Origin of the sequence: Collinsella sp. An307, from assembly GCF_002161805.1 — a bacterium.
Taxonomy (GTDB): domain Bacteria; phylum Actinomycetota; class Coriobacteriia; order Coriobacteriales; family Coriobacteriaceae; genus Coprousia.
Map to the genome: position 1 here is coordinate 1 of NZ_NFIP01000003.1, position 114,376 is coordinate 114,376.

Here is a 114,376-nt window from a genome sequence, read left to right on the forward strand (position 1 = left end):
TCCGGTCGGAGCGGGCGTCGGCGGCGCTGGGCTGGAGGACGCCGGACGAGAACCGCAGGCTGCTCGGCTACGCGGTGTAGGATGTACAGGAAAACGTCCGCAGTCCCATTGCTTGAAATATGTTTGTGCGACCGTTGGGATGCACGCCACCAGGGGGGTGCCGTGCGCGCCTGTCGGTATGGGCGCGGCTGCCGGCATGCATGTGCAGATAGCGGCGTGCACAACCGGACGCAGAGGTTGCGAGCGCGTGTTTCGCTGCTCGATGTTAGGCTATGCGGCCATCTCTTCGACAAGGGCTAGCAGCGGGGCGGGGATTCGCGGCGGATTTTCGGCGCCGCAGCGCAAAGTAGCGACGCAGAGCGGATTATCGGTTAGGCGCAGGGTGCGAAACGTCGCTGTTGAGATGGGGTCGCGCCGGGCAAGGCGACGAATGGCATGGGCAGTTTCTGGGTCACGTGGTATGTCATAGGCGGTGAGCTTGGCCACCATGCGATTTGGGTCGTGCGCCTCGTTCGAAGAAATGCGGAGCACCGGCATGCCGAGCAAGGTGAGTTCTGCCTCACGGTGCTGTTCATCGGCGAGCGCGCGCACGGTGCTTTTGCCGTGGAGCATGTGCTCATTCACATACTTTTCGACCCCATCAACCTCAAGTACAACGCACGTTCCATCTATTCGCGTGAAGATGCCATCGACCCGATACGTCTGTGTAGGGTCTACAGGGCTGGCTAGAGTGACTTGCAGCTCGGGCAGTGCGAATCCTTGCGAGAGGATGGTGGCGCGCACAACCGATTCCGCCCAACTTTCGCTGCGGGCGTCGGCGTAACCCAAGATGCCTGCGGCACGTCGCACTCCGCGCGGGCGCAGGGGGAGCGCTTCGATACTGGTACGGAGCTCCTCAATCGAGCGTTTTGAGACGCGCAACGCAGCGTCCGCGTAGGCGAGTGCGTCGCCAAAGGGAAGCGCCTGTAAGCAGTCGCAAAGCGTCCGTGCGAGCGATGTCACGGGGATGCCGTTCACGAGGACGGGATTGTCGCACGGTAGCGCGTGGTGTGCGATAACCCCGCTTGTGCGTGGCCGGGCGTGGGGGCCGTCAGCAACGTGGATGGGTAGTGCGCGCGAGTAGGAAACGGGCATGCCGTGAATGAGCGCTGCCGTTTCGCCGCAAAAGACCCAGTGGGGTTGCGCGTCATGGATGCTACGGATGAGATGCCACGCCTGCTCTATGGGCGTTAATGCCTCCCAGTAGGTGACGCGTGCGTAGAGGGAGCGAGCTGGACGAATGACGTAGCCTGCCTTGAGGCGACGCGCTAACGCCGCCCCGAGCCGGTTGGACGACACGCGCACGAGCCGTTGACGTCGCTCGGCATCGCAGAAGAGCTGATCAATCTCATGGTTGACAGCTGTCGACACGGCTCCTCCTCGGCCTCCGATACGGATGGCGCATGCGACCGCTGGCGCCGACCGCGCGCCTACGATAGTGTTGCAGCTTGGTATGCCCGTTTTTTCGCCGTTGATGCAGGGCGACACGGTTCTCGTTTGTGCGGTGACGAGATGCGATGGGCGTCGTCTTCTTTGGCGAGTTGGTGCTACCGCAGGGGATGACAGGGTATCCGTATGATTTGGACGAGGCAGGAAATGAATCCGTACGCTCCTGACGTTCTGGATGCCTTTTTCGTCAGGGGCGTACGGATTTGGCTCTGCCAACGCTAGGAATACGCGAATTCTTCGCGCGCGGTCGAGCGAGACAGATTGTGGCAGTGGCAGGTGCTATCTAGCACTTTCGGTTATCGCGTGGCGAGTGTCTCCATTATTTCGTCGACACAGGCGAGAGCGTCGGCGATGGCGGAAACGACAAGCGATGCGCCGCTGCGCGCATCGCCCGCGACAAACAGAGGCGTCTCCGGTGTCTTCGCAATCTCCGATGCCGGCCCGGTGGGCGCACTGCTGTTGGACATGGCGCAGCGATGACTCCCCGGCGCCTCCGTAAGGGGCATCGGGCGTCCTTCTTGCGCGAGTGCGACACCAAAGGCATCGAAGATGGTGCGTTCCGGCCCCGTGAATCCGCACGCGATAAGGACCAGCTCACAGGGGATCTCTCGCTCTGTCCCGGCGATTGGTGACGGCGTTCCACCGGACCAGTCAAGGTCGACCACGCGCACCGCGCGCACTGCGCCCCGCTCGTCGTGTAGGATCTCGAGCGTGTCGGTTGCCCAGGATCTCATCTCGCCTCCCATAAGGGCGATGGCCTCCTCCTGACCATAATCGGTTTTGAGGACCTGCGGCCATTCTGGCCAGGGGTTAGTTGCCGCGCGTTTCTCGGCGGGGCGCGGCATAACCTCGATCTGGCGCACGCTGCGCGCCCCCTGCCTCACGGCGGTGGCGACGCAGTCGTTGCCGGTGTCGCCGCCGCCGATGACTACCACATTGCGATCGTTAGCGGAAAGGGAAGGGGCCACGGGCTCGGCGTCCAGTAGCGATTTGGTCGCAGCGGTGAGGTAGTCGAGTGCAAAGACGACCCCGCCTCCGTCTGTGCCGGGCGCCGAGAGACCGCGTGCGTGCCGCGCTCCTACGGCGAGGACAACGGCGTCGTTATCAGCGAGGATGTCCTGCGCAACGGCGGGGTTCGCCGCGTCGGTGCTGAGCATGAAACGGATACCCAGCTCCTCCATAAGGTTTACGCGCCGCTCAACGACGTCTTTCTCGAGCTTCATGTTGGGGATACCGTACATAAGAAGGCCGCCGGCGCGGTCCGCGCGTTCAATGACGGTGACGCGCACGCCGCGTCGCGCAAGCTCCCAAGCGCAGGCAAGTCCCGCTGGCCCCGATCCCACGACGGCGACGCGTGGGGCTCCTTCGGTGGCAGGTGCAAAGCGGCGGGGTCCGCCGTGATCCCATTCCCAGTCGGAGATAGCGCGCTCGTCGTCGTGAATCGTTGTGGGCTCGTTGTTTACGCGCCCGAGGTTGCACGCCGCCTCGCAGAGAGCGGGGCAGACGCGGCTGGTGAACTCGGGCAGGGGATTGGTGAGCGCCAGGCGCTCAGCGGCATCGTGCCAGCGTCCGCGCCAGATGAGGTCGTTCCACTCGGGAATGAGGTTGTGGAGCGGACATCCGCTCGGGCGGGCATGCCCAAAGGGCGCTCCTGTCTGGCAAAAGGCGACGCCGCACATCATGCAGCGGCTCGCCTGCTCGCGGCGCGTTTCCTCGTCGGGTTCGACATAGAGCTCGCGATAGTCACGCGTGCGCTCGGCAACCGGTCGCGCGCGGTGGGCGTGGCGGTCATGCGTAAGGAATGCTCCCGGTTTTCCCATGGCAGTGTCCTTTCTGGGGCGGTGCGGCCCGGCGGGGCCAGGCGCCTCAATCAGTCGAGGGTCTGGGCGGTCACGGTCTCAAAGGCGCGCTCGAGCGCCTCCTCGGGTGAGGCGCCGGCACGTTCGGCGGCATCGACAACGGCGCGCACGCGCTCGTACTCCACCGGTGCCACCACAACAAAGCGCGCCGACTCAGCAGCGAAGCGGTACAGCAGCTTGATGCCACGCGGGCTCGCGGTGCGCTCGACGTGCTCCTCAATGAGCGCACGAATCTCGGCGAGCTCCATTTCGGTGGGCTGGCGCAGCCGGACAAGCTCGGCGTTCACGCGCTCGGCAAGCGTCCCTCGCTCGTCGTAGACGTACGCGAAGCCTCCCGTCATGCCAGCGGCAAAGTTCGGGCCCACCTCGCCGAGCACGAGCACGCGCCCGCCGGTCATGTATTCGCAACCGTGGGCGCCCACGCCCTCTACCACAAGCGTCGCACCTGAGTTGCGCACGGCAAAGCGCTGGCCGGCGAGACCGTTCACAAATCCCTTGCCGTCTGTAGCGCCAAAGAAGGCAACGTTGCCCACGATGACGTTCTCGTCAAACTTGTACGTGGCCGCCTCGTGTGGACGCACCGTAACGATGCCGCCCGAGAGTCCCTTACCTACGTAGTCGTTTGCATCGCCAACCACATTTAAGGTGATGCCTGCGGGCAGAAACGCGCCAAAGCTCTGGCCTGCGGAGCCTGTGCTGTCCACCACAATGGAGCCATCGGGCAGGCCGTCCGGGTGCGCGCTGGTCACCGCGCTGCCGAGCATGGTGCCCACGCAGCGGTTGACGTTGTCGATATCGACTGTGAGGTGTACAGGGCGCAGGTGTGCGCGGGCATCCGCCGTCTGGGGGATGAGGAGCGTCGCGTCGAGCGTCTTCTCGAGCGCGGCATCTGCGACCATCTCGGGCAGGTAGTGCGTGGCGTCAGCGCCGGGGATGTGCGCGCCAAAGGTGCAGCGCGCGGGCGCGAGGACACAGGAGAGGTCGATGAGGTTGGCCTTGCGGTTGCCCGGCACCTCGATCTGGCGGAGGCACTCGGTGTGGCCGACCATTTCCTCTACGGTCCTAAAGCCGAGCCGCGCCATGACGCTGCGCAGCTGCTCTGCCACAAAGAGCATGAAGTTCTCCACATGCTCGGGTTTGCCGGCAAAACCTTGGCGCAGGCGGCAGTTCTGCGTGGCGATACCCGCCGGGCAGGTGTCTTGGTGGCAGTCGCGCTGCATGAGGCAACCCATGGCAATAAGCGGCATGGTGGCAAAGCCAAACTCCTCGGCGCCAAGGAGGCAGGCGACCGCGACATCGGTGCCGTCCATAAGCTTGCCGTCCGCCTCGAGCACCACGCGCGAGCGCAAACCGTTCATAACGAGGGTCTGCTGCGTCTCGGCGAGGCCGAGCTCGAGTGGGAGCCCCGCGTGCCAGATGGAGTCGCGCGGCGCCGCGCCCGATCCGCCGTTATGGCCCGAGATGAGGATTTTGTTGGCGCCGCCCTTGGCAACGCCCGTGGCGATGGTGCCCACGCCCGCCTCGGACACGAGCTTCACGCTGATGCGCGCCTTGGGGTTGGCGCACTTGAGGTCAAAGATAAGCTCGGCGAGGTCCTCGATGGAGTAGATGTCGTGGTGCGGCGGAGGCGAGATAAGGCCGATGCCCGGTGTGGAGCGGCGTACCTCGGCCACCCACGGATAGACCTTCTTGCCGGGCAGGTGGCCGCCCTCGCCGGGCTTGGCGCCCTGCGCCATCTTGATCTGGATTTCGGTCGCGGAGACGAGGTAACGGCTCGTCACGCCAAAGCGCCCCGACGCCACCTGCTTGATGGCGGAGTTTGCCGAGTCGCCGCCCGCAAGCGGGGTCTCGCGGCGCGGGTCCTCGCCGCCCTCGCCCGAGTTCGAGCGGCCGTGAAGACGATTCATGGCGATCGCCATGCACTCGTGCGCCTCGCGGCTGATGGAGCCAAACGACATGGCGCCGGTGTTGAAGCGGCGCACGATGCTGCGCGCGTCCTCAACCTCGTCCAAGGGGATGGCAGCGCGCCCGGCGGTGTCAAAGTCCAGAAGGTCGCGCAGGCGCACCGCCCGCCCTGGGCGCCGCAAAAGCTCGCTGTAGGAGAGGAAGCGCTCAAAGTCGCCCTCGCGGCAGGCGCGCTGCAGGGTGTAGATGACCTGGGGGTCGATCAAGTGATCCTCGCCGCGCACGGGGCGCCATTTGGTGAGGCCGAGGGTGGGGAGCTGATTGGGCGAGGGACTGGCGAGCAGCGCCTGCGCGGCATCGAAGCGTTCCTCGAGCTCGCGCTGCACATCGGCGACGCCAAGGCCGCCCACACGGCTCACGGTACCGGCAAAGTGGCGCGCCACCAGGTCATCCGCAAGGCCGACTGCCTCAAAGATCTGGGCGGAGTGGTAGCTTTGCGCGGTCGAGATGCCCATCTTGGACATGATTGACACCATGCCTGCGCAGGCGGCGCGGTTGTAGTTCTCGATGGCCTCCGCCGCCGTGAGCGTGTGGCCGTCCGCGGCGACGAGGTCACCCTCATCGGCGAGCTTGCGAACCTGGGCATGCGCGCGGTAGGGGAGAATACCGCTTGCGGAGTAGCCCACAAGACAGGCGAGATCGTGTGCCGAGATGGCATCGCCGCTCTCGACCACGATGTCCGCGAACGTGCGCACACCGGCGCGCATAAGGTGGTTGTGCACCGAGGCAACGGCGAGCAGCGAGGGGATGGGCACCTCGGTGGCGCCTGCCCGGTCCGAGAGAATCACGATGTTGGTTCCCGCGCGCACCGCGGCCTCGACCGCGCCGTTGAGATCATCGAGTGCCTGCTCGAGGGCGCCTGACCCCGCACTGCGTTCAAATACGGCGCGAAAACGTGTGACGCGAAAGCCCACGCGGTCGATCGAGACGATGCGGTCGAGGTCCTCTGCCGTCAGAAGCGGCCCCGGCAAGCGCACGAGCCGACACGCGGCGCGCGAATCCTCGAGCAGGTTGCCGTGGTTGCCCAGGTAGAGAACGGTCGAGGTAACAAAGCTCTCGCGCAACGCGTCGATGGGCGGGTTGGTGACCTGGGCAAAGAGCTGGTAGAAGTAGTCAAAAAACGAGCGCGTCTTGGTGGAGAGGCAGGCGAGCGGCGCATCGATGCCCATCGACGCCAGAGGTGTTTTGCCGCTTGCCGCCATGGGGCGGATGACCTCTTCGACGTCGTCAAAGTGGTAGCCGAGCTTGGCGGCAGCGACCGTGTCGGCAACATCTGCGTCCTCCTGGGGGAGCGTGGCGCCTGCCCCATCGAGGTCGGCGAGGTCGATGGTCTCCTCCGCAATCCAGTCTCGATAGGGCTTCTCTTTGGCCCAGCGACGCCTGAGCTCGTCGTTGTACACAATGCGCCCCTGCGCAAAATCGACCTCGAGCATCTCGCCGGGACCGAGGCAGCCCGAGACAAGGATGTTCTCGGGGTCCACGTCGATGGTTCCCACCTCGCTTGAGAGCAAAAAGCGGTCATCGCGCGTCATGTAGTAGCGTGCGGGGCGCAGCCCGTTGCGATCGAGCGCGGCGCCGAGTGTTTGCCCGTCGGTGAAGGCGATCGCCGCCGGTCCGTCCCAAGGTTCCATCAACATGGACTGATAGGCGTCGTAGGCGCGCCGTTCGTCGCTGAGCGCATCGTTTTTGTCCCACGGCTCGGGCAGAAGCATCGACACGGCGCGGGAGAGCGGCCGGCCGTTCATGACCAGGAACTCGAGCACGTTATCGAGGACGGCCGAATCGGATCCTTCTCGGTTAATGACGGGGAGTACCTGCTCGAGATCCTGTCCGAGTACCGGCGAGTACAGGTTTGGCTCGCGGGCACGGATCCAGTTGACGTTGCCTTTGAGCGTGTTGATCTCGCCGTTGTGGATGATAAGGCGATTGGGATGCGCGCGCTCCCAGCTGGGGGTAGTGTTGGTCGAGTAACGGGAGTGCACAAGCGCTACCGCGGTCTTGACCGCGGCATCGTTGAGGTCGCAGAAAAAGCGCCGCATCTGCGTGGCGACGAGCATGCCCTTGTAGACGATGGTTCTGCTCGACATACTGCAGATGTAGAAGATTTTGCCTGCAAGCGCGTGGGCTGCCTCACCGCGCTTCTCGATAGTGCGACGGCAAACATAGAGCTTGCGTTCAAAGGCGTCGCCGCGCTCGATACCCTCGGGGCGGCCCAAAAACGCCTGCACGATGGTAGGCATGCAGGCCCGTGTGGTCTCTCCTAGGTCGTGCGGATCCACGGGCACCTCGCGCCAAAAGAGCACGGGCACGCCCGCCTCGGCGCAGCCCGCCTCAAAGACGCTGCGTGCGTCTGCGGCGCCTCGTTCATCCTGCGGGAAGAAGACCATCGCCACACCGTAGTCGCCTTCTTCGGGCAGAAGGTGGCCGCACTTTTGCGCCTCCTTGCGGAAGAAGTGGTGCGGAACCTGAAACAGCACGCCCGCGCCGTCGCCGGTGTTCTTTTCGAGCCCCGTGCCGCCACGGTGCTCGAGGTTCACGAGGACCGAGAGCGCGTCGTCGAGGATCTGGTGGGATTTGACACCATTGATGTTGGCGAGCGCACCGATGCCGCAAGCATCGTGCTCGAATTCGGGCCGGTAGAGGCTGCGCGGCATCTGCGCCGTGCGGGCGGAATCGCTCGAGGCGAGGTAGGGCATGGCGTCCCCTCCTGTTCGCTATTGTCGGTGAATGCCGTTACGCCGCCTGCTCGGGCGGCATGAGGGCATGCGCGGCATAGTAGGAGTGAAAACGCGTGCGTGTGTTACCCGTATATTTCGAAACAGGAGGGTAACCGCGCCGTAACCCATCGCAAACGAGATGGAAACGCGCCGCCAACATAGCAGGCGTGCTCTATGATGGTTTGAAGTCGCGACGCGATAGGAGGGTGTATGCAATCGGTTTCTGCGGACATGACGGCCGAGGAGGCCCTCGCCCACCACAAGAAGACCCTGCTGGCTCTGAGGGTGCAGCACATTGCGATGGTGCTCGTTCTTGGTGCCATGGCGCTCTTCGCTGTCGAGAAGGGAGCGCCCGTACTCTATCTGTTCGGCCTTGCGGGCATCATCGCGACGTTTCTTCTCTTCTTCTATCGGCTCACGCAAGCGGTGTCGCAGTTCCAAGACATCCTTTGGCAGGACGCGGACGTAGCAAAATACCGCGCCGCCCTCGAGGCCTACTATGGGCAGACAAAGAACCGCTCCACGCGGAACACGCTCGAGCTGGAGCTCGCGTTTTGCGACTACTTCGACGGGCTCGACGATGCGGCGCTTGAGCGTCTTGCACGGTTGACGTTCAAGGGGCGTAAAAGTACCCAGCGCCTCCGCTCGCTCAACCTGCAGGTGCTTCTTTATAATGCGCAAAACGATACCGTCCGCCGCGATGAGGCGCTCGACCGTATTCGCGCCATGGCGGTGCGGTACCGCGCCGGTTCCAAGCTTGCGGCAACGGCGACCAATCTTGTACGCGATCTGGAGCTGAGGTGCAGGCCCGTTGAGCAGTGGAGCGAGGAGGATGCGCGCTATATCCGCGAGCAGATGGGTCTTGCGGACAAGAACTTGAACCGCATCGGCCTGCGTCTGCGCCTCGACGCCTATGAGCTTGCCCATGGCCGTTTGGCAGAAGTGGCGCGCGACCTAGCCGCCCTCGGCGAGGAGCCAATTGTCCCCAGGTACGAGACCATGCGCGTACAACTGCTGCATAAAGCTGAGCGACAGACGATCGACGAGTAATTCTTTTTTGGTAAGCACCGGCAGGGGCGTTGCGCGCGCCCTTTCGCAAGTTCCGCACGAGTCGAAGGCGCCCGTGGCGCCTTCGAGCGAGCCAGGACTGTCCGAAGCGAAAGGGCGCGCGCAACGCCCCTGCCCCTTCATGCGCACTGAAGAAATCTAAGTGCCGATTCATAAGATTTTTTGCTTATGAGTTGTATAAGTCTCGCAACGTGGGTACTATTCTCTGCGTACGTAAAAGCATGGATGCACGGTAACATGCCGGGGCACCAGCGAAGGAGGAATCTCACATGAGTCTCAAGCCGCTTGGAGATCGCGTTCTCGTCAAGCCCGATGCCGCTGAGCAGAAGACCGCTTCGGGTCTCTACATCGCCAGCAACGCCCAGGAGAAGCCGCAGCGCGGCACCGTCGTTGCCGTGGGCACCGGCAAGGTGAACGACAAGGGTGAGCGTATGCCCATCGACGTCAAGCCCGGCGACACCGTTATCTACGGTAAGTTTGGTGGCAACGAGGTTAAGGTCGACGGTGAGGACTATCTCCTCATGCGCGCCGACGACATTTACGCGATCGTCGAGTAAACGCCAAGTCGTTTCTCACTTAGGTATCACATCTCGGTAATGGAGGACAGATAAGATGGCTAAGAACATCACGTTTGACACCGCTGCGCGCACCAAGCTTGCGCAGGGCGTGAACAAGCTGGCCGACGCGGTCACCGTCACCATGGGCCCCAAGGGCCGCTACGTTGCGCTCCAGCGCTCCTACGGCGCCCCGACCATCACCAACGATGGCGTGTCGGTTGCCAAGGAGATCGAGCTCGAGGACAACATCGAGAACATGGGTGCCCAGCTGGTGAAGGAGGTCGCTACCAAGACCAACGACACCGTGGGTGACGGCACCACCACCGCGACGCTTCTCGCCCAGGTCATCGTCAACGACGGCCTGCGCAACGTTGCTGCCGGCGCTAACCCGCTCGCTATCCGCCGCGGTATCGACAAGGCCGTCCGCGCCGCTGTCGAGGCCATGAAGGAGCAGGCTCAGCCCGTCGAGACCAAGGAGCAGATTGCTTCTGTCGGCACCATCTCCGCTGGTGACCCCGAGGTCGGCAGCAAGATTTCCGACGCTATGGACGTTGTGGGCAAGGACGGCGTCATCACCGTCGAGGATGGTCAGACCTTTGACATCACCATCGACACCGTCGAGGGCATGCAGTTCGACAAGGGCTACGTCTCCGCGTACTTCGTGACCGACAACGATCGCATGGAGGCCGTCCTCAAGGACCCCTACATCCTCATCACCGACCAGAAGATCTCCAACGTTCAGGACATCATGCCCGTGCTCGAGGCTGTTTCGCGCGCCGGCAAGAGCCTGCTCATCATTGCTGAGGACATCGACGGCGAGGCTCTGCCCACGCTCGTTCTCAACAAGATCCGCGGCGCTCTCAACGTCTGCGCTGTGAAGGCCCCCGGCTACGGCGACCGTCGTAAGCGCATGCTCGAGGACATCGCTGCCCTCACCGGCGGCCAGGCTGCCCTCGACGAGCTCGGCATCAAGATTGCCGACATCACCGCTGATATGCTCGGTACCGCCAAGACCGTTACCGTCACCAAGGACAACACCACCATCGTTGACGGCGCTGGTTCCAAGGATGCCATCGAGGCCCGCGTGGCTCAGATTCACGCTGAGCTCGAGCACACCGACTCCGAGTTCGACCGCGAGAAGCTCCAGGAGCGTCTCGCCAAGCTCTCCGGTGGCGTTGCCGTCATCAAGGTCGGCGCTGCGACCGAGACCGAGCTCAAGGAGATCAAGCACCGCGTCGAGGACGCCCTGCAGGCGACCCGCGCTGCGGTCGAGGAGGGCATCGTCGCCGGCGGCGGCGTGGCGTTTATGGACGCTCTGCCCGCGCTCGACAAGATCGAGATCTCTGATCCCGAGGAGCAGATCGGTATCGACATCGTCAAGAAGGCGCTGACCGCTCCTGTGGCCACCATCGCTAAGAACGCTGGCTACGAGGGCGCCGTTGTGGTTGACAAGGTCGCGGGCCTGCCCGCCGGCCAGGGCCTCAACTCCGCTAACGGCGAGTGGGGCGACATGATCGAGATGGGCGTGCTCGACCCGGTCAAGGTCACCCGCACCACGCTCCAGAACGCCGCCTCCGTGGCGTCGCTCATCCTCATCACCGAGGCCACCGTCACCGACGTGCCGAAGAACACCCAGCTTGAGGATGCCATCGCTGCCGCTACCGCCAACGCGCAGCAGGGTGGTATGTACTAAGCCATAAACGGCTGAATCCTGTCGGATCCCCCGTCGGTGGTCCCACACGAACGGCCTCGGCCTTACGGCCTGCGGAATGTTCGCTTAGGGAATCACCGGCGGGGGATTCCGCGTTTTGAGCGCATAAGGGCTATGCTGCAACAAGCTGGCGGCGGTCGGCTGACAACATGAATACGTGAACGGCTCATCTCTGCAGATTGGAGATGAGCTGTTCTTCTTAACTAACTCGGAAGAAAGGGTATTTTGTAGTAGAAAATAGGAGTAGATAAGAGAAGAGAAGGTAATGGCGGTGTATAGGCTTGCAAATGGCTACGAGCTTTCCGATGAAGAAATCGAAAAGCGAGCGCGTGAATGGGAGGAAGGAACATGGCGGGGGTCCCTTGTGAATACCCGCGCCGGCAGGCCTCGCCTTTCCGAAGAGGAAAATGCAAACCTTTCTTTTAAATGCCCGATTTCTGCTGCTGCGCTCATAGCGCGTGCTGCTGAGCTATCCGGCGTGAAGAAATCCGCATTTATGCGAGAGGCTGCGGTTGAGAAGGCTCTGCGCGTTCTGGAGGCTGCTCGGTAGTCAGCGTCGTGGTCGTTGCGCGCAGGAGGGGGACGGGGCGCTCTGAGGCGGCGCGATGCGGTACGATATCGAGGTTACCGCTCATGACGCGCAGGGGAGGAACCGTTTCATGGCGCAGCAACACGACCTTTTCGATGACATCATCGATATCACTAAGGGCATCGACGTCTTGAAGGACCCGCTCGGCGGCGTGACCGATGCGCTGCTTGGCACCACAACCGCCGGTGCGCCGGTTCAGGAATGGAATCCCGCCGACTATAAGGAGCGCCCGCGTGTCAACGCGCTGCCGTGCCTTACCTGCAAGTCCGAGAAGAGCAGCTGCCGCAAGTGCGCCGAGGTCTGTTCCGTGAACGCGGTCGATATCGACGATGGCGAGGTCGAGATCACCGACGCGTGCCGCAAGTGCGGCCTTTGCGTGCCGGTGTGCCCCACCGAGGCAGTCCTCTCGCCCAAGATTCAACCTAAGAAGCTCTACGATGCGGTTGCGGCAGCCGCCACCGCACACACCACCGCGTACGTGACCTGCACGCGTGCCCTTCGCCGCGTGCCGCGCGAGAACGAGGTCGTCATCGCCTGTGTGGGCGATATCACGCCCGAGACCTGGTTTGCCATCATGAGCGACTTCCCGCAGGTGAGCGTCTATCTCCCCCTCGGCATCTGCGACAAGTGCCGCAACGCCCGCGGCGAGGAGATGCTCGGGGACGCCATCGCCACGGCCGAGGAATGGGCCGGTGCCGGCATGGGTCTTGAGGTCGAGGCCCGTGCGCTCACGTGCGAGAAGCGTCGCGAGTACGAGCGCAAGGAGTTCCTGGACAACATCATGCGCACGACCGGCCTCACGGTGTCTAAGCTAAATCCCGCCGCCGCGGCAGTCGCCACGGTGACGCAGCGCCTGAAGGAGCACAACAAGAAGCTCTCCGCTCTTGAGCGGACGCTCTCCCAGGCCACGGGTACCACGACCGAGAAGCGTCGTCGCATACTCACGCAGTCGCGGAAGCTTCTGCTCTCCACCTTGCAGTCCCATCCCGAGCTCGCCGAGAACGTGCGCGTCCAGGTGCCCGAATGCGACTTCTCAAAGTGCACCATGTGCGGCGATTGCGTGCGCGCCTGCCCGCTGCACGCCTGCGATCTGGTGGGTGCGGGCCGCTTTGCGCTGGAGGCGACTTATTGCGTGGGCTGCGGCCTGTGCGCCGAGGTCTGCCCGGAGCACGCCCTTACGCTCGTGGAGCATGACGGCTCGGACTTGGTAATTCCCGATCCCGAGGCGGAGAAGAAGGCGCTCCAGGCGGCTCAGGCCAAAAAGGATGCCGATAAGCTCAAGGCGGAGGCCAAGCAGAAGCTCAACCGCGTGCTCGACCAGATGGAGAAGCTCGACAAGTAGAGCTTCTGCCATCGGCGCCTGCGGAGCTTTCCGCGTACAATGGATGCCGTTACGATTGCCCGCCGCGTTACGACCGCGCGGTGTCGCCACACTCTGAGAGGATACGTCGTGTCACTTTCCATCGGTATCGTCGGTCTGCCCAACGTGGGCAAGTCGACGCTGTTCACCGCGCTCACCAAGAAGGGCGGTCTTGCCGCTAACTATCCCTTTGCCACCATCGACCCCAACGTCGGCATCGTAAACGTGCCGGACGACCGTTTGCAGAAGCTCGCAGACATTGTGAACCCGGGTCGTATCGTGCCAGCAACGGTCGAGTTTGTCGACATCGCCGGCCTCGTTAAGGGCGCCAACGAGGGCGAGGGCCTGGGCAACCAGTTCCTCGCAAACATCCGCGAAACCGACGCTATCTGCGAGGTCGTGCGCTACTTCAAAGATCCCAATGTCATGCGTGAGGTGGGACGCACGGGTGACTTTGTTGATCCTGCGGCCGATGCCGACACCATCATGACCGAGCTTATCTTGGCCGACCTTCAGACGCTGGAAAAGCAGCTGCCCAAGCTCGAGAAGGAGGCCAAGCGCGACCATGAGCTTATGCCCAAGCTCGAGGTTGCAAAGCGCCTGACCGCGTGGCTGAACGAGGGCAACCGCGCCGCGACGCTCGAGATGACGCCCGAGGAGCGCGCTGCTGCCAAGGGGCTCTTCCTGCTCACCATGAAGCCGATTCTGTATGTGGCAAACGTTGACGAGGACATGCTCGGCCAGGAGCTCGAGCCCATCGACGGTGTGACCCCGATTGCCATCTGCGCCAAGGTCGAGGCCGAGCTCTCTGAGCTCGACCCCGAGGAGGCGGCGGAGTATCTGGAGACCCTCGGTCTCGAGCGTCCGGGTCTTGAGGTTCTCGCTCAGGCAGCGTACAAGCTGCTCGGCCTGCAGTCGTTCTTCACCGCAGGCGAGATGGAGGTCAAGGCGTGGACCGTGCGCCAGGGCGCGACCGCGCCTCAGGCGGCGGGCGTCATCCACTCCGATTTTGAGCGTGGTTTCATCAAGGCCGAGGTTATCTCCTACGACGATTACGTTGAGCTCGGCGGCGAGGCGGGCGCCCGTGCCGCGGGCAGGCTTCGTATGGAGGGCAAGGACTACGTCATGGCCGACGGCGACGTGGTGCACTTCCGCTTCAACGTGTAAGCTCGAGCGCCGCGCTCGCAGTCGCTCGCCGAAAGGACAACGATGTTCAAATACGGAAAGACCAATGGGATTATGGCGGTGGCGCTTGCCGTGCTCGCTGTGATTCCTCTCATTGAGATTGCCATCTTCTTGCCCCAGATGTCCGATACTGTGGTGATTGGCTTCAATGCTGTTGCCGAGACGGCCCGCACGGGCAGCCGCTGGCACCTCGCGCTGCTGCCGGTCATCTGCCTGGCGCTGGGCATTGTCTCGCTTGTGAGCGCCCTCAAGCGTGCGGGAGCTACCGGAGAGCCCGATCACATTGCGGCGCTTACCTTTAAGCGCTACGTGAAAAGCGGCCTTATCGCCGCCGTCATCTTTAACGCGGCGAACCTTTACCTCATCTATATGGCGATGACGGGACAGGGTATTCCCTTCGCCGGGTAGAAACCGTCATTACTCGCGATTTTGCGCTCGAGCCCTCGGCCACAGCGGCTGGGGGCTCATTTTGTTGCCTCGCGATGCAGCGTAAAGCGGCAGGCGGTGTGCGGTTTGGGTAAAGCGAAAACTATAGGCTACCTATCACGTTAAGTGCTTCTTCACACTTTTACGCATGAAAGAGGAGGCTGTACAGAGAATCGGCGACCGCGTCCGCAGGATGCGTGAGGAGCAGGGGATCGGCAAGGGCGAGTTTGCCCTTATGGTCGGTATCAGCCGCCCCTACCTCAACCGTATCGAGAACGGCACCGCAAACGTAACGGTGAAGATGCTCGTGCGTGTGGCGGAAGGGCTTGACGTGGATGCCATCGACCTCTTGAAGTGACGTGCTCGTACCGTTTTATCGTCGAATGAACGTTACATAATCAACGGCATATCGTCGTATGGCAGCGCGCTGCGCTCAGCGCGCCGGCGTGCGGTCGTGATTGATCACGGAGTAGAACAGGCGAGATACCTCGCGCGGATCGCGCGACTGGCCGAGCGCCCACATGGTCTTGGCGACGAGCGCCTCGGTGGTCATGTCGTCGCCATGAAGGATGCCCGGGTGGTCGGCATAGGCGCGTCCCACCTCGTACACCCCCAGATCGAGTCCCTCCTCGGGGACCTGCGTGGTCATGACGACGGTGCGGCCCGAGTCGACCCAATCGAAAATCGCCTGCTTGAAGGATGGGGCGTCGGGGCCGTACTCCGGCACGCCGCCAAGGCCGAACGTCTCGAGGATGACGGCGTCATAGGCGGGCTTGAGCACCTCGAAGATGCGCGGGTCAAACCCCGGGGTGAGCTTGATGACGGCGACGCGGTCATCGAGTGCGTCAAAGGTGGTCGGCGCCGTCCTGTCGGCAGCGCGCGCCGCGCGGAAGGCGGCGATAAACGCCTGCACGCCATCGTCGGTCTCGGTGGAGGCAACCGCCGCCTCGAGCGCGCGGTCGTCGATGGTCCAGCCGGGTAGCGACGCGCCGCCGCGGACGATGCGGTCGTGGCGGATGTAGGCGAGCGGGGGGAAGTTCACGCTCGTAAAGGCGTTTGCGCTCATGGTACGCTGCTTGCGGGCGCGCGTTCCGGCGATCACAAGGCCGCCGAACACGATGGCAACGTCGCGAGCGCGGTCATCGACTGCCCACAGCAGGCTCTGGTAGAGGTTGAGCTTTGCATCGGTGAAGGGGCTCAGCATGGGGCGCTGCGAGCCGGTAAGCACGATGGGTTTGGGGCTCGCCTGGATGAGGTAGGAGAGGGCCGCTGCGGTGTAAGCCATGGTGTCGGTGCCGTGAAGAACAAGAAATCCGTCGTAGCGATCGTAGTTCTCCATTACCACGTTGCGGATGTGCAGCCAGTCGCTCGGGCGCATGTTGGTGCTGTCGATGTTCATGGGCTGGACCACGTCGAGCTCGCAGAGGCCTTCGATCTCGGGTACGCAGGCGGCAAGCTCCGACCCGGTAAGGGCGGGGGAGAGTCCGTTGCCGTCCTCGGTCGAGGCGATGGTGCCGCCGGTGGCGATAAGGAGGATCTTCTTCATGAGGCGTTGCTTTCTGCTCGAGGTGCCGGCGCGGTTGCCGGTCTTAGTATTGTAGCGGTACGCCGAGGGCTCGGGTGTGCACGCGCGGCACCCGGCAGGCGCCTCGCCGCAGTTGACGATGGCGTGCAGATGTACCGCGCTTTGCCGCGCGCCATGTCGAGCGTGTATGATAAACAGGTTACAAAGACGCAGCCGCCCGCCGGCGCCAGAGAGGAGACCCATGCCCGAGAACGCATCCGCTGCCGCAAATAAGGTGCTCGTATTCGACTTCGGCGCACAGTACGGCCAGCTCATCGCCCGCCGCGTGCGCGACTTGCATGTCTATTCCGAGATTGTGCCCTGCGACATCACCGCGGACGAGGTCCGCGCGATGGAGCCCGCGGCCCTCATTCTCTCCGGTGGCCCCGCGAGCGTCTACGCCGAGGACGCGCCGTCCATCGACCCCGGCATCTTCGACCTCGGCCTGCCGGTTTTGGGCTTTTGCTACGGCCACCAGATCATGGCCGTGACGCTCGGCGGCGAGGTCGGTCATTCCGAGGTGGGCGAGTACGGCCCAGCGACCATCGCCTGCGATAACGGCTCTGCTCTGTTTGCGGGCACCCCGCTCGAGCAGACCGTGTGGATGAGCCACCGCGACGCCGTTGTGCGCGTGCCCGAGGGCTTCCACGTGACGGCGCAGACCGGCGTCTGTCCCGTGGCCGCCATGGCGTGCCCCGAGCGCAAGCTCTACTCCACCCAGTTCCATCCCGAGGTGCGCCACACCGAGTACGGCCAGCAGATTCTCTCGAACTTCCTCTTTAACATCTGCGGTCTTGAGAAGACTTGGACCATGGACAACCTGGTCGAGCAGAAGGTCGCCGAGATTCGCGAGCAAGTGGGTGACGCCCGCGTTATCCTCGCACTTTCCGGCGGCGTTGACTCGAGCGTGGTGGCAGCACTTGGCGCCCGCGCCATCGGTCGCCAGATGACCTGCGTCTTCATCAACCACGGGCTCCTGCGCAAGGGCGAGCCCGAGCAGGTGGAGGAGGTCTTCACCAAGCAGTTCGACGTGGACTTCATTCACGTGCATGCCGAGGACCGTTATGCCGAGCTCCTTGCCGGCGTCACCGATCCGGAGGAGAAGCGCCGCATCATCGGCACGCAGTTCTGGAACGAGTTCTTCGCCGTGGCTAAGCAGCTTGAACAGGACGGTCGCCCCGTTACCTATCTCGCGCAGGGCACCATCTACCCCGACATCATCGAGTCCGGCGCGCGCAAGACCGGCGGCAAGGCCTCGACCATCAAGAGCCACCACAACCTGATTCCGTTTCCCGAGGGCGTGCATTTCGACCTTATCGAGCCGCTCGACCACTTCTTTAAGGACGAGGTGCGCGAGTTGGGCCTCGCACTCGGCCTGCCGGCGCACATTGTCTACCGCCAGCCGTTCCCGGGCCCGGGTCTTGCCATCCGCATCATCGGTGCGGTGGACCCCGAGAAGCTTCGCATCCTAAAGGATGCCGACGCAATTGTGCGCGAGGAGCTCGATGCCTACAACCAGCGCCTTTTTGAGGAGACGGGCGAGCGCAACTCCGAGCACAGCTGCTGGCAGTACTTCGCGGTCCTCCCCGACATCAAGAGCGTGGGCGTCATGGGTGACGAGCGCACCTACGCCCGCCCGGTGATTCTGCGCGCCGTCGAGTCGAGTGACGCCATGACCGCTGACTGGGCGAAGCTGCCCTATGAGGTGCTCGCCAAGATCTCCGGCCGTATCGTGGCGGAGGTTCCCGGCGTGAACCGCGTGGCCTACGACATCACCTCAAAGCCTCCCGCGACAATCGAGTGGGAGTAGCATCAATTGAAATGATAGCTAATCTACCTGCTATTATCTAGTTCAATAAGGCTAATTCAAGCCTAATTTCGCCCTCAAATCTTGTACAAATATTGTACAGTGATATTATCGCGTACAAGGTACAAGATTTGGGGGCTTTGCTATGGCTCGTGACTACTTCAAGGGAAGCAAGCTCTACTGGCGTGAGAACCGCAAGCAGTGGCAGGGGATTCTCTACTACACGGACGAGAGCGGCAAGCAGAAACAAAAGAGCAAGCTCTTTGGCTCAAAGAAGCGTTCTGCTCAACAAGCTTTCGAGGAGTGGAAGGCTGAATTGAACCGAAAAGCGCGTCTTGTTGCGCCCAAGGAACTCATAAAAGAGCCGAAGGATAAAACTGTTGGTGATAGGGTTCAAGAACATCTAGCGTATCTGGAAACTGAGGCCGCTAACGGTAATATCGAGCTGTCAACACTCGCTGCAAAACGACAGCAAACCGAGCTGTATATCCTCAAAGAACCGATAGCCCAAATCCCCTACAAGAAGCTTTCAAAAGAAGACATTCTTGATTGGGAAGAGGGGCTTAGAGCGCGGGGAATCAAGAACAATACAATCGTCAATCCGTATTCGATTATGCGGCGGATGTACAACCTCGATATGGAGCATGGAAGGATAGAAGATACGCCCTTTCGATTTCTCCATTCTCCAAAAGCGGAGAAAAGAAACGTCAATTACGCGACGGATGCGACCTTGCGTAAGCTTGTCCAGATTCTCGATAGGCAATGGAAGGAGGACAAGGGAAATCCCGATACGCTTTGCTATTATCTCGCGCTCTACACAGGCATGAGAAGCGAGGAGATATGTGGTCTCACATGGAAGGACGTTCACATCCCGCAGGGAATAATCGAGGTCACACAGGCTATTGGGCGTATCGGAAACAAGGGCTATGTGAAGCCGCCAAAGAACGAAACATCGAGAAGAAGAATCCCCATCATTCCTGAGCTTGCTGAACCTCTTAGGGTGCGAAAGAAGCGGGTTTGTTGGGAAAACGATGTGGAGGAGCCTAACCCAAACTGGTTCGTGACGGGCGATAGAGAGACGTTCAAACTACCGCAGTACGCAACGCAGAACTTCGGGCGCGTATGCCGTAGAAACAACGTGATTGGCTCAGAGGGGCGCTATCTTACCCTTCACGGTTTGCGGGACACGTTGGCAACCGTTGGCGTTCAAGAGAGGACGATAGATATCAAGTCACTCTCTGCGATTCTCGGTCACTCAAATACCGCTATGACGCTGAACACCTATGCGGGGTTCGGCGATAACGCCATGCGTGAAGCAGGTATGAGGGGTATCGGCGATGCACTGAGGCGGAAGGTTGAGAGCGATGATTAGCGAGGATAGAGATTCGTTTGACTCTTGGGTGATAGAGACCTATCGAGAGCTTCACTCAACGCTGTTTGATCAAGACAGGCGTTTCATAATGCGCTATATGCTCAGTGGCGAAATGCTGTGTTATCTCATTGTCAAACCGTGGTATGAGCGGGTGATGAATCTCGAAGACATTCGGAGCGAAGTTCCGCAAGATTGCCTTCATGACGTGCGCGACTATCTTGGCTACCGATGTATGGATAACCAAGCTGGTCTTGTGCGCTGGTTTGTGCCTAGTGAAGAGAGCTTCTTTGGTGGGGAGTATGGCGAGATGGGCGCGATAATCGTTTCCCTTTTGGTGAAGTATGGCTTCACAGAACGCATTCGGTTCCTCAAGGAAAAGAGGCCAGATTTCAACGAAGATATGTTCAAGCGAGAACTTGCGCGGCTCTTTGATAGCCCTGAGGGGCTGGAGGATTGTATCTATCACCTTATGGACTATATCGACCGACTCAATGAGAGCGGTGAGGAGATACCCGAAGAGCTTAGGGTGTTGACGAGGCACCTTGAAACGACCTACTAGATAGCGCTAGGCTGTCTCTCCGCGCTCCTCTGCCCTCAGGTAGCGATACAGCGTGCTGATTGAAATGCCGCTTTCTGCCGAAACCTGCGAGACGGAGTAATCTCCGCTCTTGTAGAGCGCAATAGCCCGTTTCACGGCGTTCTTGTCGGCGCGGGGTCTGCCGCCGCTTTCACCGCGAGCCTTTGCCGCTTCTATGCCCTCGCGTTGGCGCTCACGAATGAGAGCACGCTCCATTTCGGCCATAGCCGCAAGGACGGTGTACATAAACTTGCCCTGCGGGGTTCGTGTATCAAGCTGCTCGTGGAGGCTCACGAGGGAAACGCCCTCGGCGTTGAACCTCTCCGCAAGGTCAAGAAGCTGCTTAGTTGAGCGTGCGAGCCTGTCAAGAGACGCGATAACTACCGTGTCACCCTCTCGGAGCTTGCCAAGCATTTCGTCAAGGGCAGGGCGCGAGGCCTTGGCACCGCTCAACTTGTCAGTGAAGAGATACTTTTCCTCTACGCCCGCAGCCCTCAGAGCGTCAACCTGCCTAGCAAGTTCCTGGCCCTTGGTGCTCACGCGAGCATACCCGAAAGTTGCCATATCCCCTCGCCGCCTTTCCAATCATTATCAAAAGGTGCTAGCAATAGGTTATGACAAAGACAGAGTTCTGGCAATAGTTTTGACAAAGACGGTGAGAATGTATCCTGCGATTTATCCGACCTCTATTGGATAGTGTGGAGCTTTGCCAAAAGTGTACTTTTGAGAAGACGATTACAAAATGAAACGGAGACTCAATATGGACAATCGAGAGAGAAAAACGGACAACATCATTCTAAGAATTGAACCGTCAAGAAAGAGCGAATGGATAGCCGCCGCAAACAGTAGCGGAATGAACTTATCTCGCTATATCTCTAGTTGTGTGGACGAAAATAAACAAAAAAGTATGGGCAAATGATTGTAAATACGTGCCTCTCACTTTCATAGAGAGTAGAGGCAGAACAAGAGAAGAGAGAGAAGAGAGGAAGAGAAAGAAAGAGTTTGGTTTGGTGCCAGCCAAAACCAAACGAGATAGAGAAGAGAGAGAAGAGCAGAAGGGATAGTTCTGTCTGCTTTTCTCCAATCTCTTGTCGGCTGTTACGCCTCACGGCGTAGCAGCCGTTTTGTTATTCCAAGAGAGACAGGAGGAAGTATGTCAGCAATGACCAATGTAAGAGAGTTCATCGAGAGCCTGCCGAATGAATCACGGTTCATCGGTGAGACCGCAATCAAGGAGCTGCGCCAGAACGGCATCAGCTGGGAATGGCTTGAGACCGCGCTCAGCATCAAGAGCAAAGAGGACTGGTCGAAGTACGGTTTCGGCCTTCTGTTCACTGATACCTTCCGCGCTCAGGTTCAAAAGAAGCTCAGCAAGCAGAAGAGCCGAGAGGTCGGCTCGCTCTGGTCAGAGGACGAGCAGCCAGAGAAGACCGCCAGCAAAGTTGCTTTCAACGACGGTGGCCTCAGAGAAGTTCACCGTGGCGCTGAGACGTTTTTGATCAAATCTCGCCCCGCAACCTCAAAGCCAATAGACAAGATGACGGAGGCGGAGTTCTGGGCAATGGTTATCGAGCAGCGCCGCCAGACAGAACTATTCTGCGCCCGCTGTTGGCCTGATACCTACGGCGAAGAAGACGAATACCTCAGACAGTACGAGATAGAAGACCATGGGATGAAAGACGAGGAGATAGCCCGAAAATACCTTCAATAGCGATAGGGGGGTGGTTTCGGGATTTCTTCCGAAATCTCTTTCAAACGCGGCACGCCCCCGTCCAACACACACTCCCAAGAAGGAAAGGTGAAAGGTATGAGCTTAGTAAATGATTACTTCCTTTGGTACAAGGTATGGAACAGGCACGAGCTGCTAAAGAACGCTCAGCGGCAGATAATGATTGACGGCTACCAGCACGCCAACAGCAAGCAGATGGCCGAATACCTTCTGAACGCCTTGGATTTCGACAGCCGAATAAGCAAGAGAACAAGGCAGTTGAAGCAACAGACGGACAAGGGCGGCTATCAGGCGGACTACGTAGGGGACGCACAGATAGAGAAGGTTCACGAGATATGTAGCGAGCAGATACGTTCTGATTGGGATACGCCGCAGATAAGCCAAGAGCAGTTTGAAGAGACGTTGTTTCTGGACGCGGTACAAGAGGAACTAAAGAAGGTGCCTGAGAAAGTGGACGTAAAGTTGCGGCTTTAGGCAGAAAAGAAAGGAACTTTAGCCCGATAAAGCATTAATATTGGGCAACCTTTGAGCGGTGAGGTGCCCGCTGTTTTTCGTGGCTATATCGCTGAAAACAATCTGCTTTTCAAGCTGTTTCATGATATATCGGCACATAACAGAAACGGGCACCTACCTTAGTGGCGGGTGCCCGTTTTTTCGTTGGTTGAATACAGCAGCTAGACAGTTTCGGTTCCTTCGGTTCCAACTTCGTCAAAGGAGAACTCAACAGAGTCCGGGCTATCAACCCTCATTACAAAGCAGCCGTTGTCAGCCGAGTTGTTCATATTGAAACCGCCATAATAGGTTTCATAGATTGGTGCGGTTTCAACAACGCCAAATAGCTTTAGTTGCCAACCATCGCTCCAAGCAGAGCCGTTCATATCCACAACGTCTCCGTCGTTGACAATCTGATACTTCTCAAAGTCACCAAAAACAAGGGTTTCGGAAGTTACGTTGTTGCCGCTATCGTCGGTTTCAAGCTCTACCGTTTGAAGCGTTGGGTTCCCTTCGAAGAGGTAGTAGGGGTTGCTATAGTCGTGATATTCCGACTTGTACCTCTCATCCTCTTCGGTGAAAAGCTCGACAATCTCATCATCGGACATTTTGCTAAGCTCACCAAGTTCGGCGGTAACGTTGCTGCGGAACGTCATGATGCCGGATTCGAAGACATAGAGTTGAGCCTGTGCATCCTTAGCCACTTTATCCACGACGAAGAACAAACGCCGTCCATCGTCGTTTACGAGTGAGAGCGGAGTGATAACTTCTGAGACAGCTTGCTCGGAGGCGGGGGAGTCTGACTCTTCGGTGGAGGCATTGTTACATCCGCTCAGACTTGCCGCACCCAACATCCCAATGGAGCAAGCGAGCATGAATGTTCGTCTTGATACCGCACTATCCATCTTAGTCTCCCGTCAACCTACTCAACAATGAAAGCGTCTACGAGATGCGAGATGTTTGGGTCATCCGCATACTCAAATGTTCCGCAAACGGTAATCTCCTGCTCTTTCGTCAAGTTAGCAATCTCTTCTTCAGGCAGTTCGACAACGAGGGGGTTGTAATAAACGCCATAGCCATACTCACTGACGATAATGTAGTCCGTAGTAATCTCCTCGACGTAACCGGAGACGCGGAATACCTTGCCGTCGTATTCCTGCTTAGTCTTGGCTTCGTTCTCTTTTCGCATATCGTAGAAAGCATCTCCGTCGAAATCCTCCGCCTGCTCAAGCATTTCTTCTTGCGAAAGCTCTTGGGATTCAGATTCAGCGTTGTCACCAGTTGAGGAATTACCGCCGCAAGCCGTAAGTCCGAGAGCACCGGTTATTCCAAGAGAGCCTAAGAGAAAGTTCCTGCGGGTTAGGTTCATTGTGGCTCACCCCTTCAAAATGCTATTTCATCAACTCGTTCTTCATATCGAACTCACCTTGCGAAATTCAATCAACTTATCGAATGGTGATGGTGTAAGGATTTCCCGCAAGAGTCATATCAACCGAAAGCGAACCCTCATTCAAAGCGTTTGAGGGGACGGTTGTGTAAGCATAGATATGTGTGGGGAGATTAGCGTCTAGGTAGTTGTGATTGATGGACAGCCAAAGTTGATTGGTGATGTATTGGAGTCTCCAGCCTTGATAGGAATCTTCACCATACTTCGCTACCAAATCTGTGATGGCATAATCGTCTACTGGTAGCTGATTGGAGTTCAGGGCGGTAACGTCAAACTCAAGTATTACGAAAGCCCCTCCATCTTGCGGTTGCCAATAGGTAGAAGAAGCGTCTGATTGAAGAACGGAATCAACGCGGGCATTGGTTAGCGTGATACTGAAATCATCATTTGAGATGTTTTGCCCCACGCTGATAGGCTGAGGAGCAGGCTTCTCCGGTTCTTTTATCTCATCTTCGTCGGTGGTAGTATCCTCGGCTTTCACTTCCTCTGAACCTATTGCCGATGATTCGGTAGATGATTCGTCGCTATCGCGATTCACCGATACAGAGCAACCAGCTGCACCAAACGCCAGCATAAAGCACAAGAAGGCGGAAAAAAGTAGCCGTGGTTTCATAACTTGCTCCTTCCAAAAGCAGCCCAATAGAGACTGTGGAAGAAGCCCCGCGTGCCAAACAGTGAGGGGGAGTCTCCGCCCACAGTTGCCACACTGCCCTTGGTGTTCACGGTGTACGTGAGTCACGTCAGGGAGGGAGAAGACTCCCCCTGACTAGAGACTCACGAACTGTGTTGTGAACGCCACCCGTTAGGGCAGCAGTGTGGCACCTCTAATTTTAGCAAGACGAGCCATTATCTTCTTTCGCTATCGGTCGGTAGGTTAGGCGAACGTTGCTAAACTAAGTCCAACGGTATTCGGAGATTGGAGCAGCAATGCCAAGGGCTAAGAGTTACGTAACCCCGACCAAAGATAACCTCAAGAAGCTTGAGAATCTTGCTGAGCAGATGGAGGATTTCAAGCTCTACAAAGCGTTGTGCGGTAAAGACGTAACCGAGCGCAAGAGGTTTGAGATTCTCTGGGATACCTATAAGGGCCTTGCTGAGGGAGATAACACTAAAGTGGCTACAGATGGGCGCGCGAGCCTTTCGAGCCGCTATAACGAGAACTACAAGCGCTGGAAACAGCTTTCACAGTGGGCGGACACTGACACCGATTCAAAGTACGCCGATTTCTACGCGCAAGAGCGTCAGATGCTGGAATGGTACGTTACTGAGAGTCTTGTCGATATCTACACGGCGCTTGCTGAGTAGAGGAAAGACGTTACGAAACCTTGTACATCCACCTTGTACACTCATAACTATACCTGTATTCTTGCAGATATATTGCTATCTGAGTATATCGAGTGGGAATAGAACAGACGTTCGATAAAACAATATAGTATCAGATAGCGGGCACGGTTTCAATCGAATCCGTGCCCGCTGCTGTATGTGTGTCCTAGCACGCCCAATATGCGCCGTAAAAGCCGTCCTCTTCAACGTCAAAGTGAATGCGCTTCATTTTTGCCTCTCAAAATCTTATTTTCACGATTTGCATTTTCATCCCGTTGTCACCGACCCTTGCGAGAAACCGGAAAAAGCCGCTGACAGAAGGGTCCCTCAAATCGTTGTAACCCAGCATATAGCCGCGACTCGTGACCTGCAGACGGCTGTCCCACGTGCCGATTTCCTTGGCGGCATCCGAAACCGCAAAATATGCCCCCACATCCTTGATTTTTGCAGTCTTAAGCCATGTTTTTGCGATCATCTTTACTGCCGTCCGATTGGCAGCATCAAAGACCAGCACACCGCCGGGGAAAGCGTCCGCCATCCCCCGCACCAGTTCCCGGACCTGCCGGGTCAGAAAGTAATAGAACACCCCGGAGGCAAAGAACACCACCCCGCCGGAGGCATCGATTTTGCTAAACCATGCGGTGTCTTTCAGGTCACAGGGGATATTTTGTTCTCGATTCCCGGCGGGCATTAGCTGCTGCCGCAAGGCAATCACATCCGGGAAGTCCAGATTGTAGATCTTGCATCTACCGTTGTCGCAGGTTCTGCCGGTGTTGTCCAGCCCACAGCCCAGATTGACCACCGCTGCATTGGGGTGGCCTTTCAGGTAATCCCGCACCTCGAAAGCAAGATCACTCTGCCGCATGGCCACCTCCAGCGCACCAAAGCGCTGCATCAGGCTGCGGGAGTTTTTCTCTGCCTCTGAAAAGTCGTAGTCAATCTGGTCGAGCAGACGAACCGCTGTTTCATCCCTGTAAAGGTTCGGGTACAGCTCCGTACACAGCTTCCGGGAATACAGCGGGAGGATCAGCGTCTCTTGCACGGTGTTTTTCTCAATTTTACATTTCATAGGTTTCTTCCTCAGTGAATAAAAACTGTCATAATTGCCGCCAGCACAGCTGCTATGACCGTCATGCCTATCGCCATGTGCAGGATGGATGCAAAAAATGCCCGTGCTTGATGCCCTTACTTCCGCGCCGTGACGCAGAGCCACTTTTTCTTTTTGCGTATCTGCACCTCGTGAAAACCCGCCTGCTCCAGGCACGCCTTCAATTCAATGTCCTTGTAGATGGTCATGCCGCCGATGATCCGCGTCCACCTCTCGTCCTTGTCCGTATCGCCATTGCTCTCGTTGCAGATAAGAATTGTCCCGCCTGGCTTCAGCGTCCGCCAGACCTCACGGAAGCATCGGGGCAAATCAGGCCAGAAATAGACGGTCTCGAAGGCCGTGGCGGCATCGAAGCAGCTATCCTCAAACGCCATATCCGCCACACTGTCTTGCAGAACGGCGCAACGCCCCTCCTGAATTGCGGTTCGGTTGAGCTTCCTGGCCTTCTCCACGCTGACGGGCGAATAGTCGACGCCTTTGACGACGCCATGCGGGCATTTTTCCAGCAGCCGTTTTATGTTCGCCCCGCCGCCGCAGCCGCAATCCAGCACCTTGGCGTTTGGCGCGAGTCGTAGAAATCGAAGTCCCCACCGCGCCACAGGGTCGTGGCCCAGGTTCATCATGGCAACCATAAGTTTTCCGCCGAGGCCCACGGGCTTGCGGGTGTTTTCAAAGAACGACATCTGGCCCCTCCGATTTCGTGCATTCCGCATAGGTCAACGGGAACGAGGCCTTCAGCACCGCGCTTTTCCGCACCGCCCAGCCGTTTTGACGCAGGAAACGCAGGTATTCCTCGCTTGTCCACCTGCTGTGGAGGGGGAATCCCGCCATGCTCATGAAAAAGGCTTTTGCCTTGCCGGAAATCGAGTTTCCCGCGTGGGTGAAGGTTGGCGCGATGAGCACGCCGTCGTCCTTCAGTACCCGCCTGATTTCTTGCAGTGCCTTTTCCGGATGCGGCACTATGTGAAGCGCGTTGGACGCGATCACCACTTCGAAGGACTTCTGTGCATAGGGCAGGCGGAACATATCTTGTACGGAAAAGTGCAGCTTTGCGGATTGATTGTCCCGCCTTGCTTCAAGGATCATCTTTGCAGAAGCGTCCGTAGCCTCGATATGCGCCGCCGCATTCACGATGCTCTTTGCGATAAGCCCCGTGCCGGTGGCAACTTCCAGTACGGTTTTTGCTTTCACCACCGGCCTGATCAGATCATACATCTTCTCATACGCCGCCCGGTCCTTTCGCATGAAGCGGTCGTACCGACCGGCATTCTTGTCCCAGAAGCCCTTGCGTTCGTGCATGGCTATCGCCCCCAAATAGTTAGAGCCATCTAACTGTAACACACGAATCATGCAGTAAGATAAGGCTAACCTTATTTTCTTGGCTAAGACGCATCTCTTCGGTTTTCGCTTATAACGGCGCGAGTCAGATACTAGGCTGGAGCTGAAGAAGGAGCTTGGCGGACAGGTAGGTCGATACCGGTTCCCGGAACGGTGATCCAGCCAATTACACCAGGGCTCTAGTCATGCTTGTAAACCCAATCCATGACGGGAAATAGGTCCTTTTCTCTAGCTCGACGTCTTTCGGAGCTTGACGATTTAGACTGATGGAGGCGAGAAGTCCCCCACCGCGCCAATACCAGACGATTGCGCTATAGGCATCTCTCCGACCCTTTGAATCACCCCTTTTCACGCCACCCGCTACGAACCCCGGCGGAAATCAGGGAGTGATTAAAGGAGCGACCTGCGGTTTCGCGAATCAATTGAGTCATTCCCGAAATCGCGAATCAGCCCTTAGGCGGTACGACGCGACTCGCATCTGCAGCACCCGTACTGGATCAGTCACTGAGTGGGAATAGAACATACGTTCTGTATAACGTTATAGCACCAGGTGGCAGGCGCAGTTTCAATCGAAGCTACGCCTGCTGCTATATATACTGGTCGATGGCGGTATCAATGCCCGCGATGCTTCCGCTTGCGCTTCAGCTTTCGCTGCTCGAAGCGTGCCTCCGCCTCATCCGCGCGACGCTGGCTTCTTGCTTGAGCCGACTCCCGCTTCATCGCTTCCCGCTGTGCCGCGAGAGCCTGCTGTGCCTTGGTGCTCACTGCGGGCCGCTTAAGGGCCTTCGACGCCTCGCGGGCGCGCCGCTTGGGGTTCTTCGCGGGCTTGCTTGTTTCAGTGGCCTCGTCGCCGAAGAACGCGAGCTTCGTCCATTTGTTGACAACGAATCGCAGGATCTCCTCATCGGACGGCTCCGCGCCGAAGACGATGCGGGCGACGCCGCATCTGCCGCCCTCGACGTGCTCCGCCAGCCCGACCCAGAATTGGCCGTCGTGATATACGGTCAGGGTGGACGACACGCTGATCTGCATGGCTGGTTCCTCCTTTATGTAGATGACCATGCAGAGAAGGGACAACCAAGGAGGCAGGTTACTGATGCGGACTCCCGCACGCCCACGACTACCCGACGGGGACTGTGTTTTCATCTTTGGTGCCCGCATTGTAGCACGCGCGAATGTGCGCCGGCAGCGCTGCTGACATGGCGCGACCGGGACTCGCTTCTCGACGCATTCTTGAACATATTGCCTCCCCGGTTACGAAACTTTAAAAAAATTCGAGTTTCGACACCGAGGAGGACCGAATGATGGCTTGGGTAGACCGCAATACGTAGGAAGTTTCGCCATCGTCTATGCTGAACACGAGGTCGTCTCCCTCCAATCCGATCAGGCTGACCGAGCAATCGGCACCCGGATCGACATTCCCCTGCACATGAACCCGCTTATGCGCGCGAACGAGGGCTACAAGGGCATGACCGCGCAGGAAGCGTTTGGGGTAGCGAACGGGGCCGAGCATCGCCCTGCGCCGGCCTTGTCATCAGGTCCTCGCACTGGGCGGTAATCCGAGGAACGGGAGTAAGGATTTGCCCAGCATCGATAATGCTCAGCTACACCCTTATTCCGTCTCCCTGCTCTTGCGGTATTCCGCGAGCCTGTCGTTCAATTCGCGGGTCTCGCGGCTCAGCTTGGCGTTGAAAACAAGAGTGAGGACCGCCAGGATGGTGAGATAGACAACCGTGAAGGTAATCCACGCCCCGGGGTTGTTCACGGGAATCCAAGCAAAGATAAACGCCAATGCGCAGAGGGCTGCGTAGAGGCAAACGCCGAACAGCACCAGGCGCGTGGGATACGCCATCCGTCTGATCACCGCGGGCGTGAAGAACACGAGCTGCAGCGCGGGGGCGGCGATGCACGCGGCGAGAATCGACCAGCAATAGTAAATGCCCTGCTTGGCGGTGTCATCAGCGAAACAAGTCCCTAATGCCAAGAAGGCTATCATGGCAACAGTGAAGCCGATACAGATACTTTTCACGAGTTGTCCGAGGTTTTCCACGGGCGTCTTTTTATCGGTGTCGATAATGTTCCTGTTAATCATTTCAGTCTTCCTTCCTTCGTTTCGACTACTTCAGACCGAGCTTCGATTTGACGTCGGGCGCATACTGGCGCGAGATAACGACCTGCTCACCGTTTTCCAAGGTGGCGATGATCCTGCCGTTGACGTCGGGCTTGAGGGCGGTGATCGCGCGGAAGTTGACGATGCAACCTTTCGCGATGCGCAGGAAGTCACAGTCCGCCAGGCGCTCCTCCATCTCGTAAAGGCGCAGGCTCGTCTCGAGAACCGTGTCGGCCGTATAAATGAACGTGTGCTTGTCGACCGACTCGATGAACAGGACGTCTTCTGCGCTCAGCACGCGCGTGCAGCCGTCGGCCGTGCCCGTCACTTTTCTGTCAAGCATGCGCAGCCGAGCCGCTATATCAAGCACGCGGCGATCGGCCCTTACGCAGACGATCGTGACTTCTATATCTTGAGCTGCTTCTTGTTCTTCGATCGTGATCTTCATGCGTCTCCCTTCGGACCGCTCTCATGCTAGCTGACGAAGATAGCTGAACCTTCGGCGTTCAACCAAGCTGCGCTGTCGAGGAACCAAGATGCAGACTGGGCGAGCTGAACAGCATAAGAGACTGCAGCCGCGCATCCTCAGATCGAGCTCGAAACAGCAGTCCTTGCCGCTCATGAACACCGGCGCATGAAACGCCATGCTCAAGAGCGCTTAGCTTGAAACCCCCTCGCATGCAGCTATCGAATCTGGGATGCTGCCCGATTGGTCGTGCACGACGACGAGCGTACAATAGGTGGAAACCAACAAGAACCTGCCCTCCATGCCAACTCCGTCACCTGACGTGATGGGCGATCTGATTGCTCTTCTGGATTGCCTTGAGAAGAACGCTGACGGAATCACTGAGCAGGACTCCCAGGAGACTGCATTTCTTCATGTTGTTCCTATTGGCAAACCCCGCCCCCAGTTGGAAGCCATCTTAGGCATATCAGCCTTGGAGACGGTGTTGTGACTCATTATTAGCCAGTCTTCGCTCGACGGAATCGGAGTTTGCGTCAACGCTGAGTTCGGGAGCGCATTGAGGTCATTCGCATTTCCTCATGCATTTGAAAGTGGAACCGTTGAACTCTTGGGTGAATAAGCCGCCTGCGACGATTCTTTCGGTCATCGCTCTTGCACATCCCTTCTGGTCTGCGGGAACGTAAGACGGTACAGCCACTGGCTACGATTCACTTCGCTAAGAGGGAGGCCGAATGCGGTCTCCCTCGTTTTTCTCGTACCTTATCGTGTATGCCGTGATGTTTGATCAAATTGGATACACGCAAGCCAACGGCACTATCTATCTGCATGAACGAGACGAATATGTTGTCCTGCTCCATCGGGAGAACAATGGTGTCCTATTGATGGGGTCGAGCGCCAGGCCGACGGGGGCCTTTTGCTTCGGGAACAAAACGCGAAAAGAGTGCGCTCATAGTGGACTCATGTGGTTTCGGGTGCACTCACGTGCGGCTTCACGAGGACGTTTCGCGAGCTAGAGCTTCTGGCGATGATTGCTTTCGGATGGAGCTCTTCCCGCGGCCTGCGGGCAATATTCCTGAGCTCGCGGACCGTGGACAGGGTTGAAGGCCATCCGGCGCCGTCCTGGCTGGATCTCTCTCGGTGTCTTCGGTCTTTCGAATCTTATGGTTGGGCCGAAAGGTGGACCGTACCCCGGATCTCGGGGTACGGCGCCGTGACCAGGTCGCGTTGGCGCCTATGGCTTCCGCTCGGGACGGGCAGTCATCCGCGACCGCGCGCACTGCGCATTAGCGGGCATCCGGCCCCTTGCTATCGGGTTGATTCGATCGCGTCCCCTGGGGTGGGCGGTGTCCTCAACCGCGGCGCGTGCCCCCTCTTGGCATCCCGGCGTCTCCAGCCAGTGTTGGACTGCTGCTGTCGCCTGTGCGTTGCTTTGCGTTTCATGCATAATGCCAACCGCCCCGCAACATCACGTTCGCAGCGCGCAGGGACCGGAGAATCTTCACGAGGAGAGTTGGCGTCTAAGACCTTGTATCGTATAGTATGTATAGCACAGTATACGACGAGGGGAGGTGTACGGATGGAGGCCCAGATGAAGCGCGGCTTCCTCGAGGCCTGCGTGCTCGCGGCCGTCTCGGGCGAGGAGTCCTACGGCTACCAGATCGTGAAGGACGTGCCCGCGAGCATGGGGCTCACGGAGTCGACGCTCTACCCGCTGCTCAAGCGCCTGGAGAAAGCCGGATGCATCACGGCGCGCTCCGCCGAGCACAACGGTCGGCTGCGGCGCTACTACCGCATCACGGACGAAGGCCGCGAGCGCATCGAGGAGTTCCTGGCCGAGTGGCCGTCCGTGCAGGAGATCTACGCATACGTTGAGGAGGCGCACCATGATGCGCGATGAGTTCCTGGGCCGGCTGGGCGAGCTGCTCTCCTGCCTTCCGGCCGAGCAGGTGGAGGAGACCAAGGCTTTCTACGCGGAGGCCATCGCCGACCGCATGGAGGACGGTATGAGCGAGGAGGAGGCCGTGGCCGCCATGGGCACGCCCGGCGAGGTGGCGGAGGCCACGCTCGACGACCTGCCCGCCGTGCCGCGCGCGATCGCGAGGACGCGCCGGCGCAGCACCGCGCTGCTGTGGGTGCTGACCATCGTGGGCTCCCCGGTGTGGGTGCCTCTGCTCGCCGCCTTCGCCGCCGTGGCCGTCACGGTCTATATCTGCATCTGGGTGCTGGCGCTCTGCGTGTGGATCGTCGCGGCGGCGCTCGGGGGCGTGGGCGTAGTTGAGCTCCTGTTTGCCGTAAGCGGCGTCACCATCGGCCATTTCCCGTACGCCCTCGCCTCGGCGGGCGTGGGGCTCGGCCTCGTCGGCGCGGCGCTCTTCGTTGGTGCTGGCGCTTGGGCCGCCTCAAAACAAATTGCGCGCCTCTCGGCGCTCTGGGCGAGGAAGGTCGCCTCGCCCTTCTGGAAGGACAGGGGCGAGAAGGGCGGCGTGGCCGCGCACCTCGCGGCATAGGAAGGAGAGTGCATCATGACCAGCGCGAAGAAGATCCACCTCGCCGTGGCGGGAGGGCTCGTCGCCGCGGGCGTCGTCCTCGCGGGCACCGGCTTTATCGCCTCGGGCTTCGACCCGGCCGTCTTCACGACCCAGATAGACATGCGCGACGACACCATCGTGCTCGGCGGCGTCGAGGTGGACGACCCGACGGGCCTCCCCCTCATCGAGCAGCTCGCTGGAATCGGCGAGGTCGACACCTCCGGCATCACCGCGTCCGAGTCCCCTGCTGCCCCGGAGGCGCCCACCGCTCCCTAAGCATAGCGCGCCCGGCGCCAGCCCGGGCGGGGCGAGCGGCAGCGACGAGCGCGCCTCGCGGACCCGGTCCTCGACCTCGCGCGGCGTGGACCTCGCGAGCCTGCGCGGGCGGCTACTGCGGTCGGACATGGGCTCTCCGGACCTGCTGCGGCGCAGCCACTTGCTCGCCGTCTGGCGGTTGACGCCCATCTGACGCGCGGTCTCGGCGACGCCGAGGCCGGACTCTATGCGCGAGACGAGCGTCTCGCGTCCCCTCGGGGTGAGCCTTGCGTTAGGATGTTGCTCCATGGGAGGGCTCCTCTGCTGTTCGTCTAGACAACTCACAGCATGTGGGAGCCCTCCCTATTTGTCACTACCCGGGTGTAAACAACCTATTGGCACAGAACAGCTAGAACAACCGCCGCCCGCCTCACTGCGCCGAGAAACCCCCGGCGCCGTGAGGCGGGCGGCGGAGTGAGCCAACAGCAAAGCCACGCCGCTAGTAGTAGCCTGTCACCAGCAATCTGCAAGTCACTAGCACCCCACAGCCGTGCCGACAGCATCCCTTGGTCGCCATATCAGCCGCACGGTATAATCTATCCATCGATATATTGGTTGAACCATGGCGTCTCTGCTGTGACCATAAACCTCCGCAAGACGCTAGGACCTTGTTCTAAGGAGATCTGGTGGAGAAAGGTCAAGAGAACCCACCACAAGACCAGGCGCTTGCCCATAGAGTCAGGTGGGCTGACCTCGACAGCGTATTCGAGCACATGGGCGACAATACTAGCGTTGGAGAGGCAAGTAACGGCATCCACCTCATAAATGACCGGGAGCACGTCGCCGTGCGCCAGGACCACGAGGTTCGCATTCCCAATGAATACCTGCAGGAATCATACGTCGGACAGCGCGACAGCGACCTGAGAAAAGCAAGGGAGATGCTCCTTCAGGCCAAGCAGGAACGCCCTTCCTACAAACCTGACATCCTTTTAGGTCTTGCGACAACGTTCCTGGGCTGGTTTCTCGGGGGTTTGTCGTCATCTGTCAATCTCGCATCTTTGCCCGGTATCTTGATGCTCTGCGTAGCACCGTGTGGCGCAGTAGGACTCTTTGTCGCTTTTATCTTTATCCGAAAAGAAGAGAAGCAGGGCAAATCTGATCTGGCCGAGCGCGTCCTAGAACACCTGGCGGATCCCGATGACAAGGAGACCAAGACCGATGAACATTAATGATACGAGCACACAGCTGCTCTTTACCACGGTCCCTATCGTGGGCATTACTACCGAAGGCACGGGCGTCTCGGGTACAGGATTCTTCTTTTCCTATGACCTTGAAGACGGGCGAAACGTGCCCCTGCTCATTACCAATCACCATGTCCTCAAGGATGTGATTCAGGGTCGCTTCGTCATCAATCTGGCCGAAGGTGACGCCCCGTCACGCGAGACCATCAGCGTGAACTTCGACAAGTCATTCATCGAGGGGAAGAAGCTCGGAGAGCTCGACTTGGTTGCGATGCCGGTGGCCCCTGTTCTCAGCATGCTTGAAGAAAACGGGAAGAGGCCCTTCTACCGATCCATCGACTCTGGACTCATCCCGAAGAAGAGTGTGCTGGACAATTTGGCGGCGCTCGAGCAAATCACCTTTATCGGATACCCCAGCGGGCTCTACGACGACTACAACAAGACCCCCCTCATCAGGCAAGGCTGGACTTCCACGCCCGCTTGGAACGACTACAAGGGTAAGCGCGAGTTCCTCGTTGACGCATCTGTATTCGAGGGCTCCAGCGGCAGTCCCGCCTTCATTCTCAACCAGGGCAGCTATCCCACGACCGACGGAATTGCCATCGGCTCCAGGCTGCTGTTCATGGGCGTAATCACTCAAACGATTACGAAGGAGAAGAGTGAGCACCTCGATTTAGGTACAGTCATCAGAAGCGACGCGATGCTCGTCAAGCTCAAACCTTTCGTGGAAGGTCTGCTGTAGCTAAGAGCGCCGTCAAAAGCAGTGACGCCCCTTTGCTCCTTTCCCTAGGATGAGGTGACTGAGCTCGGTATGCTGGTTGACATCTGGCTCCCCAACGGCTCATAGTACAGACACATGGAAAGCCTTCGGGTTTTGTAAGGGCGGGACCCACTGGGCCTCGCTCTTGTTAAAGGCTTTAGCCTGTGCGCCGCGCGCAGCGCGGCGCATCAGAAACCACCCGCTATGCGGGTGGCGCCAACCGGCTTTACAAAGCCGCCCCCTCGCCGGACACTTGCGATTGTTCAGGCCGCAGGGAATCCGAGTGGGGAGGGCGGTGATGGCGTATGGCCCAGAAGGCCTACAGCCTGTCGCACGCGAAGTGGATGTGCAGGCACCACGTCGTGTTCACGCCGAAGCGTAGGCGCAAAGTCGTCTACAACCAAGTGAGGGCCGACCTTGGGGAGATCTTCAGGAAGCTCTGCCGGTACAAGGGGATGGAGATCATCGAGGGGCACCTGATGCCCGACCACGTCCATATGCTGCTGGCGATACCGCCGAAGTACAGCGTGTCCAGCGTGATGGGCTGCCTGAAGGGGAAGAGCTCGCTGATGATATTCGACAGGCACGCGAACATGAGGTACAAGTTCGGCAACAGGAAGTTCTGGGCCGAGGGCTACTACGTGTCCACCGTCGGCCTGAACGAGGCGACGATCGCGAAGTACATCCGGGAGCAGGAGAAGGCCGACATCGCGCTCGACCGGCTGAGCGTCAAGGAGTACGAGGACCCCTTCGATAGGGGGCCGAAGCGGAAATAGCGCCGGTTCGACCGGCCCGTCACGGGTCAATCTGCATGCGGCCCGAACCCCGTGAGGGCCGGCGCCTTTAGACGCGTGCCGGCAACCCAAGGGTTATACCCTAAGAGCAAACCACCCCTTTTAGGGGTGGTTTTGATTATCTGCCCCGATAAGGAGCCCCTGGCGAGAGAGCTCAGCATATTCGTGGACGAGAGCGGCGACCGAGGCGGCAAGGCGCGCTACAATATAAGGAGCTGGACGAAGACGAGAAGTCGTTCGAGAAGCTCGGCATTACATTCGAGGAGAAGGCCTTCTGCGACATCCTCGTGAAGGTGCGCAACGAGCATGGCTTTCCCTACGAGGAGGAGAAGTACCTTGTTCTCGCCAAGGCTATCAAGGAACCCGTCGACGACAAGGCTCAATACGCTGACTGGTCAACGCGTGATAACATTATAAAACCAGCTCAACATGGACCTTACCGTTCTGCTTTATAAGAACGGTTATCCGCAGGAGCGGGACGAAGAGGTATCTGAGAAGGTCCTGGAACAAACTGAAAACCTCAAGGCAGAATCGAACTGCAGCTTCGAAGCGATGAAATGGTCAAAACAGGCAACATCTGATTTGCAACGTCGAACAGCATAGCTAAGGACTATCAAATGGTTGATTTTAAAAAGATGGCAGCATCGCAGAACCCTACGCTGCGCATAAAGCCTGATGAGATTTTCGATAGGCTGCCGAAACCCCAATCCTTTGATGATTTACATAGCAGCCAGGCTGAGGTACTTGATGCATGGTTTGCTAACAGAAAAACGAAAGACACCGTTATCAAGCTTAATACGGGAGGCGGCAAAACCCTTATAGGCCTGCTGATTGCCCTCTCTAGTGCACGAGAGCTAAAACGTGGAGCATTGTACCTTGTCGACAACAAACAGCTTGTCCATCAAGTGTGCGAACAAGCAAGGACACTTGGAATACCCGCTTCCGAATATAACGGAAGGGGATCGCTTACTGCGGATTTCAGAAATGGCTCAACGATTCTCGTTGCCCATTATCAAGCCCTCTTTAACGGCAAGTCCTCCTTCGGCTTGGAAGGAGGACCCGAAGCCGAGGAAGTTTCAGTAATCATCATAGATGATGCACACTCTTCCTTTGACTCGGTTCGAAGCGCATTCACGGTGGAGATAAATGCATCGGATGCGCCTGGCTTATATCAAGAAGTTGCGACGCTCTTTCGCTCAAGCTTTGATGATATCGATAAAGTGTCAACTTTCGACGATTTCGTTTCTGGGACTCGCACAGCTGGCGAAGAGGTGCTGGAGGTCCCATTCTGGGCGTGGGAAAAGCATCGACAGAAGGTCGCCCGAAGCATTTCTGATTTCGCAGCATCAAATAAAAAAGGCACGCTTACGGCAAACTCTATAAGCTTTGGCTGGGATCTCATCAAAGACGATCTCAAGTACTGTCTTGCAACGCTGAGTCGTGACAGATTCTCAATTACTCCAATTCTTCCCCTTGTGGAGAAGTTTCCGACATTCGAAGAAGCACCTAGAAGAGTGTACATGTCTGCAACGTTTGCTGACGAAAGTGCAATCGTTAGATCGTTTGGATGCAAGAAAGATGACATCAACGTCATCTCCCCCAAAACACTTGCTGGTGTAGGGCGGAGGATGGTTCTCGAGATTGGGGCAAAAGAAGAGCTTCGAACCGCGCTCGTCGAGAAAATGATTGCCCTTGCGAAAGACAAAAAGGGCGTCGTAGTCCTCGAACCGAGCTTTGCAACTGCAGAGCAATGGGAACAATTGGGAATCCCCACTGTAAAAGGAAGCGAGGTTGTTCAGGCTGTAAACGCCCTGAAGGTAAGTAAGCTGGACACACCAATTGTATTTGCAAATCGATACAACGGTATTGACTTGCCAGGCGATGCATGCCGTATGCTTGTCGTCTCAGGCATCCCCAAGGGGATGTCCGATCACCATAAATTGATGTCGAAAATCCTAGTCCATAGCAAAGTCTATGCCCGCTCAATCGCCCAAAACATTGAGCAAGCAATGGGCAGAGGTACAAGGGGTTCGGGTGATTACTGTGTCGTTGCTTTGATTGGATTCGATCTTTGCGAGTGGGTTAATGACAACCGCCATGCTGTGTTCTTGACCCCTACAACAAGAGCCCAAATCGAATGCGGGCAAGGCATTATGAACGAAGTAAAGTCAGCAGAAGACTTCGTTGAGGTTATCGATCAGGGAGTCAATGACGACCCCGATTTTGCAGCCTATTTGTCAAGCTATGTGGCAGATAAGGTCAACGATTTTGAATTTGTTGACGACAGCATGCTCGAAGATTTTGCTCTCTGTGAAAGAAAAGCGCTAAACGAATGGCGCAAAGGCAGGAGTGGTCGAGCTGTCGAGCTCCTAAAACAATTTACGAATAGTGAAAATATAGACAATTCAGTAAAGGGACTTGTCCTCCGCCTGGCAGCTCAAATTGCCTATTCGGATGACGATGTAGAGACTTCCAAAGAGCTACAGACTCGCGCAAACGGGCTCAACCGTTCACTTGCTAAGCCCATGTTCTCTAGCTCAGGCTCTGGCGTTAGCTTGCAAGCAAGAAAGATAATTGAATTCATTTCGCACCAAACTCGAAAAAGCAGCGATGTGTCGACGAAATTCGACACAGACTTGAAATCCTTATCGGAGCAATGCGATTCAAGAGAATTCGAATCAAAACTCGAGCTGCTGGGGAAATACCTTGGTGCCAGCTCGAAACGTTACGACGATAACGGTGACGGACCCGACGTTGCCTGGGTTTTTGAAGAAGAGGATATTGCTTTTGCCTTTGAAGCAAAAAACGAAAAACTTTCGGATAATCCGCTCACGAAACAAGAGCATGGACAGCTTCAGGTCGCAAAAGAGTGGTTACGAGCTCAGTATCCAAAAATGAAATGTTTTGCAATATCTGTTCATCCAAATAATTTGGCATACAAGAATGCAAGTGCAGAATCAGCATTAGTGCTTACGCTTAATAAGCTTAACGGACTTGTAAAATCGATTGGTCAATTGATTGCGATCCTAAGTCATGGAACGCTTAATGAGAGAGGTCGATTGGCGGAATGCGAGATGCTAATCGACCAGCACAACCTTCGCCCCGACCAGATCCTTGATACCAGGGTTGAAACATTCATAGCTAAGGAACAAGGGTAGTCTCGTTGTGGATTCCTCGCCAAAACCGAGCGTATTAAAGCGCTTGAGATGTTTTTCAATCTTGGTCATTACAACGGCTGATCTTAGTTTTCAGAAGAGACAACTGCTGGATAACGGATACCCAGAAGTTTTGGCGGCATCCATCCATGCCAACATCCCCGAGTTCATGCAGGAGGGGAGGACCTTCTAGGTGAGATGGAGATCGGCTGTTGACGAGCGGCGCAATAGATGGCGGTGTCGGTTTCAGGCGGAACCGGCACCGCTTTTGTGTGAGGCTTGCTGCAAATGGCGATCAGTGCCCGCGATGCTTCTGCTTGCGCTCCGGTACCGTCAAGATCCTTGCGCACTTTCCGACAGCCTAACTGACCCGCCTTCCGGTACGGCTACTCATCCAGCAGAGTCACGTCCAGGTAGCGCCGGGAGCCCCAGGAGCTCTCCGCAACGTACTTGAGCCTCGCGGTCACGAGCATGAGGGCCGACCTGCCGTCGGGGAAGGTGCCGACCACGCGCGTGCGTCTGCGAATCTCGCGGTTGAGGCGCTCGATGGCGTTGTTGGTCCTGATCCTCCGCCAGTGCTCGCGGGGGAACCTGGCGTACGTCAGCGTCTCGGCGCAGCCGTCCCTGACGACCATGGCGGCCTCCCTGAGCTTGGACTTCTCGAGTTCGGATGCAACCTCGAGGGCCTTGGCCTCGGCGGCCTCGGGCGACTCCATCGCGTGGATCGCCTTCAGCATGGCGGCGACCCTCGGGCGCCTGGTCTTCGGCACCCTCGCCAGAACGTTTCTGTAGAAGTGGACCGTGCAGCGCTGGTAGGCGGCCTCCGGGAAGACCTCGGCGATCGACCCCACCATGCCGGCGGCCTTGTCGCCCGTGAACATGCGAACCCCGCGCAGGCCGCGCGACCTCAGCCGGGAGAGGAACTCCCGCCAGCACTCCGAGGACTCCGTGAAGCCCTCGGCCGCGCCTATGACCTCGCGGTAGCCGTCGTCGTTGACACCTATCGCCACCATCACGGCCACGTTCTCGTAGGAGCCTCCCCAGCTGCGCTTGAGGTAGATTCCGTCCACGTAGACGTAGGGGTACGCCCGCTCGAGGGGCCTGTTCCTCCACGCCTCCACGGCCTCGAACGCCCTCTCGTTGAGGTTGGAGACGGTCGCCGCGGACACCGACGACCCCCACAGGATCTCGCTCACGTCCTCAATCCTGCGCGTCGAGACGCCGGCGAGGTACATCTCTATCATGGCCTCCTCGACGCTGGTCTCCCGGCGCCGGTAACGTGAGTATTTGCCCCTTTTGATACCGTCTGATATTGCGATCTGATACCGGCGGCATCGCGAGTCGATACCGCCGGCGTCTTCGATAGGTACCGGTGAGGCGCGCCCTATTCGAAACCGGCCCCCAGCTTCCTCCTCATGTTCATCTCGCCCATGTCGCGCAGCTTCCTCTTGGTCTCCGTCGAGAGCTCCATCGCCCTACACCTCCCCGTAGAAGTCCGCGCCGCGCACGTAGCCGGCCTCGTCGTCGCCGGGGCCGCCGTCGTCGCCGGGCCGCGCCCCGGCTGCCAGGTCCTGGCCGGTCTCCAGTATCGGCTTCAGGTGCTTGTACCTGGGAGACGGCCTGCCCGAGGCCAGCGCCATCTGGCAGGCGCGCTCGAGCCTGGGCCTGGTGTAGCGGTGCTCGAGCCTGAGCGCCGCGAGGGCCGCGTTGAAGCCCTGCTCCTCGTAGTCCACTCGTTGGAAGATGCGGTCCACCACCTCCCTGCAGGACGGGCCGACGCGGTCCGCCCACCTCCTTATGCGCCCGGCGTCCCAATCGGAGTACGACCTCCCCACGGGCAGGTCGCCGGCGTGCGTCGAGTAGCGGTTCCGGGCGTAGGCCGGGAACAGCGGATGCGTGGCGCGCCGCTCGCCTCCGAGGAAGACCTCCACCGTCGAGTCCGTGACCCTCAGGTCGACCGTCCTCCCGACCGCGAGATGGCTCACGGAATAGTAGTTGCGCCTGTAGGCGACGTGGCGGTTGCGCTGGACCTTGCGACCGTAGACCCACTCGCAGACCTCGTAGGGGACGGCGGGGAGCGGGTGGAGCAGCGGCTCCTCCTGCTCCTCGAAGACCTGTCGGCGCGTTCCCTCGCGCTTGGCGAAGGGGCGCGCGTTGTGCTCCTCCAGTCGCTCCGCCACGGCCCTCTTGAGCTCGTTGAAGTCGGTGAACACGGTGTCGCGCAGGGCCGCGATGATCTCCAGTGCGGCCTGCCAGACCTCGCTTTCCGCGCTCGGCTTGTCGCGAGGGGTCGCGACGCGTGCCGGCATCACGGCCGAGCCGTAGTGGGCCGCCATCTCCCGGTACGCGCCGTTGGGCACGACCTCGCCCTCGCGGGGATGGCTCTTGACCCCGGTCTTCAGGTTGTCGGGCACGATGCAGGGCGTCGAGCCGCCGAGGTAGGCGAACGCGTGCACGTGGCAGCGGAGCCATGTATCCTGCTTCATGTCCAGCGTCGGCTCGACGTAGGACATCCGGCTGAAGGGCAGGCAGGCCACGAACAGGTAGACCTTGGAGACCTCGCCCGTCGCGGGATCGACGAGCCGCATCGTCGGCCCGGCCCAGTCGACCTCCATGATGCGCCCGGCCTTGTGCCCGACCCGGCTCACCACCTGCTTTCTCACCGTGAACTCCCGGTAGCGCTTGCAGAACCGGCCGTAGGACATGAAGGGCTCGCCCTTCGACCTCGCATCGTCGCGGTACTCCTCGTGCAGCCGCTTCAGCGTGACGCCGACCCGGGCGAGCTCGCGGTGCACGCGGTCCCAGTCGGGGTCGCGGTAGACGGGCCCCTCATGCACCCTCTCGGGGAACAGCAGCGCGTAGGCCTCCGCGTCCGACATCCCCTCGACGTCCTCCCAGGCGACGCCCCTCTCGTCGGCGGCGTGGAACGTGTCGACCACGCTCGTCTTGGAGACCGGCTGCGTCCGCGCTATCACGGTCGCCGACAGCCCCGATGCCCTGAGCCTCAGTATCTCCCTCACGGGTATCCTTCTCGCCATGCCCGATACCTCCTTGTCTCGCTGGAACACATGGCGCTGCGAGCGTAGCGCTGGCGCGATGCCGCGGCGCGGTGGCATCTGCGGCCGGTATCGAGGCGGAATATCGGTGGTATCGAAAGGGAATATCTGCGTGGGCGCGAGGCGGTATCGATTCGTGCTACACCCGGTACCGAGAAGGACGATTACTCAGTAGCGCTCGATGATCGCCGTGGTGAAGCGCATCCCCTTGAGCTTTGGCATGCGGATCGTGACCTCGCCGGACGTCGTCGTGAGCTTGCGCTCGTAATGGCCGGCGCGGTACGCCTCGCGATCAGCCGTCCGCTCGTAGCGCTCCGCGCCGACCAGGTCGTCGGCCTCCTCGTCCAGGAGGCCGTTGAGCATCTCCTCGACGGTCCTCCTGACGAGCTCGCGCAGGTCGGCCCTCAGCGACTCCTCGTTCAAAGATACAATGGAATCGGGCATGGTCTACCTCCAATATGCTTCTTGTCTAGGCAACTCGAATCATACCGGGGCGGGCCGTGCCCTCCTTTCTTACCTGGACGCTATTCCGCTGTCAAAGTGCGCAAGAAATTGTACGTTACCCTCTCCTTCATCGATGACTCGGAGCGCGCGGGCAAGGGCGTTTGTATGGTCGGCGACGGCGTCAACGACGCGCCTGCGCTCAAGCGCGCGCTTGTGGGCATCGCCATGGGAGGCGTCGGCAGCGATATCGCCGTTGACGCGGCGGACATCGCACTCGTGAACGATGACATCGCCGAGCTGCCGCACCTCCTGCGCCTCTCCCGCCGCATGATGACGACCATCAAGATCAACCTCACGTTCTCGATGACGCTCAACTTCATCGCGATCGCGCTCGCCATCTCGGGCGTCCTGAACCCTGTGGTGGGCGCCCTCGTGCACAACGCGGGCTCGGTGCTCGTTATCGTCAACTCCGCGCTTCTACTGGGATGGAAGCCGCGCGTTCGGTAAGGCTGCTAGGGGCGGTATTCGGCCTAGCGGCGAGCTTGATGATTGACGCTTACGAGGCGTCGCTGTAGAAGCATCCGTTACCACCGGGCGAGAAACGCGAGCGTCTGGGTGAAGGCGTCCTCGCGGCTTTGCCGGCATGCTTCGGGGTGGGCGCGCTCGACGCGGAAGAGCCTGAGCGAGGGTGTCTCCATGGGCACGAGGATGTGGCTCGCGTACTCGTAGGAGCGTCGCGTGATCTCGAAGGGATGGGCATGCTCGGCGAGGCGCTGCTCGACGATCCGACAGGCCTCGTCGCTCGGCCACATGGCGTCATGCGATGGGCTGGCGAGAAGGACGGGCCCGTTGATGCGCTCCACGGCAATCCAGGCATCGTCGGGCGCGCGCTCAACGATCCGCTCGTAGACGAAGCGCATGTCGAGCTGGCGCTCGGCGACGATACGGCGGATGATGCCGAGGTAGGGGAGCCTCCCGCCGCCCGGCGCGCAGGGCACGGGCTCGCCGCGCCAGGTCCAGCTCGAGCGGTCGCTCAGGCCCTTGCCGGCAATGCTTTTGTTGCCAGTGATGCCCGGCATGGCGCAGGCGAGCGGGGAGATGGCGACGACGCAGGTGATCTGAGGCATGAGCGAGGCGGCGAGAAGCGCAAGCTCGCCGCCCTTGGAGATGCCGTAGATTCCCACGCGGTCAAAGCCACGCTGGCGGAGATGGGCGACGGCACGCTCGATTGGCTCGATCGGCACCTCGATGAGCTCGTCGGGGAGTCCCGGCACGTTCCAGTAGCACAGGCCGAGCGCCGCGATGCCCTCCCGTGCGAAACGCGCACCGAGGTTGCGCGGGATGTTCTCGTTGCCCTCGCTGCCGCCGAGCACGATGAGCGCCTTGCCGGAGTACGCTTCAACGTGCCGCTCCGGCAAGTGGAGGAATCCGAAGAAGCCGTCTTGCTCGACGGTGAACCGTTCCATGTCCCACTTCCCAACGACAGGCCCCACAGCGGACCGTTTGATGCTTCCTAGAGACGTCGAGCGCTTTTTGCGGCCAGCGCGATGGTGGTGCCGTTGTGCAGGAGCGCCGAGGTCTGGGGTCGGATGATGCCGATGATTCCCGCAGCGAGAAGAGCCGAGTTGATGCCCATAACCGCGGTGAACGAGCGGTCGAGGCGCCCCATGAGGGAGCGGCTGAGCGCGTGCAGGCGCACGATGGCGTCGAGCCCGCCCGCGGCGAGCGTGACGTCGGCGACCTCCTGCGCGATGGCGGTGCCCGTGCCCATGGCGATACCCACGTCGGCGGCGGAGAGCGCCGGCGCGTCGTTAACGCCGTCGCCCACCATGACGACGCGTTGTCCGCGAGCCACGAGCGCCTCCACGTAGGCATGCTTTTCCTCAGGGAGCAGGTCAGCCCGGTACTCGGTGATGCCCGCCTCGGTGGCGATGCGTGCGGCGGTGCGCTCGTTATCGCCGGTGAGCATGATGATGTGGTCGATGCCCTGTGAGCGAAGCGCCGCAATTGCCTCGGGCACTCCTGCCTTTAAGGGATCTTCGATGCCGAGCACGCCCACCAGCTTTCCGTCTTGGGCGAGGTAGAGCGGTGAGAGGCCTTCGAGGTCGCCGTCGATGCGCGCCTCTGCCTCGGGAGCGACTTCGACGTGCTCGTCCTCCATCACGAAGTGGCGGCTTCCGATGACGATTCTCTTGCCATCGAGCGCCGATGCGATGCCGTGCGCCACGATATAGGCAACCTCGGCATGGCGCTCGCGATGCTCGAGGCCGCGCGCGGCGGCGGCCGCCACCACGGCGCGCGCCACGGGATGCGGGAAATGCTCCTCCAGGCAGGCCGAGGTGCGCAGCACCTCGTCCTCGGTCCAATCGGGCACGAGGGCGAGCACGCGCGCGACCCGGGGCGTCGCCTCGGTGAGCGTTCCCGTCTTATCGAACACGATGGTGTCGGCGGCGGCGATGGCCTCGAAATGCTTGGCACCCTTGACGGCCATGCCTTCGTGCGCGCTCTGGCTCATGGCGGCGAGCACGCTGATGGACGACGTGAGCCTGAGAGCGCAGGAGTAGTCGACCATGAGGGCGGCCGATGTCTTGGCAAGGCTTTTCGTGGTCGCCGCCACAAGCCCCGCAAGCAGGAAGTTCCACGGCACGAAGCGGTCCGCGAGGTGCTCGCGGCGCGTCTGGATCTCGCTTTTGAGCTGCTCGGAGGCTTCAACGAGATTCACGATGGAGCGGAGCTTGGTCGATGTGGGCTCGGCGCCCACGCGGATGACGATCTCGCCCTCTTCAACCGCGGTGCCGGCGAAGACGTCGTCGCCGGCCATGCGCTCGACGGCAAGCGGCTCGCCGGTGAGTGCCGCCTGGTTGACCATGGCCGCACCGCGTACCACCACGCCGTCGACACACACGGGCATGCCGGTGCGCGCCACGACGAGGTCGCCCGCGCGGAGACTCTGGGCGGGCACGGTGACCTCCTCGCCGTCCTCGAGGCGCCGGGCGTTTTGGGGAATGGCCATGAGGGAGCGAATGAGTTCGTGCTCTGAGCGTTCACGGGTGGCGTCCTCGAGGACCTCTCCCAGGTCGAGGAGGAACATGGTGCTCGCCGCGGTTTTGGGGTCGCGCTTGACAAACGACAGGCCGATGGCCGTGGCGTCGAGTACCGGCACATCGAGGCGGTGCCGCATGAGCGAGGTGAGGCCGGCGCGCAGAAAACCGAGGTAGTGAAGGCCGGCCCATACCGCCCTCAGTGCGGGTGGGAGGAGCCAGCGGCGGATGAGATGGTTGCCCACTAGGCGGATGATGCTGCGCGCGGCGGACGGGACCGCGGGTGCGAGCGCCGTGGGCGCTTGGGCGCTCGCAGCATCGAGCTGGACGCGGCTGAGCTCGTTCAGCCGATCGAGCAGGGAGGTTCTTGTAAGGGCGTCGCGGTACCAGATGGCGACCGAGCGAATGCGAGGGTAGGAGCGCACGCGCTCGACGCCTGTCCACGAAGAGAGCGAGGTCTCGAGGGCGAGGGCGTCGGACGCGTCAAGGTGATCGGCAAACGTAAGACGCAGCCGCCCCGGCACCTCGTGTTCGATGACGTATCGCACGGGCGCGCCTACGCCTTAGCGGGGACGGTCTCTGCGGCGGTATCCGACGCGCCGTCTTCTTCGTCCTCGACGCCGTAGACGCTTTCATTGAGATACGCGGCTTCGGCGACGATGTCGTCCATCTCGGCTCGCGCGCGTTCGACGGTGTCTTCACAGGCCTGCTTCGCGCGCAGCCCAGCCGCGACGGCTTCGACGTAGACGCGTTTCGCCCCGTCGCTCGTAAGCACCTTGGCGCCAACAGACCCAATCAGTACGCCCGCGCCCAAAAGTAGGCCGTGCGTCCCCTTGAGAAAGCCCAGAGCACTCATGCGAAACTCCTCTCCGCGCACAACAGTACGCCTTGGTAAACAATTACAAGTTAACTGTAGCTCACTCTGAGGAGGGGAGTGGCGTGATTTGCGAATTGGGAAGAACTTGCCGCCAAGAATTCGAAAGAATGCGACGGCTGGTCGCATCCATGGCGGAGCGCTTTCCCGGCGGGCGGCTGGCGTTCGATGTGGCGAGGGAGAACCGCCGACAAGCGATCCGCAGACGATCGTGACGGTCTGCATATAGTATAGGTCCGGTGGTGATTAGGCGAGCAGGCAGATGAGCATCGCGGTGAACATGATCGTGAACACGAGGTTGCTCCACCCGCCGAAGAGAATGCATCGCGCTGGTTGTGGCACGCGCATCTATACGAGACCTAAAAAGCTCGTCACGATGGGCGTGAAGACGACAAACCAGGCCGGGAAGACGGTCTGCCCGAGCACGATGGCGATGGCGAACAGGATGAACCCGGCGTACATGGGGGTCGTTGCCAGGCGCATGAGAAGCATGATGTTGGCGGAGACTTCCTCGTAGAGATCCTCGTGCCCCGCCTTGGCGATGATGGAGAGGTAGGCGTACTGCGCGTGGTAGGCGCCGCCGCAGATGAGCGCGAAGGCAAGGATGGCTGCCGCAAGCCAGACGAGCCAGGCGAGGTCGCCGCGCGCCATAAGGGGAAGTGCCAGAAAACCGAGCACGTAGAGGAAGGCTGCGACGGGTCCCAGCGCCCCTCCCACGCGCACGCGCGCAGCGGGAATATCGCGCATGATGTGCAGGTACGGCTTGAGCGTACCGTCCATGTCGTAGACACCGGGGGTGAAGTAGAGCAGCATGTCTCCGGCGAACATGAGCAGCGATCCGAGAAGGCCGAGGGCGATGAATGTGAGGACGAGTGGCATGGTTCTCCTATCCTACAGGTCGCGCACGGAATAGCCGGCGTCTCGGACTGCCTGTGCGCAGGCTTCGCGGTCAATGGGCGTCTTCGACAGAATGTGCGCTGTATTGCGGCCAAGATCGACGCGCGCCCAGGTGCCCTCGAGCGCGTTGAGCGCGTTCTCGACGTTGCGCGCGCACCCCTCGCAGCTCATGCCCCCAATAATGAGCTCCGCGGCATACGGATAGTGCGCCTCGTCGGTATCCGCGACTTCGACCCGCTTTGGTTTGGGTGCGCGCTCGCTGTCGCTGCAGCCGCAGGCGCAACCGCCGGAGCCAACTCGACGCACATAGCGCACGGCGATTACGGCGACCAGGACGATGGCGGCTGCGACGATGATGAAATCTGCCATGATGCGCTCCTTCCATTCGAACGAGATGGCTCGCTCTTGTATAAAATGTTAGCCTTAGTATACTCTCGGAGAGCTTGGAACCGCACGTTCGAAAGAAGTATTTCGAGCAGGAGGGTGTAGCGCGCGCAAGGTTCGGTCGGCTTCGCAAACAACGGCCGCACAGGCGAAGGCGCTGCCCGTGCGAGAGCCAGGCCGCTTTAGGCGACGTTCGCGAACGTTGCGCGGGTAAAGTGCGAGCCCGCCGGTTTTGCCGAGATTACGCGTGTGCAGCGCTTCTAGTTTGAAAACGGTATTTCAGCGGCGTCATGCCGAACTTCCGTCTGAATGCCTCGCAGAACTTGCCCACGTTCGCGTAACCCACGGCGTGCGCAATGTCAGCCACCGGCGAATCACCGTGTTTGAGCAGCTTCTCTGCCCGGCTCATGCGGACGTCCAAGAGGTAGTCCGATATGCACACCCCATGCACTCCCTTGAAATACCCTTTCAGCGTGGTTGGTCTCACGCCGAGGAGGGCCGCCACCTCGGCGATGCTCCTACGCCGGCTGATGTCATCCGTCAATAAAGCCTCCGCGCGCTTCGCGATGTCGACCTGACGCCTCGAGTAGATGGCAGACTCGCTCTCCCGGCGCGGCGCCCCAGAGCCTGCGATGCGGAGCAGAAGCAAGGGTATCGTGAGGCGGAGTCGCGCATGCTCGAAATCTCCCGCGCTTGGTATAAGCTCACGAAACAGCCGGGATTCCTCCGGCGCTGCTGCCCTCGTCCAGTTCCTTATGCGTCCAGCCCTCAGATGTGCGGCGATTTCGTTCAAGTTGACGCCGCACGCGGCGAAGAACTCGGGCGGGCGGGCAAGGCTGCTCCGATGAAGGAACAGCTCGACGCCTTCGTAGAAGGCGCAGGGGAACGAGAAGTCCCATACCGTCGTGCGCCTCCCGGTCAGGGAGATCGCCCGTCGCGAGGGGTGCTCCGAGCGCGCCGTGAAGTACAGCCTTGCGCGCGCACGGAGGCGGATGAGGGCCTTGTTGACCGACGGGGATTGAAGGTCGCTCAAGCCCGTTCGGCCCCTGCCCGAACGGGCTTGAGTATCTCGGGGTCAAAAATGATTCGGCTCGGTGACCATGCCGCCGGCAAGCCGCCGCGCGTTAGCGTTCCTAGAACTCCCCCTTGACTTCGTGAACGCCCTCCCTCTCGCCGAATCGACGCCGCCTCCACTCGCTCGGTGCGGTTCCGTATTCCCTCTTGAACGCGGAGGAGAACTTGCTCGGGTTCGCGTAGCCGACGCGCACGGCGGCTTCGGCGACGCGCATTCCCCTGGCAAGCAGGGCGGCGGCGACCTCCATGCGCCGCTTGCGGAGGTACCCCGCGACAGTGCTCCCGTATGCCCGCGAGAAGTACTGGTTGAGTGTCGCCGCGCTCACACCGAACTCCGACGCTAGCACGCGGGCGTCGTGGGCACAGTCGAGAGAGCCCTCGAGCTCGTCGTGCACGGCGGCAACGATGCGCATCTGGGTGCGTGTGAGGATGAAGCGGGGTCTGGCGCAGGAGAGGTCGCGACGTTGGAGGCCAAGCAGCAAGCCGAGAACCTCGTAGGTGGCCAGAGCCCTGTCGGGTGCTTCGACGAGGGCGGCGATGCGTCTCATATGCTCGTTGAGCTCGCCGTCGCCGCTGAGCACGGCGGCGCTGCCCGCCTGTCGCGCGATGGCCTCGACGGCATCCTCGTCATCGAGCAGCGAGAAAAGTGGCGATCGAGCGATACGCGTGTTCACGAACACCTCGACGCCCCGGTAGCGTCCCGAGGGGTACCGGAACTCGGCGGGGCGCTCCTGCGAGCAGCTGATGCACACCTCGCCGGCCGAGACCGTCGCCAGACCCCCGCTCGGGACGTCGACCTCGCAGCGGCCCTCGTGGCACAGGTTTATCGTCAGCCATTTGCCCCGCGAGAACGCGGGGAGGGGGACGGACGGGGCCTCTGGGACGTTGGGGCACCGCTCGCACGCGAAGTCGACGTTGGCGACGAACAGGTCGCGCGACAGGGGTCGGCCTCGCATGCACCCGCTCCCGACCGGGTGCGACAGCACCAGCTCGTAGACGCCGTCGGCGTCTTGGACGAGCTCGACGCCGGAGGCGACGCGCAGGCGCGTCCCCCGGTTGCTCTCCGTATCGGTGAAGGGTGCGTTCCCCATAGGCTATCTCCCGTTCGCGCAGTCCAGCCCCATTCGTCTCAAAAGTTTATTTTATCTAACTTGATGAGATTTGGAGCTGAACCTACATCGCGGAGTTGAGGGGGCATACGTTCCAGGCTTACTTTGGTGGCCGCGGGCGTCATGCCCGTTCAAGGAAAGGAGCGATTCCATGAGACTATGCGATGTGGCGACGGGGCTTTCTGCCCGTATCGCATCCGTATCCGGCGACGACCGGTTCGTCTCGCGCGTCACGGCCATCGGGCTGACGGAGGGATGCGCCGTCGAGGTCCTGCAAAACGTCAAGAACCGGCCCGTGCTTGTGCACGTGCGCGACAGCGACGTGGCGCTCGATCGCGGCGACTGCGTGCGCATCGAGGTGGAGGTGGTCGCATGAGCTGCGAGAGATGTGCGGCTTCCTGCCCCGCGGCGGGAGGCGCGAAGGCGCCCGCCGCCCGCAAGGCGGCGGGCGGCGTCACGGTCGCGCTGCTCGGCCAGCCCAACTCGGGCAAGTCGACGCTCTTCAACGGGCTCACGGGGGCGCGCCAGCACGTGGGCAACTGGCCCGGCAAGACCGTGGAGCGGAAGGAGGGGACGTTCGAGCGCGGCGGCACGGCGTTCCAGGTCGTCGACCTCCCCGGCTCGTACGGGCTCGCGGCCAACTCGCCCGAAGAGGAGGTGACGCGCGACTACCTCGCATCGGGCGCTGCCGACATCGTGCTCGTGATGGCCGACGCGTCGCAGCTCGAGCGCAGCCTCTACATGCTCGCCGACTTCGTTGCGGCGTGCCCGGAGCAGCCGTGCCTGCTCGCCCTCAACCTCATGGACGTCGCCGAGAACCAGGGCAAGCGGATCGACGCCGTCCTTATCGCGCGGCGGCTGGGCGTTCCTGTGGTGCCGCTCGTCGCCTCGCGCCCCGAGGGATACGGCGCGCTGCTTGACGCGCTTGCACGCACGGTGCGCGAGCGTTCCGTCGTGGATGGCGCGCACCTGCGCGAGGGGATCGCTGCCGCCCCCGACACGATCCAGGGCACGGCCGCAGCGAAGTTCGCCTGGATCGAGGGGCTGCTCGACGGAGCGGTGGAGGCGCCCGCGCGCCCGCACGCGCTTTCGCGCTTCGATCGCGTGGTCACGGGCTCGCGCTGGTCGAAGCCCATCACCATCGGCATGATCTTGCTCGGGTTCATCCTGGCGTTCGTGCCGGCTATTCCCATCATGATGCTCGGCGGCGCCATCTCGTCGCTCGGGCAGGTCGTGGCGGGCGCGCTCGCGCAGGCGGGCGCCCCCGATGTTCTGGGCAGCTTCCTCGCGGGCGTGGTGTTCAACAGTTTGTGCTTCGGCACCATGATGGTGGGCTACGTCTTCGGCATCAACCTCGTGTTCGGCCTCTACGAGGAGGCGGGCTACATGGCGCGCATCTCCTACGTGTTCGACCACACCATGGCGCGCTTCGGGTTGCAGGGCAAGTCGCTCATGCCCTTCCTCATGTGCCTCGGCTGCACGATGGGCGGCGTGTCGGGTTCGCGCGTCATCGACTCGTGGGGCCAGCGCATGCTCACGGTGATGATGGCCTGGGCCATCCCGTGCGGCTCGACCTGGGGCGTGGTTCCGGTGCTCGCCGTGGCGTTCTTCGGCGTGGCCGGCGCGCCGCTCGTGATCGTGGGCATCTTCGCCGTGACGATTCTCATCATGTGGCTCGTGGGCAGGGTGTTCGGGCCGCGCCTGGTGGCCAAGGGGGAGCGCGCCGGCATGGTCATGGAGCTTCCTCCGTACCATCGGCCGCATCTGGGCAACGTCGCGCGCGGCGCCCTGCTCAAGAGCCGACAGATGTTCGTGCGAGCCATCCGGGTCGTCGCCCTCTTCGCCTTCGCGATTTGGGCGCTTACCTACACCGCGACCGGCAGCGTCGAGGGGTCGGTGCTCTACGCGCTCGGTACCGCCATCGAGCCGGTCACGCGCTTCTTCGGCATGGGTTGGCAGACATTCACCGCGTGGTTGTGCGCCCTCGTGCTCAAGGAGTCCGCGCTCGGGGTGCTCTCGGGGCTCTTCACGGGTGCCGCGACGCCCAACGCCGTGCTCGTGGGCGTCATGACCGGCGCCGCCGCGGCGGCGTCGAACATCGGCGAGGTCATGGCGCAGGCCATCTCGGCTCCCGAGGCGCTCGCGTTCATCTTCGCGTTCACGTTCAACATGCCGTGCGCGGCGAGCGTGTCGGCGACCTGGGGTGAGGTGCACTCGACCAAGTGGACTGTCATCACGGCGCTCTTCTACATCTGCTGCTCTCTGCTGTTGGGGTGCGTCGTCTACCACGTGAGCGCACTGTTCTTGTAGCGGGTTGGGCCTGAGGGGAAGGGCTGGTGCGATAGGGCGAGCAAAGTGTGGCGCGCCGCGGCATCCGAGGGGTTCCGATTACCGGATGTGCCTGCGGTCGCCTGCTTGAAGAAGCTTTTGAACCTGGTAAGTCCCATGCCGGCGACCGATGCCGCCTCCTCCTGCCTCGCGCCATCGCGCCAACGTGAGTTCGCGAGCTCCATGGCGGCGAGGATCCCGACCCGCGCCCGGCGGTCCTCGGGCAGGGCCGCGACCGCGGTGCCGACGAGGGAGCCGAGCAGCATCCTCGCCGCCCCCTCGTAGACGAGCCCCGCCCCCGGGGCCGCAGGGTTCGTGCGCGCGATCTCGTTAAGCGCCCCGTCGTGGTGTTCGACGACGGCCGCGTGGCCGAGCGGGGCGCGCACGCCGCGCTCATGGCAGCGGGCGGCCTCTACGCCCGCCTCGTCCGCATCCAGGCCGAGAGCCTCGGCTGGAGCATCTCCCAGCGCGCAGCGGGTGCATAGCACACGGTCTTCGTGGGGAGGCGCGGGCCGGGGCGCACCGCCCCGGCCCACATAGCCCTTGGCCAGCGCCCCGGCTAGGGGTGGTATCGCCGACATGCTCCCGAGGCGTTTTCCACGCGTTCCGGCTCTGCCCGGTTAGGCCAATTCACTCAAAAAGCGGTGCCGGCAGGCTTCCCCTGAGCGGCCCTTTTTGTCCGTAAAGGCAAGAGGGGCCGTCTTTTTGTGTCCCGTGCCTCTCTTCAAAGAACTTGCTGGTCTCTTTTGGGCTCCCATTGCCTAACTGTTCAAGTTAGGGGGTATTTATTGAAATTATGTGCTAAATACCCTCTAACTTGGGTACGAACGAAGCAAAGCACGACGATGGAGGTGGGAAGTGGAGCTATTCAGACGTGAGAACTATCTCAGGAAGATTAGGGGCTTCTATCATGATGACGAGATCATAAAGGTCATCACCGGCGTGCGGCGCTGCGGAAAGTCCTGTCTTATGCAAACCGTTGCCCAAGAGCTCGTCGAGAGTGGCATCAGCTCGGCTTCCATCGTCTACCTCGATCTCGACAGTCGCAAGCTGCGGAAGGTCAAGACTGCCGACGAGCTCGAGGCAGCGATCGATAGTGCTTCCGCCGGCGCACCTGACGGATTGAAATACCTGTTCATTGACGAGGTTCAGAACGTGAGGGGCTACGAGGAGGTTGTGAACGCCTTTCGCACCGATGGGGGTTGGTCCATCTTCATCACCGGCTCTAACAGCTACCTGCTTTCGGGCGAGCTCATGACCAAGCTGACCGGTCGCTACATCGAGTTCGAGATGCAGACGCTCACCTTCAAGGAATACGAGGACATGAAGGTATTTCTCGGCAAGTCGGTCAACCCCAATCCCGTGGTAGAGCTCGATGCTTACATCTTGGAGGGCGGCTTTCCCAAGGCGCTCGGATACGAGGCACTCGTCGATAAGCGAGCTTACGTCAAGTCCGTTGTCGAGGAGATTCTGGAGAAGGACGTCCGTCGCAGGGTTCAAGTTCGTAACATGCCCGTGTTCGAAACGGTCAGAAAGTACATCACGAACAATTTTGGGGCAACGACAAGCCTGACTAATATCCTTGACGACCTTGCGAAGCAGGGTGTCCATATTAAGCGCGAGACGCTGGACCGCTACCTTCGGATACTCGAGGACGCCAAGATCATACGACGTTGCGAGCGCTTTGATATGAAGTCGCGCAGGTCGCTTCGAGGTGAGCAGAAGTACTATCTTGCCGACCTGAGCTTCTACTTCGCGCTCAACACGGACAACCGCATCAACTACGGGCCCGTGCTGGAGAACATCGTGTACAGCTACGCGCGGAGTTTGGGCTACGAGGTGAGCGTGGGGCGTATCGGCAAGCTCGAGTGCGACTTCGTCATGAGGTCGCCTGCGATGGAGTACGCCTACGTGCAGGTGGCGATGACCATCATGAATAGCCTCTCGACCGAGGATCGCGAGTACCGCCCGCTCGAGCAGATACGGGACAACTGGCCCAAGTTCGTCATCACGCGCAACGACCCCATCCAGCACCGCAGCGGCATCGTGCACGAGAACGTGACAGAGCTGATCGGGGAGGGACGGACGTTCGGGCTGGCGCAGCGGAACGCCTCTCCTGAGACGGACTGCTAAGAAGTTGCTCTTGCCTACTTGGACCTGTTCTTGCCCGCTCGTCCTGAAGGGCTGAGTGGGTAAAAGCTTCCGGATGTTGAAGAATGATACAGCGGCTGTGGAGGAGTATGCTGACAAATCATCATTCATGTTGAGAGGAATTGCCCCATGCGGCAAAATCGCTCAATAGGGATCACTGTGGAGCCCTTGTGTCCTGCACGGAAGCAGGGGGTTGGCCTTGCATTGTTGTTGCCGCTCGTCGTACGTGCCGGAGAGGTGTCTTTTGAGCCCTTTGTCGTGAGGTTGCCTGCGCGGTCTGTACGGTCGTTTCCGCACGCAAATCACCCTATAGCGTTTTGGACGGATGCTAAACTTATCCAATATGTTTGCCGCCAACGAACGTAGCCATCTCATAGTTGAAGGAAGTGCGTATGGACAATGATTTCTACGAACGGGCAGCGGATGCCCCGCTGCGTGCACCCGACGGCTTTTCAGAGATAGCGACGGCTGCGGGAGTTGCCGCCTCGGTTGCGGAGCGGAACGAGATGCTGGCTTACGCGCTTCGGACTTTCAGCCGGGGTCACGAGCAGCTGCTCGAGCGCATTGTCTCTGGTTATGAAAAGGCAAAGAGGCTGCAGATTCGTGGAATGGCCGCTTATGCGGCGATCGCGGTGCTGGCCCTAGTCGTTATCCTAGCGTTTCCGTTTCCCATGGACGCAAGCCTCAAGGTTACGGTATGGCTCGGATTCGCTGGGGTGTTGTTCGTCCCGTTCATCCCTCTGTGGATACTGCTTTGCAACCATGTTTTTGCTCCTGACTGGAACACCTATGCGACGTGGTATCGCTGCCGGGACCGCAAGGGACTTGGCTTTGAGGATCTCTATCGCGCTATGGATATGACGCGTCCGCAAAACCGCTGATAAGAGCCAGTTTAGATACTCGAACGAAGAGATGAACAGAAGACGGATAAGACGATGATATTGTCGCTTGCTCCTATGGAGGGGCTCACTGGCCATGTGTTTAGGCGGGTGCATGCGGAGTGTTTTGGTGCGCTCGACCGCTACTACACGCCGTTTCTTGCCCCGCCGCATGTGGGGAGCGCTTTTGGCAAGAAGGCGGCAGCCGAGATCGATCCCGAGAGCAACCGCGGCCTCAACGTGGTGCCGCAGCTGCTTACCAAGGATGCCGAAGCGTTTGTGTGGGCCGCTCAACTTCTGGCCGAGATGGGCTATCGGGAGGTTAACCTCAACCTAGGTTGCCCCTCAGGGACCGTCGTCGCTAAGGGTAAGGGCTCGGGTTTTCTCCGCAGCCTAAAGGAGCTCGATGTGTTTTTGGACAGAATTTGTGCCGAGTCGCCCCTTCCGGTCTCGGTAAAGACCCGGATTGGTGTTGCGGACGATGCGGAGTACGAGGCCATCCTCGCGATGTACCTCAAACATCCCCTCGCGGAGCTTATCGTGCATCCGCGTGTCCAAAAGGACCGCTATCAGGGGGCGCCCAGGCAGGAGGCATACGGCAAGACCTTGGCGGTGGCGCCGTTTCCCGTGGCATATAACGGGGACATCTTCGACGTTGAGGATTACGAGGCGCTTGTTGCAACCTACCCCGCCACGCGCCACGTGATGCTCGGTCGTGGCATTCTTGCCAACCCGGCGCTCGGCCGCATGATTCGCGGTGGGGCTGCTGCTACGCGCGAGGAGCTCGAACGCTTCCACAACCTGCTCTTTGAGGCCTATCGAGAAGAAATAGGCGGCAACGCGGTCTTTCGCATGAAGGAGTGGTGGTTCTACGCCAAGTGCGCCTTCACCGATCCGCTTGCGGTACACCGCGCCGTGCGGAAGGCGCGCAGAATTGACGAGTATCAAGCTGCGGTGGACCGTGTCTTTGGTACTCAAGAACTTGCGGACGTGGCACGGTTCAATTCTCAGCTCTCCTGATGAGCGGGATGCTGCCGCATGACGTTTTCTCGGTCACATTGTGTATGGTGAAACTTCCGCCGATTGTCGGCCAGGCCGGCCGTCTTCAACAAAATAGCTGGTAGAGAGGTTGACCGTTTTTCGTTCACGGCTCCCTTCACTAGTTTCACCGTACACAATGTTTGACGTACGCTAAATAATGGGTACGGATCTGTGCGAGAAGTGACGGCAGACAAGTCTTTTGAAAGGTAGCACGATGAACATCCAGATCTTCGGTACCAAGAAGAGCTTTGATACCAAGAAGGCGCAGCGCTACTTCAAGGAGCGCCGGATTCCGTTCCAGTTCATCAACCTTGCGGAGAAGCCTATGAGCAAAGGCGAGCTCGAGAGCGTGATGCGCGCGGTGGGCGGTATTGATGCGTTGGTGAACCCTAAAGCACGCGACGAAGAGGCGGCGGCGCTCGTGATGCACCTCGCGGAGGTGCAGCGTTTTGACGCCCTGCTCGAAAACCAGCAGGTGCTCCGCGAGCCCATCGTGCGTAACGGCCGCAAGGCAACCGTGGGTTACGAGCCCGATGTCTGGAAGAGCTGGGAATAGCTGCTGGGCGAACGATCCAGCGGTTACATACGCGCAAACAGCAGGGATTCGCCATCGCTCACCGCGCAGGTGAGGAACTGGTAGCCGTTGTAGAGCGTCGATGTGCGCATCGCGTTGACTTCAAAGGGCGGTTCGTCCTCTGCGTCCTCTGTGACGGGGTTGTCCTTGATGGTGTAGAGGGAGGGCTCGAGGGCGCTGGGAGTAATGCCCATCTGCGTGAGTCCGGTCTCCGGATCCGTGTTGTCATAGGCAACCTTTACCGAGAACCAGCCCTTACCCCGAATATGCTCGGGTAGCGAAGTGAAGAAGTCCGAGGATACGGCAAGCTCGTAGGTCTCAAACGCCTCGGGGTGGTACGAGCGCTGTTTCCGCTCCTCGAGGCTACCGCTTGCCTTGAGTTCATCAAAGGTGAACGGTGCCTCAACCGAGGTGAGCATGGCGTCGCCTTCACGCAGGCGCACCCCATCTTCATGAGAGGTGATGTAGACACCCTTGCCGAGGGAGATCCATTCGACAATGAGCCAGTTACCGGCGGGGCTCTCGTGGTCGTGCGGGCTCAACTCGCCGATCAGGCCGCTCTCGCCGTTTTCCTCGATGGCGCGCCCGCGCCAGCCCGATTGAAAGACCTTCACGCTCGTCTCGGGCTCTCCGTCGGTGAGCGGGAGGAGGGACCGGCAGGCCTCGTCGATGGGGTCGACCCAGCCGGGCTCTTCGGGGGCATCGGTGGGAAAGCCCTCCTCGTATGCGGCATCAACGCCTGCGACCTCAAACTCGACAACGGGGAACCCCAAGCTTACACGAGAGGCCTCTTCTTCGAAGAACCGCTCGTCACCCGTGTAGCGGGTGTAGAAGAACGACCCAGATTCCTCGCCAGCGTCTTCATTTTTGCACCAGGTTTCTGTTGAGATGCAACCGTCAAGGAAGCCCGTATCCGAAGGGGAATGGCCGTTGATAAGGACGAGGGAAACGGTATAACCGGCATCTTCGAGCCGCGCCCTCCCTAGGTCGAGGGCTTCGCGGTACTTCCACTCGTAGGCGGAGACAATCTCGTCTTGCTGATGGTTGTCGCCCACGACGCCTTCCTCAAAATCAACGAGTACCGTGGCGCCATCTGACATAGTGCAAAACGCCTGACCGTGCGAGCGGTAACCGAAGAGCTGGTAGGAGCGGTCTTCCCAAAGGTCGGTAACCGTGGCGTCTGAGTCGTACTTCTGCGCGTAATACCGCTCCGCCTGCCTGATGACGGCCCCCTTATCGAATTCGCCAAGATTGGTGCAGCCGGTGAGCGCAAGCAGCGAGGCAACGCAAAGGAATGTACCGAGGACGAGCGAGAAAAGGGGAGGCAGGGCAGCGGCGACCCGGCGTGACGTGGCGCATGCGTACGTGTGCGCGAGGGCGATGATGCGGAACATGGGCGCCTCCCTGCCGCCAGTTACCTGCCACGTATTGTCGCTAAATCTGCGGCACCGTTCAACCGGGCCAATCGCTTTTGCGCCTGAAGTCCGATGCGCAAGGGCGCTGAGTAGGTGGCCTATGCGGTGAAGCGGGCGCGCAGCTCAGCCCGCGCCTCGCCGTCCACGCCGAGCGCCTCGGTGAGATAGCCCTCGAGCGATCCGTAGGCCTCCTCGATTGCATCGAGCGCGGCGCGGAGGTAGCGCATATCGACGCCGCCAACGTCAAACGGGCTTTTGGCATCGCTTCTGGCCTCGAGCAAAGCATTGGTGGCAAGGTAGTCCCTCTCGACAAGGTGCCAGGGCACGCCGAGCGCCGCCTCCACGAGCACCGATGCCATGCCGCAGCGGTCCTTACCGGCTGAGCAGTGCCAAAGCGCCGCGCCCTCGTCGAGCGAAAGCAGTGCTTGGAAGAGCCCTCGGTATGCGGCAATACCGTCCGCGCCGAGTACGATATGCGGATAGAGGCCGAGGAAAAAGGACGAGATATCGCCCGTTCCCGCCAAGAGGTCGCGGGATAGCTCGGCGAGTTTATCGAGGGCCTCCTTATTGTGCGCGTCCGGCATCTGAAAAACAGGCAGGCGCACGAGGTTGGCATTCGGTAGCGCCTCGATGGGGTCGGGCCAGCGGTCGGCCTCTACGTCAGTGCGCAGGTCTATTACGAGTCGTACGTCATAGACCTCTCCCAGGCGGGTGAGGTCCGCATCCGTTGCGGGCGCAAGCATGCCGGAGCGCAGCAGGAGCCGAGGCAGAATATGGTGCTCGCCGGCAGGAAGACCGCCGAGGTCACGCGTGTTGCGAAGTCCTTCGAAGGCAATCGCCCCGTACGTGTCCCGGTACGGCTCGGTTGCCTCGGTGGGAGAGCTCATCATCGCCTCGGTGTTCATCGCAAGCGTTCCTTTCGCCCGTTGCGTACGCAGTGCTGCTTTCTCATATGCCCAGATGCGAGGTTGCGCATACGAATGTTGTGAGGGGTGCACTATTTGGATGAGTCTTGCTCCTGTCCGCACGGGCGGGTATTCTAGTTCGGCTTTACGAATCAAAGGCCGCGCGGCGCGCCCGCGCGGTAGCGATATGACGGGAGTCCGTCTATGGATATCATCGCCACACTTGCCGCTGAGCTTTCGCTCAAGCCCGCTGCCGTCGAGGCGGCGGTCGCCCTTATCGATGAGGGGGCGACCATCCCCTTTATCGCCCGCTACCGCAAAGAGGCCACGGGCGGCATGGACGACGTTGCGCTCCGCACGCTCGACGATCGGCTCACCTACCTTCGCAATCTTGAGCAGCGCAAAGACGATGTGATCACGCTCATCGGCGCGCAGGGCAAGCTCACGCCCGAGCTCGAGGCAGAGATTCGCGCCGCCACTCAGCTCCAGCGCGTGGAGGACCTCTACAAGCCCTTCCGCAAGAAGCGCCAGACGCGCGCGCAGAAGGCACGCGAGGCGGGGCTCGAGCCGCTTGCCAACATGATCATCATGCAGGTGAAGACCAAGGGGACGGCGCTTGACGAGGCATCGCGCTTCATGACGCTTGAAGCGGCTGAGGCCGGGTATGACACGCCCGATAAGGTGCTCGCCGGCGCCTCCGACATTGTGGCAGAGACCGTGGCGGAGGATGCCGAGAACGTTGCCGATATGCGCTCCTTTACGGAGAACACGGCGGATATCGTGTCCGTTGCGACGGATGCGGACGAGAAGACGCCCTACGAGCCCTACTACGATTACGCCGAGCCGGCGCGCAAGATTCCCAACCACCGCGTGCTTGCCATCGACCGTGGCGAGCGCGAGGAGAGGCTCCGCGTGCGGGTGCGCGTGGACGGCGAGGCCGCCGTGGCGCGTCTGGGCGCGCGTTGGCCCCGCCGCCAGGGCGTGTTCGCACCCGTGCTCGACGCCGCCATTGCCGACGGGTACAAGCGGCTTATGGCGCCCTCGCTTGAGCGCGAGCTCCGCGCACGCCTTACGGTGCGCGCTCAGATGGACGCCATCCACGTGTTCGCGAAGAACCTCGAGAGCCTACTCTCCGCCCGACCCGTGCGCGGTGCGCGCGTGATTGCGCTCGACCCCGGCTACCGTACGGGCTGCAAGGTTGCCGTGCTTGACGAGACGGGCAAGCTCCTCGACCACGGCGTGGTGTACCCCACGCCGCCGCGCCGCGACGAGGCGGGTACCAAGCGTGAACTCGCGCGCCTCACCAAGAAGTATGCGATCAACACCATCGTTATCGGTAACGGCACGGCGAGCCGCGAGACGGAGGCCGTGGTGTCGGACTTCATTGCCGGGTCTGCGCCCGAGCTCCGCTATACCATCGTCAACGAGGCTGGGGCCTCGGTCTACTCGGCAAGCGAGCTCGCGAGCGAGGAGTATCCCGAGCTTGACGTCACCACGCGCGGCGCCATGAGCCTGGGGCGTCGCCTGCAGGACCCGCTCGCGGAACTCGTGAAGATCCCGCCCCAGTCCATCGGCGTGGGGCAGTACCAGCATGACCTTGACCAGGCAGAACTCTCCCGCGCGCTCGGTAACGTGGTTGAGGACGTCGTGAATCGCGTGGGCGTGGACGTCAACACGGCGAGCGCAAGCTTGCTCGGCTACGTCTCGGGCATCACGCCGGCTGTTGCCAAAAACATCGTGGCCTACCGTGAGGAGCACGGGCGCTTCCGCAACCGCCGAGAGTTCCTCAAGGTACCCAAGCTCGGACCCAAGGCCTTTGAGAATGCGGCGGGCTTTTTGCGCATCACGGGCGGCGACAATCCGCTCGACGCCACAAGCGTCCATCCGGAGAGCTACGAGGTCGCGCGTGCTGTGCTTGAGCGTGCGGGTGTGACGGCCAATGAGCTCGCCCGCGGCGGTGTCGCCGACATCAACCAGCGTGTGGGCAGCGTCGCCTCGCTCGCTGGCGAGCTCGGCTGCGGCATCCTTACGCTCATCGACATTGTCTCCGAGCTTGAGAAGCCGGGGCGCGACCCACGCGACGACGCGCCCGAGGTGGTCTTTAGCCGCGCCGCGCTCACCATCGACGACCTCGAGGTGGGTATGGAGCTCACCGGCACGGTGCGCAATGTGGTGGACTTTGGCGCCTTTGTGGATGTGGGCGTGCACCAGGACGGACTCGTGCACATCTCCAAGCTGTCGCGCCGCTTTGTCAAGCACCCGAGCGACGTGGTCGCGGTGGGCGATACCGTCAAGGTCTGGGTCGAAAAGGTCGATCGCGACCGCGGCAAGATCTCGCTCACCATGGTGCCAGGCAAGTAGTCCGGGCGGCACCGCCCCTGCCGTCGGGCGGGGGCGGTCAGTCGTCTTCGAGCTTGTTGATACGCCGGTCAAAGGTGAGGATTCCGTTGGATTCGTCCTCTACGTCGCTCACCTGCGTGTAGACAAAACCTGCGAGGCCCCGCTCCCACAGAGCCTCTGCCTGGTCGAGCGAGCCGTGCACGGCGTCGCGCCAGGCGTCGAGCGAGGGGAAGTCGCCATAACCATAGGTTGCCGTCGAGAAACGGTGCTCGGCGATGGGCTGGGCCCAGCCGCCAAATTCGGAGAGCATAAAGGCACGGTAGCCGCGCTCGCACACATAGCCTGCCAGGCGCGCCCGGTCGCGGTCCGCCGTGAGCGGGCGGAAGTAGTTGTGATGCGAGAGGAAGTCACCGCAGCGCTGGTCGTACCAGCCGCTCACCGCGTCGATGGGGCGTGTGGGGTCGATGGTATGGACGAGCTCCGCTGCGGCGCGCGCGTCGAATTGACCGTACGCCTCGTTAAAGAGCGACCAGGCGATGATGGAGGGGTGGCCTTTGAGATGGCGGACCATATCGGCGCAGGTCGCTGTCCACTCCAGTTGGTAGCGCGTGTCGTCTGCGGCGAGCGCGACGCGGTGGTGGGGGATATCGTCGCGGTAGCGCCCCCACGTCACCTTGAAGACGGTGGGTTTGCGGCTCGTGTGCCAGAGGCTGTAGGCGCCGCCGCCCGAGACGGCATCTTGCCAGACGAGCATGCCAAGGCGGTCACAGTGGTAGTACCAGCGCGCGCTCTCGATCTTGAGGTGCTTGCGCATCATGTTGAAGCCTGCGCGCTTCATGGCAACGATATCGTTGACGAGCGCCTCGTCAGACGGGGCGGTCATGAGGCCCTCCGCCCAGTAGCCCTGGTCGAGCACACCCCTGAGCAGGATGGGCTTGCCGTTCAGGTGGACGCGGGGCACACCTGCCTCGTCGCGGGCAACCTCTACGGTGCGAAACGCGGTATAGCTGCGCACGCGGTCGGCGTCGGCGCCAGAGCCCGGTGCGGTGAGCGCGACGTCGACGCGATAGCGATACGGGTCCTCGGGCGACCATAGGTGCGGCGCGTCGAGGGCTATGGTCGCGCGCAGACGCCGCCGAGTGCCCGTAGCCTGTGTGACGGTGCCGAACCCCTCCGTCGAGGGGGCGGCCGCCAGCGCCGCGCGCCGCTCGAAGGGAAGGAGCACATGCGCGGCGAGGGCCCCGTCCTGAGCGATGACCTCGACGTCAAGGTTCAGCGCCACGTCTATAGCGAGCTCGGTGTCGGTGCGCGCCTCCGCATCGATGGTGAGGTTGCCCTGCGCATCGCCCTCGAGGGCAAGCGCGGTGAGATAGGTCTGAGGCACCACCTCGTACCAGACGCTTTGCCAGATGCCGCTCTGGGCGGTGTACCAAATGCCCCCGGGGGCGAGGCGCTGCTTGCCTCGTGGCTGCACGCCCGCGTCCGAGGGGTCGTAGACGCAGACCGTGATTGACATATGGCCCCCGGCACCCCAGGCAAGGTAGGGTGTGATGTCGATGTCGATGGGCAGGTAGCCACCGGCATGCGTGGCGGCAAGATGCCCGTTTACGTGCACCGCGCAGACCCAGTCGACCGCTTCAAAGTGGAGGATGAGCCGTTCGTGCTCGCCGAGCGCCGGCACGGGTGCGGCCACGCGGTACCAAAGGAGTTCGTCTGGCTGCAGTCGCCGCTCAACACCGGAGAGAGCCGTCTCGGGGGAGAAGGGTACCCGGATGCGTCCCTGCCAGGTGCGTGGGGGCTCGGCTGTGGCAACCACCTCGAGCGCCTCGTCGATGTCGAGGGCGCTTGTCCGCGCACGCCCGGTAGGCACGATGGCGTAGTCCCACATGCCGTTTAGCATCGTGTAGCGCTCGCGTATCATCGTCGGCCGCGGGTGCTCGGGCAGAATCTGGGCGGCGTCCCCCGCGCGCAGGATCGCATCGCCCCAAGGTGTAAAGAGAGAGCGTGTCTCGGTACGCTCGGGCACCTTGGCGCTGTCGAGCGCGCGCTTGATATCCAGCATGGAAACCGACCCCTTTTCCGCAGATAGTGCTTGTTTGGCATCCTACCCAGCACGCCCGGTGCGCTATCAGCACGCAGCTATCTTGTCGCCCGCATGCCGCGGTGTTTGCTGATTCGCAAGCCTTATGTAAGCTTCGTTTCAGTCTTCTCGCGCAAGGGACGGGTAAGAGGGGAGTATCTACTATCCAGGCGCTCGGAGGCCTTTTGGGTGCGACGGGCGAGAAAGGGGCGTGCCCTATGTGCACGGGCATCCGCTTTACCGACGCGGCGGGAAAGATGTTCTTTGGCCGCAACCTCGATTGGACCCAGGGCTATGGCGAACGCGTGGTGGTGACGCCCCACGCGGCAAAGGTCCCCGGGGCGTTCAGCCGCTCGACAGATCTCGAATGGGGCCACGCTGTCATTGGCATGGGTATTGTGGTGGACGACGTGCCGCTCTATTTTGACTGCGGCAACGACGCGGGCCTTGCCGTCGCGGGTCTCAACTTCCCGCAGAGCGCCCGCTACGCCAAAGCGCCCGTGGTGGGACGCACCAACGTGGCGGCCTACGAGTTCCCGTTCTGGATCGCCCGCAACTTTGCGACTATCGACGAGGTTCGCGACGCGCTCGCCGATGTGACCGTGGTGGCAAAGCCCGTGAACGAAGCGCTGCCGGTGGCAAAACTCCACTGGCTTATCGCCGATGCAACGGGCAGCCTTGCGGTCGAGTGCCTGGACGACGGGCTGCGCGTGTGGGAAAACGACGTTGACACGCTCACCAACGAGCCCGATTTTGGTTGGCAGCGCGAGAACCTGCGCAACTACCTCACGCTCAACGTGGACGACCCCAAGGCAGCCGCGTGGGGAGAGGCAACGCTCGCCCCCTTTGGCACGGGCGTGGGCATGCACGGGATCCCCGGTGACTACAGCGGCCCCTCGCGTTTCATCAAGGCGGCCTTTGTGAACAATCACTATCCGACCGAAACCGGCGAGGCGGCAAACGTCGTGCGCCTCTTCCGCACGCTTGGTTCGGTCGCAGTGCCCATGGGCGCCGCCCGCACTGCCCAGGGCGCATGGGAAAAGACGCTTTACACGAGCTGCTTCTCGGCAAACACCCTCACCTATTACCATGCGACGTACGAGAACCCGCGCATCGCTGCCTATCCGCTCTCTTCGTGCAACCTAAACTCCCAGGAGCTGCAGATTCTCTCTGCGGCGTAGCGCCATGCGGCCGGCGGGTGCGATGCCCGCCGGCCGACCGTTTCCCTCAACAAAAGGATCGATATGTCTTCCACTCCGGTCACGGCTGCGCCGGATTGCACTTCTGCGCGGCACAAATTCATGGTTCTGCCGGTCATTGTTCTTATCTTGGCGCAGATGGGCACCACGGGCGATAACGGAGCGTTGTCTCTCGCTACCTCGGCGCTCACGCGCGAGCTCGGCGCCACGACCTCAGACATTCAGCTCGCCAACATGATTTATCCGCTCGTGGGCGGCGCCTTTATGATCGCCGGCGGCCTTATGGGCACCATCCTCGGCTGGAAGCGGGCGTTTCGCATCGGCGCCGTGCTTTGCGCGGCGGGCGAGGTGGCGCTCGCCGTCGCGCCCAACATGTTCGTGTTCATTTGGGTTGGGCGTGTGCTCGTGGGGCTCGGTGCGAGCTTTCTCATTCCGTCGGTGCTCGGCCTCATCCCGGTCATGTACACCGGGCGCGACCGCATGGTCGCCTTTGGGTGCATCGGCGCGGCCTCGGGCCTCTCGGCGGTGCTGCCCCTCATGTTGGGCGTGGTCATGGAAGTCGCGGGCATGCACGTGACCTTCTTCACGCTTGCGGCGTACTTTGTAGCGGTGGCAGCGGCGTCGCTCGCCTTGCCGCCCATCGCCGAGGCGGACGAGAAGCTGCGCTTCGACGGCATAGGCGTCACGCTCGCCGCACTCGGCCTGTTCCTCTTCCTCATCGGTCTCTCGAGTGTGTCGAGTTGGGGTCTTGTGCGTCCGCTTGACGGGTGCCCCTTCACGCTCTTTGGCATCTCGCCGGCGCTTCCCATGGCTGCCGCCGGCATTGTGGTGCTTGCGATTCTTATTAAGGTCGAGGGGACGGTCGAGAAAAAGAACGGCATCGCGCTGCTCCCGCGGTCGTTTCTCACCACGCCGCAGGTGCTCGCGGGGCTTATCGCCAACGCCATCACCTTTTTCTTCATGGGTGCGCAGTCCATCCTGATGGCACCCTATCTCCAGCTCGTTGCCGGGTGGACGCCCGTCGACGTGGGGACCATCTCCATCGCAACCGGTGTTCCCACCTTTGCGCTCGCCCTCGGCATCCCTAAGCTCATGCCCAACGCCCACCCGCGGCGCGTCATCCAGACGGGGTATCTCGCCATGGCACTCGCCCTCGGCATCATGGCGTTGTCGGTCACCGTCGACGGGTGCAGCCGTGTGGGTGTCTACCTGGGTGCTTTTATGGCTGGCGTGGGCGCGGGCACGGTGTCGTCGCACGCGAGCAACGTGGTCGCTCTGGCGCTGCCCGAGCGCGATGCGGCGCAGTCCGGCGGTATTCAGAGCACGATGCGCAACGTGGGCCAGGCCATCGGCGTGGCACTGCTTGGCGCGGTGCTCCTCTTTGGCATCACGAGCTCGGTGCGCGTCCGCGCCGCCGCGGACCCGGCCATCTCTCCTTCTGTTGCGGAGCGTCTCTCTACCGTGAACATCAACTTGGGTAGCGACGCGGACTTTGAGCGACAGATAGTAGACATCCCCATGACCGATGCCGAGCGGAGTGATCTGGTGCGCATTCAGGCACAGGCTCGCTTCGAGTCGACGCGCATCGCCTATGCGGTCGGTGCCGCCGTGGTGCTGCTCGGTTTGGCGTCGACGCCTGCCATCAAGGTGGCCGAGAAGCAGAAGGGCTGAGGGACCCGCGCGGATTGCTCGGCATGATACGCCGCTGGCTCCCTCCCGGCACCCCTCACATCGATGCCCGTCGCAGGTGCGGCGGGCATCTTTTGCATCCATGGCTGATATACTGGACCTGTATGTAGAAACCCCCCTTGCCTAGGAGGAGCCATGGACCTCAACAAGCGTCCCGACGACATGGTCCGCATCACCACCCCCGAGCTCGCACAGGCGTTCATCGCCGAGCAGGTTGAGGCCTGCCGTGCGCAGATTGGCGACAAGAAGGTGCTGCTCGCGCTTTCGGGCGGCGTCGATTCGAGCGTCGTCGCGGCGCTTCTCATTCGCGCCGTGGGTAAGCAGCTTATCTGCGTGCACGTGAACCACGGCCTCATGCGCAAGGGCGAGTCCGAGCAGGTCATCGACGTTTTCAAGAACCAGATGGACGCCAACCTCGTCTATGTGGACGCAACCGACCGCTTCCTCAACCTGCTCGAGGGCGTGGCGGAGCCCGAGCGTAAGCGCAAGATCATCGGCGCCGAGTTCATCCGCGTGTTCGAGGAGGAGGCCCGCAAGGTCGCCGACGACGTCGCGTTCCTCGCGCAGGGCACCATCTACCCGGATATCCTCGAGTCCGATGGCGTGAAGGCCCATCACAACGTGGGCGGTCTGCCCGAGGACCTGCAGTTCGAGCTTTGCGAGCCCGTGAAGCTCCTCTTTAAGGACGAGGTGCGTGTGGTCGGCCGCGAGCTGGGGCTCCCCGAGTCCATGGTCGAGCGCCAGCCGTTCCCTGGCCCGGGCCTGGGCGTGCGCTGCCTCGGTGCCATTACGCGCGATCGCCTAACGGCGCTGCGCGAGGCCGACGCGATTCTGCGCGAGGAGTTTGCCGAGGCAGGTCTTGCCGGCAAGGTCTGGCAGTACTTTGTTGTCGTGCCCGACATGCGCGCCACGGGCGTGCGCGACGGCAAGCGCGCCTACGAGTGGCCGGCGATCATTCGCGCCGTCAACACGGTCGATGCCATGACCGTCACGGTGCCGGAGCTCGACTGGGCGCTCATGAAGCGCATTGCCGAGCGCATCCTCGCCGAGGTGCCGGGCATCTGCCGCGTGGCTATGGACCTTACGCCCAAACCCATCGGCACCATCGAGTGGGAGTAGCCTGTGTAACGCACATGGTTTTGAAAAATGCTAAAAATGTTGCGGTAAAAGCCGAATATCGCCTCCTGGCTCTTTATGGGAGCCGGGAGGCGTTTTCTGTGAGACTGAGCCGTCGCAGGTAGCATCTCAAGAAGATTCGGCCGTTCGACTGCAAACGCGACGGCTATCCGCGCTATCTCTTCACGCTCGACCCGCTCCTTTATCAGCACGAGGGCGTGAAGCGCCTCATCCTCATCGATTTCAAAGCCGAGGGGCAAAACCTGTTCGGTGATAGCGTGTAGACTACCGGGTAGTGTTCGAATCACGATGACAATCAGGGTGTGACGCTTATGGATCTTGCCGAGGTGAGTGCGCGCATGGCCGACGGGAGGCTCTATGCCTCCAATAGCCCCGAGCTATTTGCTGAGCAAGCGCGCTACCGCGACGTGCTGGACGCATATAATCGCCTGCCGTTTGGTAATGCGGACGAGCGCGAGAGACTCTTGCGCAAGCTCGTCGCCGAGGCGGGAACGGACTGCATGATCGAGCCGCTCTTTCACGCCAACTGGGGCGGCGCCAACTTGCACCTGGGGGACCGGGTGTATGCGAACATGGGGCTCACGCTCGTGGACGATGCAGACATTTTCATCGAGGATGATGTGATGATCGGCCCCAACGTCACCCTCTGTACCGGAACGCATCCGGTCGCTCCGCGCCTGCGTGCAAAGGGCGCCCAGTACAACAAACCCGTCCGCATCTGCCGCGGCGCATGGATCGGTGCTGGCAGCATCGTGCTGCCAGGCGTGACGGTGGGCGAGGGCTCGGTTGTGGGCGCCGGCAGTGTGGTCGTGCACGACATCCCTGCCGGCGTGATTGCGGTGGGCAACCCCTGCCGTGTCCTGCGCAAGATCGACGAGGCTGACGAGCGCTTCTTTGACCACGGGAAGCCGGTCGATCCGTTCTGGCTTAACGATTAGGGGAAGCAATGGGCGGATGGGAGCTGGATGCGCTTCATGCCATACAGGGGCTGCATGGTCCCGCGCCCGATGCGCTCATGGTTACGGCGTCGGCGCTCGGCTCTCATTCACTGATATGGCTCGTTGCAGCAGCGGCTCTTTTGGTGTCTCGACGGACGCGCACCGCGGGCGTGGCAATCCTTGTTGCCGTTGCTGCCGCCGAATTCGCTGTACCTGCAATCAAGGCCGTTGTTATGCGCCCGCGACCCTATATGGTTGATACCACCGTTGCGCTTATCGCGCCCGCGCCGGGTGGCTGGTCGTTTCCTTCGGGTCATACTACCTGCGCCTTTGCCTGCGCTGCTGCCATGGCGGTGTCGCTCGGGCGTGCGCGCTGGAAGCTCTGGCTACCTGTTTGGGCGCTCGCAGCAACCGTTGCCTTCTCGCGGCTCTACTTGTTCGTCCATTGGCCTAGCGATGTTGCCGCGGGCGTGGCCCTTGGCGTAGCGCTCGGCGCTGCGTCCGCCCTGTTGGTATCATCATGGGTGAAGGTGCGGCAAGGTAGAGGAGGGGAGCGCGCGTGACGGAACAGGGCCTCGTGCTGCCGGAAGGACTCGAGCTTCAACAAACGCAAGCCGGACTCACGCTCGCCGGCGATGGCATGACGCTCACGCCTGATTTTGCCGATATGCTTCCGCGTGTGCGTGCCGGGGCGCTTGCGCGCGAGCTCCTCGTGCGGGCGGCAAAGGTCAAGGCTCCCACAGGTACGGTGCCCCTTGCCGTGGATGCGACGGCAGGTCTTGGCGAGGATTCCTTCCTGTTAGCAGCCGCGGGCTTTGAGGTGCTGCTCTTTGAGCGAGATCCCGTTATCGCCGCCCTTCTTGCCGATGCGCTCGAGCGTGCCCGCCGCGCGTCCGCGACGGCGGAGATTGCCGCCCGCATGACGCTTACGGGCTCTGACAGTACAGAAGGGCTCCGCCACCTCGACCGCACCCCCGACGTGGTCTACCTCGATCCGATGTTTCCCGAGCGACGCAAGAGCGCTGCGGTAAAGAAGAAGTTCCAGCTTCTGCACCATCTCGAGCGCCCCTGCGACGACGCGGACGCGCTTATGGACGCCGCGCTCGCGGCCCATCCCAAAAAGATCGTGGTGAAGCGCCCTGTTAAGGGACCGCATCTTGCTGGGGTCAAGCCGAGCTACAGCCTTGCGGGCAAGGCCGTGCGCTACGACGTTATCGTGCCTGCGATTCCAAAGAATCGTTGATGCCGCGCCGCCCTCCTTTCCGCGGCGGAGCTACGCGGTACCATGGAACATCCTGTTGTTCTGTTGCATCCCTTTGGTGAGGAGATCTTTTGAGGGAGCCCATGCGCAAGCGTAGATTTGCCCTTGTCGTCACGCTGTTGTTGTCTGTCCTTCTGGGTGCCACCGGCTGCTCAGACACGCAGAGCAAGACCGATCAGACGGCCGCCTCCGTTCAGCAGAGCGCCGGAACCTATGCACAGCAGATTACGGTTGACGACGCCTCTTTCACCGACGAGGAGATTGCCTACGCCGAGGACAATCTGGGCTACGAGCGCTACAGCGACCTCGACGTACTCGGTCGATGCGGCGAGGCCATGGCTTGCCTCGGTCCCGAGACGCTGCCCGCCCGCGGTGAGGAGCGCGAGAGCATCAGCGAGGTTCACCCCACAGGCTGGCACTCTATCCGCTACGACTTTGTAGACGGCGGCTCGCTCTACAACCGCAGCCACCTCATCGGCTGGGCCCTCTCGGCAGAGAATGCCAACGAGCGCAACCTCGTGACGGGTACGCGCTGGATGAACGCCGACGTGATGCGCCCGTTTGAGGAGGATGTGGCAGATTACATCTACAAGACGGATAACCATGTCCTCTACCGCTCGACACCGGTGTTTGAGGGCGACGAGCTGGTATGTCGCGGTATTCGCGTAGAGGCCCTGTCGCTTGAGGATGGCGGCCGCGAGATCAACTTTGACGTGTGGTGCCCGAACCTCCAGCCCGGGGTCACCATCGATTATGCGACGGGCGATGCCTGGATCGATGAAGAGACGATCGACGATGTGGTTGAGGACGCTTCTTCGCGGGGTGACGATGCCATCGACCGTGATGCAGAGGGTACCTATATCCTCAACACGAGTTCCAAGAAGATTCACGAGCCCGATTGCGAGGGCGTGCAGGATATGTCGCCCCGCAACCGCGAGGAGTTCACCGGCTCGATTGCCGAGGCCGAGCGTCTGGGTTACAACCTCTGTCCGCAGTGCCTCGGCTAGCGGGGTCTTCCGCACCGGTGGGCGCCGCTACTCCCATGGGTGAGAGGTGAGGTGCCAGCCGCCGCAGTAGCTGCACTTGTAACAGGTAAGGCCGCGCCTGCCGTGCTCGGCGCACGCCTCTATGGCAAGGAGGGCCTCGCCCTTGGTGGCGTAGCGTTTCTTGGAAGCGCAGGCCTTCTCGTAGCGCGCCTGTTCGCGGCGCTCTGCCAGCGCGTCGTGGCGCTGTTCCTCGCGCGCAAAGATATCGTCGAAGCCGCCGAGCTCTTCGCGGAACTGCTCGATGCGCTTGGCACGCGCCGATGGTTTTCGACTCGACATGCTCCTCCGTCCCTCAGCGTCTAAAACGTACCGCCCGCCGTCCCGCAATGAAAAACGTTTCCAATGGCTGGAAAACGTTTCCGGCGAATCCGTCCGTCGGCGGCTGTTGTTCTTGGGTAGTACGATGCCAGAAGGGGCCCTCTTGCGAGGGGTGAAGAGACAAGGAGCACAACATGAGCACGTGGTTGGACGACGGCATTTTCTACGAGATCTATCCGCAGAGCTTCAACGATACCAACGATGATGGCATCGGCGATATCCCCGGCATCATCGAAAAGCTCGATTACATCAAGGAGCTCGGCGCGAACGCCCTGTGGCTGAACCCCTGCTTTGTCTCGCCCTTTGGAGACGCCGGCTACGACGTTGCCGACTACTGCCAAGTGGCGCCGCGTTACGGCACGAACGACGACCTCATCCGCCTGTTTGACGAGTGCCACGCGCGCGGCATGCACGTGCTGCTCGACCTGGTGCCCGGCCACACCTCTATTGAGCATCCGTGGTTCCGCGAATCCTGCAAGGCTGCCGAGAACGAGTACACCGGCCGTTACGTGTGGAACGATAGCGTCTGGGCACCTATGGACATCAAGGGCATCAACGGCGTGCTGCGCGGTATCTCGGAGCGCAACGGCGCCGTGGGCGTGAACTTTTTTGCCTTCCAGCCCGCGCTTAACTACGGCTTTGCCGAACGCGACCAGCCGTGGCAGAGCGCGGTCGATAGCCCCGAGGCCCTCGCCACGCGCCAGGCCATGAAGGACGTCATGGCGTTTTGGCTCGAGCGCGGCTGCGACGGCTTCCGCGTGGACATGGCGGGCTCGCTCGTCAAAAACGACCCGGGCCAGGAGGCGACCATCGCGCTTTGGCAGGATATGCGCGCCTATCTCGACGCCAACTATCCCGATGCCGTCCTCATCTCCGAGTGGGGCGAGCCGGACAAGACCATTCGCGCCGGCTTCCACATGGACTTCTTGCTGCAGTTTGGCACGTCGCACTACATGGATCTGTTCCGTCGTCCGGAGCACAGCACCATTACGCCGCATCCGTTCTTCAGCCGCGAGGGCGCCGGCGACGCAAGCGAGTTTGTGGCCACCTACAAGCGCAACCTCGACCTCACCGACGGCCGCGGCCTTATGTGCATCCCCTCGGGCAACCATGATATGGAGCGCCTGCGCCGCTACCTCGACCCCGAAGAGATGAAGATGGCCTTTGCCTTCATCCTCTCTATGCCGGGCTGCCCCTTCATCTACTATGGTGACGAAATCGGTATGCGCCACCTGGACGTCACCTCCGTCGAGGGCGGCTACATGCGTACGGGCGCCCGCTCGCCCATGCAGTGGGACGAGGGCAAGAACTTTGGGTTCTCCGGCGCCTCGGCAGAGGACCTCTATATCTCGCAGGATCCCGCGGACGACGCGCCGACGGTCGCTGCCGAGATGGCCGATGACTCATCGCTGTGGCATGAGGTGCAAAAGCTCATCGCCCTGCGCAAGGCCACGCCGGCGCTCGGTGTGAATGCTGCCATTGAGTTTGCGTACTGCGAGAAGGACGCCTATCCGCTCGTGTACCTGCGTTCCGAGCGCGCCGAGGGCGGCCAGCGCGTGCTGGTTGCGCTAAACCCTGCCGACCGTCCTGCCACCTGCCCGTGCCCCTACGAGGCAGACGAGGTTATCTACACCTTGGGCGGCACCTCGGAGCTTGCGGACGGAACGCTCGCCATGCCCGCGGCGAGCGCCACGTTCTTCACGGTCCGCTAACGCTCTCGGCAGAGGCGGGATGGCTGTCGTCTGGTAGCGCCTTCTACAGGTTGGCGCCCGACCAGTCAGTGTCCTCTACAGGAAACCGAGTTTACCAGCTGCTCAAGCTCGTTTTGCGCTGGTAAACTTGGTTTTCATGCATTAAGGGGTCACGGAAACCAAGGTTACCGTCTAAAAGGATGAAGCCTGCGCGCAAGGCGGCACGCCCCGGGGCGTACGGCCTCGGACGCAAAGGGGGAAGCGGTCCGCACCGAGAGGATGAGGCGGTCGATTGCCTCGGAGACGGGGCGGCGGAACATGCCCATGCGCGGGCTGCGGGTAAGTCGCGGGAGTACCTCGGCGCTCGCGACGGCAAGATGGCCCGACCAAGCGAGACCATCCCGGCGGCACGCCTGTGCGAGCGCGCCGAAGGCCTCATCGATGTTGCGCTGGTCTGCGCCGTCGCTTGCGGCCACGTCCGCTAGGGCGCCCACAGCATAAACGCGGGCGCCCGGCACGACCATGTGGCTTAGCTCGGGCACGTGGGGGCACTCCGCGGCGAAGCCGATGACGGCGGCATCGAAGCGGCCCGTCTCGCCAAGAGCGCCTTGAGTGCCGGTTGACATGTCTGGTAGAGAGATTCGCTGCAGTGAGGGTATAGCCGCCGCATTGCCGTGCCCTGCCGCAGAAAGACGGGCATATACGGCAAAGGCCTCGGCAAAATCATCCAGCAATAAACCAGCAGCTTGGTCGAGCTCCCGCAGAGGCTCAGGTGAGTCCGCCGGAGCCTTGGCATGCACAAGAAGGATACGTTGCGGAGCCCCCATGGCAGCCTCTACGCGTCGATGGGATGGAAGACGGGCTCCCAACCCTCAAACGTGCAGTATTCGGTGTAGCCGAGTTCGGCGAGGCGCCGCTTGACGAGGGCAAGATACGCCCCCAGATGCGCCGGCTCGTGCGAGTCGCTGCCGACGGTGATGATGCGACCGCCGAGGTCACGGTAGAGGCGAAGGATCTCGGTGCAGGGCTGGAGGTCGGGAAGGCCGTAGCGGAAGCTCGAGGTGTTGACTTCGATACCCTTGCCGTCGGCGATAGCGCGGGTGAGAATCTCGGCGATTACGTCGCGGCTGTTCTCAAAGGGATAGATGCCCGCGTCGTCGTAGCGTTTGATAAGGTCAAGATGGCCGAGCACGCTGTAGCCCGTGTAGTTCGTGACGACTTTGAGCATTTCCTCGTAGTACGCGTCGTTGTACTCCTTCTGGGTGCGGCCGCGCTGAAAATCGCCGGTCCAGAACTCGGCATCGCCTACCTGATGGATGGAGAGGATGGCAAAGTCCATCTCCCCGCCCCAGCGCGAGAGCAGCTGTTCGTAGCGGTCGATGGTGTGCATCTGCACGCCGAGCTCAAGGCCGCGCTTTACGGTGAGGTCGCGCGCATAGCGGTCGCGCACCTCGGCAAGGGTGGGGAAGTAGCGCTCGTAGTCGACGTTGAGGGCCGGCTCGCCGTCGAATACGGGGGCAAGCTCAGGGTGGTCGATGTCGGGCTTGATACCGTAGTCCACGTGATCGGTAAAGCAGATCTCGGAGAGGTTCAGCCGGATGGCGTCGCGGCAGATGTCGTCGACGGCGTAGACGGAGTCGTCGCTGAACTCGGAGTGAACGTGGTAGTCGGCGAGCATGGACCCTCCCAAAGCGGTGAACGGCACTTAGTCGAGCTTGATGTGCTCGATATCCTTGCGGCTGCTCGCGCGGTAGAGGGAGAAGCGGCGTCCAATGACCTGGACGACTTCGGCGCCGAGCGCCTGGGCGAGGTCGTCTGCCGCCTCGCGCGCGGTGAGCATGGAGCTGTCGAGGACCGAGCACTTGATGAGCTCATGTGCCTCAAGGCTGTCGCTTGCCTGCGCGATGATGCCGTCGCTGATGTCGCCTTTGCCGATCATGACAACGGGGTCGAGGTGATGCGCGAGGCTGCGCAGCTGTCTGACTTGGCGTCCGGTGAGTGCCATTAGCTTCTCTCTTTCTTCGGCGCTGGGCGCCGGTAGGGTTCAAGTTCTCCCACGATACCGCATATACCTCGCGCAAGACAACGCAAATGCCGATTGTGCAGCAGAAAGGTCAGGCAGCACACGATTTTCTCCGTATGCCGATACGTCCTCACGCGAGCGGGCCGCCTTGGATACTATGGTGTGAACAAACGACAGCCGACGGCAGAAAGTAGGCCGCTATGGATACGAACGATAAGGCAAACGAGCCGGTAAACGAGCTCGAGGTGTTTCCGGGTGCTTTCGCGACGGAGGAACCGCCTACGGCAGGCGAGCCTTCAGTCGCCCCCGAGGCGACCGAGCGCCCTGCGGAGGGCACCGAGTCCGAGTCGCCTGCGCCTGCAGCCGAGGATGCCGACCCCGCCGCGCAGGTGGCTGACTCCGCCGCGCAGGCAGCTCCCGCCACCCCAGAGGAGCCCGAGGTCAACCCCTGGAACGGTCCGGTGGATCCCGACTATGGGAAGGAACCCGAGGTCAACCCATGGAACGGACCCATGGACCCCTCATATGGGGAGGGCACTCCGGCTGCCAAGGGTCGGCGCGGTATCGGCGCGGGTGCTGTAGTGGCCATTGGGGTGATCGCCGTGGTGATTGCCGTTGCGATTGCCTTCGTAGGGCCGCACCTCTTAAAGCCGACGGAGCCTGCCCGGGAAGATGACCAGGTGTTTGAGGGGCTCGACCCGCTTGATCACGACACGTTTGACGATGGTTTTGCCGACGATATCTTTGGCGAGGATGCCGAGGACATCGAGAGCTACCTCGACGAGGGCGAGGACTTCGCCTATGGCGGGGCCGTGTCGCCCGAGGGCCTCGACGAGCAGGAGCGCGCCATCTACGACGCTGCCGACGAGCGCCTGGCGGCGCTTGCCGCGGCAGATCCAGTGGAGACCTCGCTTATCGCGGCGCTGGTGTCGGAGGGTTTTGCGGACCAGATGGAGATCTTCACCCTCTCCGACTGCGGGGTCGACGCGGAGGAGTACGCCCGTGTCATGCTCGAGGATATGAGCTACACCATCAACGACGTCTATGCGAGCTACGAGGACGATGCCGCGCTCGTGCGCACGACCGTGACCTGCCGCGACGTCTTCTCGGTTATCGACGAGTTCAACACGTTGATGGATGTCTACAAGAACTCGGAGGAGTACGCGGTCTCGAGCTACGAGGAGGACGTCGAGCGCGTGGGCATCATGTTCATGGAGGCGGCGCGCCGCGCACCCCTAAACGATGGCTATGCGATGGATCTTGTCCTGCGCAATGTCGATGGCGCGTGGAAGATCGACGAGGAAAGCTGGGAGGCCGACCTCGACTACCTCTTCGATGTCGAGTAAGCGATAGGTTGCGCTTCCTCAGGGCGGACGCGCAATACAGCGAAGTGCCGCTCCGTGCAAAGCCGGGGTCTCGTCTCGAATACTACATGTTGTAGCGCCCGCCGCGCGTACAAGCGTGACGGGCGCTGTTTTTCGGTGAGCGGCGAGCGAGATGTTGAAGAGGTCGTTGAGGCGAGGCACAGGGGCGCAGGTCGAGAAAAGATACCTAAGAGAGACTATATATAGGGCGTCCATTCGCCTAATACCCTACATCTTGTATGTATATTGGCGCTCAAGTTGATAGACTTTTGTCGGCTGGCTCTATCGTGGACGTTCAGCGCGTGTCATTTCTCTGTCCGCACGGGCCGCCATACTGTTCGCAAGCATCCGGAAGCGCGGGGCAGGGCCCCGGGCCGGTGAGAGAGCGAGGGATCATGGCTACGACCGTTGACGAGCTTATCGTGAGGCGTTTCACACAAGCGCTGGATGCGCCCGAGAACGCGGGAAAGACGGTGTACGACCTGTTCGAGTGGTCGGAGCGGTCGGTACACCTCGCCGACTACAAGACGGGCAAGACCCTCTGCGACATGGAGGGGCTCGAGTTCCCGGCAAACTACTCGCAAAACGCCGTCGACATCATCGCATCTAAGTACTTCCGCCGCGCAGGAGTGCCCGGTGGCGGCAGCGAGACCTCCATGCGCCAGGTGGCACATCGCATGGTCGATTTTTGGGTGGCGGCATTGGTGGACGAGGGCCTTGTCGACGAGGGCGACGAGGCACAGATTCTCTACGACGAGCTCGTCTATATGATCTTGGACCAGAGGTTCGCCCCCAACTCGCCGCAGTGGTTCAACACCGGCCTCAAGCGTGCGTATGGCATCGCCGGCGAGCCGCAGGGCATGTACTATGTCGAGCCCACCACCGGTGAGGTGGTCGAGGCGCTGGATCAGTACACGCGCACACAGGCGTCTGCATGCTTTATCGTGAGCGTTGAGGATAAGCTGCTCGGTGAGCACTCCATCTCCGATGAGTTTGTGACCGAGACCAAGCTCTTCAAGGGCGGCTCGGGCACGGGCTCCAACTTCAGCGCGTTGCGCGCCGAGGGAGAGCGCCTCTCGGGCGGCGGCGTGTCGAGCGGTGTCATGAGCTTCCTGCGCGGTCTCGACCGTAACGCGGACGCCATCAAGAGCGGTGGCACCACGCGCCGCGCCGCCAAGATGGTCTGCCTTGATATCGATCACCCCGATATCGAGAAGTTCATCACGTGGAAGGCCAAAGAGGAGGACAAAGCCCTCGCCCTCATGAAGATGGGCTATGACGGCGACATCAACGGCGAGGCCTACGCCACCGTGTCCGGCCAGAACTCCAACAACTCCCTGCGTATCGATAACGAATTCATGGCAAAGGTCGCTGCGCTCGACGAGGATCCGGATGCCACCTACCTGCTGCGCGGCCGCGTGGACCGCGCCCTTGACCGCGAGGTATCGGTCGCGCACATCTGGAATGAGTTCAACGAATGCGCCTGGCGCTGCGCCGACCCGGCACCGCAGTTCTCGGACACCTTTAACGAGTGGCACACCTGCCCGGGTGGCGAGGACGGTGTTGTGGGAGCGACCTATAACCGGCTGAACTCGACAAACCCGTGCGGTGAGTACGCGTTCCTCGACGACTCGAGCTGCAACCTCGCCTCCATTAACGTCTACCGCTTCTTCGACCCTGCGACGGGTGTCTTTGACGTCGAGGGTTACGAGCATGCCATTGACCTCATCCAGTTGGCGCTCGAGGCATCGATTGCGTGGGGGCAGTTCCCCACAAAGGACATCGCGCGCAAGACCTATCGGTTCCGCGCGACGGGCCTTGGCATCTCCAACCTTGCGAGTCTGCTTATGGCCAAGGGTATGCCCTACGATTCGCCCGAGGCACGTGCCCTCGCCTCCGCGCTCGTGGGGACGCTTACCGGCCGCAGCTACGCGGCGTCGGCAATCATGGCGCGCAAGGTGGGGCCGTTTGACTGCTTCGATATCAACAAGCGCCATATGATGCGCGTCATCCGCAACCACGCCCGCGTGGCGGGCGCCAGAAACGACCCGTTCGAGGAGCTCACCATCGAGCCACCCGTCGTCGACTTCGACCTGCTCGTTCAAGCGGGGGAGGGCGAGCTTGCGCAGGCGCTCATCGAGAGCTGGACGTTTGCCGAGGAGCTCGGCGAGCGCTACGGGTATCGCAACGCGCAGGTGAGCGTGCTTGCGCCCACGGGCACCATCTCGTTTGCCATGGACTGCGGCGCCACCTCCATCGAGCCGTTCTTTAGCCACATGATCTACAAGAAGCTCTCCGGCGGCGGCTTCATGACGCTCGCAAACCCCGTCATCGGCGATGCTCTGGCGCATCTCGGCTATACCGACGAGGAGGTGTCGGACATTCTCGCCTACGTTCAGGCGACCGACGACAACGGCATGATCGTCGACGGCAAGATCGAGGGCGCGCCGCATCTCAAGCCCGAGCACCTGCCCATCTTCGATACCGCAAACACCTGCGGCACCGGCGAGCGCTATATCGACCCCAGGGGCCATGTCCTTATGGTCGCCGCGCTCACGCCGCTTGTCTCGGGCGCCATTTCCAAGACGGTGAACCTGCCTCACTCTGCCACCGTCGACGACTTTAAGGACGTCATCATGCTCTCGTGGCAGACGGGGTGCAAGGGCATCACGCTGTATCGCGATGGATCCAAAAACGCCCAGCCGCTCAACAACTCGCTGGTGGATGACGAGACCGACCGCGACCTCGGCGACCTCTCCTACGCAGACCTCCTCGCCTATGCGCGCTCGGCAAAAGAGCAGATCATGCGCGATGCTCCGGCGCGTGCTGCGGAGCGTCGCCGCATCATCGGTATCCGCAACGGCCACACCCATCTGGCGCAGATCGACGGCGTCAAGATCTACACCACGGTCAACCGCAACGAGGACGGCGAGATTGCCGAGCTCTTTGTGACGACCGACCGTGAGGGCACCACCATCATGGGCCTGCTGAACTCGCTCTCCAAGACCATCTCGGTCATGCTCCAGTACGGTATTCCCGCCGAGCGCATCTCCAAGATGCTCCGCGGGCAGATGTACGAGCCCTACGGCTTTGTCCAGAGCCATCCCAACATCAAGTACGTGACGTCCATCTCAGACCTCATCTCCAAGGTGATCGATATCGAGCTTGGTGACTACTCACGCGTGCAGGTAAAGCCTGAGGGTTGGGGTCAGATCGCCGGAGCCACGCCGGCGCCGGCGACCGCGCCCGTTGCCGTGGAGCCCGCCTTTGACGAGGAGCCCGTTGCGACGGAAGAGGAGCTGAACCGCCTTACGGCCGTCAAGGAGCAGGAGCTCGAGGAGGAGACCGGTCAGGTCGATACCAAGGACTTCTTCACGGCGGCGTTTGTGAGTGAGGCGGTGCACGATACGGCGATTCACGGCGAGCGCCTCTACGACGGTAGCGTCTGCCCTAACTGCGGCAGCTCTCGCATGGTGCAGAACGGGACTTGCAAGGTTTGCATGGACTGCGGGACCACAACCGGCTGCAGCTGATTGCCCTAGGCGCCGAGTTCTAGGGTGTAGATGCGCCCGCCCTCCTCAGTGAGGCGAAGTTCGGAGCCTTGGAGCTCCATCCCGGTGACGGTGCCTTCCTCCTGCGTTGGTTCAGAGGGAAGAGAACCGTCACCGGGGATGAAGCTTTGCAGGTAGAAGCTGCCATCGAGGTTGGATACGACGTAGATAACGCCGTTATAGGTGGCCATGCCCACCGGTTCTCCGGTCACAAGGAAGACCGTCAGAGGGTCGGCGCTGGAGCCGATGTTTTGCCGGGCGAGGGCATAGTCGCCCTCGGGCGTCATCTCAAACGAGTAGGTGAAGCCTATAACGTCAAGTGTTCCCGAGGCGTCAGCGGTGGCAGATGCGGTGGCATCGGCTTGGTCTGTGGCGATGAGCTCATCTGCCACGGGCTCGTCTGCCATAAAGGCGCGCAGGACCGCGCCGCCCACAAACCAGATGAGCGCGCAGGCGAGCGCGATGCCTATGACCGCGCCTGCTATCGCGCCGGCATGACCGCTCGACGTTGAGCGCCCTAGCGTTTCGGCCCGCGCACGACCGACGCCGGCGGCAGCCTGGCGCTGGCGCGTACGCTCTCTCGTATCGACGGTGCGCGCGGCGCGATGGGCGGCATCGGCGGCATTGATGGGCGCGTGCGCGCCCCGCGGTGCCGCGGCATGGCGCGGGGCGGTCTTCTTTGCGTGCTTGGCTTCGGTCACGGTGTACTCCCAAACGGTTTCAGGCGCTTTGTCTGTCAGTCAGGTGCTCCTAAGAATCGAAACGCCCCTAAGGGTCGAAACGCTCCTAGGAATCAAAACGCTCCGCCGCCTCTTGCAGAAGCTCGATGATGGGGAGGTGCTGCGGGCAGACACCCTCGCACTGACCGCAGGCGATGCAGTCGCTCGCGCGTCCGCTCCCTGCGTCGACGATACTCTGGTAGAGGCTCTTGGGGCTGCTGTCCTTGGGGTAGCGCCGCGCGATGTTAAGGGCGCGGAACACCTCGGGGATGTTGATGTGCTGCGGGCAGCCGTCGGTGCAGTAGCGGCACGCCGTGCAGGCGACCTGGGGCATATCGAGCATCTTCTTGACGACCTCGGCAAGAACGGTTTGCTCGTCTGCGGAGAGCGCCTCGAAGTGCGAGAAGGTCTCGATGTTCTCTGCCATCTGCTGGGGCGTGGACATACCCGACAGGATGGTCATGACGTCGTCGAGCGAGCCCACGTAACGTAGCGCCCACGAGGCAGGCGACGCGCCGGGGCGCGCAGCGTCGAGCATCGAGGCAAGCTCGGGATCGATGTCGGCGAGCTTGCCACCCTTCACGGGCTCCATCACGATGATGGGAATCTGCCGCTCGCGTAGGATCTCGTACAGACGTCCCGACTGGACGAGCGGGTTCTCCCAGTCGGCGTAGTTGAGCTGAATCTGGACGAACTCCACCTCGGGGTGACGATCGAGCACCTCCTCGAGAAGCTCAGGCGTGCCGTGGAACGAGAAGCCAAAGTGACGGATGAGGCCGGCGGCCTTCTTTTCGAGCGCCCAGTCAAAGCAGCCGAAGCGCTCATAGGTGTCATAGTTCTTGCCGTTCTCCACACTATGGAGCAGGTAGAAATCGAAGTACCCGGCACCGGTGCGCTCGAGTTGTTCGTTAAAGATGCGGTCGCGATCCTCGGTGCTCTCCATCGCCCAGGCGGGGAGCTTGGTTGCAAGCATAAAGGCGTCGCGCGGGTAACGCTCCACAAGTACCTGCTTGACGGCGTTCTCGGACGTGCCGCTATGGTAGACGTAGGCGGTGTCGAAGTAGTTGAAACCCGCGACAAGGGAGGCATCGACCATCCCTTTGACAGTTTCGATGTCGATGGCGCCATCCGTCTCTGGTAGACGCATGAGCCCGAATCCCAGCTTGGGCATCTGCGCGATCTCGGTTGCGTTCATGGAGACTTCCCTCTCTTGTGCTACGTATCCGATGGTACCCCGCAAACGGCGGGAGCATCGCGTCATGACGCGGACGTGTTCCAAGCGATAAACGCCCAGCGCATGATGCGCTCATGGTCGAGCATATAGCGGCCCTGCGGTTTGCCCTTTTGGCCGGGTTTTCCCGCGTCGGGGTTCTCGACCATGTGCGCGGCGAGGTAATTCCTGAGTTCGTCGACGCGCCCCTCGTTGCCGCCTTCGAGCATGCGCGAAAAATCTTGCACACCGTCTTCAAGCGAATCGAAGGTGTCACGCCTTGGCGAGGTGATGTAGCGCACCTCGGGATAGCGGCCGAGGCCTACGAGGATGTTGAAGGCGTAGACGTAGTCGCGGCTCTCGGTCACCGAGGCGCCGATTGCGGCCATGATGGTGGTGTCGACACGTGGGCTCGCACCGGTCACGAGCGTGATGCAGCAACGGCGTCGCGCGGATCGGTCGAGCTTGGTGAGCGCATCGGCAAGATCGCGCGTGGCGATAGAGCGGCTCGCAAAGGCCACATCGACCGACTTGGGCGCAATGCCCGCCGCCTGCCAGTCCTCGTCCCAGGCGAGCAGATGCTCCTCCACAAGGTCGCCAACCCCGTAGTAGGCGCAGCCATCAGCGAGGACGTCGAGCATGGCGCGCGAGAAGTCGCAGGCAACAACGGGATGTCCCGCCTGCGCGAGCGGGATGGCGAGTGTGCCGCCGCCACACCCCATGTCGAGCACGCGCTCGCCGGGGCGAAGCGCGGCGAGGTCAAGAAAGTCTTGGGCGTAGGGGTGCGTCTCACGCGGGCGGAAGTGCTTTGCGCGCCCGTCCCACCAGCTCGGATTGTCGGGGGAGCGCCGCATCGTCTGAAGCGCCTTCCACTCCTCATTCCAGTCGGTGGTGATGAGGGTGGCTTCGGGATTAGAGGCGCCCGAGACCCCCTGTGTCCCGTTCTGCTTGTGAAGCGGCATGAAACGCACTACCTCCCTGAGGTTGCCACGGTACAATAACCCCGATTATAAATCGCGAGCGAAAGCGAGCCGCATCATGGCTATCACTCCGCAAGAGATCGCCGAGACCCGTGGCATGGTTGCCGAGCAGAACCTCGACATCCGCACCATCACTATGGGCATCTCGCTTATGGGCTGTGCCGACGAGAACCTCGAGCGCATGGCCACCAAGGTCTACGACCACGTGACGTCAACGGCCGAGCACCTGGTCGAGACGGCAGAGAACCTCCAGCACGAGTACGGTATTCCCATCGTGAACAAGCGCGTGTCGGTCACCCCCGTCGCCCAGATCGCTGCGGCGTGCAAGGACGAGGACCTGACGCCGCTCGCGCACGCTCTTGACCGCGCGGCCGAAACCCTCGGCATCGACTACCTCGGCGGCTACTCCGCGCTCGTGCACAAGGGCATCGGCGACGCCGATCGCCGCCTCATGAACTGCATCCCCGAGGCGCTGGCGGCCACGAGCCGCGTGTGCTCGAGCGTGAACGTGGCGAGCCTGCGCGCGGGCATCAACATGGACGCCGTGCTCAAGGTCGCCGAGATTGTCCGTCGCTCCGCCGAGCTCACTGCCGATGCCGATTCCGTGGGCGCTTCCAAGTTTGTGGTCTTTGCCAACATGGTGGAGGACTCGCCCTTCATGGCGGGTGCCGTGCACGGCTCCGGCGAGGCAGACGCGGTCATCAACGTGGGCGTTTCCGGCCCCGGCGTCATGGCTGCCGCGCTCGAGGAGCTTCCCGAGAGCGCGAGCATGATGGAGGTCGCCGAGAAGATCAAGCAGACCGCCTTCAAGATCACCCGCGCGGGCGAGCTCATGAGCCGCGAGGCCGCGCGCCGCCTGGGCGTGGAGAAGGGCATCGTCGACCTGTCGCTCGCGCCTACGCCTGCCATCGGCGACTCGGTTGCGCGCATCCTGGAGATCATCGGCGTCGGCACCTGCGGTGGCCCGGGCACCACGGCCGCGCTTGCCCTCTTGAACGACTGCGTCAAGAAGGGTGGCGTCATGGCAACGTCGAGCGTCGGCGGTCTTTCGGGCGCCTTCATCCCCGTGTCTGAGGATGCGGGCATGATCGCCGCCGCCGAGGCCGGCGCGCTCACGCTCGAGAAGCTCGAGGCCATGACCTGCGTCTGCTCAGTTGGTCTCGACATGATCGCCATCCCCGGCGACACGAGCGTGGAGACCATCGCCGGCATCATCGCCGACGAGATGGCCATCGGCGTTATCAACAACAAGACCACCGCGGTGCGCATCATCCCGGCCATCGGCAAGGGCGTGGGCGAGTCCGTTGAGTACGGCGGTCTTTTTGGTCGCGCACCCATCATGCCGGTCAACAGTCATGCGGGCACCGTGTTTGCCCACCGTGGCGGCCGCTTCCCGGCACCGCTGAACTCGCTTAAGAACTAGGGGGTTCCATCTTAGGACGGTGCGCTGCAAGCGCCACCGGGGCCAATCATATTCCGTATCGAACGGCCGCCTTGCCAGAGGCGGCCGTTTCCGTATACGCGTGAGGTTTTGCCCATAGCACCCGGTACGGCGCAGCTCCTCGACGTTGGAATTGGGCGATTTGACCATCTTGGCAGAAGCGAATGTGACTAGCTTGGGGTGCTCGCCGATGGGATATTATGCGTCAGTTATAATATGAAAATAAATAATGAAAAACATTAAATAGTTGCTATAATCAAATTGAACATAGGCGGAAGGAGGAGTCATGACGACGAGCAACCTATTCGGGACCATGCATGTTGAGGAAGAGGTGCGCAAGCGCGTGCTCGTGCGCATTCGCCAAGCCTCGCGCATTGCAGCCGTGATATGCGCAGCAGGGGCAGTCCTTTGTTGTATGAGAGTCCTGCTGCCGGTCGTGAAGATGACGCAGGCGCTGTTGACCTCTTCGGGTGTTTCACTCGATGAGACGGCGGACGGAAATCGTGTCATCTTTATCGCCTCTCCTGTGATTGAGATATGGGATACGAACGGGCTTCTCGTTGGGGCACTCCATATCCCCGACTCGTTGGAGGCCTTGCTCGCAACGGCTGGATTGATTGTTGCGGCGCTTCTGTTTGCCGACATTTCTCGCACCGGCAGGCCGTTTGAGAAAAAAGCAGAGCGAAGGCTGAGACTTATCGGCATCACCTGTCTTCTGGTGGCGATTGTGCCCTCTGTAGTTGGTGGATTGTATATCACGCTTAATTACGGGCAATTCGATTTGGGCCTTTTGATAGCAGAGGGCGCCATACCGCGGGCTCAGCATTTTGCCATCGGTGTATTGGGCATCTTGATCCTTACCTTTGCACCTATCATTACGTACGGACAGATTCTGCAACGGCAGGACGACACCTTACTGTAGGGGACAGCCATGATTGTTATGAGACTCGATCGCATGCTTGCAGACCGCAAAGTGTCATCTAAAGAGCTTGCGGAGCGCATTGGGATATCGCCCGTGAACATATCGCGCATCAAGACGGGAAAGATCAACGCAATCCGGTTCTCGACGCTCGAGGCAATATGCGAGGTGCTTCGCTGCCAACCGGGGGATCTGCTCGAGTTCATCCCCGACGCCGAGGTTGCCAGTGTGCTCGGTATCGCAGCGCCTCACACGGAGGCGGCGCGCGTTCAAGCAACTGGGCTTGTGGTAGAAGGACCTGAGGCGGAGGGTACCGCCACGGGCGTTGTCCACGGCGATGCGGCAGGACCTTCTGCCGACATCGGTCTTGCGGGGGCATAAGCGCGAGCGGGGCGCGCTAGTCCACGGTGATGAACTGGTCCGCGATGTCGCGGTCCGACTGCTGGTTGTAGCGAGAGCGAACCCACGTGAGGACGCCCGCCTGCGAGAGGACGCGTTCATTCTCCGGCGTGTCGGCGATGCTTGCTATCGCCTTGTCTGCAAGCGGCAGGAACTCCCAATCGACAAGGGCGACGTGGCGCTTGAGGTGCTTGTCGCGAATCGCGCTCTTTACCAGTGATTTGACAGCGCCGCCATCGTTTGCATCACCGCCTTCGCGGAGGTAGCCGCGCCACGACGCTGCAAAGTCCTGTGCCAGGTCGCCCCACGGTCGCGTAATGTAGCCCGAGGTTACCATGTATGCGTTCCAGCGGAGATGCTCGAGTTGGCCAACGAGGTCCTGCAGGGTTGCACGGTCCTCATCGGTGGGCATGTCGTGCCCGCTGCGCGCGGCAAGGGCCTGCGCCTGCTCGTTCCAGAACAGACGCTCTGCACCGATGAAGTCGGCAGTGGCGCGGCTCGATTCGCGGTCGTAGAGGGTGAGTGCGGGGTCATTCCAGGCGTTTTGCGCGCGCGAGAGATAGGGCTCGTTGGCGGCATCGTCGAACAAATCGGGCTTGGCGGAGCTGTCCGCATAGCGGAGGTTCACCATCATGGCGCGGCGGTCGATAGAGCGGTGGAGCACCAGGCTCGATTGCATGCAGTCGGCGGTACTTCCGTAGATGAGAACGCGTTTGAGGTCCTCGGCATGCGCGCGCTCGCGCCCGCCGTAGCTGTTTTCCCATACAAAGCCGGGGTGCTCCGACTCGTCAAACTGCACATATACCGGTCTTATAGCCGGGCAGCGCCGCTCGAGCGTACGATGCCAGACCTCACGCTGGGAGGGCGCGCGCCCCTCGTCTGGCTCGGTGTTGATCACCAGCGTGACGCCGCCGGCGTCAAGCGGCGTCTGTTCGATCATGTCGAGCTTGCTGGAGAAGAAGGCAAACGTGGCGGGCGGCGTGAGACGCGGCTGCTGCTCAGCGGATTCGCTCGAGATGGTGGTCGCATCAAGTCCATCGGGGAAGAGCGCGGGGTACGCGCGCCTGAGGCGGCGCTCTATGCGGCCAGCCTTGGCGCTCGCGATGGCGATATGGGGCTGCCGCGGCTGCGCGGCAAGGTCGTCGCCTACCAAAAGCGCCTGACCGTTGCGCACGAGGTAGACGATGGTGAGCACCATGCGCTCGACGTCGTTGCCCATGACCATAGCCGTGAGAGGGTGGATGCCGATGCCAATATCGGCGCCCTGCGGCGGCAGGAGCTGGCGGACGAGCTGGCGCACCCTGATTTCCTCGACGCTATAGGAATAGAGGTCAGAGGGGTTATCGATGCCGCGCGGACTGCTGGGCGCATCGCTCGCGGGCTCCGCGCCGTCAAGGGCGCGCTCCCAGTCCTCGTCGCGCCACGAGGCCGCGCGGTCGGGATGATAGAGCGCAACGGTGACGCGACCGTTGCGAAAGACGGCGATGTATATCGACCGCTCACGCCCGCGCTTTTGCGTCTTGCCAGATGCTTTGCCAAGGTGACGTGCGATGGAGGCAAGCTCCTGCAGGGCGCGCTCGCGATCAGTTGCCTCGGTATGGCCGGCGGCGGAGATGCGCCAGGTCGCATGGGAGGGGTCATCCCCGCTCAGGCGGAAGATGATGGCTGGCGGGGTGGACGTCGCGCTCTCGCTCGCGCCGGTGATGAAGCGCTCGGCGTGTACCGCCATGGGTTCGCTCGCGTGCACGATGAGGACGTCGCCAAAATGCCCCTGCGTAAGGCTTAGGTGCGTCGAGAATCCGGTGAACAGCGTGAGGGCGAATTCCGCGGTAAGGGCGAGCGACAGGAGATTGCCAAGTTCAAAGAGTGCGTGCAAGGCGAAATGCCCCGGGTTGGCGGCAATCCAGGCGAGGCCAGCGGCGTCTCCTGCTGCATCGGGGAACAGGGCAAAACCGTTGCCACCCAGAAACGCCGCCCCTGCCATGCCGAGTGAGGTGAGTGCGGCGGTCGCCGAGGTGGCAAACGAGGAGAGGAGACTGGCGCCGGCAGCATCGGTCTCAAACAGGAGCTGCTTGGCAAAGCAGATAAGGGCGACGGCGATGAAGGTGGCGACAAACACCCGCGGCCGCCTGCCGTGGTCGAGCCGGTCATGCAAGAGATACACCGCTCCGACAACGATCGCAAGCGCCACTGCCGTGCCTAATACGGTCCCGATAATCGGCAGATTGTCCACAGTAAACCCCCACCTTGAGAAATACGCTTGCATCGCACGGCGCATCGCAGCACACCGTTCCCGTCAGATAGCTCTATCTTACGCGCTTGCCTACTGTCTGTCCGCCATACGACCCATATAGCAAAACGCCCGCTCACCGAGAAGGTGGGCGGGCGCTGAACGTCGAGGGTGCCCCCAGCGGGATTCGAACCCGCGATATCCACCTTGAAAGGGTGGCGTCCTAGGCCGCTAGACGATGGGGACAGGGAATCTGAGTATACCAGAGCGCGCGAGCAGGGCAAGCGCGGCAATTGAACCTACGCGACCGTCTCACCGAGCGCGGCGGCGATGCGGGCGGCATGGCGCTCGGCGGGGGAGAGCCGCTGGCGTGCCGAGAGGATGGTGTGCGTGCGGCAGTAATCGGTGCAGAGGTCGCAGCCGGCGCAAGCGTCTGCTTCGATGGTGCAGGTAGGCGGTGTGAACGAGAGTGCCGGACATCCGGTTATCTGGTTGCAGCGCTGGCAGCCCATGCAGGCAAAGGTGTTCACCTCGGCGGGCTCAAAGGCGTCGCGCATGAGCTGGGCGCAGGGCGAGACGAAGATGAGAGCATGCACGCCGGGTGCATCGAGCGCCTCAAACACAGCGCCCGAGCTCGCGAGGGTGTCAAAGGGGTCGAGCGCGCGCACGTCGGCGCAGCCAAGTGCGCGGGCACGGTCAGCAAGGGTGGCAAGCGCGCCCTCGGCAAGCGAGGCCTTGCTCGAGGCGAGCACCACGAGCAGTACTGTCTCGCCCTCGCGCGCCAAATGATCGAGCGAGCCGGCGGCGTCGTCTGCCAAAAGGGCCCGATCGGTCACAAAGTGCGCGCAGACGCGAGCGGGCGTATCCTCGTCGCCGGTGGGAACCTGCTGGCGGTAGCGGGGAAGGAGCGCCGCCTCGCCCCCGGGGCAGGTGGTTGCAGCCGGGTGCAGAGGGCCCACGGCGGCGCATCCGGCGTCTCCGCAGAACACGCGCCCTCGCCCGCGGCCAACGGCGTCTTTCACCACCACAAAGGCCGCGCGATGGGGGCATCCTGGGCAGGCAATGCCCGTCTGGGGCTTATGCATGGGGATCGTCCTTTCCGTCAACGGGCTCGCGCGAGATGAGCTCGAGGTCAAAGGTGAGCTTGCAGCCGGCCATGGGGTGGTTGAAGTCAAATACCGTCTCGCCGTCATCCTGAACGCGCACGACGCGTGCGAGCCGCTGCTCGCCCTCGCCGTTCATAAGGTAGATGAGCTGGCCCACCACAAGGTCGTCGTAGTTGGGAATCTCGACCGTCGGCATGGTGTAGAGGAGCTCCGGGCGGCGCTCGCCGTAGGCTTCACGCGGCTCAAGCGTGACGGTCTTCTTCTCGCCGGGTATCATGCCGGCGACGGCGGCCTCAAAGCCGGGAACGACCTCGTGGGCGCCCTCGATATAGGTAAGCGGCGCGCAGCCCTCGGTGGTGTCAAAAACCCCGCCGTCCTCAAACCGCCCGGTGTAGTGGACGGTCACTTTGTTGGTAAGGGAGAAGTTCGCCATCGTGCTCCTCGGTTGCAAATCATTGCCGGTAACTTATCCACTATAGCCCAAAGCAGGGCTTCTCCGCGCGAGGACCGAAGCATCGCAACGCAGGGGGTGGGGCCGCGGCGTGCGGCGGACGAGGTTGCGCTAGAAGCCGTTGCGTGCGGCGAAGGACTCCGAGCTGTCAAAGATGCCCTCGACGCCCTCTGCCCACGCGGCAAAATCCGGCGTGTCTGCGATGATGCCGTCCGCCTCCCATACGGCTTGGTGAGTGAGGTCCCACGAGGTCGTAGGCGCGGGGCGTACGGGCAGGTACGGGCCGAGGTAGGTTGGATTGAGCAAAAAGAATGCCCCGCCGTCGCAGCGCGCGGCAAAATCGCGCAGCGCACGTTTGGCGGCGCGCTGTTTATCGAGCTTGTAGAGCAGGATTGTGCGCGCAAGGAGGTACCAGGGCGAGTCGTCCACCGCAAGGCCGTCGGTCGCCGGCCCCGCTGCCTCGAGCTCGTGCACAAAGGAGAAGAAGCCCTCTTCGTCCTCAAGACGGGCGAGGGCGAGCAGGATGGTGCCCTCGGCATGGTTGGGATAGCCTGTCGCCACGCGCACCATGCGCGCGTAGGAGAGCGCCACGCGGTAGCGCGCGCTTGCAAGGCAAAGGCTCGAGAGCGCCTCGAGCGTATGCAGCCAGCCCACAACCTCCGGCTCGCTTGCCGTGCGCTCCGCCGCACTCATGCCGAGCTCCTCGAGTGAGGCCGTCGACCAGTAGTGCGGCGCCTCGAGGTCAAAGCCCTGGACGTTGGCGGTAAGGTGCGTGCGCACCGTGCCCTCGAGCTTGAGGAGATCCGCAAGGGCGCTGTCCAGGGGCACGTCGGCGAGCATGATGGTGCAGAGCTGCGCATCGATGCACAGGCGATCGCGCTCGGCAATATGGGCAAACGCGATGCGCGACTCGCCAAAGAGCTGGGCGCGCCGGCGCTCAAACTCCTCGTCGGGCAGGTCCTCCATATCTGCCATGTGCTTGCGCATGCGCTCGTGCGTCTGCATATAGGCAAGCAGCGCTTGGGCATGGGGCTCGGTTGCGTACTTCTCGGGCCGGGCGGCGATGTCGTCGTGGACAAGCGTACGTGCCGCGGGCGTGAGGTCGGGATGTGCGACGAGATAGCGGCGCTCGAGGTAGGCGCTCAGATAGGCACGCGGGTCCATCAGTTATCACCCCCGGGGCGCCCGCGGCGCACCACCCCCGGCGTTGGCACGTCGAGTGAGGAGAGCTCCTCCTGCACGAGCGGGTGCGTGGCGACCCACGTGGCGAGCGAGGCGTTGTCGGGCGCGCCGAGCCCCTCCTGCAGAAGCGGCGTGGCCTCCGAGAGCGCCAAGATCAGCTCGTCCTCGCTGCCGGGCAGCACATGCACACGTGCAAAGACGCCCTCGGGAAACTCCGCCTGGTAGTAAAGGGGCTGAGCGCTGCGCGGATACGTTTTCATAAGCGTGCGCAACGACCTTGTTGCGCCGGCAAAGTCGAGGTCGTGGTAGGCGCAGGCGAGCTCGGCGATAATCGACCATGCATCGAGGGTGCGCTCGGGCTTTGCCTGACGGCGCCTAAACGGTATGGGCGGCAGGTAGGCGGCCGCGTGCGTGCGTCTGAATTGGGCGAGCTCCTCACGCGTCGCCTCGAGTTTGGCGAGGGCGAGCTCGGCGGTATGACGCACCTCGCCCGGATCGTCGGGAGCCGCCTTGAGGCAGTCCTCGGCGCAGGTAAGTGCGAGGCGGTATTTGCCCGCAATGAGCGCGTGGCTGGCGAGTGCCCCGAGCCAGCGCAGGTACGGGCGTTGCCCGAGGTCGAGGGCAAACTCGCGGTCGTAGGGGTCGGTCGCCTCGGCGCGCATGCGCGCAAGGTCGCGCTCCACCTCGGGGCGGTGCTCGATCAGGTAGGCGACGTACTCGTCGTTGGACGCCGCGCTAAGGGCGGCGAGCATGCGCTTTGCGTCCCAGTTGCCGGGGTCGAGCTCGCAGGCCTCTTGGAGCTGGTGCTCGGCCTGCACGGTTACGCGCTCGGCCTCCGCATCGTCGGCAATAAAGGGGGCACGGTAGTCGACGGCCTCCGTCGCCGCGGCAACCAGATGGAACGAGCGGTCGCGGTCGTGCACGATGAGCTGCGCAGGGTCGCTATGGTAGGCGTCCATGCAGCGCTGGACAACGGCCTCGTTTTCCAGCGGATAGATGTGCTCACGGCGAAGCGTCTCGAGGGTGAGGCGCAGGCAATCTTCTTGTATGGGGTCGAACGCCATGGCGCCTCCCTTCAGATTCGTTTTAGCGGGACGCGCATCAAAGTGCAGTGCGGCTTGGGTCCCGTGAATCGGATAGCGTACCACACCAGTGTACGCGCTTCATGAAGGTTCACGGGAACGGCGCTGCTACATGAGCTGGGCGGCATCCGCTTCGTCCTCTACGACCTCAACCACCATGCCGTGGGGCAGGCACACGATCTGTTCGCCGGCAGAAGCGATGGGGTCGTGCTCAACGCAGACCTGGTTGTCGCAGTCTGCTCGCACAACATCCACCTTGCCTCCCGAGATGGCTACGTCATTGGTGCCCTCAGAGGTTTCTACGGTATAGGTGACCTCAGTGTTTAAGGGGTCGGCGCGATAGAAGCCCTCGCGTGTCTGACAGACGACCATGAGTGTATCTTGCGCAGGCGCAGGTGCGAGCGTGGTTACGGCAAACCAGACGAGGGCACCCGCTGCGGCGAGCGCCGCCACGGCGATGAGCACGCGATCTCCCGGCTTGAGTTTTGCCACGGTTCCTCCCCAAAATGCCTTACCGTCATCTATTTGCTGCCATCCATAGTACCCGTATCAAACCTTAAGCTTCAAAACCGCATAGAGAAGGCGTGCCGACGGTACAATCCCTAACGAAAGCCCTGCGCAGGTGCGGGGTACGGCGACGACGGCCCTTGGGTGGCCGGCGCGCCACGAGGGATGCCACGGCTCGGCCGGGCATCGGCAAGGAGGTTCCCATGGGACGTTTTACCAACCCGCGTGACCTGTATTTTGGCGAGGGCGCTCGTCATGAGGTGAAAAACCTAAAAGGCAAGCGCGCCATGATCGTCACCGGCGGCGGCTCCATGCGCCGCGGTGGCTTTTTGCAGGACGTTGAGGCAGACCTCAAAGAGGCCGGGTTTGAGGTCGAGATTTTCGAGGGCGTTGAGTCCGACCCGTCGGTCGACACGGTGATGCGCGGTGCCAAGGCCATGGAGGCCTTCCAGCCCGATTGGATTATCGGCATCGGCGGCGGCAGCCCCATCGACGCCGCCAAGGCGATGTGGCTCTTCTACGAGTACCCGAACGAGACCTTTGAGGAGGCCATCGTCCCGTTCAGCTTCCCGGAGCTTCGCACCAAGGCCCGCTTCTGCGCCATCGCCTCCACCTCCGGCACGGCGACGGAGGTGACGGCGTTCTCCGTCATCACCGATTACGAGAAGGGCATCAAGTACCCGCTCGCCGACTTCAACATCACGCCCGATGTGGCCATCGTCGACCCCGAGCTCACCTACACCATGCCCAAGAAGCTCTGCGCGCACACCGGCATGGACGCGCTCACCCACGCTATTGAGGCCTACGTCTCCACCGCGGGCTCCATGTTCACCGACGCTAACGCGCTGCATGCTATCCGCGAGATCGTCGAGTGGCTGCCCAAGTCCTACGAGGGCGATCACGAGGCACGTCAGCACATGCACGAGGCGCAGTGCATCGCCGGCATCGCCTTTTCGAGCGGTCTTCTGGGCATCGTGCACTCCATGGCGCACAAGACCGGCGCCGCCTTTACGGGCGATCACATCATCCACGGTTGCGCCAACGCTATGTACCTCGGCAAGGTCATTCAGTTCAACGCTAAAGACGCGCGTGCCAAGAGCCGCTACGCCTACATCGCGCGCGAGGTGCTGCACCTCGCCGGCGAGACCGAGGACGAGCTCGTGGCGTCCCTTGTCCAGTGCATCCGCGACCTCAACGACAAGCTCGACATCCCGCAGGGCATCAAGAACTACGGCCCCGGCGGCGTGAAGGCAGACGAGTCGGTGATTGACTACGCCGAGTTCGAGGAGAAGCGTGCTCGCGTTGCCGTCGACGCCATCGGCGACGCCTGCACCGGCTCCAACCCGCGTCAGCCCACGCCTGAGGAGATGGAGAAGCTCCTCGAGTGCGTCTACAACGACGTGGACGTGGACTTCTAAGCGAGGTTTCGGCTCCCACCGAGAGGCCCCGGAGGGTTCCCTTCGAAACGTCCTCGCCGCTTTGCGGCTGCGGAATGTTTCTCAGGGATACCCTCCGGGGCCTCTCTGCATTTCACTAGTGCTTGAGAGCAGGGCGCAGTCGATTGCGGCTCCCATTCTTTGTCATCGGAAACCCGGAAAAGTTGCAATTTTATCCGGAACAATGGCCGGAAAAGTTGCATTTCTATCTAGAACAGCTGCCTGAAAAGTTGCAAATCTAGGTAAAATAGGGTTTGAAAAGATGCAATTCACCAGGTTGGATGGTGTTCGATGCTGAGAAGAAAAATAACCACGTTCCTTGAGCAGTGGCGCGCAAACAAGCACCAGGAATGCTTACTCATCAAAGGCGCTCGTCAGGTGGGTAAGTCATATGCGGTGGAGCGCTTTGGCGAGCGCGCGTACCAACACTTCATCAAAATTGACTTCATCCTCGAGCCGGGGCTGCGCGAAGTGTTTGAAGGCTCTATCGACGCGGATTCCATCTTCCGCCGGATATCTCTGATAAAAGAGGACGCTCGTTTCGTGCCTGGTGAGACATTGCTGTTTTTAGACGAGATTCAAGAGTGTCCCCTCGCACGAACAGCGTTGAAGTATCTCGCCTTGGATGACCGGATCGATGTCATAGCTTCGGGCTCGCTTTTGGGAATCGAGTTCAAGGAAGAGCAGACGTCGATTCCCGTGGGCTATGAGCGCCAGGTCGAGATGCATCCGCTCGATTTCGAGGAGTTTCTCTGGGCGCGTGGGTACGATGCCCAAACCCTTGATGGCCTGAGGGAATATGCCGTCGATCTTGCACAGGTGCCGAATGTAGTCCACGAGCACATGATGGGGTTGCTGCGCGAGTACCTCGCCGTCGGCGGAATGCCTGACGTCGTCCAGCAGTTCGTCGACTCGCAGAGCTTCGCCGTCGCTCACGAGGTACAGCGTGCCATCCTCGCTTCTTATGAGGACGACATAGCGCGTTATGCGACTGCGTCGGAGCGCGTGAAGGCGCGGGCATGCTATCGCTCGCTACCTCGGCAGCTCGCCAAGGAAAACACCAAATTCCAGTATTCGGTGGTTGAGAAGCGCGCCTCGGCGCGAAAGTTCGAAGGCTCCGTCGATTGGCTTGAGGGGGCGCGCATGGTGCTGCGGTGCCGGGCGCTGAGCACGGCGGCTTTCCCGCTGAAGAGCTATGAGCAGAACGATAGGTTCCGGTTGTATGCCAACGACACGGGACTGCTCATGGGTATGCATGACTTCACCATGATGGCGCCGGTGGTCAACAACACACTGAAGGGGCCTATGAAAGGCGGCCTGTACGAGAATCTCGTCGCCTGCATGTTGTCCGCCCGCGATTACCCCCTGCGCTTTTGGCGAAACGACCGTGGTGACCGTGAGATTGAGTTTCTACTCGATGGTGCGGATACGACGGTGGTACCGATAGAGGTAAAGGCTGGACGGGGGAGCACGGTCTCGCTGAACGAATTTCTGGACCGCGACGACGTACACGTGGGTTACAAGTTTCTGGACGGTAACGTGGGGCGCGTGGGCAAGAAGGTCTCGCTTCCGCTGTATCTGCTGCCATTCGTGAACCTTTGCACACTGCCGCCCGCCATGACCGCTGAGGAGCGCCGCGCGGATTAGGCGGTCCCGAGCACTCCGTCTGATGTGCGGCGCGCACCATTTGTGGTGCCTCTCCTTGTTCGTTCTCGCGCCGATGGGTATTGCTGCGGCCGGCATCGCTGCAATAGCGGCATCTCGCAAGAGGTAGCTTCGCCCACATGGTCTTTCAGGAGGGTCGGGACATCGTGCCCGGCCCTTCTTGTTTGTGCTCGCCCTGTACGGGGGCAAAGCGAAGTGCTACGATGACGCTGCTGTTTCAGGGCGGGGTGGAATTCCCCACTGGCGGTGAATCGGTCAGACGGCCGGGCGCGGCGGCGCGTGTGCGCTGTGGCGTGCGGGGCAAGATGCCTTCCGTCTGGGTGTGCGGCAAAGGTGTCACATGCAATGCCGATGAGCCCGCGAACCCGTCAGGCATTGGGTTGCCTGCGGGCCGATCCGGTGAGATCCCGGGGCCAACGGTTAGAGTCCGGATGGAAGAGGCAGGTGACTCATATGGCTGAACAGTCTTCGCACATCCATTTTGAGAATACGAATCGGTGGAGCACCAAGCAGTTGGTGACCATGGCGCTCATGTGCGCGGTGGCCGCCATCCTCATGTTCGTGCAGATACCGCTCATCCCGGCGGCGCCGTTTCTGACTTACGACCCCTCGCTCGTACCGGCGATGATCTCGGGCTTTATCTACGGTCCGGGCTCGGGCGTGGCGGTGGGTGTGGCCGCGGTTGCCATCCACGCGCTCACCACGGGCGACTGGGTCGGCGCACTCATGAACGTCGTGGCAACGATCTTCTTTGTCTTGCCAGCGGCGCTTGTGGCCGGCCGTGTCCAGTCGCTTCCCGGTCGCGTGGCGGGCCTGGTCCTCGGCGTTATCTTGGCAACAGCTGCCTCGATTGTGTCCAACCTCACTATCGGCGTGTGGTTCTGGTACGGATCGGCCGATGCTATCCTTCCGCTTATGGTTCCTGCGGTGATTCCGTTTAACCTTGCAAAGACCACGCTCAACGCGGTGCTCTCGCTTGCGGTTTTCTCCGCCGTGTCGGCAATCACGGGCGAGCGTCGCTAGCAGCTATGATTCGCTGCGAGAACATCGTCTACTCCTATGATGGGAAGACGCGGGCGCTCGACGGGGTCAATCTTACGATTGCAGATGGCGAGTTTCTTTGCGTGCTCGGCGGCAACGGCTCGGGTAAGTCCACGCTCGCAAAGCACCTGAACGCGCTTATCGTTCCCGACGAGGGGCGCGTGACCGTTGAGGGATTCGACACGGCAGACCCCGAGTACGTCTACGACATTCGCTCCCGTGTAGGACTTGTGTTCCAAAATCCCGATGACCAGCTCGTTGCCACGCTGGTCGCAGACGACGTTGCCTTCGGTCCGGAGAATCTGGGTGTAGCGCCGCAGGATATCGAGGCGGGTGTTGCCCGTGCGCTCGACGCGGTGGGCCTGGGCGGCTTCGAGCGGCGCGAGACCCATGCGCTCTCCGGCGGGCAGAAGCAGCGTGTCGCTATCGCGGGCGTCCTTGCTATGAAACCGCATGTCATCGTGCTCGATGAGGCAACCGCTATGCTCGACCCCCGTGGCCGGCGCGGCCTCATGCGCGCAGCGCGCGCCTTGCATGAGCAGGGCATGACCGTTGTCATGATTACGCACTTTATGGAAGAGGCGGCCGACGCCGATCGTGTGGTGGTCCTTGACCAGGGCAAGATCGCGCTTGAGGGAACGCCTGCCGAGGTGCTGACGCACGCAGATGAACTCTCCCGCTTGGAGCTCGATGTGCCCCCTTCTTGCGCACTCGCGGTGGCGCTTGCGCGCGGCGGGATTGCGGTCGAGCCTCGGGTTGACGAGGATGCCATGGTCGTCGAGATTGCGCGTGCCTTTACCGGTGCCGCCGCCCAAGCAGAGGCGCCCGCGCGTTCCGTTGCGGGGGATCCGGCTGGCCCTGCTGCGGCGGACTCGGCAGGTCCTGCTGCGGCGGCGTCCGCGGGCGAGGTATGCCTTGCGCTCAAGGGTGTGAGCTACAGCTACGAGACGTCCTCGCGCGAGCGCGCTCGCCGGTCGCGCCGACGCGCGAACGCGCGGCGTGCGGCGTGGGGGAGCGACCCCAATGAGGTCTGGGCCTTGCGCGATGTTGACCTCGCGGTGCACCAGGGCGAGTTCCTCGGCATCGCGGGTCACACCGGTTCGGGCAAGTCGACTCTCATCCAGCATCTGAACGGACTCATCCATCCCACGGAAGGCACGGTCGAGCTCTTTGGTGCGGACCTTGCCGGCCGCCGCGCCGCAGCCGTAGCAAAAGGGCGCGCGGGAATCGTCTTTCAGTACCCTGAGCAGCAGCTCTTTGCGCGTACGGTTTTTGAGGACGTTGCCTTTGGTCCGCGTAACCTCGGCATGTCCGAGGCTGAGGTTGCCGAGCGTGTGCGCGAGGCGCTCGATTCGGTAGGCCTTGCGTTTGACGAGGTGGCAGAAAAGAGCCCCTTCGCCCTCTCCGGCGGGCAACAGCGCCGCTGCGCGTTTGCCGGCGTCATCGCCATGCGCCCCGACGTTCTTGTGCTCGACGAGCCTGCCGCCGGACTCGATCCTGCTGCTCGGCGCGAGTTCCTCGGCCTCATCGCCCGCCTAAATGAGCAGGGCCTCACCGTGGTCATGGTCTCCCACGGCATGGACGACCTCGCTTCGCTGGCAGATCGCATCGTCGTCTTGAACGAGGGCCGGGTGGCGCTCGAGGGGGTGCCGCGCACGGTCTTTGCGCGCGCGGAGGAGCTCGAGCGCATCGGGCTCGGCCTCCCCGCCGCAGAGCGCATGGCGCGGCGTCTGCGCGAGGCGGGTGTGCCGGTAGGCGAGGACGTCTTTCTCACGGTGGACGAGCTCGCCGGCGCTCTCAGCGCCCTCAAGGGGATGAGGTCGTAATGGGTGCCTTCTCCTTTGGCAGCTACTATCCTGGCGACGGGGTGCTCTACCGGCTCGATCCTCGCGTGAAGCTGCTGGGCGGCATCGCGTTTCTCATCATTACGCTTCTGGCGCGCACCTTTGCGGCGCTCGTGCCTCCGGCGCTGTTTGTCGTGGCACTCTATCTGCTTGCCCGCGTACCCGCCGGCCGCGCCGTTCGCTCGGTGGCGCCGCTCCTCGGCATCGTTGTGGTCGTGGGCATCCTCAACCTGTTCACCGACCACAGCGGTGCCATCCTCGTCCAGCTCGGACCCCTTGCCGTCAGCGAGGGGAGCCTCTCTTCCTTTGCCTTCATCTCAGTACGCATGGTCATCATGATGTGCGCGATGAGCCTTGTGACCATGACCACGCAAACGCTCGACCTTACCCATGCGGTGGAGCGCCTGCTTGCGCCGCTTGCGCGCTTTGGCGTGCCGGCGCACGAGATTGGCATGATGCTAGGGCTAGCCCTGCGCTTCATGCCGCAGTTTGCATCGGAGTTCACGCAAACCTACCGTGCGCAGGTAAGCCGCGGTGCGCGCCTTGCGGGCGGGCCTTTGGGAGGCGTGCGCATGCTCTCCTCGGTCTCCATACCGCTGTTTGCCAGCATCTTCCGTCACGCGGAGACGCTCTCCGCTGCCATGGATGCACGCTGCTACCACGGCGAGCAGGGCCGCACGCGCATGCATCCCCTGCGTTTTGCCGCGTGTGACGCCGGCGCCGCGGCGTGTCTGGTCGCGCTTGCCGTCGCGGTGATGGCGGTGAGTGCGCTCACATCCCTGTAGGTGCGAATTTGGGCCGGTATGCTCGAAATGAAAGGAAGTTCCATGCTTGAGAACAAGTCGAACAACTCCGGTATCGACGGCGCCTGTGCGCCCGATGCCCCCTCGACCTCTCCCCAAGGGCTCGAGCTTGTGCTCACCTACCTCACCTCCATTCCGGCTTGGTACCTTGCGACGAGCGTCGACAACCAGCCTCATGTGCGCCCGTTCTCGTTCGCGGCGCTCGAGGACGGCAAGCTCTGGTTTTGCACCGCCACCACCAAAGACGTGTGGGAGGAGCTCTGCCAGAACCCGCTTCTTGAGGCGACGGCGTGGTGGCCTGGCCACGGCTGGCTTATCCTCCGCGGTCGCGCTGGCCTTGCAGGCCAGCCAAGCACGACGGTGCGCGAGGCTGGTTGGCGCCACCTTGAGGGTCTGGGCGAGCATTACGACGGTGCGGACGATCCTGTGCTCGCGTTCTTTAGTGCAGAAGAGCCCGAGGCGTGGATTTGCAACCACGACGCGTGGCAGCCGGTTGAACTGTAAGGGGCAGGAGGCACCTATGGACGAGATCGAACGCTATTTGACCTCTATTCCCGCTTGGTATCTGGCAACCATTGACGAGGCGGACCCCACGCAACCGCGCGTGCGACCGTTCTCGTTTGCCATGGTCGACGACGGGAAACTCTGGTTTTGCACCTCGCGCGACAAGGACGTGTGGCGCGAGCTCGAGGCGCATCCCAAGTTTGAGCTTTCCGGCTGGAAGCCGGGAGCGTACTGGATTGTGGTCACGGGCGAGGCCGATCTGGCGGACGATGCGAACGTGAGCGAGCGCGTGCGCGAGGAGGGCTTCCGCCATATGCTCGGCATCGGTGAACATCACGATTCGGCGCGCGACGGGCGCCTAGCGTTCTTTAGCGTGCGCCACGGCCATGCCCGCTTCTGCGACATCGACGGCAGCGAACGCGTCGTAGAGCTGTAGCCAGGGGCACTTATCTGATACTTAGGGTGCTGCCGATTCTGTTAGCCTTCGCAGGGCCTCGGGGGTTGCCCCGTGAAACATTTCGCAGCCGCAAAGCGGCGAGGACGTTTCACGGGGCAACCCCCGAGGCCCCTGTTGCCGCTACAAAACCCGGATGTCCTTCGGATAGCTGTTCAGCACCTCGCAGCCGTCCTCGGTCACAATGACGAGGTCCTCGATGCGCACGCCAATGTCGCCCGGCAGGTAGATGCCCGGTTCGATGGAAAAACACATGCCCGGCTGCACGGGCTCGTCGTGCGTGGCGGATACATCGCCCGGCTCGTGGTCCTGCAGGCCGATCTGGTGCCCCAGGCGGTGGTTGAAGGCAGGGCCCCAGCCGGCGTCCTCAATGATGCGGCGTGCGGTGAGATCGATCTCTGCAAACGTGACGCCTGGGCGCACGATGGCCTCGGCCGCCTCATTAGCGCGGCGCACCGCATCGTAGACGGCGCGCTGGTGGGCGGTCGGCTCGGCGGTAAAGAACGTGCGGGTCATGTCCGAGCAGTACCAGTCCTGCTTGCAGCCCACGTCAAAGAGCACCATGTCGCCCGCGGCAAGGACGGTCTCATCCGGCTCGTGGTGCGGATCGGCGGCGTTGGCGCCAAAGCTCACGATGGGGGAGAAGGAGTGGTCGCTCGCGCCCAGCCGGCGGTACTCGCCAAGGAGGCCTTCCGCGATGGATTGCTCGGTCACACCGGGTCGCACCTGCTCGACAAGCCATGCCATGGCTTTGTCGTTCGTTGCGGAGGCAGCTCGCATGAGCTCGCGCTCGCGCGCATCCTTAATCGAGCGCGCATCGTCCACAGCGTCGGAGGCAACTACAAAGCCGCTCGTCGCGCCCGCCTGTATAAGCGGCACGAGCCAGCGCGCCGCAAGCTCCTTGTCCACGCCGAGGGGCTGGTCGCTCGCACACACGCTGGCGACGAGCGGCACGGGGTTATCGGTGTCCGAGAAGCTCACCACCTGCGCCCCGGTTGCGCTCGCGTCGGGGAAGAGGCGATTCACAAAGATGGTGGGCGTGCCCTCAAGCGGCACGTACAGCGCAAAGAAACGCTCGTAGGGCTCGGTGTAGTACCCGCAAAGCCACCAGATGGAGAGCGGGTCGGTCAGAAGAAGCTGACCAAGTCCGCGCGTCCTCAGGTTCTTCCGTACGCGGGCAAGTCTATCTTCGTTCATGGGCGTCTCCTATCTGTGGTGGCGTGCTCGTGTTGGCTGCACAGTGTAGCACCCGCATCCCGCTGTAATGTGGCGTCCGTACCTATCTGGAAATGTGCCTGACACACAGGATATGGAGCTTGCACAGAGTGTTTAAGAGGCAGTTTTTGCCTACTGTTTTCTTACATGGGGCTATTACAATATCGAGCTGTCTGGCAGTTGGGAAACCAGGGGAGGATTCGATGCTCGACGAGCATGGCGCGGTAACCTTTTTCGACGTTGACGGGACGCTTGTTTGGAGCGATGACGACCCTACGGCGTATGAGGATGAGGCGGCCGCGTTTGCGGATTACTTTGCAAACGAGCGTCCGAGCGAGGGCGTGGCGGATGCCTTTGCACGCATGAGCGAGCGAGGCCACGCCACCTTCATTTGCACCGGTAGACCCTACTACATGATCACGCCGGGTCTGCGCGCGCTCAACCCCACGGGCGTCATCTGCGGCGCGGGTTCGTACGTGCGTGTGGGAGACACCGTCGTGCACGAGGAGCATATTCCCGCCGATGCGGTCATGGAGACGGCGCGCCTGTTCTTTGAGGCGGGCATCGACGTCGATGTCGAGAGCAACGAGCGGCTCGTCGGCCTGTATCCCACGGGCGGTGTCTGCCCGTACCCGGGCAGCCTGACTGTGCGCAGCCTCGATGAGTTTGCCGCTGAGGCGCCTAAGCTCAACGTCAACAAGTTCAGCACGCGCAGCGTTCCCGCCGAGCGCATCGCGCGCATCATGCCCTACCTCACCGAGCACTTCACCGTGAGCGACATGCAGTTTGGCGTGTACGAGGTCGCTCTCAAGGGTCTGGATAAAGGTGCTGCCATCGGGATCGTGCTCGACTATCTGGGGCACGACCGCGCGCAGACCTTCGCCTTCGGTGACTCCGAGAACGACCTGCCCATGGCGGGCGCGGTGGAGACCTTTGTGGCGATGGGCAACGCCCTGCCGCGCGTGAAGGACACTGCCGATTACGTGACCGATCATGTGCGCGACGACGGCATTGTGTCCGCGCTTGTGCACTTTGGGCTTATTTAGGGGGCAGCGTGGACGAGAACGTGGTCCAGGGCACGACAACCCCGGCGCGTGCCGTGACGTTTTTTGATGTGGACGGCACGCTTATGTGGCGCGATGAGGCGCCCGGCGATATCGCCTCGATGACCGAGGCAGAAGTCCACGAAAAGATGGGCACCGAGCGTCCCACGCAAGCGGTCTACCGCGCCATCGCGCGGCTGCGCTCGCAGGGGCACGCGGTCTTTATCTGCACGGGCCGCCCCTACTTCCTCATCAACGAGCCTTTGCACGAGCTTGCCCCCGACGGCTTCATCTGCCAGGCGGGAGCGTATGCCTGTGTGGGCGATACCGTCATCCGCGACCTGCGCATCCCACGTGATACCGCGCTCGAGGCGGCGGCGTATCTCTGGCGGGAGGGGATCGATGTGACGCTCGAGAGCAACGAGGGCGATGTGGCGCTCTACGCGAGCGACGGCGCTTGCTTCTTCCCCGGCGCGATCACGGTCCGCACCCCTGACGAGCTCGTGCGCGCATCGGAGGGCTACCGCTTTTCAAAGATCGCCACAAGTGAGCTTTCGCCCGAGCTGCTCGCCCGCATCCGCCCGTTTTTTGAGGGGCGCTTCAGAATCGACGACATGCAGTTCGATACGTACGAGTTCTCGCCCATCGATATCGACAAGGGCCGTGCCATCACCGACGTGCTCAATCACCTCGGCCACGGCCGCGCGCGCACCTTTGCTTTCGGCGACTCGGAAAACGATCTTTCCATGGCGCGCGCGGTGGAGACCTTCGTCGCTATGGGCAACGCCCTGCCGGGCGTGAAGGCGGCGGCTGATTACGTGACCGACGACGTGCGCGACGACGGTGTTGTATCGGCGCTTGCGCACTTCGGACTGATTTAGGGAGACCAGATGACCGCTCAGGCGACTCAGACCGCGCAGACATCCGACTTTGGTGCGGCGGCGTTTTTTGACGTGGACGGCACGCTCGTATGGCGCGACTTCCAACGGATGAAGAAACGCACCGGCGAGTCGGTCAACGCCGCAACTGAGATCAAGCCCTCTGCGGGCGTTGCCGATGCGTTTCGCCGCATGCGTGAGCGCAGCAACGCCACCTTCATCTGCACGGGCCGTCCCATGCCCTTTGTGATGCCCTCGCTTCTGGCGCTCGAGCCCACGGGCATCGTGGCCGCTGCCGGCGCATTTGTGAGCGTGGGCGATACCGTGGTGCGCAACGTCTATCTGCCGCGCGACCTGGTGGAGGAGACCGCCGCCCGTTTTGCGGAGGCGCGCCTCGACGCCACCTTTGAGAGCGACACACGCTCCGTCGAGCTTCACCCAACAGGTGCGCCGGTGCGCTTTGCTGGGTCACTCGCCGCGCGCGATGCGCAAGAGCTGGGAGCCTACCTCGACGGCAGCACCGCCATGCCTGCCGTGCGCATCCAAAAGATCTGCACCAACGGTGTTGCCTTCGAGGCGCTCGAGCCGGTCTTGCCGTTCATGCGGGAGCACTATACCGTCTGCGACCTGCAGGGCGGCTGCTTTGAGTTTTCCCTCAAGGGCGTCGACAAGGGTTCGGGCATCGCGGCGGCGCTCGACTTCATCGGGCACGGCCGCGCGCAGACCTTTGCCTTCGGCGACTCGGAGAACGACCTCTCCATGGCGGGCGCGGTGGAGACCTTCGTTGCCATGGGCAACGCTTTGCCGAGTGTGAAGGCCGCGGCGGACTACGTGACCCTTTCCGCGGCAGACGACGGCGTGCCCGCGGGGCTCGCCCACTTTGGCCTCATCTAGCACGCGTCTCTTGCGCTTGTGGGGCCCGGCGTGGCGCGGCGTCGCTCGGTTTGCCGTGACCGTGTCGGACTTGTTGCGAAACGGTGACACACATCTGCGGTCTGTCAATCCGTATGGCATCGTGCTATTCTTTCACTCAACTCAATAGTTGGCCTATTGTTATGCAAAATAACGCATGAATTGACCAATAAAATGCAAAAGGAGATGAGTGAGATGACGTATCGCGTGGGAGTCGTCGGAGCTGCGGGCTATGCGGGGATCGAGCTCATCCGACTGCTTATCGCTCATCCCGAGTTCGAGCTTGCCGTCATCACCTCCAACGCCGATGCGGGCACGCCGCTCGCCGCGGCTTACCCCGCCTTCACCGGCGTGAGCGACCTGGCGTTCACCACGCATGACGATCCGGCACTTGCAACCTGCGATGTCGTCTTTCTGGCCGTCCCGCACACGGCGGCCTTGGCGCAGGCCCCCGGCCTTTTGGCGCAGGGCGTGACGGTTATCGACCTTTCGGCCGATTACCGCCTCGACGATCCGGCGGTCTTTGAGCAGTGGTACGCCGCCGCCCACACCTCGCCGGAGCTTCTCGTCACGCGCGCCTTTGGCCTGCCGGAGCTGTTTGCCGAGAGGCTCGCGCGCGCGGCGGAGGGCCACGCCAAGGGCGAGGCCCAGCTCGTGGCCTGCGCGGGGTGCTACCCCACGGCAACCTCCCTTGCCGCCGCCCCGGCGCTGAGGATGGGGCTCGTCGACGCTGTCGCGCCGATTGTGGTCGATGCTATCTCGGGCGTGACCGGGGCCGGCAAAACGCCCGGCGCGCGCACGCACTTTTGCCATGCGGACGAGAACCTCGAGGCCTACAACGTCTGCCGTCACCGCCATACGCCCGAGATCGAGCAGATTCTCGCTGCTCCGGGGCGCGTTGTCTTCACGCCCCATCTGGCGCCGTTGCGCCGCGGCCTACTCTCCACGGTGACGATGGTTCTTGCCAAGGACGTTGCGGCAGATCTTACCGCGGCGAACATCGTCGAGCGCTACCGCGCGTTTTACGCGGGACGACCGTTTGTGCAGGTGCTCGACGCGGGCGCCTGCCCGCAGACCGCTTCGGTTGTGGGGTCCAACGTGTGCCAGATCGGCCTTGCGCTCGATGCGCGCACGGGCGTGCTCGTTGCCATGGGCGCGATAGATAATCTCTGCAAGGGCGCCGCCGGCCAGGCCGTGCAGTGTGCCAACATCGTATGTGGCCTTGCCGAGAGCGCGGGCCTGCCCACGAGCGCCCTGCCGGTGTAGGGCAAAGGAGGGACCAGATGGATCTCGAGGCTTTCGACCTGCGCTTGCGCGGTATTCCCAACGGTGGCGTTACGAGTGCGCGCGGCTTTTCCGCCGCCGGCGTCCATGCGGGCTTTCGCAAGAACCCCGAGCGGCTCGATTTTGCCCTCGTTGCAGCCGATGAGCCGGTTGCAGCCGCAGGCGTCTTCACGCAGAACCGCTTCTGCGCGGCCCCGGTTACGGTGAGCCGCGCGAACCTCGGCGGTGTGGGGTACGGCTACGCGCGCGCTCTCGCGGTGAACTCCGGCAACGCCAACGCGGCGACCGGACCCGAGGGGCTCAAGACCGCGCGCGCGACCTGCGAGATCGTTTCTCAGGTGCTCGCCTGCGAGCCCGAGGAGGTGCTCGTGGCCTCCACGGGCGTCATCGGGCAGCTCCTTTCGCTCGACCCCTTTGAGCGGGGCGTTCCCGCCGCGGCGGATGCGCTCGCGGCCGCGGGCGGGGCGGATGCCGCGCGCGCCATCATGACGACCGACACGCACCCCAAGGAGTACGCTGTCACCTTTGTCTCTGCCGATCCCGCATGGGAGGGCGTCACCTTTACGGTGGGCGGTATGTGCAAGGGCTCGGGCATGATCATGCCCAACATGGCGACCATGATTGCCTGCATCACCACCGATGCGCCCGTGGCGCCAAAGCACTTGCATGAGCTCCTGTCCGACGCGGTGAACAAGAGCTTCAACCGCGTCACGGTCGACTCCGACACTTCTACCAACGATACCTGCGTCGCCTTTGCCTCGGGTGCCGCCGCCCCGGAGGGTGCGGACGTGATCGATCCGGCGTCCCTTGCTGCCGAGGAACTCGGCCGCGCGCTTCAGGTGGTCTGCGAGACGCTCGCGCGCGCCATTGCCGCCGATGGCGAGGGGGCTTCGCGTCTTGTGACGGTAAACGTGACGGGTGCGGCGGATGACGCCGAGGCCGACCTCGCCGCCCGCACCGTGGCAAACTCGCCGCTCGTCAAGTGCGCCATCGCCGGGCGCGACTGCAACTGGGGGCGCGTTGCCGCGGCGCTCGGTAAAAGCGGCGCTCACTTCTCGCAAGAAAAAGTCGCCATCGACATCATGGGCATCCCCGTCTGCCGGGAGGGCCTCACCGTCCCGTTTGATGAGGACGAGGCGCTCCGCCGCTTCGAGGCGCCCGAGATCGTCATCACGGCGGACCTCGGCGCCGGCGCGGGCTCGGCGACGGTTTGGACCTGCGACCTCACCCACGATTACGTGACCATTAACGGCGACTACCGCACATAGGCGCAAGGAGGCTCCATGGACAGCACAACCGCTCTGCCAGGCCATCCCTTCCAACCGACGGGAGAGTTCTATATGAAGTACGCGCGCGATCGCCGCTCATCCATCTCAAACGAACAGACCGCTAAGCTCCTCTTTGAGGCGCTTCCCTGGATCAAGAACCTCACCGGCAAGACCATCGTCATCAAATACGGCGGTGCCGCCATGGTTGACGAGCAGCTGCGTGCCGACGTTATGGGCGACATCCTGCTCCTTAAGATCATCGGCGCCAACATCGTGATCGTGCACGGCGGCGGGGCGGATATCAACGAGGCCCTCAGCCACTACGACCTGCCCGTCGAGTTTAAGGGCGGGCAGCGCGTGACCACGCCCGAGGTGATGGAGATCGTGCGCGAGGTACTCGTGGGCAAGGTGAACCAAGAGCTCGTTGCCGCGCTCAACCGCCACGGCAGCGTTGCCGTGGGCGTAGCGGGCACCGATGCGGGCACCATCATCGCCGAGACGCTCGACCCCGACCTCGGCCGTGTGGGCAAAATTGTGCGCGTCAATGCAGACTACCTCACAAGCGTTATGGCGAGCGAGTACATCCCCGTGGTCGCAACGGTCGCGCAGGGGGAGGACGGCGGCTTCTACAACATCAATGCCGACGTGGCGGCGGGTGCCATCGCCGCCGCGGTCCATGCGCACAAGGCGATCTTTTTGACCGACGTGGACGGTCTGTACGAGGACTTCTCCGACAAGGACTCCCTCATCTCCAACCTCACGCTCGAGGAGTGCGAGGCCATGCTTGCGGGCGGCACCCTTGCCAAAGGCATGATCCCCAAGCTGCAGTCATGCGTTGAGGCGCTCAAGGGCGGCGTCTTCCGCGCGCATATCATCAACGGCACGACGCCGCACGCGCTTCTGCTGGAGCTCCTTACCGACGCGGGCGTGGGTACGGTGATTCACTCGACGCAGGAGGCGTACGAGTTCGACCAGCATCCGCACCCCCTCGGCACGTTTGCGTCGCGCCTGGCAGAAAACATCGACGCGTCCGCCGGCGGCGTTCAGTAACGGTTCTCATCCCACAAGGAGCCCAACCATGGCATTCGAGCAGCAAAAAGCACTTGACGACACGTATATCATGCACACCTACGGGCGCCTGCCGGTGGAGTTTGTGGCGGGGTCGGGCATGACGCTTACCGATGACGTGGGCAAGACCTACCTCGACTTTCTCGCTGGCATTGGCGTGTGCTCGCTCGGTCACGCCCATCCGGCGGTCACGCGCGCCATCGCGAGTCAGGCGGAGAAGCTGACGTCGATCTCCAACTACTTCTATACCGAACACCGCGGCGAAGTCGCAGCGTTGCTCTCCAAGCTCGCTAACAACGACATCGAAGGCGCTCGCGCGCTTGTTGAGGCGCTCGACGCGGGGGACGCCGCGCACTTCACCGCGGCAGCCACGCCGGCGCCGGGCGAGCAGGTGTGGAAAACGTTTTTTGCCAATTCCGGCGCGGAGGCCAACGAGGGCTCCATGAAGCTCGCACGTCTTTACGCGCGGCGCCAGGGCAACGGCGGCAACACCATCGTTTGCCTCAAGGGCGGGTTCCACGGACGCACGCTCGAGACCATCGCAGCCACGATGCAGGACTGGCTCCAGGAGAGTTTCACGCCGCTGCCGGGCGGCTTTGTGGCCTGCGCGCCCAACGACATCGACGAGCTCACCGCCATCTTTGAGAAGTACGGCAAAGAGATTTGCGCGTTTATGTTCGAGCCCATTCAGGGCGAGAGCGGCGTGCATCCGCTGACCGCGGAGTTTGCCCGCAAGGCCGAGGAGCTGGTGCACCAGGTGGGCGGCCTTACCATCTCCGACGAGGTCCAGGCGGGCGTCTTCCGTTGCGGCGTGCCGTTTGCCGCCCAGTTGCTTGGCATCACGCCGGACATCATGAGCCTCGCTAAGGGCATCGCCGGCGGCATGACCATGGGTGCCGTCGTGGCGCGCGCCGAGGTGGCCGGCGTGCTACATCCGGGCGACCACGGCTCGACATTCGGCGGAAGCGCGCTTGCCGTCGCTGCTGCCGAGGCAACGCTCGCCGAGCTCGTGCGGGGCGATTTTGCTGCGCATGTTGTTGAAGTTGGTGCCTACCTGGCCGATCGCTTGGCAGAGCTCCCGCAGGTGGTAGACGTGCGTGGTGCGGGTCTCATGCGCGGATGCGACCTCGTGGAGGAGGCGGGGGACGCCCATGACGTGGTCGCGCGCCTCCTCGAGGAGGGCGTTGTTGCAAACGCCACCGGCGCGCACACGCTGAGGTTCCTGCCGCCGCTCATCTGCGAGAAGGAGCACGTGGACGCCCTCATCGAGGCGCTCGCGCGCGTGCTGGGGTAGGGTAGCGCGCCATTTCCCCTTTGGCGCACTCGCTGAGACCGCTCCAGACGCCAAAACCGTGTTTACCAGCTCTCCCGGACTGTGGGCAGCTGGTAAACACGGTTTTGGCAAAATGGCCTCCTTGCAAAACCAAGTTTGTCAGCGCAAAGAGCTGCGTTCGCAGCGCTCGCTGCTGTGGATGCAGTTGCGACGTCGCCACTATTGGATCAGAGCCGGTTGCGGACGGAGAAAGACGGAGCCAGCGGGCTCCTCGAGGGAGGGCAGAACGACCTCGAGGGAGGGCAGAACGAAAAAGGGCGCCGAGGTGATCCCCGGCGCCCTTGACACATCACTGGAGCCAGCAATCGGACTCGAACCGATGACCCCCGCTTTACGAGAGCGGTGCTCTACCAACTGAGCTATGCTGGCACCTGTTAGAGCATATGCGCTCCAACGGATGACTATATTACGTGGAAACGTTCTTGCACGCAAGATGCAATGAGCAAAAACCGAGTTATGGGCGTTTTGTCCCTGCGTAGGTAAACGCTTCTAAACCATGTTGCCCTCTGTTTTTAGCAAAGCGCTTGGGAACGATGCTTGTTCGGACAGCTTTACGCACCCAGAAATACAAGCGAGCGGGCGAGCGGGCGACCCTGCTGACGGGAAGAATGTTCCAGCTCGCACCGCAAAACCATGCTGACGAAGCGTCAGCGAAGGCAATACCAGTGGTCTAACAGTTGGGGTTGTTACAACCAGTTGAACAGCGGATAAACAGTTTGTCCTTAAGTGGTATCTTTTTGAAGTACCAAATTACCTGCGGAAACGCAATTTACCGTTCACGGGTAAAACCATACCGCTCGTCTGTCTCTTCACATTTCTTCGACATTTGTACCGAAAGCGTGTATGATGGCTATCAACGGGTCGGGCCGTATGCTCTCTCGTTGAGCCGCTCGACCGAAGCCGCAGGCAAGGAGGACCATGCACACGTTTGAGATCCGTGAACGCTTTTTGCTCGATGGAAAGCCGTTCACGATTCTGTCCGGTGCGATCCACTACTTCCGCGTCCATCCATCTGATTGGCACCATTCCCTTTACAACCTGAAGGCCATGGGTTTCAACACGGTTGAGACCTATGTCCCTTGGAACCTCCATGAGGCAAAGCCCGGCGAGTTCGACTTCACCGGCGCCCTTGACCTTGCGCGCTTCCTCGACGAGGCTGCCGAGCTGGGTCTTTGGGCCATCGTGCGCCCGTCGCCGTTCATCTGCGCCGAGTGGGAGTGGGGCGGCCTGCCTGCCTGGCTTCTCGCCGACCGCGACATGCGTCCGCGTTCGCGCGACCCTCGTTTCCTCGAGCGCGTCGCCGCGTACTACGACGAGCTCATGCCCCATCTCGTTGACCGCCAGATCACGCACGGCGGCAACATCATCATGATGCAGGTCGAGAACGAGTATGGTTCCTATGGCGAGGACAAGGAGTACCTCCGCGCCATTCGCGACCTCATGCTCGACCGCGGCGTGGATGTGCCGCTTTGCACCTCCGACGGCCCGTGGCGCGGCTGCCTGCGCGCCGGCACGCTCATCGACGATGATGTCTTTGTGACCGGTAACTTTGGTTCCCGCGCGGGCGAGAACTTTGCCCAGCTCAAGGCCTTCCATGAGGAGCACGGCAAGAACTGGCCCCTTATGTGCATGGAGTTCTGGGACGGCTGGTTCAACCGTTGGGGCGAGAACGTCATCCGCCGTGACGCGCAGGATCTGGCGGACTCCGTGCGCGAGCTCCTTGAGCTCGACGGAAGCCTCAGCCTCTACATGTTCCATGGTGGCACGAACTTTGGCTTCATGAACGGCTGCTCCGCGCGCCACACCCATGACTTGCACCAGGTCACGAGTTACGACTACGATGCGCCGCTCGACGAGGAGGGCAACCCCACCGAGAAGTGGTACAAGCTCCGTGACGTCGTGCGCGATCTCTTCCCCGACGCCTGGACGGCAGAGCCTCTCGTGAAGAAGGCTTGCGCCATCCCCGCCGAGGACATCACCTTCACCGGCCGCTGCGGCCTGTTCGAGAACCTCGACAATCTCTCCGAGCCCCAGCGCTCGCTCTACCCCCGCACGATGGAGGACATGGGCCAGAGCTACGGTTATACCCTCTATCGCACCGAGATTGAGCGCGACGTTGCCGAGGGCGCCGACGAGCGTATCCGCGTCATTGACGGCCGTGACCGCGCGCAGGTCTTTGTCGAGGGCGAGCTCGTTGCCACGCAGTACCAGGAGCACATTGGCGAGGACATCCGCTGCCCGCTTCCCGCGACGCACAACCGCCTCGACATCCTCATGGAGAACATGGGCCGCGTGAATTACGGCCACAAGTTCCTGGCAGACACGCAGCGCAAGGGCATTCGCACGGGCGTCTGCGTTGACTTGCACTTCATCCTCAACTGGGAGGCCTACACGCTTCCGCTCGAGGATATTTCCAAGCTGGATTACTCCGCCGGCTGGCGCGAGGGCACGCCCTCGTTCACCCGTTTTGAGTTCACGCTCGACGAGCCGGCCGATACCTTTATCGACACCACGGGCTTTGGCAAAGGTGTCGCGTTTGTCAACGGCACGAACGTCGGTCGTTATTGGGAGATCGGTCCCATCGCGACCCTCTATGTGCCGCACGGGCTTACGCGTGCCGGCGTCAACGAGCTCGTTTTGTTCGAGACCGAGGGGCACGTGCACGACGCCATCTCCCTGCGCGCCGAACCCCTCATCCACACACTCGAGACCGAAGGAGTTGAGTGACATGATCGTAGGTGCACGAGTTGACTTCCGCCTCATCCATGGCCAGGTGGGCAACCTCTGGGCTAACGCTCGTCAGGTGAGCCGCTTTATGGTCGTCGACGATCAGATCGCCGAGGATGCCACCCAGAAGCAGGTTCTGCGCATGGCTACGCCCGCTACCTGCAAGCTTTCCGTCCTTCCCGTTGAGAAGGCCGCTGCCAACATCCTTGCTGGCAAGTACGACGCTCAGCGTCTGTTCATCGTCGTCAAGAAGCCCGAGACCTATCTCAAGCTCGCCAAGGCCGGCGTCAAGTTTGATCAGATCATCCTCGGCAACATCACGTCGATGGATATCGTCAAGAGCTACAGCCGCAACATCAACTGTGGCCAGGACGACGTCGACGCGCTGACCGAGCTTCAGAGCATGGGCGTTCCGATGGTTATCCAGCTTACCCCGCAGGACAACCCGCAGGACTTCAAGCTCTAAGTCATTTCATTTGGTGCTGAGCCGTGAGGGGAGATGCACGGCTTGACATAGCGTAAGAACTGTACGTTTACGTTCGAGATTGGAAGAAGGAGGAAAACCATGATTGCTTGGTGGCAAATTCTTTTGCTCACCCTCTATGCAGGCTTCCAGATCATGGACGAGCTCCACTGGTACTCCAGTGCTGGCTCCGCCGTGTTCTCCGGTTTCATCACCGGCCTGGTAATGGGCGATATGGCAACTGGTCTCTTCATCGGTGGTAGCATGCAGCTCACCATCCTGGGCGTCGGCACCTTTGGTGGCGCGTCCCGCATCGACGCTAACTCCGGTACCCTCATCGCTACGGCCTTCGCCGTCAGCGCTGGCATGGACCCGGAGCAGGCGCTCGCCGCCCTCGGCGTGCCGGTGGCCGCGATCCTCGTCTACACCGATATCCTCGGTCGTATGGCCAACACCTTCTGGGGTCACGCCTGCGATGCCGATATCGAGAAGATGAACTGGAACGCCTACAACGTCCACTACCTCATGGGCGCCGTTTCCTGGATGCTCAGCCGCATGGTCCCCGTGTTCCTGGCTCTGGCATTCGGTCAGCCGCTGGTCGAGGCCATCACCACCGCCCTCAACGGCGATCTTGCTTGGCTCGGCACCGGCCTCACGGTTGCCGGTGGCATGCTCCCCGCTGTGGGCTTCGCCATCCTGCTTCGTTACCTGCCCGTTAAGAAGCACGTTGCCTACCTGATCCTCGGCTTCGTGATCGCTGCCCTCCTCGGCACCGCCTTCACGAGCATCGCTGGCATCAGCGGCGATGTCGCCACCGTTGCCGGCGCTGCTGGTGCTGAGATCGCTGGCGGCGACTACAACTCGCTGTCCATGCTGACGATCGCCCTCATCGGCTTCGCGCTCGCCTACATCTACTATCAGCAGCATCAGGCCGCTCCCGTTGCCGCCGTCGCTGCTGGTGCGGAGGGAGATGACGACGATGAGCTCTAATACCACTGGCTACAAGCTCACTAAGGCTGACTTCCAGCAGATTAACCGTCGTAACCTTCTCGGCTTCCAGGCCGGTTGGAACTACGAGCGTATGCAGCACTCCGGTTACCTCTGGATCATCCTGCCCCAGCTCCGTAAAATCTACGGGGACAACACCGAGGCCCTGAAGACCGCTGCCCGCACCCAGTGCGCTCCGTTCTTCAACACCTCGAACTTCCTGAACACCATCATCACGGGTATCGACCTCGCCCTCGAGGAGACCGACGGTCTCGACAGCCTCGAGACGGTCGCCTCGCTGAAGACCGGCCTCATGGGCCCGCTCGCCTCCATCGGCGACTCCATCTTCGGCTCCCTGCTCCCGACCATCTTCGGCGCTCTTGCCGCTAACATGGCCATGCAGGGCAACCCGCTCGGCATCTTCATCTGGATTGCCGTCAACATCGTGGTCGACTGGTTCCGCTGCAAGCAGACCTACATCGCCTACGATCAGGGCATGAAGCTCGTCACCACGATGAGCGACCAGCTCAACGCCATCACCGACGCTGCCACCGTCATGGGTGTCTTCATGGTCGGTGCGCTGGTCTCCACCAACGTCGGCATCGTCATCTCCGCCCCGATCGATCTGGGTGGCGTGACCGTCGACCTGCAGCACATCGCCAACGTCATCTGCCCCAAGCTCGTGCCTGCGGCGCTCGTTGGCTTCGTGTACTGGCTGCTCGGCAAGAAGGGCATGACCTCGACCAAGGCGATCTTCATCGTCCTGATCCTCGGCATCGTGCTCGGCGCTCTCGGCTGGGTTGCCAAGGGCTAAGACTATCTTGTCGCCTGTGCGGCGCTCCGCGCCTGTCGCTTGGGGCGCCGCACCCCGTTGCAAAACGGAAAGGAGCGGGCGCGCATCTCACGGTTGGAACGTTTTGTTCCTTCCCATTCTCCCGAGGTGCGCGCCCGCTCTTTCGCAAGAAGGGGACGTTTTCAAACGACTCCGTAAGAAAGGTTTGAAGTGAGACCCGAAGTCATTGCCTTCATAGTGTTCCTCATCGTCTATTTCATAGGCACTGAGGGCGCCAAGCGTTACTACAGTGCGCGTATCCAGGCGTTTCTGGCGACGGGGCTCTACGACGAGGCGCTCGACGAGCTTAACAAGTTCCTCCCGCGCATTCTGCTCACCACTTTCACGCAGCACCAGTACCGCTTCCTTGCCCATGAGGGGCGCGGCGAGCGTGAGCTTGCCGAGCGCATGCTCGAACTTCTGGTGCGTATGCGCAATTCCGCCAAGCGTCAGGCGCAGGTCGACGCGATGGCTTTCAACTACTACACCCGCGCCGGCAACAAGAAGCGCGCTAAGGAGCTTCTTGCCGACCTCAAGCAGGTCAAAGGTGCGGACCGTGCTCTTATCGCCGACTGCCAGCTGACCTACGAGATC

At 61.8% G+C, this 114,376-nt stretch carries 104 protein-coding genes, 2 tRNA genes and 2 pseudogenes (1 of these 108 cut by a window edge); 64 read left to right on the forward strand and 44 right to left on the reverse strand.

All coding sequences use genetic code 11. The features are described from left to right. Positions 1-270: 270 nt before the first annotated feature. The 3 genes from B5F89_RS03095 to gltB form a co-directional block, all read right to left on the reverse strand. Complete coding sequence (locus B5F89_RS03095) at positions 271-1,410, reverse strand: hypothetical protein (protein WP_087430351.1); 1,140 nt, start codon at positions 1,408-1,410, stop codon at positions 271-273. 374 nt (positions 1,411-1,784) lie between these two features. Further along, positions 1,785-3,308: a glutamate synthase subunit beta gene (locus B5F89_RS03100; protein WP_087430352.1), complete on the reverse strand. Its 1,524-nt coding sequence runs from the start codon at positions 3,306-3,308 to the stop codon at positions 1,785-1,787. A gap of 50 nt (positions 3,309-3,358) precedes the next feature. Beyond that, positions 3,359-8,008, reverse strand: a complete 4,650-nt coding sequence (gene gltB, locus B5F89_RS03105; RefSeq protein WP_087430353.1) for a glutamate synthase large subunit — start codon at positions 8,006-8,008, stop codon at positions 3,359-3,361. A gap of 231 nt (positions 8,009-8,239) precedes the next feature. On the opposite strand from gltB, the gene B5F89_RS03110 reads away from it, so the two are divergent. From B5F89_RS03110 to B5F89_RS03145, 8 genes are all read left to right on the forward strand, one after another. Then, entirely contained in the window at positions 8,240-9,079 is an 840-nt protein-coding gene (locus B5F89_RS03110) for a hypothetical protein (protein WP_087430354.1), read from the forward strand. Positions 9,080-9,366: 287 nt separating this feature from the next. Next, positions 9,367-9,654, forward strand: coding sequence for a co-chaperone GroES (gene groES, locus B5F89_RS03115; protein WP_087430355.1), 288 nt, complete (start codon positions 9,367-9,369; stop codon positions 9,652-9,654). Between the two features lie 55 nt (positions 9,655-9,709). Beyond that, on the forward strand, positions 9,710-11,347 hold the full coding sequence (gene groL, locus B5F89_RS03120) for a chaperonin GroEL (RefSeq protein ID WP_087430356.1): 1,638 nt from the start codon (positions 9,710-9,712) through the stop codon (positions 11,345-11,347). 283 nt (positions 11,348-11,630) lie between these two features. After that, the gene (locus B5F89_RS03125; protein ID WP_087430357.1) at positions 11,631-11,915 is read left to right on the forward strand and encodes a DUF1778 domain-containing protein; all 285 of its coding nucleotides are present in this window, start codon (positions 11,631-11,633) and stop codon (positions 11,913-11,915) included. A gap of 109 nt (positions 11,916-12,024) precedes the next feature. After that, positions 12,025-13,296 (forward strand): 4Fe-4S binding protein, encoded by a 1,272-nt coding sequence (locus tag B5F89_RS03130; protein ID WP_087430542.1) that lies wholly within the window; start codon positions 12,025-12,027, stop codon positions 13,294-13,296. A gap of 108 nt (positions 13,297-13,404) precedes the next feature. After that, a complete protein-coding gene (gene ychF / locus B5F89_RS03135) occupies positions 13,405-14,481 on the forward strand; it encodes a redox-regulated ATPase YchF (RefSeq protein ID WP_087430358.1) in 1,077 nt (358 codons plus the stop codon). A gap of 42 nt (positions 14,482-14,523) precedes the next feature. Then, the gene (locus B5F89_RS03140) at positions 14,524-14,907 is read left to right on the forward strand and encodes a DUF1648 domain-containing protein (protein ID WP_087430359.1); all 384 of its coding nucleotides are present in this window, start codon (positions 14,524-14,526) and stop codon (positions 14,905-14,907) included. A 166-nt stretch (positions 14,908-15,073) separates the two neighbouring features. After that, a complete protein-coding gene (locus tag B5F89_RS03145) occupies positions 15,074-15,283 on the forward strand; it encodes a helix-turn-helix transcriptional regulator (protein ID WP_087430360.1) in 210 nt (69 codons plus the stop codon). Positions 15,284-15,358: 75 nt separating this feature from the next. On the opposite strand, the gene B5F89_RS03150 is transcribed toward B5F89_RS03145, so the two are convergent. Then, positions 15,359-16,471: an asparaginase gene (locus B5F89_RS03150; RefSeq protein WP_087430361.1), complete on the reverse strand. Its 1,113-nt coding sequence runs from the start codon at positions 16,469-16,471 to the stop codon at positions 15,359-15,361. Between the two features lie 220 nt (positions 16,472-16,691). Between B5F89_RS03150 and guaA (B5F89_RS03155) the strand changes: the two genes are divergently transcribed. The 3 genes from guaA (B5F89_RS03155) (at position 16,692) to B5F89_RS03165 (ending at position 20,227) form a co-directional block, all read left to right on the forward strand. Next, entirely contained in the window at positions 16,692-18,299 is a 1,608-nt protein-coding gene (gene guaA, locus B5F89_RS03155) for a glutamine-hydrolyzing GMP synthase (protein WP_087430362.1), read from the forward strand. A 142-nt stretch (positions 18,300-18,441) separates the two neighbouring features. After that, positions 18,442-19,668, forward strand: coding sequence for a site-specific integrase (locus tag B5F89_RS03160; RefSeq protein ID WP_087430363.1), 1,227 nt, complete (start codon positions 18,442-18,444; stop codon positions 19,666-19,668). Next, the gene (locus B5F89_RS03165; RefSeq protein ID WP_087430364.1) at positions 19,661-20,227 is read left to right on the forward strand and encodes a hypothetical protein; all 567 of its coding nucleotides are present in this window, start codon (positions 19,661-19,663) and stop codon (positions 20,225-20,227) included. Before B5F89_RS03160 ends, B5F89_RS03165 begins: the two co-directional genes overlap by 8 nt. Before the next feature lie 6 nt (positions 20,228-20,233). Here B5F89_RS03165 and B5F89_RS03170 read toward each other — a convergent pair whose 3' ends face one another. Next, a complete protein-coding gene (locus B5F89_RS03170; protein WP_087430365.1) occupies positions 20,234-20,809 on the reverse strand; it encodes a recombinase family protein in 576 nt (191 codons plus the stop codon). Between the two features lie 589 nt (positions 20,810-21,398). Between B5F89_RS03170 and B5F89_RS03175 the strand changes: the two genes are divergently transcribed. Beyond that, positions 21,399-21,956, forward strand: a complete 558-nt coding sequence (locus tag B5F89_RS03175) for a hypothetical protein (protein ID WP_087430366.1) — start codon at positions 21,399-21,401, stop codon at positions 21,954-21,956. Between the two features lie 96 nt (positions 21,957-22,052). Further along, the gene (locus tag B5F89_RS03180; RefSeq protein WP_087430367.1) at positions 22,053-22,448 is read left to right on the forward strand and encodes a hypothetical protein; all 396 of its coding nucleotides are present in this window, start codon (positions 22,053-22,055) and stop codon (positions 22,446-22,448) included. Between the two features lie 200 nt (positions 22,449-22,648). On the opposite strand, the gene B5F89_RS03185 is transcribed toward B5F89_RS03180, so the two are convergent. The 3 genes from B5F89_RS03185 to B5F89_RS03195 form a co-directional block, all read right to left on the reverse strand. Beyond that, on the reverse strand, positions 22,649-23,371 hold the full coding sequence (locus B5F89_RS03185; protein WP_143758327.1) for a hypothetical protein: 723 nt from the start codon (positions 23,369-23,371) through the stop codon (positions 22,649-22,651). Positions 23,372-23,388: 17 nt separating this feature from the next. Further along, positions 23,389-23,835 (reverse strand): twin-arginine translocation signal domain-containing protein, encoded by a 447-nt coding sequence (locus B5F89_RS10105; protein ID WP_087430369.1) that lies wholly within the window; start codon positions 23,833-23,835, stop codon positions 23,389-23,391. Positions 23,836-23,911: 76 nt separating this feature from the next. Further along, positions 23,912-24,526, reverse strand: a complete 615-nt coding sequence (locus B5F89_RS03195) for a hypothetical protein (protein WP_087430370.1) — start codon at positions 24,524-24,526, stop codon at positions 23,912-23,914. A gap of 314 nt (positions 24,527-24,840) precedes the next feature. On the opposite strand from B5F89_RS03195, the gene B5F89_RS03200 reads away from it, so the two are divergent. After that, positions 24,841-25,218, forward strand: coding sequence for a hypothetical protein (locus B5F89_RS03200; protein WP_087430371.1), 378 nt, complete (start codon positions 24,841-24,843; stop codon positions 25,216-25,218). A gap of 256 nt (positions 25,219-25,474) precedes the next feature. On the opposite strand, the gene B5F89_RS03205 is transcribed toward B5F89_RS03200, so the two are convergent. The 6 genes from B5F89_RS03205 to B5F89_RS03235 all read right to left on the reverse strand — a co-directional run bounded on the left by B5F89_RS03205 (position 25,475) and on the right by B5F89_RS03235 (position 30,240). Further along, positions 25,475-26,305 (reverse strand): class I SAM-dependent methyltransferase, encoded by an 831-nt coding sequence (locus tag B5F89_RS03205; protein ID WP_087430372.1) that lies wholly within the window; start codon positions 26,303-26,305, stop codon positions 25,475-25,477. 116 nt (positions 26,306-26,421) lie between these two features. Further along, positions 26,422-27,027 (reverse strand): class I SAM-dependent methyltransferase, encoded by a 606-nt coding sequence (locus B5F89_RS03210; RefSeq protein WP_087430373.1) that lies wholly within the window; start codon positions 27,025-27,027, stop codon positions 26,422-26,424. Continuing rightward, a complete protein-coding gene (locus B5F89_RS03215; RefSeq protein ID WP_087430543.1) occupies positions 27,014-27,643 on the reverse strand; it encodes a class I SAM-dependent methyltransferase in 630 nt (209 codons plus the stop codon). The genes B5F89_RS03210 and B5F89_RS03215 overlap by 14 nt, the downstream gene beginning before the upstream one ends. Positions 27,644-28,294: 651 nt before the next feature. Continuing rightward, positions 28,295-28,714 carry a YjdF family protein gene (locus tag B5F89_RS03220; protein ID WP_087430374.1) on the reverse strand — a complete coding sequence of 140 codons (420 nt, stop codon included), beginning with the start codon at positions 28,712-28,714 and terminating at the stop codon, positions 28,295-28,297. Positions 28,715-29,294: 580 nt separating this feature from the next. Further along, a complete protein-coding gene (locus tag B5F89_RS03230; protein ID WP_087430376.1) occupies positions 29,295-29,774 on the reverse strand; it encodes a DUF3021 family protein in 480 nt (159 codons plus the stop codon). A gap of 25 nt (positions 29,775-29,799) precedes the next feature. Further along, positions 29,800-30,240 carry a LytTR family DNA-binding domain-containing protein gene (locus B5F89_RS03235; RefSeq protein ID WP_087430377.1) on the reverse strand — a complete coding sequence of 147 codons (441 nt, stop codon included), beginning with the start codon at positions 30,238-30,240 and terminating at the stop codon, positions 29,800-29,802. A gap of 292 nt (positions 30,241-30,532) precedes the next feature. On the opposite strand from B5F89_RS03235, the gene B5F89_RS09970 reads away from it, so the two are divergent. The 10 genes from B5F89_RS09970 to B5F89_RS03285 all read left to right on the forward strand — a co-directional run bounded on the left by B5F89_RS09970 (position 30,533) and on the right by B5F89_RS03285 (position 38,994). After that, entirely contained in the window at positions 30,533-30,748 is a 216-nt protein-coding gene (locus B5F89_RS09970) for a hypothetical protein (RefSeq protein ID WP_143758329.1), read from the forward strand. Between the two features lie 1,086 nt (positions 30,749-31,834). After that, entirely contained in the window at positions 31,835-32,155 is a 321-nt protein-coding gene (locus B5F89_RS03245) for a PadR family transcriptional regulator (protein ID WP_187324847.1), read from the forward strand. Further along, on the forward strand, positions 32,142-32,765 hold the full coding sequence (locus tag B5F89_RS03250) for a DUF1700 domain-containing protein (RefSeq protein ID WP_143758330.1): 624 nt from the start codon (positions 32,142-32,144) through the stop codon (positions 32,763-32,765). The genes B5F89_RS03245 and B5F89_RS03250 overlap by 14 nt, the downstream gene beginning before the upstream one ends. A gap of 15 nt (positions 32,766-32,780) precedes the next feature. Then, positions 32,781-33,062 (forward strand): hypothetical protein, encoded by a 282-nt coding sequence (locus B5F89_RS03255; RefSeq protein ID WP_087430379.1) that lies wholly within the window; start codon positions 32,781-32,783, stop codon positions 33,060-33,062. A gap of 665 nt (positions 33,063-33,727) precedes the next feature. After that, positions 33,728-34,270 (forward strand): hypothetical protein, encoded by a 543-nt coding sequence (locus B5F89_RS03265; RefSeq protein ID WP_087430380.1) that lies wholly within the window; start codon positions 33,728-33,730, stop codon positions 34,268-34,270. Continuing rightward, entirely contained in the window at positions 34,260-35,024 is a 765-nt protein-coding gene (locus B5F89_RS03270) for a trypsin-like peptidase domain-containing protein (protein WP_087430381.1), read from the forward strand. The genes B5F89_RS03265 and B5F89_RS03270 overlap by 11 nt, the downstream gene beginning before the upstream one ends. 323 nt (positions 35,025-35,347) lie before the next feature. Next, positions 35,348-35,818 carry an IS200/IS605 family transposase gene (gene tnpA, locus B5F89_RS03275; protein ID WP_087430382.1) on the forward strand — a complete coding sequence of 157 codons (471 nt, stop codon included), beginning with the start codon at positions 35,348-35,350 and terminating at the stop codon, positions 35,816-35,818. Between the two features lie 269 nt (positions 35,819-36,087). Next, positions 36,088-36,291: a type I restriction enzyme endonuclease domain-containing protein gene (locus B5F89_RS10340; RefSeq protein ID WP_343206319.1), complete on the forward strand. Its 204-nt coding sequence runs from the start codon at positions 36,088-36,090 to the stop codon at positions 36,289-36,291. After that, a complete protein-coding gene (locus B5F89_RS10285) occupies positions 36,266-36,439 on the forward strand; it encodes a hypothetical protein (RefSeq protein WP_204230563.1) in 174 nt (57 codons plus the stop codon). Before B5F89_RS10340 ends, B5F89_RS10285 begins: the two co-directional genes overlap by 26 nt. 14 nt (positions 36,440-36,453) lie before the next feature. Continuing rightward, entirely contained in the window at positions 36,454-38,994 is a 2,541-nt protein-coding gene (locus B5F89_RS03285) for a DEAD/DEAH box helicase family protein (protein WP_087430383.1), read from the forward strand. A gap of 383 nt (positions 38,995-39,377) precedes the next feature. Here B5F89_RS03285 and B5F89_RS03290 read toward each other — a convergent pair. From B5F89_RS03290 to B5F89_RS03300, 3 genes and pseudogenes are all read right to left on the reverse strand, one after another. After that, positions 39,378-40,271 (reverse strand): annotated as a pseudogene (locus B5F89_RS03290) (IS256 family transposase); the annotation flags it as partial. A 195-nt stretch (positions 40,272-40,466) separates the two neighbouring features. Continuing rightward, positions 40,467-42,029: an IS21 family transposase gene (istA, locus tag B5F89_RS03295; RefSeq protein WP_087430384.1), complete on the reverse strand. Its 1,563-nt coding sequence runs from the start codon at positions 42,027-42,029 to the stop codon at positions 40,467-40,469. A 189-nt stretch (positions 42,030-42,218) separates the two neighbouring features. Further along, positions 42,219-42,491: pseudogene (locus B5F89_RS03300) on the reverse strand (transposase); the annotation flags it as partial. 108 nt (positions 42,492-42,599) lie between these two features. Between B5F89_RS03300 and B5F89_RS03305 the strand changes: the two are divergent. After that, a complete protein-coding gene (locus tag B5F89_RS03305; protein ID WP_204230565.1) occupies positions 42,600-42,998 on the forward strand; it encodes an HAD-IC family P-type ATPase in 399 nt (132 codons plus the stop codon). 77 nt (positions 42,999-43,075) lie between these two features. Here the strand turns inward: B5F89_RS03305 and B5F89_RS03310 are convergent, their stop codons facing one another. The 7 genes from B5F89_RS03310 to B5F89_RS03340 all read right to left on the reverse strand — a co-directional run bounded on the left by B5F89_RS03310 (position 43,076) and on the right by B5F89_RS03340 (position 49,852). Beyond that, complete coding sequence (locus B5F89_RS03310; protein WP_087430386.1) at positions 43,076-43,957, reverse strand: acyl-CoA thioester hydrolase/BAAT C-terminal domain-containing protein; 882 nt, start codon at positions 43,955-43,957, stop codon at positions 43,076-43,078. 47 nt (positions 43,958-44,004) lie between these two features. Beyond that, positions 44,005-46,080: a heavy metal translocating P-type ATPase gene (locus B5F89_RS03315; RefSeq protein ID WP_087430387.1), complete on the reverse strand. Its 2,076-nt coding sequence runs from the start codon at positions 46,078-46,080 to the stop codon at positions 44,005-44,007. Between the two features lie 8 nt (positions 46,081-46,088). Next, positions 46,089-46,388, reverse strand: a complete 300-nt coding sequence (locus tag B5F89_RS03320) for a DUF6110 family protein (protein WP_204207611.1) — start codon at positions 46,386-46,388, stop codon at positions 46,089-46,091. A gap of 366 nt (positions 46,389-46,754) precedes the next feature. Continuing rightward, positions 46,755-47,285 (reverse strand): DUF6796 family protein, encoded by a 531-nt coding sequence (locus B5F89_RS03325; RefSeq protein WP_087430388.1) that lies wholly within the window; start codon positions 47,283-47,285, stop codon positions 46,755-46,757. Between the two features lie 12 nt (positions 47,286-47,297). Continuing rightward, positions 47,298-47,672 (reverse strand): heavy metal-associated domain-containing protein, encoded by a 375-nt coding sequence (locus B5F89_RS03330; RefSeq protein ID WP_087430389.1) that lies wholly within the window; start codon positions 47,670-47,672, stop codon positions 47,298-47,300. Positions 47,673-47,928: 256 nt separating this feature from the next. Further along, entirely contained in the window at positions 47,929-48,720 is a 792-nt protein-coding gene (locus tag B5F89_RS03335; protein ID WP_087430390.1) for an AraC family transcriptional regulator, read from the reverse strand. Between the two features lie 100 nt (positions 48,721-48,820). Further along, positions 48,821-49,852 carry an AraC family transcriptional regulator gene (locus B5F89_RS03340; RefSeq protein ID WP_087430391.1) on the reverse strand — a complete coding sequence of 344 codons (1,032 nt, stop codon included), beginning with the start codon at positions 49,850-49,852 and terminating at the stop codon, positions 48,821-48,823. 169 nt (positions 49,853-50,021) lie between these two features. Between B5F89_RS03340 and B5F89_RS03345 the strand changes: the two genes are divergently transcribed. Further along, positions 50,022-50,246 (forward strand): FeoA family protein, encoded by a 225-nt coding sequence (locus B5F89_RS03345; RefSeq protein ID WP_087185829.1) that lies wholly within the window; start codon positions 50,022-50,024, stop codon positions 50,244-50,246. Further along, entirely contained in the window at positions 50,243-52,180 is a 1,938-nt protein-coding gene (locus B5F89_RS03350) for a ferrous iron transporter B (RefSeq protein ID WP_087430392.1), read from the forward strand. The genes B5F89_RS03345 and B5F89_RS03350 overlap by 4 nt, the downstream gene beginning before the upstream one ends. Here the strand turns inward: B5F89_RS03350 and B5F89_RS03355 are convergent. Further along, the gene (locus B5F89_RS03355; RefSeq protein ID WP_143758331.1) at positions 52,153-52,686 is read right to left on the reverse strand and encodes a hypothetical protein; all 534 of its coding nucleotides are present in this window, start codon (positions 52,684-52,686) and stop codon (positions 52,153-52,155) included. The genes B5F89_RS03350 and B5F89_RS03355 overlap by 28 nt on opposite strands. A gap of 370 nt (positions 52,687-53,056) precedes the next feature. Here B5F89_RS03355 and B5F89_RS03360 point away from each other — a divergent pair, with 370 nt between their 5' ends. From B5F89_RS03360 to B5F89_RS03375, 4 genes are all read left to right on the forward strand, one after another. Next, positions 53,057-54,331 (forward strand): ATP-binding protein, encoded by a 1,275-nt coding sequence (locus tag B5F89_RS03360; RefSeq protein ID WP_087430394.1) that lies wholly within the window; start codon positions 53,057-53,059, stop codon positions 54,329-54,331. 410 nt (positions 54,332-54,741) lie between these two features. Next, complete coding sequence (locus B5F89_RS03365) at positions 54,742-55,230, forward strand: hypothetical protein (RefSeq protein WP_087430395.1); 489 nt, start codon at positions 54,742-54,744, stop codon at positions 55,228-55,230. Between the two features lie 54 nt (positions 55,231-55,284). After that, positions 55,285-56,247, forward strand: a complete 963-nt coding sequence (locus B5F89_RS03370) for a tRNA-dihydrouridine synthase family protein (RefSeq protein WP_087430396.1) — start codon at positions 55,285-55,287, stop codon at positions 56,245-56,247. A gap of 235 nt (positions 56,248-56,482) precedes the next feature. Beyond that, positions 56,483-56,824, forward strand: coding sequence for an arsenate reductase family protein (locus tag B5F89_RS03375; RefSeq protein ID WP_087430397.1), 342 nt, complete (start codon positions 56,483-56,485; stop codon positions 56,822-56,824). A 23-nt stretch (positions 56,825-56,847) separates the two neighbouring features. Here B5F89_RS03375 and B5F89_RS03380 read toward each other — a convergent pair whose 3' ends face one another. Together B5F89_RS03380 and B5F89_RS03385 are read right to left on the reverse strand one after the other, a co-directional pair. Continuing rightward, positions 56,848-58,236 (reverse strand): hypothetical protein, encoded by a 1,389-nt coding sequence (locus tag B5F89_RS03380; RefSeq protein WP_239286655.1) that lies wholly within the window; start codon positions 58,234-58,236, stop codon positions 56,848-56,850. Positions 58,237-58,355: 119 nt separating this feature from the next. Beyond that, on the reverse strand, positions 58,356-59,162 hold the full coding sequence (locus tag B5F89_RS03385; RefSeq protein WP_087430398.1) for a tyrosine-protein phosphatase: 807 nt from the start codon (positions 59,160-59,162) through the stop codon (positions 58,356-58,358). A gap of 204 nt (positions 59,163-59,366) precedes the next feature. Here B5F89_RS03385 and B5F89_RS03390 point away from each other — a divergent pair, with 204 nt between their 5' ends. Continuing rightward, positions 59,367-61,523, forward strand: a complete 2,157-nt coding sequence (locus B5F89_RS03390) for a Tex family protein (protein ID WP_087430399.1) — start codon at positions 59,367-59,369, stop codon at positions 61,521-61,523. Between the two features lie 37 nt (positions 61,524-61,560). Here B5F89_RS03390 and B5F89_RS03395 read toward each other — a convergent pair whose 3' ends face one another. Next, positions 61,561-63,564 (reverse strand): glycoside hydrolase family 2 TIM barrel-domain containing protein, encoded by a 2,004-nt coding sequence (locus tag B5F89_RS03395; protein WP_087430400.1) that lies wholly within the window; start codon positions 63,562-63,564, stop codon positions 61,561-61,563. Between the two features lie 236 nt (positions 63,565-63,800). Between B5F89_RS03395 and bsh the strand changes: the two genes are divergently transcribed. From bsh to B5F89_RS03430, 7 genes are all read left to right on the forward strand, one after another. Then, positions 63,801-64,763: a choloylglycine hydrolase gene (gene bsh, locus B5F89_RS03400; RefSeq protein WP_087430401.1), complete on the forward strand. Its 963-nt coding sequence runs from the start codon at positions 63,801-63,803 to the stop codon at positions 64,761-64,763. 63 nt (positions 64,764-64,826) lie between these two features. Next, complete coding sequence (locus B5F89_RS03405; RefSeq protein ID WP_087430402.1) at positions 64,827-66,452, forward strand: MFS transporter; 1,626 nt, start codon at positions 64,827-64,829, stop codon at positions 66,450-66,452. Between the two features lie 153 nt (positions 66,453-66,605). Then, on the forward strand, positions 66,606-67,589 hold the full coding sequence (guaA, locus tag B5F89_RS03410; protein ID WP_087430403.1) for a glutamine-hydrolyzing GMP synthase: 984 nt from the start codon (positions 66,606-66,608) through the stop codon (positions 67,587-67,589). A gap of 329 nt (positions 67,590-67,918) precedes the next feature. Continuing rightward, positions 67,919-68,545 carry a sugar O-acetyltransferase gene (locus tag B5F89_RS03415; RefSeq protein WP_087430404.1) on the forward strand — a complete coding sequence of 209 codons (627 nt, stop codon included), beginning with the start codon at positions 67,919-67,921 and terminating at the stop codon, positions 68,543-68,545. Between the two features lie 8 nt (positions 68,546-68,553). Beyond that, positions 68,554-69,108 carry a phosphatase PAP2 family protein gene (locus B5F89_RS03420; protein ID WP_087430405.1) on the forward strand — a complete coding sequence of 185 codons (555 nt, stop codon included), beginning with the start codon at positions 68,554-68,556 and terminating at the stop codon, positions 69,106-69,108. Then, positions 69,105-69,788, forward strand: a complete 684-nt coding sequence (locus B5F89_RS03425; protein ID WP_239286656.1) for a class I SAM-dependent methyltransferase — start codon at positions 69,105-69,107, stop codon at positions 69,786-69,788. Before B5F89_RS03420 ends, B5F89_RS03425 begins: the two co-directional genes overlap by 4 nt. Positions 69,789-69,889: 101 nt before the next feature. Then, a complete protein-coding gene (locus B5F89_RS03430) occupies positions 69,890-70,813 on the forward strand; it encodes a DNA/RNA non-specific endonuclease (protein WP_087430406.1) in 924 nt (307 codons plus the stop codon). A gap of 27 nt (positions 70,814-70,840) precedes the next feature. Here B5F89_RS03430 and B5F89_RS03435 read toward each other — a convergent pair whose 3' ends face one another. Beyond that, positions 70,841-71,131, reverse strand: coding sequence for a hypothetical protein (locus B5F89_RS03435; protein WP_087430407.1), 291 nt, complete (start codon positions 71,129-71,131; stop codon positions 70,841-70,843). Between the two features lie 173 nt (positions 71,132-71,304). Between B5F89_RS03435 and B5F89_RS03440 the strand changes: the two genes are divergently transcribed. Continuing rightward, a complete protein-coding gene (locus tag B5F89_RS03440) occupies positions 71,305-72,882 on the forward strand; it encodes an alpha-amylase family glycosyl hydrolase (protein WP_087430408.1) in 1,578 nt (525 codons plus the stop codon). Positions 72,883-73,046: 164 nt separating this feature from the next. Here the strand turns inward: B5F89_RS03440 and B5F89_RS03445 are convergent, their stop codons facing one another. The 3 genes from B5F89_RS03445 to yhbY form a co-directional block, all read right to left on the reverse strand. Further along, positions 73,047-73,487: a hypothetical protein gene (locus B5F89_RS03445; RefSeq protein WP_143758332.1), complete on the reverse strand. Its 441-nt coding sequence runs from the start codon at positions 73,485-73,487 to the stop codon at positions 73,047-73,049. Positions 73,488-73,696: 209 nt separating this feature from the next. Then, a complete protein-coding gene (locus B5F89_RS03450; protein WP_087430410.1) occupies positions 73,697-74,539 on the reverse strand; it encodes a histidinol-phosphatase HisJ family protein in 843 nt (280 codons plus the stop codon). A 27-nt stretch (positions 74,540-74,566) separates the two neighbouring features. Further along, positions 74,567-74,866, reverse strand: coding sequence for a ribosome assembly RNA-binding protein YhbY (gene yhbY / locus B5F89_RS03455; protein ID WP_087430411.1), 300 nt, complete (start codon positions 74,864-74,866; stop codon positions 74,567-74,569). A gap of 218 nt (positions 74,867-75,084) precedes the next feature. On the opposite strand from yhbY, the gene B5F89_RS03460 reads away from it, so the two are divergent. Beyond that, the gene (locus tag B5F89_RS03460) at positions 75,085-76,230 is read left to right on the forward strand and encodes a hypothetical protein (RefSeq protein ID WP_087430412.1); all 1,146 of its coding nucleotides are present in this window, start codon (positions 75,085-75,087) and stop codon (positions 76,228-76,230) included. A gap of 413 nt (positions 76,231-76,643) precedes the next feature. Continuing rightward, positions 76,644-79,781 carry a vitamin B12-dependent ribonucleotide reductase gene (locus B5F89_RS03465; RefSeq protein WP_087430413.1) on the forward strand — a complete coding sequence of 1,046 codons (3,138 nt, stop codon included), beginning with the start codon at positions 76,644-76,646 and terminating at the stop codon, positions 79,779-79,781. Between the two features lie 5 nt (positions 79,782-79,786). Here B5F89_RS03465 and B5F89_RS03470 read toward each other — a convergent pair whose 3' ends face one another. From B5F89_RS03470 to B5F89_RS03480, 3 genes are all read right to left on the reverse strand, one after another. Then, positions 79,787-80,500, reverse strand: a complete 714-nt coding sequence (locus tag B5F89_RS03470; protein ID WP_087430414.1) for a hypothetical protein — start codon at positions 80,498-80,500, stop codon at positions 79,787-79,789. Positions 80,501-80,585: 85 nt separating this feature from the next. After that, positions 80,586-81,713 (reverse strand): aldo/keto reductase, encoded by a 1,128-nt coding sequence (locus B5F89_RS03475; RefSeq protein WP_087430415.1) that lies wholly within the window; start codon positions 81,711-81,713, stop codon positions 80,586-80,588. Positions 81,714-81,775: 62 nt separating this feature from the next. Further along, on the reverse strand, positions 81,776-82,690 hold the full coding sequence (locus B5F89_RS03480) for a class I SAM-dependent methyltransferase (protein WP_087430416.1): 915 nt from the start codon (positions 82,688-82,690) through the stop codon (positions 81,776-81,778). 76 nt (positions 82,691-82,766) lie between these two features. Between B5F89_RS03480 and B5F89_RS03485 the strand changes: the two genes are divergently transcribed. The 3 genes from B5F89_RS03485 (at position 82,767) to B5F89_RS10345 (ending at position 85,449) form a co-directional block, all read left to right on the forward strand. Further along, positions 82,767-84,131, forward strand: coding sequence for a PFL family protein (locus tag B5F89_RS03485; RefSeq protein WP_087430417.1), 1,365 nt, complete (start codon positions 82,767-82,769; stop codon positions 84,129-84,131). 304 nt (positions 84,132-84,435) lie between these two features. After that, a complete protein-coding gene (locus tag B5F89_RS03490; RefSeq protein ID WP_087430418.1) occupies positions 84,436-85,071 on the forward strand; it encodes a hypothetical protein in 636 nt (211 codons plus the stop codon). Positions 85,072-85,080: 9 nt separating this feature from the next. Beyond that, positions 85,081-85,449 (forward strand): helix-turn-helix transcriptional regulator, encoded by a 369-nt coding sequence (locus B5F89_RS10345; RefSeq protein WP_204230566.1) that lies wholly within the window; start codon positions 85,081-85,083, stop codon positions 85,447-85,449. Positions 85,450-85,465: 16 nt separating this feature from the next. On the opposite strand, the gene B5F89_RS03500 is transcribed toward B5F89_RS10345, so the two are convergent. The 7 genes from B5F89_RS03500 to B5F89_RS03530 all read right to left on the reverse strand — a co-directional run bounded on the left by B5F89_RS03500 (position 85,466) and on the right by B5F89_RS03530 (position 92,010). Next, on the reverse strand, positions 85,466-87,700 hold the full coding sequence (locus B5F89_RS03500; RefSeq protein ID WP_143758333.1) for a hypothetical protein: 2,235 nt from the start codon (positions 87,698-87,700) through the stop codon (positions 85,466-85,468). 169 nt (positions 87,701-87,869) lie between these two features. Beyond that, positions 87,870-87,943 (reverse strand) — tRNA-Glu (locus B5F89_RS03505). A gap of 53 nt (positions 87,944-87,996) precedes the next feature. Continuing rightward, positions 87,997-88,782: a hypothetical protein gene (locus B5F89_RS03510; protein WP_087430420.1), complete on the reverse strand. Its 786-nt coding sequence runs from the start codon at positions 88,780-88,782 to the stop codon at positions 87,997-87,999. Next, on the reverse strand, positions 88,775-89,236 hold the full coding sequence (locus B5F89_RS03515; RefSeq protein WP_087430421.1) for an FKBP-type peptidyl-prolyl cis-trans isomerase: 462 nt from the start codon (positions 89,234-89,236) through the stop codon (positions 88,775-88,777). Before B5F89_RS03515 ends, B5F89_RS03510 begins: the two co-directional genes overlap by 8 nt. 129 nt (positions 89,237-89,365) lie before the next feature. After that, the gene (locus B5F89_RS03520; protein ID WP_087430422.1) at positions 89,366-90,418 is read right to left on the reverse strand and encodes a hypothetical protein; all 1,053 of its coding nucleotides are present in this window, start codon (positions 90,416-90,418) and stop codon (positions 89,366-89,368) included. Next, the gene (locus B5F89_RS03525; RefSeq protein WP_087430423.1) at positions 90,418-91,500 is read right to left on the reverse strand and encodes a hypothetical protein; all 1,083 of its coding nucleotides are present in this window, start codon (positions 91,498-91,500) and stop codon (positions 90,418-90,420) included. Before B5F89_RS03525 ends, B5F89_RS03520 begins: the two co-directional genes overlap by 1 nt. Before the next feature lie 126 nt (positions 91,501-91,626). Then, a complete protein-coding gene (locus B5F89_RS03530; protein WP_087430424.1) occupies positions 91,627-92,010 on the reverse strand; it encodes a NusG domain II-containing protein in 384 nt (127 codons plus the stop codon). Positions 92,011-92,228: 218 nt separating this feature from the next. On the opposite strand from B5F89_RS03530, the gene B5F89_RS03535 reads away from it, so the two are divergent. The 7 genes from B5F89_RS03535 to B5F89_RS03565 all read left to right on the forward strand — a co-directional run bounded on the left by B5F89_RS03535 (position 92,229) and on the right by B5F89_RS03565 (position 99,754). Next, positions 92,229-93,443, forward strand: a complete 1,215-nt coding sequence (locus B5F89_RS03535; protein ID WP_087430425.1) for an iron-containing alcohol dehydrogenase — start codon at positions 92,229-92,231, stop codon at positions 93,441-93,443. Between the two features lie 309 nt (positions 93,444-93,752). Beyond that, positions 93,753-95,108: an ATP-binding protein gene (locus B5F89_RS03540; RefSeq protein WP_087430426.1), complete on the forward strand. Its 1,356-nt coding sequence runs from the start codon at positions 93,753-93,755 to the stop codon at positions 95,106-95,108. A gap of 471 nt (positions 95,109-95,579) precedes the next feature. Continuing rightward, positions 95,580-96,149: an ECF transporter S component gene (locus B5F89_RS03545; RefSeq protein WP_087430427.1), complete on the forward strand. Its 570-nt coding sequence runs from the start codon at positions 95,580-95,582 to the stop codon at positions 96,147-96,149. Between the two features lie 5 nt (positions 96,150-96,154). Then, the gene (locus tag B5F89_RS03550; protein ID WP_087430428.1) at positions 96,155-97,993 is read left to right on the forward strand and encodes an energy-coupling factor transporter ATPase; all 1,839 of its coding nucleotides are present in this window, start codon (positions 96,155-96,157) and stop codon (positions 97,991-97,993) included. Then, positions 97,993-98,796, forward strand: coding sequence for an energy-coupling factor transporter transmembrane component T (locus B5F89_RS03555; RefSeq protein ID WP_087430429.1), 804 nt, complete (start codon positions 97,993-97,995; stop codon positions 98,794-98,796). The genes B5F89_RS03550 and B5F89_RS03555 overlap by 1 nt, the downstream gene beginning before the upstream one ends. 42 nt (positions 98,797-98,838) lie before the next feature. Next, positions 98,839-99,318 carry a pyridoxamine 5'-phosphate oxidase family protein gene (locus tag B5F89_RS03560; protein WP_087430430.1) on the forward strand — a complete coding sequence of 160 codons (480 nt, stop codon included), beginning with the start codon at positions 98,839-98,841 and terminating at the stop codon, positions 99,316-99,318. 16 nt (positions 99,319-99,334) lie between these two features. Beyond that, on the forward strand, positions 99,335-99,754 hold the full coding sequence (locus B5F89_RS03565) for a pyridoxamine 5'-phosphate oxidase family protein (RefSeq protein WP_087430431.1): 420 nt from the start codon (positions 99,335-99,337) through the stop codon (positions 99,752-99,754). Positions 99,755-99,895: 141 nt separating this feature from the next. Here the strand turns inward: B5F89_RS03565 and B5F89_RS03570 are convergent, their stop codons facing one another. Further along, complete coding sequence (locus tag B5F89_RS03570; RefSeq protein ID WP_087430432.1) at positions 99,896-100,969, reverse strand: Xaa-Pro peptidase family protein; 1,074 nt, start codon at positions 100,967-100,969, stop codon at positions 99,896-99,898. A gap of 221 nt (positions 100,970-101,190) precedes the next feature. Between B5F89_RS03570 and B5F89_RS03575 the strand changes: the two genes are divergently transcribed. From B5F89_RS03575 to B5F89_RS03605, 7 genes are all read left to right on the forward strand, one after another. Continuing rightward, positions 101,191-102,033, forward strand: coding sequence for an HAD hydrolase family protein (locus B5F89_RS03575; RefSeq protein WP_158098413.1), 843 nt, complete (start codon positions 101,191-101,193; stop codon positions 102,031-102,033). An 8-nt stretch (positions 102,034-102,041) separates the two neighbouring features. Continuing rightward, positions 102,042-102,911, forward strand: coding sequence for an HAD hydrolase family protein (locus tag B5F89_RS03580; RefSeq protein WP_087430434.1), 870 nt, complete (start codon positions 102,042-102,044; stop codon positions 102,909-102,911). Between the two features lie 9 nt (positions 102,912-102,920). Beyond that, positions 102,921-103,802, forward strand: a complete 882-nt coding sequence (locus B5F89_RS03585) for an HAD-IIB family hydrolase (protein WP_087430435.1) — start codon at positions 102,921-102,923, stop codon at positions 103,800-103,802. Between the two features lie 204 nt (positions 103,803-104,006). Further along, a complete protein-coding gene (gene argC, locus B5F89_RS03590) occupies positions 104,007-105,086 on the forward strand; it encodes an N-acetyl-gamma-glutamyl-phosphate reductase (RefSeq protein ID WP_239286657.1) in 1,080 nt (359 codons plus the stop codon). A 17-nt stretch (positions 105,087-105,103) separates the two neighbouring features. Beyond that, positions 105,104-106,372, forward strand: a complete 1,269-nt coding sequence (gene argJ, locus B5F89_RS03595) for a bifunctional glutamate N-acetyltransferase/amino-acid acetyltransferase ArgJ (protein ID WP_087430437.1) — start codon at positions 105,104-105,106, stop codon at positions 106,370-106,372. A 15-nt stretch (positions 106,373-106,387) separates the two neighbouring features. Beyond that, a complete protein-coding gene (gene argB, locus B5F89_RS03600; protein WP_239286658.1) occupies positions 106,388-107,422 on the forward strand; it encodes an acetylglutamate kinase in 1,035 nt (344 codons plus the stop codon). Between the two features lie 28 nt (positions 107,423-107,450). Continuing rightward, positions 107,451-108,734, forward strand: coding sequence for an aminotransferase class III-fold pyridoxal phosphate-dependent enzyme (locus B5F89_RS03605; protein WP_087430439.1), 1,284 nt, complete (start codon positions 107,451-107,453; stop codon positions 108,732-108,734). 332 nt (positions 108,735-109,066) lie between these two features. Here the strand turns inward: B5F89_RS03605 and B5F89_RS03610 are convergent. Beyond that, positions 109,067-109,142: transfer RNA gene (locus B5F89_RS03610), tRNA-Thr, on the reverse strand. A gap of 549 nt (positions 109,143-109,691) precedes the next feature. Between B5F89_RS03610 and B5F89_RS03615 the strand changes: the two genes are divergently transcribed. From B5F89_RS03615 to B5F89_RS03635, 5 genes are all read left to right on the forward strand, one after another. Then, positions 109,692-111,500: a beta-galactosidase family protein gene (locus tag B5F89_RS03615; RefSeq protein WP_087430440.1), complete on the forward strand. Its 1,809-nt coding sequence runs from the start codon at positions 109,692-109,694 to the stop codon at positions 111,498-111,500. A gap of 1 nt (position 111,501) precedes the next feature. Further along, positions 111,502-111,966 carry a PTS sugar transporter subunit IIB gene (locus B5F89_RS03620; protein ID WP_087205434.1) on the forward strand — a complete coding sequence of 155 codons (465 nt, stop codon included), beginning with the start codon at positions 111,502-111,504 and terminating at the stop codon, positions 111,964-111,966. A gap of 99 nt (positions 111,967-112,065) precedes the next feature. Then, positions 112,066-112,953, forward strand: coding sequence for a PTS sugar transporter subunit IIC (locus tag B5F89_RS03625; protein WP_087205433.1), 888 nt, complete (start codon positions 112,066-112,068; stop codon positions 112,951-112,953). Then, positions 112,934-113,764, forward strand: coding sequence for a PTS system mannose/fructose/sorbose family transporter subunit IID (locus B5F89_RS03630; protein WP_087430441.1), 831 nt, complete (start codon positions 112,934-112,936; stop codon positions 113,762-113,764). Before B5F89_RS03625 ends, B5F89_RS03630 begins: the two co-directional genes overlap by 20 nt. A gap of 189 nt (positions 113,765-113,953) precedes the next feature. After that, positions 113,954-114,376, forward strand: the 5' portion of a protein-coding gene (locus B5F89_RS03635; RefSeq protein WP_087430442.1) for a hypothetical protein. The gene runs 201 nt beyond the window's last position; 423 of the gene's 624 nt are visible here — the first part of the coding sequence; its start codon is at positions 113,954-113,956; the stop codon falls past the right edge of the window.

Excerpts from the sequence above, each read along its gene's own strand:
- B5F89_RS03100 (WP_087430352.1), bottom strand. The coding sequence starts at position 3,308 with ATGGGAAAACCGGGAGCATTCCTTACGCATGACCGCCACGCCCACCGC.
- gltB (WP_087430353.1), bottom strand. The coding sequence starts at position 8,008 with ATGCCCTACCTCGCCTCGAGCGATTCCGCCCGCACGGCGCAGATGCCG.
- B5F89_RS03110 (WP_087430354.1), top strand. The coding sequence starts at position 8,240 with ATGCAATCGGTTTCTGCGGACATGACGGCCGAGGAGGCCCTCGCCCAC.
- groES (WP_087430355.1), top strand. The coding sequence starts at position 9,367 with ATGAGTCTCAAGCCGCTTGGAGATCGCGTTCTCGTCAAGCCCGATGCC.
- groL (WP_087430356.1), top strand. The coding sequence starts at position 9,710 with ATGGCTAAGAACATCACGTTTGACACCGCTGCGCGCACCAAGCTTGCG.
- B5F89_RS03125 (WP_087430357.1), top strand. The coding sequence starts at position 11,631 with ATGGCGGTGTATAGGCTTGCAAATGGCTACGAGCTTTCCGATGAAGAA.
- B5F89_RS03130 (WP_087430542.1), top strand. The coding sequence starts at position 12,025 with ATGGCGCAGCAACACGACCTTTTCGATGACATCATCGATATCACTAAG.
- B5F89_RS03140 (WP_087430359.1), top strand. The coding sequence starts at position 14,524 with ATGTTCAAATACGGAAAGACCAATGGGATTATGGCGGTGGCGCTTGCC.
- B5F89_RS03145 (WP_087430360.1), top strand. The coding sequence starts at position 15,074 with ATGAAAGAGGAGGCTGTACAGAGAATCGGCGACCGCGTCCGCAGGATG.
- B5F89_RS03150 (WP_087430361.1), bottom strand. The coding sequence starts at position 16,471 with ATGAAGAAGATCCTCCTTATCGCCACCGGCGGCACCATCGCCTCGACC.
- guaA (WP_087430362.1), top strand. The coding sequence starts at position 16,692 with ATGCCCGAGAACGCATCCGCTGCCGCAAATAAGGTGCTCGTATTCGAC.
- B5F89_RS03160 (WP_087430363.1), top strand. The coding sequence starts at position 18,442 with ATGGCTCGTGACTACTTCAAGGGAAGCAAGCTCTACTGGCGTGAGAAC.
- B5F89_RS03165 (WP_087430364.1), top strand. The coding sequence starts at position 19,661 with ATGATTAGCGAGGATAGAGATTCGTTTGACTCTTGGGTGATAGAGACC.
- B5F89_RS03170 (WP_087430365.1), bottom strand. The coding sequence starts at position 20,809 with ATGGCAACTTTCGGGTATGCTCGCGTGAGCACCAAGGGCCAGGAACTT.
- B5F89_RS03175 (WP_087430366.1), top strand. The coding sequence starts at position 21,399 with ATGTCAGCAATGACCAATGTAAGAGAGTTCATCGAGAGCCTGCCGAAT.
- B5F89_RS03180 (WP_087430367.1), top strand. The coding sequence starts at position 22,053 with ATGAGCTTAGTAAATGATTACTTCCTTTGGTACAAGGTATGGAACAGG.
- B5F89_RS03185 (WP_143758327.1), bottom strand. The coding sequence starts at position 23,371 with ATGGATAGTGCGGTATCAAGACGAACATTCATGCTCGCTTGCTCCATT.
- B5F89_RS10105 (WP_087430369.1), bottom strand. The coding sequence starts at position 23,835 with ATGAACCTAACCCGCAGGAACTTTCTCTTAGGCTCTCTTGGAATAACC.
- B5F89_RS03195 (WP_087430370.1), bottom strand. The coding sequence starts at position 24,526 with ATGAAACCACGGCTACTTTTTTCCGCCTTCTTGTGCTTTATGCTGGCG.
- B5F89_RS03200 (WP_087430371.1), top strand. The coding sequence starts at position 24,841 with ATGCCAAGGGCTAAGAGTTACGTAACCCCGACCAAAGATAACCTCAAG.
- B5F89_RS03205 (WP_087430372.1), bottom strand. The coding sequence starts at position 26,305 with ATGAAATGTAAAATTGAGAAAAACACCGTGCAAGAGACGCTGATCCTC.
- B5F89_RS03210 (WP_087430373.1), bottom strand. The coding sequence starts at position 27,027 with ATGTCGTTCTTTGAAAACACCCGCAAGCCCGTGGGCCTCGGCGGAAAA.
- B5F89_RS03215 (WP_087430543.1), bottom strand. The coding sequence starts at position 27,643 with ATGCACGAACGCAAGGGCTTCTGGGACAAGAATGCCGGTCGGTACGAC.
- B5F89_RS03220 (WP_087430374.1), bottom strand. The coding sequence starts at position 28,714 with ATGCAGATCAGCGTGTCGTCCACCCTGACCGTATATCACGACGGCCAA.
- B5F89_RS03230 (WP_087430376.1), bottom strand. The coding sequence starts at position 29,774 with ATGATTAACAGGAACATTATCGACACCGATAAAAAGACGCCCGTGGAA.
- B5F89_RS03235 (WP_087430377.1), bottom strand. The coding sequence starts at position 30,240 with ATGAAGATCACGATCGAAGAACAAGAAGCAGCTCAAGATATAGAAGTC.
- B5F89_RS03245 (WP_187324847.1), top strand. The coding sequence starts at position 31,835 with ATGGAGGCCCAGATGAAGCGCGGCTTCCTCGAGGCCTGCGTGCTCGCG.
- B5F89_RS03250 (WP_143758330.1), top strand. The coding sequence starts at position 32,142 with ATGATGCGCGATGAGTTCCTGGGCCGGCTGGGCGAGCTGCTCTCCTGC.
- B5F89_RS03255 (WP_087430379.1), top strand. The coding sequence starts at position 32,781 with ATGACCAGCGCGAAGAAGATCCACCTCGCCGTGGCGGGAGGGCTCGTC.
- B5F89_RS03270 (WP_087430381.1), top strand. The coding sequence starts at position 34,260 with ATGAACATTAATGATACGAGCACACAGCTGCTCTTTACCACGGTCCCT.
- tnpA (WP_087430382.1), top strand. The coding sequence starts at position 35,348 with ATGGCCCAGAAGGCCTACAGCCTGTCGCACGCGAAGTGGATGTGCAGG.
- B5F89_RS10285 (WP_204230563.1), top strand. The coding sequence starts at position 36,266 with ATGGACCTTACCGTTCTGCTTTATAAGAACGGTTATCCGCAGGAGCGG.
- B5F89_RS03285 (WP_087430383.1), top strand. The coding sequence starts at position 36,454 with ATGGTTGATTTTAAAAAGATGGCAGCATCGCAGAACCCTACGCTGCGC.
- istA (WP_087430384.1), bottom strand. The coding sequence starts at position 42,029 with ATGGCGAGAAGGATACCCGTGAGGGAGATACTGAGGCTCAGGGCATCG.
- B5F89_RS03310 (WP_087430386.1), bottom strand. The coding sequence starts at position 43,957 with ATGGAACGGTTCACCGTCGAGCAAGACGGCTTCTTCGGATTCCTCCAC.
- B5F89_RS03320 (WP_204207611.1), bottom strand. The coding sequence starts at position 46,388 with ATGAGTGCTCTGGGCTTTCTCAAGGGGACGCACGGCCTACTTTTGGGC.
- B5F89_RS03325 (WP_087430388.1), bottom strand. The coding sequence starts at position 47,285 with ATGCCACTCGTCCTCACATTCATCGCCCTCGGCCTTCTCGGATCGCTG.
- B5F89_RS03330 (WP_087430389.1), bottom strand. The coding sequence starts at position 47,672 with ATGGCAGATTTCATCATCGTCGCAGCCGCCATCGTCCTGGTCGCCGTA.
- B5F89_RS03340 (WP_087430391.1), bottom strand. The coding sequence starts at position 49,852 with ATGGGGAACGCACCCTTCACCGATACGGAGAGCAACCGGGGGACGCGC.
- B5F89_RS03345 (WP_087185829.1), top strand. The coding sequence starts at position 50,022 with ATGAGACTATGCGATGTGGCGACGGGGCTTTCTGCCCGTATCGCATCC.
- B5F89_RS03350 (WP_087430392.1), top strand. The coding sequence starts at position 50,243 with ATGAGCTGCGAGAGATGTGCGGCTTCCTGCCCCGCGGCGGGAGGCGCG.
- B5F89_RS03365 (WP_087430395.1), top strand. The coding sequence starts at position 54,742 with ATGGACAATGATTTCTACGAACGGGCAGCGGATGCCCCGCTGCGTGCA.
- B5F89_RS03370 (WP_087430396.1), top strand. The coding sequence starts at position 55,285 with ATGATATTGTCGCTTGCTCCTATGGAGGGGCTCACTGGCCATGTGTTT.
- B5F89_RS03375 (WP_087430397.1), top strand. The coding sequence starts at position 56,483 with ATGAACATCCAGATCTTCGGTACCAAGAAGAGCTTTGATACCAAGAAG.
- B5F89_RS03380 (WP_239286655.1), bottom strand. The coding sequence starts at position 58,236 with ATGTTCCGCATCATCGCCCTCGCGCACACGTACGCATGCGCCACGTCA.
- B5F89_RS03385 (WP_087430398.1), bottom strand. The coding sequence starts at position 59,162 with ATGAACACCGAGGCGATGATGAGCTCTCCCACCGAGGCAACCGAGCCG.
- B5F89_RS03390 (WP_087430399.1), top strand. The coding sequence starts at position 59,367 with ATGGATATCATCGCCACACTTGCCGCTGAGCTTTCGCTCAAGCCCGCT.
- B5F89_RS03395 (WP_087430400.1), bottom strand. The coding sequence starts at position 63,564 with ATGCTGGATATCAAGCGCGCGCTCGACAGCGCCAAGGTGCCCGAGCGT.
- bsh (WP_087430401.1), top strand. The coding sequence starts at position 63,801 with ATGTGCACGGGCATCCGCTTTACCGACGCGGCGGGAAAGATGTTCTTT.
- B5F89_RS03405 (WP_087430402.1), top strand. The coding sequence starts at position 64,827 with ATGTCTTCCACTCCGGTCACGGCTGCGCCGGATTGCACTTCTGCGCGG.
- guaA (WP_087430403.1), top strand. The coding sequence starts at position 66,606 with ATGGACCTCAACAAGCGTCCCGACGACATGGTCCGCATCACCACCCCC.
- B5F89_RS03415 (WP_087430404.1), top strand. The coding sequence starts at position 67,919 with ATGGATCTTGCCGAGGTGAGTGCGCGCATGGCCGACGGGAGGCTCTAT.
- B5F89_RS03420 (WP_087430405.1), top strand. The coding sequence starts at position 68,554 with ATGGGCGGATGGGAGCTGGATGCGCTTCATGCCATACAGGGGCTGCAT.
- B5F89_RS03430 (WP_087430406.1), top strand. The coding sequence starts at position 69,890 with ATGCGCAAGCGTAGATTTGCCCTTGTCGTCACGCTGTTGTTGTCTGTC.
- B5F89_RS03435 (WP_087430407.1), bottom strand. The coding sequence starts at position 71,131 with ATGTCGAGTCGAAAACCATCGGCGCGTGCCAAGCGCATCGAGCAGTTC.
- B5F89_RS03440 (WP_087430408.1), top strand. The coding sequence starts at position 71,305 with ATGAGCACGTGGTTGGACGACGGCATTTTCTACGAGATCTATCCGCAG.
- B5F89_RS03445 (WP_143758332.1), bottom strand. The coding sequence starts at position 73,487 with ATGTCAACCGGCACTCAAGGCGCTCTTGGCGAGACGGGCCGCTTCGAT.
- B5F89_RS03450 (WP_087430410.1), bottom strand. The coding sequence starts at position 74,539 with ATGCTCGCCGACTACCACGTTCACTCCGAGTTCAGCGACGACTCCGTC.
- yhbY (WP_087430411.1), bottom strand. The coding sequence starts at position 74,866 with ATGGCACTCACCGGACGCCAAGTCAGACAGCTGCGCAGCCTCGCGCAT.
- B5F89_RS03460 (WP_087430412.1), top strand. The coding sequence starts at position 75,085 with ATGGATACGAACGATAAGGCAAACGAGCCGGTAAACGAGCTCGAGGTG.
- B5F89_RS03465 (WP_087430413.1), top strand. The coding sequence starts at position 76,644 with ATGGCTACGACCGTTGACGAGCTTATCGTGAGGCGTTTCACACAAGCG.
- B5F89_RS03475 (WP_087430415.1), bottom strand. The coding sequence starts at position 81,713 with ATGAACGCAACCGAGATCGCGCAGATGCCCAAGCTGGGATTCGGGCTC.
- B5F89_RS03480 (WP_087430416.1), bottom strand. The coding sequence starts at position 82,690 with ATGCCGCTTCACAAGCAGAACGGGACACAGGGGGTCTCGGGCGCCTCT.
- B5F89_RS03485 (WP_087430417.1), top strand. The coding sequence starts at position 82,767 with ATGGCTATCACTCCGCAAGAGATCGCCGAGACCCGTGGCATGGTTGCC.
- B5F89_RS03490 (WP_087430418.1), top strand. The coding sequence starts at position 84,436 with ATGACGACGAGCAACCTATTCGGGACCATGCATGTTGAGGAAGAGGTG.
- B5F89_RS10345 (WP_204230566.1), top strand. The coding sequence starts at position 85,081 with ATGATTGTTATGAGACTCGATCGCATGCTTGCAGACCGCAAAGTGTCA.
- B5F89_RS03510 (WP_087430420.1), bottom strand. The coding sequence starts at position 88,782 with ATGCATAAGCCCCAGACGGGCATTGCCTGCCCAGGATGCCCCCATCGC.
- B5F89_RS03515 (WP_087430421.1), bottom strand. The coding sequence starts at position 89,236 with ATGGCGAACTTCTCCCTTACCAACAAAGTGACCGTCCACTACACCGGG.
- B5F89_RS03520 (WP_087430422.1), bottom strand. The coding sequence starts at position 90,418 with ATGGACCCGCGTGCCTATCTGAGCGCCTACCTCGAGCGCCGCTATCTC.
- B5F89_RS03525 (WP_087430423.1), bottom strand. The coding sequence starts at position 91,500 with ATGGCGTTCGACCCCATACAAGAAGATTGCCTGCGCCTCACCCTCGAG.
- B5F89_RS03535 (WP_087430425.1), top strand. The coding sequence starts at position 92,229 with ATGGGACGTTTTACCAACCCGCGTGACCTGTATTTTGGCGAGGGCGCT.
- B5F89_RS03540 (WP_087430426.1), top strand. The coding sequence starts at position 93,753 with ATGCTGAGAAGAAAAATAACCACGTTCCTTGAGCAGTGGCGCGCAAAC.
- B5F89_RS03545 (WP_087430427.1), top strand. The coding sequence starts at position 95,580 with ATGGCTGAACAGTCTTCGCACATCCATTTTGAGAATACGAATCGGTGG.
- B5F89_RS03550 (WP_087430428.1), top strand. The coding sequence starts at position 96,155 with ATGATTCGCTGCGAGAACATCGTCTACTCCTATGATGGGAAGACGCGG.
- B5F89_RS03555 (WP_087430429.1), top strand. The coding sequence starts at position 97,993 with ATGGGTGCCTTCTCCTTTGGCAGCTACTATCCTGGCGACGGGGTGCTC.
- B5F89_RS03560 (WP_087430430.1), top strand. The coding sequence starts at position 98,839 with ATGCTTGAGAACAAGTCGAACAACTCCGGTATCGACGGCGCCTGTGCG.
- B5F89_RS03565 (WP_087430431.1), top strand. The coding sequence starts at position 99,335 with ATGGACGAGATCGAACGCTATTTGACCTCTATTCCCGCTTGGTATCTG.
- B5F89_RS03570 (WP_087430432.1), bottom strand. The coding sequence starts at position 100,969 with ATGAACGAAGATAGACTTGCCCGCGTACGGAAGAACCTGAGGACGCGC.
- B5F89_RS03575 (WP_158098413.1), top strand. The coding sequence starts at position 101,191 with ATGCTCGACGAGCATGGCGCGGTAACCTTTTTCGACGTTGACGGGACG.
- B5F89_RS03585 (WP_087430435.1), top strand. The coding sequence starts at position 102,921 with ATGACCGCTCAGGCGACTCAGACCGCGCAGACATCCGACTTTGGTGCG.
- argC (WP_239286657.1), top strand. The coding sequence starts at position 104,007 with ATGAGTGAGATGACGTATCGCGTGGGAGTCGTCGGAGCTGCGGGCTAT.
- argJ (WP_087430437.1), top strand. The coding sequence starts at position 105,104 with ATGGATCTCGAGGCTTTCGACCTGCGCTTGCGCGGTATTCCCAACGGT.
- argB (WP_239286658.1), top strand. The coding sequence starts at position 106,388 with ATGGACAGCACAACCGCTCTGCCAGGCCATCCCTTCCAACCGACGGGA.
- B5F89_RS03605 (WP_087430439.1), top strand. The coding sequence starts at position 107,451 with ATGGCATTCGAGCAGCAAAAAGCACTTGACGACACGTATATCATGCAC.
- B5F89_RS03615 (WP_087430440.1), top strand. The coding sequence starts at position 109,692 with ATGCACACGTTTGAGATCCGTGAACGCTTTTTGCTCGATGGAAAGCCG.
- B5F89_RS03620 (WP_087205434.1), top strand. The coding sequence starts at position 111,502 with ATGATCGTAGGTGCACGAGTTGACTTCCGCCTCATCCATGGCCAGGTG.
- B5F89_RS03625 (WP_087205433.1), top strand. The coding sequence starts at position 112,066 with ATGATTGCTTGGTGGCAAATTCTTTTGCTCACCCTCTATGCAGGCTTC.
- B5F89_RS03630 (WP_087430441.1), top strand. The coding sequence starts at position 112,934 with ATGACGACGATGAGCTCTAATACCACTGGCTACAAGCTCACTAAGGCT.